112 protein-coding genes, 1 other RNA gene, 1 pseudogene and 1 riboswitch (2 of these 115 running past the window's edge) are annotated in these 115,343 nt (G+C 49.5%); of the genes and pseudogenes, 74 read left to right on the top strand and 40 right to left on the bottom strand.

What is annotated here, in order from left to right; all coding sequences use genetic code 11:
• The 7 genes in view from hpf to BM334_RS01130 are tightly spaced (at most 26 nt apart) and all read right to left on the bottom strand, a layout consistent with a single transcriptional unit that may run on beyond the window.
• On the bottom strand, window positions 1–287 hold the 5' portion of the coding sequence (hpf, locus tag BM334_RS01100) for a ribosome hibernation promoting factor (protein WP_055439327.1). The gene continues 1 nt to the left of window position 1, outside the view; 287 of the gene's 288 nt are visible here — the first part of the coding sequence; it begins with the start codon at window positions 285–287; its stop codon straddles the left edge of the window (only 2 of its three bases are visible, at window positions 1–2).
• A 26-nt stretch (window positions 288–313) separates the two neighbouring features.
• Window positions 314–1,687: an RNA polymerase factor sigma-54 gene (locus tag BM334_RS01105; RefSeq protein WP_092836742.1), complete on the bottom strand. Its 1,374-nt coding sequence runs from the start codon at window positions 1,685–1,687 to the stop codon at window positions 314–316.
• An 8-nt stretch (window positions 1,688–1,695) separates the two neighbouring features.
• Window positions 1,696–2,421, bottom strand: a complete 726-nt coding sequence (lptB, locus tag BM334_RS01110; RefSeq protein WP_092836746.1) for an LPS export ABC transporter ATP-binding protein — start codon at window positions 2,419–2,421, stop codon at window positions 1,696–1,698.
• Complete coding sequence (gene lptA, locus BM334_RS01115; RefSeq protein ID WP_092836749.1) at window positions 2,402–2,935, bottom strand: lipopolysaccharide transport periplasmic protein LptA; 534 nt, start codon at window positions 2,933–2,935, stop codon at window positions 2,402–2,404. Before lptA ends, lptB begins: the two co-directional genes overlap by 20 nt.
• Entirely contained in the window at window positions 2,892–3,467 is a 576-nt protein-coding gene (lptC, locus tag BM334_RS01120; protein WP_092836752.1) for an LPS export ABC transporter periplasmic protein LptC, read from the bottom strand. The genes lptA and lptC overlap by 44 nt, the downstream gene beginning before the upstream one ends.
• Entirely contained in the window at window positions 3,464–4,033 is a 570-nt protein-coding gene (gene kdsC / locus BM334_RS01125; protein ID WP_092836755.1) for a 3-deoxy-manno-octulosonate-8-phosphatase KdsC, read from the bottom strand. The genes lptC and kdsC overlap by 4 nt, the downstream gene beginning before the upstream one ends.
• Window positions 4,033–5,013: a KpsF/GutQ family sugar-phosphate isomerase gene (locus BM334_RS01130; protein WP_092839161.1), complete on the bottom strand. Its 981-nt coding sequence runs from the start codon at window positions 5,011–5,013 to the stop codon at window positions 4,033–4,035. Before BM334_RS01130 ends, kdsC begins: the two co-directional genes overlap by 1 nt.
• Window positions 5,014–5,198: 185 nt before the next feature.
• On the opposite strand from BM334_RS01130, the gene BM334_RS01135 reads away from it, so the two are divergent.
• From BM334_RS01135 to murA, 7 genes are read left to right on the top strand one after another with little or no spacing between them, the layout of a single operon-like run.
• Window positions 5,199–6,026: an ATP-binding cassette domain-containing protein gene (locus tag BM334_RS01135; protein ID WP_417663788.1), complete on the top strand. Its 828-nt coding sequence runs from the start codon at window positions 5,199–5,201 to the stop codon at window positions 6,024–6,026.
• Entirely contained in the window at window positions 6,019–6,795 is a 777-nt protein-coding gene (gene mlaE, locus BM334_RS01140) for a lipid asymmetry maintenance ABC transporter permease subunit MlaE (protein ID WP_092836758.1), read from the top strand. Before BM334_RS01135 ends, mlaE begins: the two co-directional genes overlap by 8 nt.
• Window positions 6,796–6,800: 5 nt before the next feature.
• Window positions 6,801–7,268 (top strand): outer membrane lipid asymmetry maintenance protein MlaD, encoded by a 468-nt coding sequence (gene mlaD, locus BM334_RS01145; RefSeq protein WP_092836761.1) that lies wholly within the window; start codon window positions 6,801–6,803, stop codon window positions 7,266–7,268.
• A 10-nt stretch (window positions 7,269–7,278) separates the two neighbouring features.
• Window positions 7,279–7,944, top strand: a complete 666-nt coding sequence (locus BM334_RS01150; protein WP_092836764.1) for an MlaC/ttg2D family ABC transporter substrate-binding protein — start codon at window positions 7,279–7,281, stop codon at window positions 7,942–7,944.
• Window positions 7,944–8,249 (top strand): STAS domain-containing protein, encoded by a 306-nt coding sequence (locus tag BM334_RS01155; RefSeq protein ID WP_092836767.1) that lies wholly within the window; start codon window positions 7,944–7,946, stop codon window positions 8,247–8,249. The genes BM334_RS01150 and BM334_RS01155 overlap by 1 nt, the downstream gene beginning before the upstream one ends.
• Window positions 8,250–8,277: 28 nt before the next feature.
• Entirely contained in the window at window positions 8,278–8,538 is a 261-nt protein-coding gene (locus BM334_RS01160) for a BolA family protein (protein WP_417663787.1), read from the top strand.
• Window positions 8,539–8,548: 10 nt separating this feature from the next.
• Window positions 8,549–9,805 (top strand): UDP-N-acetylglucosamine 1-carboxyvinyltransferase, encoded by a 1,257-nt coding sequence (gene murA, locus BM334_RS01165; protein WP_092836770.1) that lies wholly within the window; start codon window positions 8,549–8,551, stop codon window positions 9,803–9,805.
• A gap of 19 nt (window positions 9,806–9,824) precedes the next feature.
• Here murA and BM334_RS01170 read toward each other — a convergent pair whose 3' ends face one another.
• The 3 genes from BM334_RS01170 to BM334_RS01180 form a co-directional block, all read right to left on the bottom strand.
• Window positions 9,825–10,871: a trypsin-like peptidase domain-containing protein gene (locus BM334_RS01170; protein ID WP_092836773.1), complete on the bottom strand. Its 1,047-nt coding sequence runs from the start codon at window positions 10,869–10,871 to the stop codon at window positions 9,825–9,827.
• Window positions 10,872–10,979: 108 nt separating this feature from the next.
• Window positions 10,980–12,326, bottom strand: coding sequence for a DegQ family serine endoprotease (locus tag BM334_RS01175; protein ID WP_092836776.1), 1,347 nt, complete (start codon window positions 12,324–12,326; stop codon window positions 10,980–10,982).
• Window positions 12,327–12,572: 246 nt separating this feature from the next.
• Window positions 12,573–12,992 carry a Z-ring associated ZapG family protein gene (locus tag BM334_RS01180; RefSeq protein ID WP_092836779.1) on the bottom strand — a complete coding sequence of 140 codons (420 nt, stop codon included), beginning with the start codon at window positions 12,990–12,992 and terminating at the stop codon, window positions 12,573–12,575.
• A gap of 76 nt (window positions 12,993–13,068) precedes the next feature.
• Between BM334_RS01180 and zapE the strand changes: the two genes are divergently transcribed.
• The 9 genes from zapE to BM334_RS01225 all read left to right on the top strand — a co-directional run bounded on the left by zapE (window position 13,069) and on the right by BM334_RS01225 (window position 20,789).
• Entirely contained in the window at window positions 13,069–14,190 is a 1,122-nt protein-coding gene (gene zapE / locus BM334_RS01185) for a cell division protein ZapE (RefSeq protein ID WP_092839170.1), read from the top strand.
• Window positions 14,187–15,740: a Na/Pi cotransporter family protein gene (locus tag BM334_RS01190; RefSeq protein ID WP_092836782.1), complete on the top strand. Its 1,554-nt coding sequence runs from the start codon at window positions 14,187–14,189 to the stop codon at window positions 15,738–15,740. Before zapE ends, BM334_RS01190 begins: the two co-directional genes overlap by 4 nt.
• Before the next feature lie 308 nt (window positions 15,741–16,048).
• On the top strand, window positions 16,049–16,477 hold the full coding sequence (gene rplM, locus BM334_RS01195; RefSeq protein ID WP_055439311.1) for a 50S ribosomal protein L13: 429 nt from the start codon (window positions 16,049–16,051) through the stop codon (window positions 16,475–16,477).
• 17 nt (window positions 16,478–16,494) lie between these two features.
• Window positions 16,495–16,887: a 30S ribosomal protein S9 gene (gene rpsI, locus BM334_RS01200; protein ID WP_055439310.1), complete on the top strand. Its 393-nt coding sequence runs from the start codon at window positions 16,495–16,497 to the stop codon at window positions 16,885–16,887.
• A gap of 205 nt (window positions 16,888–17,092) precedes the next feature.
• Window positions 17,093–17,683, top strand: coding sequence for a ubiquinol-cytochrome c reductase iron-sulfur subunit (gene petA / locus BM334_RS01205; protein ID WP_092836785.1), 591 nt, complete (start codon window positions 17,093–17,095; stop codon window positions 17,681–17,683).
• Window positions 17,683–18,945: a cytochrome b gene (locus tag BM334_RS01210; protein WP_092836788.1), complete on the top strand. Its 1,263-nt coding sequence runs from the start codon at window positions 17,683–17,685 to the stop codon at window positions 18,943–18,945. The genes petA and BM334_RS01210 overlap by 1 nt, the downstream gene beginning before the upstream one ends.
• Window positions 18,945–19,691, top strand: coding sequence for a cytochrome c1 (locus BM334_RS01215; protein WP_092836791.1), 747 nt, complete (start codon window positions 18,945–18,947; stop codon window positions 19,689–19,691). Before BM334_RS01210 ends, BM334_RS01215 begins: the two co-directional genes overlap by 1 nt.
• 16 nt (window positions 19,692–19,707) lie before the next feature.
• Window positions 19,708–20,337, top strand: coding sequence for a stringent starvation protein SspA (sspA, locus tag BM334_RS01220; protein WP_055439306.1), 630 nt, complete (start codon window positions 19,708–19,710; stop codon window positions 20,335–20,337).
• Between the two features lie 11 nt (window positions 20,338–20,348).
• Window positions 20,349–20,789, top strand: coding sequence for a ClpXP protease specificity-enhancing factor (locus BM334_RS01225; RefSeq protein ID WP_092839173.1), 441 nt, complete (start codon window positions 20,349–20,351; stop codon window positions 20,787–20,789).
• 17 nt (window positions 20,790–20,806) lie between these two features.
• Here the strand turns inward: BM334_RS01225 and dolP are convergent, their stop codons facing one another.
• From dolP to BM334_RS01245, 4 genes are read right to left on the bottom strand one after another with little or no spacing between them, the layout of a single operon-like run.
• A complete protein-coding gene (gene dolP / locus BM334_RS01230; RefSeq protein WP_241970879.1) occupies window positions 20,807–21,385 on the bottom strand; it encodes a division/outer membrane stress-associated lipid-binding lipoprotein in 579 nt (192 codons plus the stop codon).
• A complete protein-coding gene (locus tag BM334_RS01235; RefSeq protein WP_092836797.1) occupies window positions 21,382–21,954 on the bottom strand; it encodes an SIS domain-containing protein in 573 nt (190 codons plus the stop codon). The genes dolP and BM334_RS01235 overlap by 4 nt, the downstream gene beginning before the upstream one ends.
• Before the next feature lie 9 nt (window positions 21,955–21,963).
• Window positions 21,964–22,314, bottom strand: a complete 351-nt coding sequence (locus BM334_RS01240) for a YraN family protein (protein WP_092836800.1) — start codon at window positions 22,312–22,314, stop codon at window positions 21,964–21,966.
• Between the two features lie 38 nt (window positions 22,315–22,352).
• The gene (locus BM334_RS01245; protein ID WP_157981848.1) at window positions 22,353–24,203 is read right to left on the bottom strand and encodes a penicillin-binding protein activator; all 1,851 of its coding nucleotides are present in this window, start codon (window positions 24,201–24,203) and stop codon (window positions 22,353–22,355) included.
• 93 nt (window positions 24,204–24,296) lie between these two features.
• Between BM334_RS01245 and rsmI the strand changes: the two genes are divergently transcribed.
• Together rsmI and rnpB are read left to right on the top strand one after the other, a co-directional pair.
• On the top strand, window positions 24,297–25,172 hold the full coding sequence (gene rsmI, locus BM334_RS01250) for a 16S rRNA (cytidine(1402)-2'-O)-methyltransferase (RefSeq protein WP_092836807.1): 876 nt from the start codon (window positions 24,297–24,299) through the stop codon (window positions 25,170–25,172).
• Between the two features lie 12 nt (window positions 25,173–25,184).
• Window positions 25,185–25,542: RNase P RNA component class A (gene rnpB, locus BM334_RS01255), an RNA gene on the top strand.
• A gap of 95 nt (window positions 25,543–25,637) precedes the next feature.
• Here rnpB and BM334_RS12935 read toward each other — a convergent pair.
• Window positions 25,638–27,788, bottom strand: a pseudogene (locus BM334_RS12935) (putative bifunctional diguanylate cyclase/phosphodiesterase); the annotation flags it as partial.
• Between the two features lie 186 nt (window positions 27,789–27,974).
• Between BM334_RS12935 and mraZ the strand changes: the two are divergent.
• From mraZ to lpxC, 16 genes are all read left to right on the top strand, one after another.
• Window positions 27,975–28,433, top strand: coding sequence for a division/cell wall cluster transcriptional repressor MraZ (gene mraZ / locus BM334_RS01270; RefSeq protein ID WP_055439299.1), 459 nt, complete (start codon window positions 27,975–27,977; stop codon window positions 28,431–28,433).
• Window positions 28,433–29,383, top strand: coding sequence for a 16S rRNA (cytosine(1402)-N(4))-methyltransferase RsmH (rsmH, locus tag BM334_RS01275; protein WP_092836810.1), 951 nt, complete (start codon window positions 28,433–28,435; stop codon window positions 29,381–29,383). Before mraZ ends, rsmH begins: the two co-directional genes overlap by 1 nt.
• Window positions 29,373–29,690 carry a cell division protein FtsL gene (ftsL, locus tag BM334_RS01280; RefSeq protein ID WP_092836814.1) on the top strand — a complete coding sequence of 106 codons (318 nt, stop codon included), beginning with the start codon at window positions 29,373–29,375 and terminating at the stop codon, window positions 29,688–29,690. The genes rsmH and ftsL overlap by 11 nt, the downstream gene beginning before the upstream one ends.
• Complete coding sequence (locus BM334_RS01285; protein WP_420849431.1) at window positions 29,687–31,429, top strand: peptidoglycan D,D-transpeptidase FtsI family protein; 1,743 nt, start codon at window positions 29,687–29,689, stop codon at window positions 31,427–31,429. Before ftsL ends, BM334_RS01285 begins: the two co-directional genes overlap by 4 nt.
• Window positions 31,422–32,918, top strand: coding sequence for a UDP-N-acetylmuramoyl-L-alanyl-D-glutamate--2,6-diaminopimelate ligase (murE, locus tag BM334_RS01290; protein WP_092836820.1), 1,497 nt, complete (start codon window positions 31,422–31,424; stop codon window positions 32,916–32,918). The genes BM334_RS01285 and murE overlap by 8 nt, the downstream gene beginning before the upstream one ends.
• Complete coding sequence (locus BM334_RS01295) at window positions 32,915–34,354, top strand: UDP-N-acetylmuramoyl-tripeptide--D-alanyl-D-alanine ligase (protein WP_092836823.1); 1,440 nt, start codon at window positions 32,915–32,917, stop codon at window positions 34,352–34,354. Before murE ends, BM334_RS01295 begins: the two co-directional genes overlap by 4 nt.
• Window positions 34,348–35,430, top strand: a complete 1,083-nt coding sequence (gene mraY / locus BM334_RS01300) for a phospho-N-acetylmuramoyl-pentapeptide-transferase (protein ID WP_092836826.1) — start codon at window positions 34,348–34,350, stop codon at window positions 35,428–35,430. The genes BM334_RS01295 and mraY overlap by 7 nt, the downstream gene beginning before the upstream one ends.
• Before the next feature lie 4 nt (window positions 35,431–35,434).
• Window positions 35,435–36,802, top strand: coding sequence for a UDP-N-acetylmuramoyl-L-alanine--D-glutamate ligase (gene murD / locus BM334_RS01305; protein ID WP_092836828.1), 1,368 nt, complete (start codon window positions 35,435–35,437; stop codon window positions 36,800–36,802).
• Window positions 36,803–36,812: 10 nt separating this feature from the next.
• Window positions 36,813–38,108, top strand: coding sequence for a cell division protein FtsW (ftsW, locus tag BM334_RS01310; RefSeq protein ID WP_092836831.1), 1,296 nt, complete (start codon window positions 36,813–36,815; stop codon window positions 38,106–38,108).
• Complete coding sequence (gene murG / locus BM334_RS01315; protein ID WP_092836834.1) at window positions 38,105–39,205, top strand: undecaprenyldiphospho-muramoylpentapeptide beta-N-acetylglucosaminyltransferase; 1,101 nt, start codon at window positions 38,105–38,107, stop codon at window positions 39,203–39,205. The genes ftsW and murG overlap by 4 nt, the downstream gene beginning before the upstream one ends.
• Window positions 39,202–40,698, top strand: coding sequence for a UDP-N-acetylmuramate--L-alanine ligase (gene murC, locus BM334_RS01320; RefSeq protein ID WP_092836837.1), 1,497 nt, complete (start codon window positions 39,202–39,204; stop codon window positions 40,696–40,698). Before murG ends, murC begins: the two co-directional genes overlap by 4 nt.
• Window positions 40,695–41,618: a D-alanine--D-alanine ligase gene (locus BM334_RS01325; protein ID WP_092836840.1), complete on the top strand. Its 924-nt coding sequence runs from the start codon at window positions 40,695–40,697 to the stop codon at window positions 41,616–41,618. Before murC ends, BM334_RS01325 begins: the two co-directional genes overlap by 4 nt.
• Before the next feature lies 1 nt (window position 41,619).
• Entirely contained in the window at window positions 41,620–42,345 is a 726-nt protein-coding gene (locus tag BM334_RS01330) for a cell division protein FtsQ/DivIB (protein ID WP_241970880.1), read from the top strand.
• 51 nt (window positions 42,346–42,396) lie between these two features.
• Entirely contained in the window at window positions 42,397–43,629 is a 1,233-nt protein-coding gene (ftsA, locus tag BM334_RS01335; RefSeq protein WP_092836843.1) for a cell division protein FtsA, read from the top strand.
• 64 nt (window positions 43,630–43,693) lie between these two features.
• Window positions 43,694–44,920, top strand: coding sequence for a cell division protein FtsZ (ftsZ, locus tag BM334_RS01340; protein WP_092836846.1), 1,227 nt, complete (start codon window positions 43,694–43,696; stop codon window positions 44,918–44,920).
• A gap of 126 nt (window positions 44,921–45,046) precedes the next feature.
• A complete protein-coding gene (lpxC, locus tag BM334_RS01345; protein WP_092836849.1) occupies window positions 45,047–45,958 on the top strand; it encodes a UDP-3-O-acyl-N-acetylglucosamine deacetylase in 912 nt (303 codons plus the stop codon).
• 144 nt (window positions 45,959–46,102) lie between these two features.
• Here lpxC and BM334_RS01350 read toward each other — a convergent pair whose 3' ends face one another.
• Window positions 46,103–46,588 carry a DciA family protein gene (locus BM334_RS01350; RefSeq protein WP_055439283.1) on the bottom strand — a complete coding sequence of 162 codons (486 nt, stop codon included), beginning with the start codon at window positions 46,586–46,588 and terminating at the stop codon, window positions 46,103–46,105.
• Between the two features lie 27 nt (window positions 46,589–46,615).
• On the opposite strand from BM334_RS01350, the gene BM334_RS01355 reads away from it, so the two are divergent.
• The 3 genes from BM334_RS01355 to mutT are packed head-to-tail and all read left to right on the top strand — an operon-like array spanning window position 46,616 to window position 50,689.
• Complete coding sequence (locus tag BM334_RS01355) at window positions 46,616–47,548, top strand: M23 family metallopeptidase (protein ID WP_092836852.1); 933 nt, start codon at window positions 46,616–46,618, stop codon at window positions 47,546–47,548.
• 35 nt (window positions 47,549–47,583) lie between these two features.
• Window positions 47,584–50,289 (top strand): preprotein translocase subunit SecA, encoded by a 2,706-nt coding sequence (secA, locus tag BM334_RS01360; protein ID WP_092836855.1) that lies wholly within the window; start codon window positions 47,584–47,586, stop codon window positions 50,287–50,289.
• The gene (gene mutT, locus BM334_RS01365; RefSeq protein ID WP_092836857.1) at window positions 50,276–50,689 is read left to right on the top strand and encodes an 8-oxo-dGTP diphosphatase MutT; all 414 of its coding nucleotides are present in this window, start codon (window positions 50,276–50,278) and stop codon (window positions 50,687–50,689) included. The genes secA and mutT overlap by 14 nt, the downstream gene beginning before the upstream one ends.
• On the opposite strand, the gene zapD is transcribed toward mutT, so the two are convergent.
• The 7 genes from zapD to nadC form a co-directional block, all read right to left on the bottom strand.
• Window positions 50,686–51,450 carry a cell division protein ZapD gene (gene zapD, locus BM334_RS01370; protein ID WP_092836860.1) on the bottom strand — a complete coding sequence of 255 codons (765 nt, stop codon included), beginning with the start codon at window positions 51,448–51,450 and terminating at the stop codon, window positions 50,686–50,688. The two genes, mutT and zapD, sit on opposite strands and share 4 nt — an antisense overlap.
• A gap of 52 nt (window positions 51,451–51,502) precedes the next feature.
• Window positions 51,503–52,114, bottom strand: a complete 612-nt coding sequence (gene coaE / locus BM334_RS01375) for a dephospho-CoA kinase (protein ID WP_092836863.1) — start codon at window positions 52,112–52,114, stop codon at window positions 51,503–51,505.
• Complete coding sequence (locus BM334_RS01380) at window positions 52,114–52,980, bottom strand: prepilin peptidase (RefSeq protein WP_092836866.1); 867 nt, start codon at window positions 52,978–52,980, stop codon at window positions 52,114–52,116. Before BM334_RS01380 ends, coaE begins: the two co-directional genes overlap by 1 nt.
• A gap of 4 nt (window positions 52,981–52,984) precedes the next feature.
• Complete coding sequence (locus BM334_RS01385; protein WP_092836869.1) at window positions 52,985–54,211, bottom strand: type II secretion system F family protein; 1,227 nt, start codon at window positions 54,209–54,211, stop codon at window positions 52,985–52,987.
• Between the two features lie 41 nt (window positions 54,212–54,252).
• On the bottom strand, window positions 54,253–55,950 hold the full coding sequence (pilB, locus tag BM334_RS01390; protein ID WP_092836872.1) for a type IV-A pilus assembly ATPase PilB: 1,698 nt from the start codon (window positions 55,948–55,950) through the stop codon (window positions 54,253–54,255).
• Window positions 55,951–56,074: 124 nt separating this feature from the next.
• A complete protein-coding gene (locus tag BM334_RS01395; protein WP_092836875.1) occupies window positions 56,075–56,605 on the bottom strand; it encodes a pilin in 531 nt (176 codons plus the stop codon).
• A gap of 191 nt (window positions 56,606–56,796) precedes the next feature.
• A riboswitch (cyclic di-GMP riboswitch) is annotated at window positions 56,797–56,891 on the bottom strand.
• A gap of 81 nt (window positions 56,892–56,972) precedes the next feature.
• Complete coding sequence (gene nadC, locus BM334_RS01400) at window positions 56,973–57,839, bottom strand: carboxylating nicotinate-nucleotide diphosphorylase (protein WP_092836878.1); 867 nt, start codon at window positions 57,837–57,839, stop codon at window positions 56,973–56,975.
• 283 nt (window positions 57,840–58,122) lie between these two features.
• Between nadC and BM334_RS01405 the strand changes: the two genes are divergently transcribed.
• The 13 genes from BM334_RS01405 (at window position 58,123) to BM334_RS01465 (ending at window position 74,610) form a co-directional block, all read left to right on the top strand.
• Window positions 58,123–58,389, top strand: coding sequence for a type II toxin-antitoxin system Phd/YefM family antitoxin (locus BM334_RS01405; RefSeq protein ID WP_055439370.1), 267 nt, complete (start codon window positions 58,123–58,125; stop codon window positions 58,387–58,389).
• Window positions 58,383–58,694 (top strand): type II toxin-antitoxin system RelE/ParE family toxin, encoded by a 312-nt coding sequence (locus BM334_RS12940; protein WP_092836881.1) that lies wholly within the window; start codon window positions 58,383–58,385, stop codon window positions 58,692–58,694. The genes BM334_RS01405 and BM334_RS12940 overlap by 7 nt, the downstream gene beginning before the upstream one ends.
• Before the next feature lie 26 nt (window positions 58,695–58,720).
• The gene (gene ampD / locus BM334_RS01415; RefSeq protein ID WP_092836884.1) at window positions 58,721–59,281 is read left to right on the top strand and encodes a 1,6-anhydro-N-acetylmuramyl-L-alanine amidase AmpD; all 561 of its coding nucleotides are present in this window, start codon (window positions 58,721–58,723) and stop codon (window positions 59,279–59,281) included.
• Window positions 59,282–59,287: 6 nt separating this feature from the next.
• Window positions 59,288–60,070 carry a regulatory signaling modulator protein AmpE gene (ampE, locus tag BM334_RS01420; protein WP_092836887.1) on the top strand — a complete coding sequence of 261 codons (783 nt, stop codon included), beginning with the start codon at window positions 59,288–59,290 and terminating at the stop codon, window positions 60,068–60,070.
• A gap of 191 nt (window positions 60,071–60,261) precedes the next feature.
• A complete protein-coding gene (gene pdhR, locus BM334_RS01425) occupies window positions 60,262–61,017 on the top strand; it encodes a pyruvate dehydrogenase complex transcriptional repressor PdhR (RefSeq protein ID WP_092836891.1) in 756 nt (251 codons plus the stop codon).
• Between the two features lie 10 nt (window positions 61,018–61,027).
• Window positions 61,028–63,697, top strand: a complete 2,670-nt coding sequence (gene aceE, locus BM334_RS01430) for a pyruvate dehydrogenase (acetyl-transferring), homodimeric type (protein ID WP_092836894.1) — start codon at window positions 61,028–61,030, stop codon at window positions 63,695–63,697.
• Between the two features lie 21 nt (window positions 63,698–63,718).
• Window positions 63,719–65,551: a dihydrolipoyllysine-residue acetyltransferase gene (aceF, locus tag BM334_RS01435; protein ID WP_092836897.1), complete on the top strand. Its 1,833-nt coding sequence runs from the start codon at window positions 63,719–63,721 to the stop codon at window positions 65,549–65,551.
• 82 nt (window positions 65,552–65,633) lie between these two features.
• Window positions 65,634–67,058, top strand: a complete 1,425-nt coding sequence (lpdA, locus tag BM334_RS01440) for a dihydrolipoyl dehydrogenase (protein ID WP_092836900.1) — start codon at window positions 65,634–65,636, stop codon at window positions 67,056–67,058.
• Between the two features lie 276 nt (window positions 67,059–67,334).
• Complete coding sequence (locus BM334_RS01445; RefSeq protein ID WP_055439266.1) at window positions 67,335–67,619, top strand: encapsulin-associated ferritin-like protein; 285 nt, start codon at window positions 67,335–67,337, stop codon at window positions 67,617–67,619.
• A 17-nt stretch (window positions 67,620–67,636) separates the two neighbouring features.
• Window positions 67,637–69,700 carry a M13 family metallopeptidase gene (locus tag BM334_RS01450; protein WP_092836903.1) on the top strand — a complete coding sequence of 688 codons (2,064 nt, stop codon included), beginning with the start codon at window positions 67,637–67,639 and terminating at the stop codon, window positions 69,698–69,700.
• A 94-nt stretch (window positions 69,701–69,794) separates the two neighbouring features.
• Window positions 69,795–70,178, top strand: a complete 384-nt coding sequence (locus BM334_RS01455) for a hypothetical protein (protein ID WP_092836906.1) — start codon at window positions 69,795–69,797, stop codon at window positions 70,176–70,178.
• A gap of 63 nt (window positions 70,179–70,241) precedes the next feature.
• Window positions 70,242–71,480, top strand: coding sequence for an efflux RND transporter periplasmic adaptor subunit (locus BM334_RS01460; protein WP_092836908.1), 1,239 nt, complete (start codon window positions 70,242–70,244; stop codon window positions 71,478–71,480).
• On the top strand, window positions 71,461–74,610 hold the full coding sequence (locus BM334_RS01465) for an efflux RND transporter permease subunit (RefSeq protein WP_092836911.1): 3,150 nt from the start codon (window positions 71,461–71,463) through the stop codon (window positions 74,608–74,610). Before BM334_RS01460 ends, BM334_RS01465 begins: the two co-directional genes overlap by 20 nt.
• Here the strand turns inward: BM334_RS01465 and BM334_RS01470 are convergent.
• Window positions 74,607–75,482 (bottom strand): LysR family transcriptional regulator, encoded by an 876-nt coding sequence (locus BM334_RS01470; protein WP_241970881.1) that lies wholly within the window; start codon window positions 75,480–75,482, stop codon window positions 74,607–74,609. The two genes, BM334_RS01465 and BM334_RS01470, sit on opposite strands and share 4 nt — an antisense overlap.
• A 146-nt stretch (window positions 75,483–75,628) precedes the next feature.
• On the opposite strand from BM334_RS01470, the gene BM334_RS01475 reads away from it, so the two are divergent.
• Genes BM334_RS01475 through BM334_RS01485 form a run of 3 tightly spaced genes read left to right on the top strand, consistent with a single transcriptional unit; the run spans window position 75,629 to window position 80,522 of the window.
• A complete protein-coding gene (locus BM334_RS01475; protein ID WP_092836914.1) occupies window positions 75,629–76,705 on the top strand; it encodes an efflux RND transporter periplasmic adaptor subunit in 1,077 nt (358 codons plus the stop codon).
• Window positions 76,705–79,779, top strand: a complete 3,075-nt coding sequence (locus BM334_RS01480; protein ID WP_092836917.1) for an efflux RND transporter permease subunit — start codon at window positions 76,705–76,707, stop codon at window positions 79,777–79,779. Before BM334_RS01475 ends, BM334_RS01480 begins: the two co-directional genes overlap by 1 nt.
• On the top strand, window positions 79,776–80,522 hold the full coding sequence (locus BM334_RS01485) for a 3',5'-cyclic-nucleotide phosphodiesterase (RefSeq protein ID WP_092836920.1): 747 nt from the start codon (window positions 79,776–79,778) through the stop codon (window positions 80,520–80,522). Before BM334_RS01480 ends, BM334_RS01485 begins: the two co-directional genes overlap by 4 nt.
• Here BM334_RS01485 and BM334_RS01490 read toward each other — a convergent pair.
• From BM334_RS01490 to BM334_RS01500, 3 genes are all read right to left on the bottom strand, one after another.
• The gene (locus BM334_RS01490; protein WP_092836923.1) at window positions 80,514–80,816 is read right to left on the bottom strand and encodes a type II toxin-antitoxin system RelE/ParE family toxin; all 303 of its coding nucleotides are present in this window, start codon (window positions 80,814–80,816) and stop codon (window positions 80,514–80,516) included. The two genes, BM334_RS01485 and BM334_RS01490, sit on opposite strands and share 9 nt — an antisense overlap.
• Complete coding sequence (locus BM334_RS01495) at window positions 80,817–81,086, bottom strand: type II toxin-antitoxin system Phd/YefM family antitoxin (protein WP_092836926.1); 270 nt, start codon at window positions 81,084–81,086, stop codon at window positions 80,817–80,819.
• A 106-nt stretch (window positions 81,087–81,192) separates the two neighbouring features.
• The gene (locus BM334_RS01500) at window positions 81,193–81,528 is read right to left on the bottom strand and encodes a hypothetical protein (protein WP_055439255.1); all 336 of its coding nucleotides are present in this window, start codon (window positions 81,526–81,528) and stop codon (window positions 81,193–81,195) included.
• 348 nt (window positions 81,529–81,876) lie between these two features.
• Between BM334_RS01500 and acnB the strand changes: the two genes are divergently transcribed.
• From acnB to BM334_RS01540, 8 genes are all read left to right on the top strand, one after another.
• On the top strand, window positions 81,877–84,462 hold the full coding sequence (gene acnB, locus BM334_RS01505; protein ID WP_092836929.1) for a bifunctional aconitate hydratase 2/2-methylisocitrate dehydratase: 2,586 nt from the start codon (window positions 81,877–81,879) through the stop codon (window positions 84,460–84,462).
• Window positions 84,463–84,604: 142 nt separating this feature from the next.
• A complete protein-coding gene (locus BM334_RS01510; protein WP_092836932.1) occupies window positions 84,605–85,693 on the top strand; it encodes an energy transducer TonB in 1,089 nt (362 codons plus the stop codon).
• Window positions 85,694–85,932: 239 nt separating this feature from the next.
• On the top strand, window positions 85,933–86,460 hold the full coding sequence (locus tag BM334_RS01515; protein ID WP_092836935.1) for a hypothetical protein: 528 nt from the start codon (window positions 85,933–85,935) through the stop codon (window positions 86,458–86,460).
• A 31-nt stretch (window positions 86,461–86,491) separates the two neighbouring features.
• Window positions 86,492–87,124 (top strand): LpoB-related protein, encoded by a 633-nt coding sequence (locus tag BM334_RS01520; RefSeq protein ID WP_092836938.1) that lies wholly within the window; start codon window positions 86,492–86,494, stop codon window positions 87,122–87,124.
• Window positions 87,081–88,313 carry a COG3014 family protein gene (locus BM334_RS01525; protein WP_157981849.1) on the top strand — a complete coding sequence of 411 codons (1,233 nt, stop codon included), beginning with the start codon at window positions 87,081–87,083 and terminating at the stop codon, window positions 88,311–88,313. The genes BM334_RS01520 and BM334_RS01525 overlap by 44 nt, the downstream gene beginning before the upstream one ends.
• Before the next feature lie 15 nt (window positions 88,314–88,328).
• Window positions 88,329–88,796 carry a putative periplasmic lipoprotein gene (locus BM334_RS01530; RefSeq protein ID WP_126801806.1) on the top strand — a complete coding sequence of 156 codons (468 nt, stop codon included), beginning with the start codon at window positions 88,329–88,331 and terminating at the stop codon, window positions 88,794–88,796.
• A gap of 1 nt (window position 88,797) precedes the next feature.
• Entirely contained in the window at window positions 88,798–89,679 is an 882-nt protein-coding gene (locus tag BM334_RS01535; RefSeq protein WP_092836946.1) for a hypothetical protein, read from the top strand.
• 42 nt (window positions 89,680–89,721) lie between these two features.
• Window positions 89,722–91,032, top strand: coding sequence for a S41 family peptidase (locus BM334_RS01540; protein WP_126801807.1), 1,311 nt, complete (start codon window positions 89,722–89,724; stop codon window positions 91,030–91,032).
• Between the two features lie 53 nt (window positions 91,033–91,085).
• Here the strand turns inward: BM334_RS01540 and BM334_RS01545 are convergent, their stop codons facing one another.
• Window positions 91,086–92,912, bottom strand: a complete 1,827-nt coding sequence (locus BM334_RS01545; RefSeq protein WP_092836952.1) for a DUF885 domain-containing protein — start codon at window positions 92,910–92,912, stop codon at window positions 91,086–91,088.
• A gap of 271 nt (window positions 92,913–93,183) precedes the next feature.
• On the opposite strand from BM334_RS01545, the gene BM334_RS01550 reads away from it, so the two are divergent.
• Complete coding sequence (locus BM334_RS01550) at window positions 93,184–94,098, top strand: Dyp-type peroxidase (RefSeq protein WP_241970882.1); 915 nt, start codon at window positions 93,184–93,186, stop codon at window positions 94,096–94,098.
• A 155-nt stretch (window positions 94,099–94,253) separates the two neighbouring features.
• Here BM334_RS01550 and argR read toward each other — a convergent pair whose 3' ends face one another.
• Window positions 94,254–94,724: a transcriptional regulator ArgR gene (gene argR, locus BM334_RS01555; protein WP_092836958.1), complete on the bottom strand. Its 471-nt coding sequence runs from the start codon at window positions 94,722–94,724 to the stop codon at window positions 94,254–94,256.
• 190 nt (window positions 94,725–94,914) lie between these two features.
• On the opposite strand from argR, the gene mdh reads away from it, so the two are divergent.
• From mdh to BM334_RS01610, 11 genes are all read left to right on the top strand, one after another.
• On the top strand, window positions 94,915–95,847 hold the full coding sequence (gene mdh, locus BM334_RS01560; protein WP_092836961.1) for a malate dehydrogenase: 933 nt from the start codon (window positions 94,915–94,917) through the stop codon (window positions 95,845–95,847).
• 37 nt (window positions 95,848–95,884) lie between these two features.
• Window positions 95,885–96,454: a rhombosortase gene (gene rrtA / locus BM334_RS01565; protein ID WP_092836965.1), complete on the top strand. Its 570-nt coding sequence runs from the start codon at window positions 95,885–95,887 to the stop codon at window positions 96,452–96,454.
• A 33-nt stretch (window positions 96,455–96,487) separates the two neighbouring features.
• Window positions 96,488–97,459, top strand: a complete 972-nt coding sequence (gene ispB, locus BM334_RS01570) for an octaprenyl diphosphate synthase (protein ID WP_092836968.1) — start codon at window positions 96,488–96,490, stop codon at window positions 97,457–97,459.
• Window positions 97,460–97,709: 250 nt separating this feature from the next.
• Window positions 97,710–98,021, top strand: a complete 312-nt coding sequence (gene rplU / locus BM334_RS01575) for a 50S ribosomal protein L21 (protein WP_055439239.1) — start codon at window positions 97,710–97,712, stop codon at window positions 98,019–98,021.
• Window positions 98,022–98,039: 18 nt separating this feature from the next.
• The gene (gene rpmA / locus BM334_RS01580; RefSeq protein ID WP_055439238.1) at window positions 98,040–98,297 is read left to right on the top strand and encodes a 50S ribosomal protein L27; all 258 of its coding nucleotides are present in this window, start codon (window positions 98,040–98,042) and stop codon (window positions 98,295–98,297) included.
• Window positions 98,298–98,437: 140 nt separating this feature from the next.
• Window positions 98,438–99,607, top strand: a complete 1,170-nt coding sequence (cgtA, locus tag BM334_RS01585) for an Obg family GTPase CgtA (RefSeq protein ID WP_092836971.1) — start codon at window positions 98,438–98,440, stop codon at window positions 99,605–99,607.
• Between the two features lie 108 nt (window positions 99,608–99,715).
• Window positions 99,716–100,213, top strand: a complete 498-nt coding sequence (gene folA / locus BM334_RS01590) for a type 3 dihydrofolate reductase (RefSeq protein WP_092839185.1) — start codon at window positions 99,716–99,718, stop codon at window positions 100,211–100,213.
• Window positions 100,214–100,344: 131 nt separating this feature from the next.
• Window positions 100,345–100,761 carry a DUF3718 domain-containing protein gene (locus BM334_RS01595; protein ID WP_092836974.1) on the top strand — a complete coding sequence of 139 codons (417 nt, stop codon included), beginning with the start codon at window positions 100,345–100,347 and terminating at the stop codon, window positions 100,759–100,761.
• Between the two features lie 87 nt (window positions 100,762–100,848).
• Window positions 100,849–102,312 (top strand): alpha/beta hydrolase, encoded by a 1,464-nt coding sequence (locus tag BM334_RS01600; RefSeq protein WP_092836977.1) that lies wholly within the window; start codon window positions 100,849–100,851, stop codon window positions 102,310–102,312.
• Between the two features lie 8 nt (window positions 102,313–102,320).
• On the top strand, window positions 102,321–103,055 hold the full coding sequence (locus tag BM334_RS01605) for an ABC transporter ATP-binding protein (RefSeq protein ID WP_092836980.1): 735 nt from the start codon (window positions 102,321–102,323) through the stop codon (window positions 103,053–103,055).
• Window positions 103,052–104,200, top strand: coding sequence for an ABC transporter permease (locus tag BM334_RS01610; RefSeq protein WP_092836984.1), 1,149 nt, complete (start codon window positions 103,052–103,054; stop codon window positions 104,198–104,200). The genes BM334_RS01605 and BM334_RS01610 overlap by 4 nt, the downstream gene beginning before the upstream one ends.
• Here BM334_RS01610 and BM334_RS12610 read toward each other — a convergent pair.
• From BM334_RS12610 to folE2, 6 genes are all read right to left on the bottom strand, one after another.
• Window positions 104,129–104,374 (bottom strand): hypothetical protein, encoded by a 246-nt coding sequence (locus BM334_RS12610; protein ID WP_177214993.1) that lies wholly within the window; start codon window positions 104,372–104,374, stop codon window positions 104,129–104,131. The genes BM334_RS01610 and BM334_RS12610 overlap by 72 nt on opposite strands.
• The gene (locus BM334_RS01615; protein ID WP_092836987.1) at window positions 104,371–105,705 is read right to left on the bottom strand and encodes an NAD(P)/FAD-dependent oxidoreductase; all 1,335 of its coding nucleotides are present in this window, start codon (window positions 105,703–105,705) and stop codon (window positions 104,371–104,373) included. The genes BM334_RS12610 and BM334_RS01615 overlap by 4 nt, the downstream gene beginning before the upstream one ends.
• 10 nt (window positions 105,706–105,715) lie before the next feature.
• The gene (locus BM334_RS01620) at window positions 105,716–106,279 is read right to left on the bottom strand and encodes a GNAT family N-acetyltransferase (RefSeq protein ID WP_092836990.1); all 564 of its coding nucleotides are present in this window, start codon (window positions 106,277–106,279) and stop codon (window positions 105,716–105,718) included.
• A gap of 143 nt (window positions 106,280–106,422) precedes the next feature.
• Entirely contained in the window at window positions 106,423–107,787 is a 1,365-nt protein-coding gene (gene ahcY / locus BM334_RS01625) for an adenosylhomocysteinase (protein ID WP_092836993.1), read from the bottom strand.
• Between the two features lie 125 nt (window positions 107,788–107,912).
• Window positions 107,913–108,926: an adenosine kinase gene (locus tag BM334_RS01630; protein ID WP_092836996.1), complete on the bottom strand. Its 1,014-nt coding sequence runs from the start codon at window positions 108,924–108,926 to the stop codon at window positions 107,913–107,915.
• A 107-nt stretch (window positions 108,927–109,033) separates the two neighbouring features.
• Window positions 109,034–109,972: a GTP cyclohydrolase FolE2 gene (gene folE2, locus BM334_RS01635; RefSeq protein WP_241970883.1), complete on the bottom strand. Its 939-nt coding sequence runs from the start codon at window positions 109,970–109,972 to the stop codon at window positions 109,034–109,036.
• 159 nt (window positions 109,973–110,131) lie between these two features.
• Between folE2 and BM334_RS01640 the strand changes: the two genes are divergently transcribed.
• Window positions 110,132–110,470 (top strand): Hpt domain-containing protein, encoded by a 339-nt coding sequence (locus BM334_RS01640; protein WP_055439226.1) that lies wholly within the window; start codon window positions 110,132–110,134, stop codon window positions 110,468–110,470.
• Here BM334_RS01640 and arcA read toward each other — a convergent pair.
• The 5 genes from arcA to rimK all read right to left on the bottom strand — a co-directional run.
• Window positions 110,450–111,205 (bottom strand): two-component system response regulator ArcA, encoded by a 756-nt coding sequence (arcA, locus tag BM334_RS01645; RefSeq protein WP_092836999.1) that lies wholly within the window; start codon window positions 111,203–111,205, stop codon window positions 110,450–110,452. The two genes, BM334_RS01640 and arcA, sit on opposite strands and share 21 nt — an antisense overlap.
• Before the next feature lie 105 nt (window positions 111,206–111,310).
• Window positions 111,311–112,963: a HAMP domain-containing sensor histidine kinase gene (locus BM334_RS01650; RefSeq protein WP_092837002.1), complete on the bottom strand. Its 1,653-nt coding sequence runs from the start codon at window positions 112,961–112,963 to the stop codon at window positions 111,311–111,313.
• 5 nt (window positions 112,964–112,968) lie between these two features.
• On the bottom strand, window positions 112,969–114,030 hold the full coding sequence (locus BM334_RS01655) for a methyltransferase (protein WP_092837006.1): 1,062 nt from the start codon (window positions 114,028–114,030) through the stop codon (window positions 112,969–112,971).
• Window positions 114,027–115,049, bottom strand: a complete 1,023-nt coding sequence (locus tag BM334_RS01660; protein WP_092837009.1) for a succinylglutamate desuccinylase/aspartoacylase family protein — start codon at window positions 115,047–115,049, stop codon at window positions 114,027–114,029. Before BM334_RS01660 ends, BM334_RS01655 begins: the two co-directional genes overlap by 4 nt.
• Window positions 115,050–115,194: 145 nt before the next feature.
• A protein-coding gene (gene rimK / locus BM334_RS01665) for a 30S ribosomal protein S6--L-glutamate ligase (RefSeq protein WP_092837012.1) crosses the window boundary here: on the bottom strand, window positions 115,195–115,343 show its end. 757 nt of this gene lie beyond the right edge of the window; 149 of the gene's 906 nt are visible here — the last part of the coding sequence; the start codon falls outside the window, past its right edge; the stop codon is at window positions 115,195–115,197.

Genomic DNA, 115,343 nt, shown 5'->3' on the forward strand with positions numbered 1-115,343 from the left:
TAGTGGCGTTTCATCTTTTCTTTATGCTTAATAACCTGCCGATCAAGTTTGTCGATCAGCCCGTCGATGGCGGCATACATGTCTTGGTGCTCTGAATCAGCGAAAACCTCGCCGCCATTCAAATGCAGCGTAGCTTCCGCTTTTTGCGTTAACTTTTCAACATTTAAAATGACATGGACGTTATTTATGTGGTCGAAGTGGCGTTCTAGCTTACTAAATTTCGTATCAACGTACTCGCGTAACGCGTCAGTGATTTCTACATGATGACCAGTCAGATTAATTTGCATAACATCTTCCTTCTTTTGTCCAAGATTCAGATAAGACGTTTGCGTTGACTCGAGGGCGGAATATTGAGCGCCTCACGATACTTCGCAATGGTCCGTCTAGCTACTTGGATACCCTGTTCCGCGAGGAGTTCAGTCAATTTGCTGTCACTCAACGGCTTTTTTGGGTTTTCCGCAGCAACTAGTTTTTTCAGCAACGCACGTATGGCAGTTGATGAAGCTTCTCCGCCGTTGTCAGTGTTCAACTGACTTGAGAAGAAGTACTTCAATTCAAACACACCGCGCGGTGAATGCATATACTTTTGCGTGGTTACTCGCGAAATAGTTGATTCATGCATGTCTACCGCCGCAGCAATGTCTGCTAACACCATTGGTTTCATGGCTTCTTCGCCATACTCAAAGAACCCCTGTTGACGCAGCACTATAGCGCTCGCCACTTTAAGTAGCGTTTCGTTGCGGCTTTCTAGGCTTTTAATAAACCATTTGGCGTCTTGGGTTTGCTGGCGAATATAGTGCATGTCGTCGGTCTGTCGCGTTCCTTGGCAAAGTTGCAGGTAGCTTTCATTTACCTTTAGTTTAGGCACACTTTGCGGATTTAGCTCAACGGTCCAGCGATTATTTTTTTTACGTACCAACACGTCAGGAATCACATAGTCATCGTCGGCAGTGCTAAAGCCTTCGCCAGGACGGGGCTGCAGCGTTTGTATTAACGCAAGAATCGCACTTAGCTCGGTTTCGGATATCCGTAGCTTACGTGCCAAAGTACGATAATCGCGCGTACCTAATAACGCTAAATGCTCACGTACGGTCATCACTGCGTGCTCTCGCCACGGCGTATCAGGAGCTAATTGCTGTAGCTGAAGTAGTAAGCACTCACCTACGTCGCGCGCACCGACACCGATTGGGTCAAAGTGTTGAATGCGTTTGAGCACCACAGCAACTTCATCGGCTTCAATGGTTTCATCCGTTTGCTGATTTACCGCGCTTAGAATATCGTCAAGGCTAACGGTTAAATAACCACTGTCGTCAATGGCATCGATAATTGATAACGCAATTAATTCATCGGTTGAAGTAAAGTGAGACAGCTGCATTTGCCAAATTAAATGGTCCTGCAGGGTTTGTTGAGTCTGGCCTTGATACACAGCATCTTCGCCGTCGTAAACAGCCGTTGATTGACCAAGTGCCGCCGAACAGGACTGCTCCCACGGGTCATCGTCTTCAGTGACTGAAGTTTCGCCCTCGGCGTCGTTTTGCTCAAGTTCGAGCAGTGGGTTTTCATCTAAGGTTTGCTGAATTTCTTGCTGTAACTCGAGCGTGGATAATTGCAGCAGTTTAATGGCTTGTTGCAGCTGCGGTGTCATCGACAGCTGTTGTGAAAATTTAAACTGCAGGCTTTGTTTCATACCACCACCTACAAGGTGAACTGCTCACCTAAATAAACATCTTTAACGTGTTGATTATTTAAGATGGTATGGGCGTCTCCGCTGGCAATCAACTCCCCGTGGCTAACTATATAGGCATGTTCGCACACAGATAGAGTTTCCCGAACGTTGTGATCGGTAATTAAAACACCAATGCCGCGGTTGCGCAGATGTTCGATGATTTTCTTAATATCTAAAACCGAAATAGGGTCGACCCCTGCAAAGGGTTCGTCTAACAGAATAAATGCTGGGTCAGCAGCAAGGGCGCGTGCAATTTCAACCCGGCGTCGCTCGCCGCCAGACAAGCTCATACCTAGGCTATTGGCAATATGACCAATATGAAACTCTTCGAGCAGCCCATCAAGACGCTCTTCTCGTCCGTTCGCATCGAGGTCTTTGCGAGTTTCAAGAATGGCCATAATATTGTCACGCACGCTGAGCTTGCGGAAAATTGATGACTCTTGCGGTAAATAGCCAATGCCGCGACGCGCACGCTCGTGCATCGGCAGTAATGAGATGTCTTGTTCATCAATCATGATGCGGCCTTTGTCATTATTGACCAAACCCACAATCATGTAGAACGTGGTGGTTTTGCCAGCACCGTTTGGGCCAAGCAACCCAATAATTTGCCCCGACTCAACGGTTAAGCTGACGTCTTTGACCACCTGGCGGCTTTTGTAAGACTTAGCTAAATGCTCAGCGATTAGTCGGCTCATTATTATTGTCGCTCTTTTTCTTGGGCATGAAAATTGTGGTAACACGGTCGCTGTCAGACTCACCACGATTTGCTGTCATCTGTTGGGTGGCAAAATTATAGATAATCTCGCTGCCTTGCACGACACTGTTATTTTGTGAAACTTTGACGTTGCCAGATAAAGTTAAAATTTGCTTTGCTTGGTCATAACTAATGCTATTGGCTTCGGCTGAAATTGGCGAGCCATCATCTAATTGCTGTTGGTAAACAGCTGGGGTGCCAGTTGCGGTAAATACATCAGACTGGTCGTCCCTGCGTTTGACTTCTAAGTGGTCGGCACGAATTTGTAATGTACCTTGCTGAATGACGACGTTGTTTTCAAACACTGCAATTTTATTTGCTACGTCAAACCAATCGCTCTCGGCATTAATTTGAATAGGTTTGTTAAAGTCGTCACGACCTTTTGCTTGCACCGCGCTAGCGGTAACAGCACTAAGGGCGAGCAGGGCTACGACCGGTATAAATTGTTTCAACATGTCGTGTCATTTCCAATGTTTGAGCGCGCATATCGGCGCGCATACCTTCGCCTTTTACTGTAAAGTCGCGGCCAATAATCACCACGGGCTGTTCAGTTTCTACAGTTTCTTGCAATGTATCAATAGTCAGGTAACTGGTTTCAATACGCTTAATGAATTCTGCAGAAGATAAACTGATCATCTCAATATTTCGTTCTAAAACCAAACTTTTATCGGCATAAAATGAACCTTGCTCTGCCTGCACCTGCCACAGCGCACCTTGACCGTCTATCTGGGTAATATAAGTAGGCGCAGTTAGTTCGGTTAAACCTATGGGGCTGTAGTGGGTCATCTCGTCGGCCGCAATACGGTGGTCGAGCTCGCCGTTCGAATCATAAACCCGCACGATTAAGCCCTGCGCGGTAAAGTCAGGTTTTATTTCACGGTAGCCTTGTTGCTCTTGTTGATCATCGCTGACGGCAAATGGCCGCCAAAACAGCAACGCCGCAATGACAAAAATACCGCCAATAATCAGCACCAAGTTTCGGTTCACAGGCTAACGCCTCCGTGCAGCTGCAACTGGCCTTGCGCCATAAGAATGAGATCGCTTAATTCGCGCACTGCGCCAAACCCACCCCGCTGTGCAGTTACATAGTGCGCATGTTGTTGTACAAACGGGTGTGCGTCTTGTACTGCAACAGCTAAGCCGCTGGCTTTTAGCATGTCTAAATCGGGAATGTCATCACCAATAGAAGCTATTTCGTTGGTTGCGAAACCCAGCGAACTGGCGAGGTTCTCAAAGCAGCTCAGCTTATCTTCTTGGCCTTGGAAAATATGTTGTACCCCCAACGCTGTCATGCGATTTTCAACAATGGCCGAACGCCGTCCAGTGATCACAGCCACTTCAATACCAGCATTAATGAGCGCTTTCACGCCAAAGCCATCGCGAGTATGAAAGGCTTTGAGCTCTTCACCGTTATTTCCTAAGTAAATACGCCCGTCAGAAAAAACGCCATCAATATCGCACACCACTAGCTTGATTGCGGTGAAACGCTCAAATAGCGATTGTGCAATATCGCCATACCAAGTACTGATGTATTCACAGTTGCTAAGCGTCATTACATCACCCCCGCTTTAAGCAAGTCATGCATATTCAACGCTCCTTGCGCTATGCCGTTTTCATCGGTGACAAACAGGCCGTTAATTTTGCGATCTTCCATCAGCTTCAACCCTTGGGCAGCCAAAACGTCTGGGCCTATAGTAACTGGGTTGCGGGTCATCACCTTGGCAATGGCGGTGGTGTGTAAGTCTATGCGTTGGTCTAAAATGCGGCGTAAATCACCATCGGTAAATATGCCTGCTAGTTTACCTTGGGTATCGGTCACCCCAGTCATGCCTAGGCCTTTACGCGACATTTCCAATAGAGCTTCTGAAATGGTTGCCTGTTCAGGCACCAGTGGAATCCGCTCGCCGCCGTGCATAATATCGTGAATATGCAATAACAACCGACGGCCTAAGCTACCGCCCGGGTGCGACATAGCGAAGTCATCAGCGGTAAAGCCACGTGCGTTTAACAGCGCAACGGCCAAGGCATCGCCCATGACTAATGTGGCGGTGGTTGATGAGGTTGGTGCGAGCCCCAGCGGACAAGCTTCTTGTTCAACCGCAATGCATACATGCACATCGGCTATTTCGGCTAACGTTGAATTCGGGTTGCCGGTCATGCTGATCAACTTAACACCACGACGCTTAATAAGCGGCGCTATAGCAAGTAACTCACCGGTTTCGCCCGAATTAGAAATGGCCAAAACAACGTCTTGGGCGGTGATCATGCCTAAATCACCATGGCTAGCCTCACCTGGATGAACAAAGAAGGCAGGGGTACCGGTTGAAGCAAGTGTGGCCGCGATTTTACCGCCAATATGGCCTGACTTACCCATACCAATGACAATAACGCGCCCAGCACAGGCTAACAACAATTCACAGGCTTGCTCAAAACTGTCATCCAAAAAGCGCTTCAAGCCGCTAACCGCGGCGGTTTCGATATCAATGACACGTTCGCCCAACAGACGAAATGATTGGGTGGTGGAATTGCTCATAACTGTGAATAGCTCCGCCAAAATAAGATTGTTTACAATAATACCCGATCGAAAACTGAATTGCAGACGTAAAAAGCACTGAAATAAACGATTTGTCACAAATTTTACCGTCTTAAGGTGTAGAAAAAAGCCCAAATCTGTTACACTCGCGGGCTTGTTTAAGGAGAATTAAAGGCGTGCGACAAGTGGAAAATTCTGCTTTAGATGATGCCCTTGTGGTGATTGATAACTTGCACTTCGCGCATAGTTTTGGCGCACACCAAGTTTATCAAAACCTTTCGATGCGTGTACCGCGCGGAAAAATCACCGCCGTAATGGGCCCTAGTGGCATTGGTAAAACAACATTGTTGCGGCTCATTGGTGCCCAGCTGTATCCGCAGCAAGGTAGTATTGAGTTTGCGGGGCATAACGTACACCAGCTGAATCGGCGTGACCTTTATGAGTTGCGTAAGCGTATGAGTATGCTGTTTCAAAGCGGTGCGTTATTTACCGACATGACAGTGTACGACAACATCGCTTTTCCGTTGCGTGAACATAGCCAACTTCCTGAAGAAATTATTGACACTATTGTCAAAATGAAGCTTGAGGCTGTCGGGTTGCGCGGTGCGCGTGACCTAATGCCAGCCGAGCTTTCTGGTGGTATGGCGCGGCGTGCAGCTTTAGCGCGGGCCATTGCACTAGACCCGGAACTTATTTTGTACGATGAGCCATTTGCCGGCCAAGACCCTATCTCAATGGGTGTCATTGTTAAGCTTATTAAAGAGCTCAATGAATCCTTGGGTTTAACAAGCATTGTGGTGACTCACGATATAGCCGAAGTCATGACCATTGCAGATTACGTCTATATTTTGGCGGACAAGCAGGTGGTGGGGCACGGAACTCCAGCGCAGTTGAAGCAGTCGGATGATCCGCTCATTCATCAGTTTTTACATGGTGAAGCAGACGGGCCAGTGCCATTTCATTACAAGGCGGCGACGCTAGAAGATGATTTATTAGGGAGCGACCATGCTTAATCGTGTTGCTGCGCTAGGAAAAGCGACCTTAGATTCGGTTGCCGGCGCTGGCGCTGCATTTTTTATGTTAATGCGCGCCTTAGTTGGTAAGCCGCAACTGCGTAAGTCATGGCCGTTGCTCATGCAACAAATGTACTCAGTTGGGGTGCTTTCGTTGCTGATTATTGTGGTCAGCGGTTTGTTCATTGGTATGGTGCTTGGCCTACAAGGCTATACGATTTTGGTTGATTTTGGTGCTGAGCAGTCGCTTGGGCCAATGGTTGCTTTATCGTTGTTGCGTGAGTTAGGGCCGGTGGTTACGGCGCTTTTATTTGCTGGCCGCGCAGGCTCCGCGTTGACCGCGGAAATTGGTTTAATGAAAGCAACCGAGCAGCTGTCAAGCTTAGAAATGATGGGTGTAGACCCACTACGCCGAGTTATTTCGCCGCGTTTTTGGGCGGGCTTTTACAGTATGCCGATATTGGCGCTGGTATTTTCAGCGGTTGGCATATATGGCGGCTATTTAGTCGGCGTACGTTGGCTAGGTGTCGACGACGGCGCGTTCTGGTCGGTTATGCAGTCGAACGTGGAATGGGGACAAGACATTCTTAACGGTGTCATCAAGAGCTTAGTGTTTGCCTTTGTTGTCACTTGGATAGCGTTGCACAAAGGCTATCAATGTACGCCGACGTCGGTCGGTATTAGCCGAGCAACCACATCGACTGTTGTGACTGCGTCATTAGCAGTTCTGGGGCTCGATTTTGTTTTAACCGCATTGATGTTTGGATAAAGACCATGGAATCAAGAAATACACAATTAGCAGTTGGGTTGTTTGTCATCATTGGTATTTTGGCCTTGTTATTTTTAGGCTTAAAAGCCGCGAACACCAATGTGCTCACCAACGGTGAAACCTATAAATTATTTGCAAAGTTCGACAACATTGGTGGCCTAAAAGAACGCTCGCCGGTAAAAGTAGGCGGTGTTGTGGTTGGCCGCGTCAGCAAAATTTCATTAGTGGGCGATTACTATGAGCCGTTGGTCGAAATGACCATTAGCAAAGAATACAATGAATTTTCTGACACAACGTCGGTCTCAATATTAACGTCGGGCTTATTGGGTGAGCAGTATATTGGCTTAAACCCTGGCTTTATTGATGACACGGTTGAGATGCTCGAAGACGGTGATTATATCTACGACACCAAATCAGCATTAGTGCTAGAGGACTTGATTGGCCAGTTCTTATTCGGCCAAGGCAACGACTAAGGAGTTCAGCATGAAAAAGTGGTTCATGGCAGTCTGTATTAGTTTGTTCACGTTAGCTGGCGTTCATAACGCCCAAGCGGAGTTAATTCGTGACGATAATCCGTACGTTTTGTTGGAGAAGCTTGCCAGCAAAACACTTGAGCGTATCGAAACCGATCGTGAGCTGATTGATCAAGATATCAACCATATTCGGGTGGTTATTCGTGAAGAAATGATGCCTTATGTTGATTATGTCTATGCCGCAAAGCGCGTACTAGGCCGTAACCTAACACAAACCACCGAAGAGCAACGTCAAGAATTTTACACGGTGTTTCGTGACTATTTAATTACCACCTACGCGGGTGCTTTTACGCAATATGATGAAACGAAACACACTATTCAATTTGGTGACGCGTCGCGGTTTGAGCCGAATAGTAAAATAGTGGTGGTTAATACCCGCTTATTACAAGAGGGTGGGCCGCCTGTGCGCATGGATTTTAAAATGCGGTTCGACAAAGACGACAACCTATGGAAAGCATACGACCTGGTTGTTGAAGGCGTAAGCTTGCTCAATAGTAAACAGGCTGAAATCAATGCGGTTATTCGTAGTAATGGCATTGACGGCACTATCGCGTTGTTGCGCGAAAAAGCCCAAGAAACTGTCAAAGAACATGATGATATTGAAGGCAGTGAGTAATGGACCATTGTGAACTGCAATGCAGCGATGGTGGCCGTGTGGTCTTAAGCGGCCAACTAACTCGTAATACGGTGCCTGCTATCTGGGCAAATCGCCGAAACTGGTTAGCAGGTGAGCAAGAAGCCTTGACGGTTGACCTAGAAGGCGTTGAGAAAGTCGACTCCGCCGGTGTTGCCATGCTATTACAGGTTAAGCGGGCATTGCGAAACACCCAGCGTGACTTACTCATTGTCAATGCAAATCAGCAATTTAAAGCCATGCTAAAAGTCAGTGGTGTCGATGCACTGCTCACACTCGGTAGTTAAAATTCTCAAAATTCAATGAAGAAACTTTATGATGACATCTGATTCGATTCAACAACGCCTGTTAGACGAGCTCGACGTAAGCGAAGTGCTGGTTAAGCTTGATGGTGGTCACGCCAATATTACCGTTGTTGGTGAACTATTTAGCGACTTGTCGCGAGTTAAAAAGCAGCAAGTGGTTTATGCTCCGTTGAAAGACTTAATTGCTAGCGGTGAATTGCACGCCGTATCAATTCGTACCTATACACCGACCGAATGGCAACGCGAGAAAAAACTCGCCATGCTCAGCTAAGAGACGCGCAATGCAAAAATTGGTTATTCAGGGTGGCCGGCCGCTAAACGGCGAGGTGACTATTTCTGGCGCGAAGAACGCTGCGCTACCTATTCTAATGGCAGCTATTTTACCCTGCGAAACGGTTGAGCTGCACAACGTACCAGCCTTACAAGACGTGCGTACTAGCCTGAAGCTACTTGGTGAGTTAGGTATTCAAAGTGAAGCTTTGGGGCCAAATAGCTATAAAATTCATCCACAAGGTATTAATAACCATGTGGCAAGTTATGACTTGGTGAAAACCATGCGTGCTTCCATTTTGGTGTTAGGTCCGCTGTTGGCGCGCTTCGGCGAAGCTCAAGTATCGTTACCTGGTGGTTGTGCAATTGGTGCGCGCCCAGTGAACTTGCACATTGAAGGCTTACGCCTCATGGGTGCCGATATTACGGTTGAAAATGGCTATATAAATGCCAAAGTGAATGGCCGTTTGCGTGGTGCAACTGTTCTAATGGATACGGTTAGCGTCACCGGTACAGAAAACCTCATGGCAGCCGCAACCCTAGCTGATGGTGTCACTATTATTGAGAACGCAGCGCGAGAACCCGAAGTGGAAGACCTTGCTCAGTTTTTAAATGACATGGGTGCAGACATTCGCGGTGCTGGCACTGATACCATTACCATTCACGGTAAACCGGCGTTACACGGTGGTAAATATAGTGTGCAGCCAGATCGTATAGAAACTGGTACTTTTTTGGTGGCAGCGATGGCGACAGGTGGCGATGTAACCTGTCGCAACACAGACCCAAGTATGCTTGACGCGGTGCTCAAAAAATTAACCGAAGCAGGCGCAGTGATCACTAAAGGCGATGACTGGATACGTGTGCAGGCGAACAGTCGCCCGCAACCAGTGAAGATTATAACGGCACCACACCCAGCGTTTCCAACCGATATGCAGGCTCAGTTCTGTACCTTAAATGCAATTGCCGATGGCGCCGGCTGGGTGAGTGAAACGATTTTCGAGAATCGATTTATGCATGTGCCTGAATTACGCCGTATGGGTGCAAATATTGAACTAGAAGGCAATACCGCCATTTCAAAAGGTGTGGAGCAGCTAACCGGCGCACAAGTCATGTGTACCGATTTACGTGCGTCAGCATCGCTTGTTATTGCTGGTTTGGTGGCTAAAGGTGAAACCGTCGTCGAGCGTATTTATCATATCGACCGCGGCTATGAAGCTATTGAGAAGAAATTGTCAGCGCTTGGTGCTGATATTAAGCGCGTGAGTTAAGTCACGCGCTGATTTTGGGTTACTGAAATTTAGTAATCGTCACCGTAACCGACTGTTCTTGGTTGTCACGGAAAAACCGTATTTCGATTTCTGTACCAGGTTTAGTTTGCGCCACTGTCGCAAGGCCTTCTGCCGCCGAGGACATCCGCTTACCATTTATTTCAGTAATATAATCATCAACTTGTAATCCGGCGCGATCAGCTGGGCTGTTAGCGTCAACACCCGAAACATAAATGCCAGGTTGAGAATAAGGGTTGTTTTGCGGCACTTCGCCCACCTGTACGCCAAGATAACCGCGTACCACTTCGCCTTCGCGAATTAAGCTTTCCATGACTGAATAAGCCAAGGGGTAGGGTACTGCAAAGTAAATACCATCGATGCCTTGCCCACGCGCATCACGAAACTGCGCATTATTGATGCCAACCAAATAACCTTCACTGTTGACCAAGGCGCCACCAGAAGCTCCTTCGTTAATCACAGCATCCATTTGAATTAAATCAGCATGTGAATGAATAATACCCATGCGCCCACCGGTTGCGCTCACAATGCCTTGCGTAATGGTTTGGCCTAAATTGTGTGGGTTACCAATGGCCAATACGACATCGCCCACTTGGGTACGTAAACTTTGATTTTGTGGAATAATCGGCAGGTTATCTGCCTCAATACGCACCACCGCCAAATCAGTGATCTGGTCATAGCCTATGACTTGACCGCTGTAGTTACGGCCATCTTGTAGCGCGACTTGAATTTCGTTAACGTCTGCCACAACGTGATAGGCGGTTAGAATGTGCCCCCGATTATCCATGATCACGCCTGAACCCAAACGCACTACGGTGCTGGGGCGGCGTGAATAATACGAGTTACGAGACGTACCAATACTATATATGTTGACTACAGCCGGCGCAGCGCGATTAACCGCCTTGGCAAAACTTAACGGCTGTTGTTGACTGCTCGCGGAGGTTGATTTGCCTTGAAAATAAGGTAAAGCGACAATCACAATGGCAGCTACCACCAAGCCAAGTAAGACAGAGCGTGTGACGTACCAAAACGTTTGGCCAAGCTGCATTTGAAAGTAACCTATTGAATTAAAATATAAGCAAAAGCATAACACTGTTTAAAAAAGAAGGCAGCATTTGCTGCCTTCTTCATGAGGTAATGTCACAACAACGGTTGATTAGCCGCCGCGCAATACTAAATACAATTGCGAATTACCGCGGCGAATATTTAACGCGATAACATCACCCGCGTTTGAGAGTGACTCGCGTAGCTCCGACATGCTGTTAATTGGCGTGCGGTTCACCCCAATAATCACGTCGTTTTTACGCAGTCCATAGCGCTCCGCTAGCGACCCTTCAGCAATTTCTGTCACTTCCAGACCGCCTTTATCGGTTGGTGCAAGTGTTAGACCATCTAACGCAGGGTGCAATGAAGTAGCGGTCACCGCTTGGTCGTCAGCACTAAGCACAACGTCAAAGTTTCGCTCTTTACCATCGCGCAATACGGTGAGTTTCAGTTCCTTACCCGCTCCCAAAGTACTCACCCGAGCACCTAAGTCAGCAAAGGTGCGAATACGCTCGCCGTTAACTGCGACAATCACGTCACCCGATTGCAAACCTGCTTTCTCTGCCGCGCCTTCTGGAATAACCTCGGCAATAAATGCACCTTGGTTAGCTTTCAAATCAAGCGCTTTAGCAATTTCGTGAGTTAAGTCGTTACCGCGTACACCTAGTACGCCGCGGCGCACTTCACCGAACTCAATTAATTGATGAACGAGGCTTTGCATCATGTCGGCCGGAATGGCAAAACCAATACCGATATTACCGCCATTGGGGCCTAAAATAGCGGTATTAATACCAATGAGCTTACCGTCAAGAGTGACTAAAGCACCGCCAGAGTTACCGCTGTTAATGGCCGCATCGGTTTGAATAAAGTTTTCAATTTCTTCAATGCCTAAGCCACTGCGGCCTAGCGCACTAACAATACCCGAGGTAACGGTTTGCCCTAAACCGAACGGATTACCAATAGCCACGACAAAGTCGCCAACACGTAATTTCGCCGAGTTACCAATTTCAATGGCTGTTAAATCTTTGCCATCTTTAATTTTCAGCAGGGCAACATCTGAACGGTCATCGGTGCCAATCACTGTTGCATCGAATTGTCGACCATCTTTGAGCGTAACCAGAATCTCTGATGCGCCGTCAATCACGTGGTTGTTGGTAACGACGTAACCTTCGTCTGCATCAATGATGACGCCAGAGCCAAGCCCCTGAAAAGGACGTTCTTGAACTTGTTCACGCGGACCATTTGGGCCAAAGAAAAAGCGAAACATATCGGGGATGCGTTGACGCACCTCGCGCTTCCCTTTCACGGAAATATTCACAACCGCAGGCGTGACTTCTTCCAGCATGGGCGCAAGCGTAGGTGTTTCGTCTTTATCACCAAAGAAAGGAATACCGGCTGAAACAGGCGCAACAGTCAGTGCACTCGCTAAAGCCAACACCGCTAACAACTTCACTTTCATTCGAGTTAACTCCTGTATGATGGTTATCGTAATTACAGACTAACTCGATATAAATAAGTTCAGCAGTAGAGTGTTTCAAGATGTGAATTGAGAACAACATCGTTATTCGTTATTCGTGCGTTCACTACGTTCACTGTTTGTACGTGCTTCGCACTGTTCGAAATATATTTTACGAACAGCGCAGCGGACAAACAGCAGAACGTACGAATAACGAATAATGACAAACGCAGCGATCGAATAACGTTTCTAGCCTTTGAAGAGGCCGGATTTTTTGTCGCTGTAGTCGCGCGGCATATCGCTTGGCGACTTATCATCTGAACGACGCTTCTCGCCATTTACCTTGTTCGCCATGCGCAGCTCGCGAATGGTGTCTTCGGCAAAAAACGGTAAGCTTGGTTGTTCTTGCTCGCGTTGTAGCAAATCGGCGCTGTGGTGCAAGTAAGCTTTTAGTTTGTCTTGGGTTTCTTCCAATTGGCCGACCAAAGCTTGGGCAGTTGCTAAGTGTTCGGCAACTTCTTGCCGATAATCGGCCAGCTGCTGCTTGGTTTGATTAACTTGTTGCGAAAGCTCGGCTTCCTCGGAATGTTCGGTGAGCCAGTAGCGGGCGACAAAAAAGCCAACAATTGCCCCAGCAACAACTAGTAGTACGCCAATAATCCAGCTCATAAATACTCCTTAAAAATGCGTTTCGCATGATAAACTAAACGCCAATAGCATAATCTAGAATAGGGTCGAAGTGGTAGTGACAACGAACAAGCTTACCCCAATCTTAAAATATGAGCAGGACCTCGCGTCCGGTAACTTTACGCCTGATGCCGCGCAGCGCAAGGCGGTAGAGGCGTTGCAGCGGCTTTATGATGAACTGGTCTTATTTCATCACAACAGCGGTGCCACGGGCTTTTTTAGCAAACTAAAAACGCTATTTGGTAGCGAAACCAAAGCGCCCCAAGGTATTTATTTTTGGGGTGGCGTCGGGCGCGGTAAAACCTATTTAGTGGATACGTTTTTTGAAACCTTACCATTTGAGGCGAAAATGCGTGTGCATTTTCATCGCTTTATGCACCGTGTACACAACGAACTTAAGGCTTTAAAGGGGCGCAGCGATCCGCTCCCAATTATCGCTGAAAAGCTTGCCGCCGAAGCGCGGGTCATCTGTTTTGATGAATTCTTTGTGCAAGATATTACCGATGCGATGATTCTTGGCACGCTAATGCAGGAACTTTTCAAACGCAACGTGGTGTTAGTCGCGACTTCGAATATTGTGCCCGATGACCTGTACAAAAACGGCTTGCAGCGGCAGCGTTTTCTGCCTGCTATTGCCTTAATTAAGGAAAATTGCGAGGTGATTAACGTCGACAGCGGCATTGACTACCGCTTACGTACCTTAACGCGCGCTAATATTTATCACGCCCCAGCAGACAGCCAAGCTGACGAAAACCTTCAGCGGTATTTCACCGAGCTAGCGCCGGATCACTGCAACCGCGACAAGCAGGGTTATATCACCGTGAATAACCGTAATATTCCGGTGCGTATGGAATGTGATGACGTGGTGTTATTTTCATTCGAAGCAATTTGCGGCGGGCCGCGCTCGCAAAACGACTATATTGAAATTGCCCAGTGCTACCATGCCGTGTTGATTAGCGATGTACCGCAAATGGGCGCCAACAATGACGATGCGGCACGGCGCTTTATTGCCCTGGTTGACGAATTTTACGAGCGTCGCGTTAAGCTCATTATGTCGGGCGCAGCGCCGCTCAATGAGCTATATACTGATGGTAAGTTAAATTTTGAATTTAAACGCTGCGTTAGTCGTTTACTTGAAATGCAAAGTCACGAATATTTGGGGTTAGCTCACAAACCATGACCTTAACCAATTGGACACTCGCCCTTGGCGGCCTCGGCTTATTGCTGCTTGGTATGCAAATGCTTACCGACGGGCTTAAAGCTGCGGCGGGTGGCCATTTGCAACAGGTTCTTGAGCGCTCGACACAAACACGCTTACGCGCCGCGGCATCTGGCTTCGCGGTAACCGCTGTGGTGCAGTCATCGAGTGCTGTGGTGGTGGCGCTACTAGGCTTTACCAACGCGGGCATGTTGAAATTGCGCCAAGCAGCGTGGGTGGTGTTTGGCAGTAATGTCGGTACCACCATGACGGCATGGATAGTCGCGTTAATTGGCCTCAAAATAAATATCGGTATTTTTGCTTGGCCGTTAATCGGCATTGGCATGTTACTGCAGCTGTTTCGTAAGCAAAAGCTGTCGGGCCAAATAGGCCTCGCTATTGCCGGTTTCGGTATTTTGTTTGTCGGGTTAGACACCTTGCGCGACGCGTTTGAGCAAGTGACCGCCCTTGTACCTATCGAGCAGCTACGCATTACCGGCATAGGCGGCATTGCACTAGCGGTTGTGGCTGGTATGGTGCTGACCGCATTAGTGCAGTCATCGTCAGCAGCGCTAGCTATTGTGCTAACCGCCTCAGTAAGCGGTGTATTTTCGCCACTGGCAGGCGCTGCGGTGGTTATTGGTGCCAATGTCGGCACCACAGTAACCGCCCTTATTGCTAGCGTAGGTGCTACCGCCCACGCTAAGCGCCTCGCCGCGGTACATGTATTAATGAATGCCATGACTGGTATATCCGCACTGATTTTACTGGTGCCCATGTGGTGGGTGGCCCAGTTATTGTCAGGTGGCGAGCAGGTCACTAACATTAGCTCTGGCCTAGCGGTGTTCCATACCTTGTTTAACCTGCTTGGCGTTGCCTTAATGTGGCTGTTTGACGAGCGTATATTTCGCGCTGTCGAGCGCTGGTATCGGTTGCCGCCGCTACGTTCTGGCGAACCCCGTTTTCTGGACAAAACCGTGCTTGAAATTCCTGCCATGGGTTTAAATGCCGTCAAGCAAGAGCAAAACCGCGTGTTACGCCAATACCAAATTCGCTTACGCACGCTATTACGTGATTCACAGCTTACCGAGGTGACCGAAGAAGACATTGCCACGGGTGAGCTACTGCAGCATATTCACGACTATTTACAAAAGCTAAGTAGCAAGTCGCTGCACGGCGACGAAGCCCTGCAATTAGCTGAATTACATGGCTATCAAGCACGCTTAGTTGACTTGCGCGAGCTTGTTGAAAAACTTCGTGCAGCGTCACCATTACAAATAGATGCCAGCTTAAATCATGATCTACGTGCGCAGCTGCTAGAACTACTCAGCGGCTCCGAAATGAACGAACGCCCGCAAGCCAATTGGCAAGCTCTAGTGAGTTCAATCCGCGCCACCCGCAACTTATTACGCAGTACCTGGCTGCAGCAAATAGCCCGCAATGAGCTGTCGCCGACCGACGGCGCGGTGTTAATTCAACTTGCCAGCCACTGGGAACGCACCGCCGAACTCATCACCGCACTGCAAGCTTAAAAGCGTTATTCGTTTTTCGTGCGTTCACTTCGTTCACTGTTTGTCCGCGCTTCGCGCTGTTCGGAAAAATCAAACACGAACAGCGAAGCGATCGAATAACGAATAACGAATAACGAATAACGAATAACGAATAACGAATAACGTCGTTGATCTTTTAAGCGGTTTTCCCTATAATCCGCGCAGCCCACGTTACAGGTACAACTAACCGTCATAAGTGGCTAGCAAACGTTGCATGACACAGCGGTTGTTGTGGTTCGCGGGGAAGCCCGGAACTACTGTCGTGAACCTTAAGAAAAGAGATAATCTCAATGAGTACATTTGTTGCAAAACCAGAAACAGTACAACGTGACTGGTATGTTATTGACGCCGAAGGTAAAACTTTAGGTCGTTTGGCAACTGAAGTTGCCACCCGTTTGCGCGGTAAGCACAAGCCTGAGTACACTCCTCACGTAGATACTGGTGATTACATCATCATTGTTAACGCTGAGAAAGTGACTGTAACTGGCCGCAAAGCGCAAGACAAAATCTACTATTCACACTCTGGCTACCCAGGTGGTATCAAGGAAATCAACTTCGAGAAGTTGATCGCCAAGAAACCAGAAATGGTAATTCAGAAAGCGGTGAAAGGTATGTTACCTCGTGGTCCACTTGGTCGTGCCATGTTCCGTAAACTGAAAGTGTACGCTGGTGCAGAGCATAACCATGTTGCTCAGCAACCAAAACAACTTGAAATTTAAGACGGAGCGTTAAGACTATGGCACAGAATCAATACTACGGTACTGGTCGTCGCAAAAGCTCAACTGCACGCGTTTTCTTGCGTCCAGGTAGCGGCAACATCAGCATCAACAATCGCACTTTAGAAGAATACTTCGGCCGTGAAACGGCTCGCATGGTTGTTCGTCAGCCATTAGAGTTAGTTGAAATGGTAGAAAAATTCGACTTGTACATCACTGTTAAAGGTGGTGGTTCAAGTGGTCAAGCTGGCGCAGTACGTCACGGTATCACCCGTGCACTGATGCAGTACGACGAAGCTCTACGTGGCGACCTACGTCGCGCGGGTTATGTAACTCGTGACGCACGTCAAGTTGAACGTAAGAAAGTCGGCTTGCACAAAGCGCGTAAGCGTCCACAGTTCTCGAAGCGTTAATTCGAAATCTCGAGTACGTCAAAAACCCGGCCTTTGTGCCGGGTTTTTTGTCTTTATCCTTGTAAAAATCAGGGCATTTCTTTATCATCTGAAAGCATTTTTTTATTGCCGCTCACCTAGTACTGTTTGGGTGGGCCTATCGCAGTAGCTAATTACTGACTTCGCGGCGATGTCTCGCGAAGCGTCCAAACTGGAGAGTAAGTGGATGAGCAATGCGCCTGTAGATAAAGGCCGCCGTCGTTTCCTAACTGTCGCGACATCTGTTGTCGGCGCAGCGGGTGCGGTTGGCGTTGCCGTTCCTTTCATTGCGTCGTGGAACCCGAGCGAAAAAGCTAAAAACGCGGGTGCCCCAGTGGAAGTGAACATTGGAAAAGCCGAGCCGGGTCAATTGATTCGTGTTGAGTGGCGTGGTCAACCGGTTTGGGTGGTACGTCGTACCCCTGAAATGTTGGCGTCACTTGAAGCCGTAAGCGATCAGCTTCGCGACCCAAATTCTGATGAACCACAACAGCCTGAGTATGCGAAGAACTTGCACCGCTCACGCAAAGAAGAATACTTTGTGGCGGTTGGTATTTGTACGCACTTAGGGTGTTCACCGCAGTTCCTAGATCAAGGCATGGGTGAATACGTTGAAGGCGCGCAGTCGGGCTTCTTCTGCCCTTGCCACGGTTCAACCTTCGATATCGCCGGTCGTGTATTCCAAGGCGTACCAGCTCCTTATAACTTGGTGGTTCCGCCTCATTACTACATCAACGATAACACCATTTTGGTGGGTGAAGATGGGGAGCAAGCCTAATGAATAAGCTCATTGCCTGGTTTGACGAACGTATTCCGATGACCAAAACGTGGAATATCCACTTAGCTCAGTATCCAGCTCCAAAAAACTTTAACTTCTGGTACATCTTTGGTGTGCTAGCAACGTTGGTTTTAGTGAACCAAATTCTTACCGGTATTTGGTTGACCATGAACTACGTGCCGTCAGCAGAAGGCGCCTTCGCCTCTGTTGAATTTATTATGCGTGACATTGAGTACGGTTGGTTGCTGCGTTATATGCACTCCACTGGAGCCTCTGCGTTCTTCGTGGTGGTTTATCTGCACATGTTCCGCGGCATGATGTATGGCTCTTACCAGAAGCCTCGCGAATTGCTGTGGGTATTCGGTATGCTCATCTTCTTGGTGCTAATGGCTGAAGCCTTTATGGGCTACTTGTTGCCATGGGGTCAAATGTCATACTGGGGTGCACAGGTTATTATCTCGTTGTTTGGCGCCATTCCAATTATTGGTGACGACCTAACGCTGTGGATTCGTGGTGACTATGTTATCTCAGGCGCGACCCTAAACCGCTTCTTTGCACTGCATGTTATTGCACTGCCGTTAGTTTTGGTTATCTTGGTGTTCTTGCACATTATTGCATTGCACGAAGTTGGCTCGAACAACCCAGAAGGCGTGTCAATTAAGAAGCCGAAGGGCTCAGTGCCAGACGCTGACAAGCCGAAGTTTACCTTCCACGAGCGCTTCACGAAGAAGTACGACATTGTTGATGCCTTCCCATTCTTCCCGTATTACATCGTGAAAGACTTAGTGGGCGTGGCTATCTTCTTGTTCTTCTTCTGCTACGTCATTTTCTTTGCACCAGCAATGGGCGGCTTGTTCCTTGAGCCACCAAACTTTGAAGCGGCGAACCCGTTGAAAACCCCTGCGCACATTGCACCAGTGTGGTACTTCACACCGTTCTACGCCATTTTGCGTGCGGTGCCAGATAAATTGCTTGGCGTTATCTTAATGTTCGGTGCCATTGTGGCATTGTTTGTACTGCCATGGCTTGACCGCGGTAAAGTACGCTCAGTGCGCTACCGCAGCACCTTGCATAAAGTAAACCTGACTGTGTTTGCAATCAGCTTTATTGCACTGGGTTATTTAGGCTTGAAACCAGCGACTGAGGTTTACACCATGTTCGCTCGTATCTTCACCTTCTTGTACTTCGCATTCTTCGTATTGCTATGGTTCTACAGCAAAAACGAAAACACGAAGCCAGTTCCAGAGAGGATTACTAAGTGATGAAACAGCTTATTAAAACAACTCTTTTAGTTGCCGCATCACTGTGGTCAGTTGCTACCTTAGCAGCTGGCCCGACGGTTCCGCTGGACGAAGCCAAAGTTGACTTGCATGACAAAGCGTCATTGCAACGCGGTGCGCAATTATTCATGAACTACTGTTTGGGGTGTCACTCAATGCAGTACCAACGTTACAACCGCACGTTTAAAGATCTTGAGATTCCTGAAGATCTGGGCGTTGAAAACTTGCAGTTTACCGGTGAAAAAGTGGGTGACTTAATCACCAACGCCATGGCAACTGAAGATGCAGGTACTTGGTTTGGTACGGCGGCCCCAGATTTAACGTTGGTGGCGCGCGTTCGTGGTGCTGATTGGATTTACACTTACTTGCGTTCATTTTATGTGGACGAGTCACGTCCGTTTGGTGTGAACAACACGGTATTTCCAAACGTTGGTATGCCACATGTGCTGGAAGAGCTTCAGGGCATTCCGCGCAAAACCACAGAGCAACGCATGGTTGACGGTGAAATGCAGGACGTTTACGTCGGCATTAAAACCGATGGCAGCGGTATGTTAACAGACGCTGAGTACGATCAAGCCGCACTAGATATTACTAACTTCTTGGTTTACACCGGTGAACCAATGATGCTGCAGCAGCAGCGTATCGGTTGGTATGTGTTCGGTTTCCTTTTAGTCTTTTTAATTTTCGCGGTACTGCTGAAGCGCGAATTCTTTAAGGACGTGAAATAGTTTTATGGAGAACACCATGTCGGTTGCGGCAAACAAACGGTCAGTGATGACCTTATATTCGGGCGTAAATGACTTACGCAGCCATCAAGTACGTATCGTCTTGGCCGAAAAGGGCGTTGGCGTTGAGGTTACTTTTGTTGAACCGGATAACCTTCCGGAAGACCTCATGCAGCTAAACCCATATGCTGATGCGTTACCGACCTTGTCGGACCGTGAACTCGTTTTATACAACGCTCACATCATCATGGAATACCTTGATGAACGTTTTCCGCATCCGCCATTGATGCCGGTTTACCCGGTGGCTCGTGGCACAAGCCGCTTGATGATGTACCGTATCGATCGTGATTGGTATGCGCTTGCGGATAAAATTTTGGCTGGTGGAAAAGGTGCCGATGCAGCGCGTCAAGAATTACGCGAAGGTATCTTGTCACTTGCGCCATTGTTTGCCGATGCGCCGTTCTTTATGAGCGAAGAGTTTAGCTTGGTTGACTGCTATTTAGCTCCATTATTGTGGCGCTTGCCACTGTATGGCATCGAACTTGAAGGCGCCGCTGCGAAAGCAGTGAAAGCCTATATGGTTCGTGTATTTGAGCGCGAGTCATTCCAAGAATCACTGACAGATGCTGAGCGAGACTTAGGTCGGTGAGTGAGCAAGCCATGACACCACGCCGTCCGTACCTTGTGCGGGCGGTGTATGAGTGGATTCTTGATAATCAGCTGACGCCGCACCTCGTGGTCGACGCTGACTATCCGGGCTGCCAAGTGCCATGGCAATTTGTCCAAGACGGACAAATTATCCTAAATATCTCGCCAACAGCGGTTACCAATTTTGTCATTGATAACCACAGCATCCAGTTTAACGCTCGGTTTTCAGGTAGTCCTCATCGCGTCATCGTACCTATGGGTGCGGCTATGGCGTTGTATGCGCGTGAAAACGGCGCTGGTTCTATGTTTGATGCGGAGCCGCATTACGAAGACCCGCAGCCGGTGGCCTATAGCGAAGAGTCTGAACAGCCAGCAAGCGCATCAACTGACACAAGCAAAGAAGCAAAAAAGCCGAAGAAATCCTCCGGCTCTCATTTGCGTGTGATCAAATAACACCCAAAGCGTTGAAGTTATCTTGCATCGAACGCATCAATAACACGTGTCACGCCATTTATGTTCCGCGCAATTTCAATAGCCTGATGAGCCACATCGCGACTGACTATTCCCATTAATGCAACTTCGCCACCTTCGGTGACAACTTTTATATCAGAAGCTTTAATCACGTCATCAGCAACGAACTTAGCTTTAATTTTACTTGTTATATAAGTGTCTTTACTAATTTGTCCAAAGGAAATAACCGGCGCAACTTTGAGTTCATTGTGCACACGATCCACCCCTTTGGTATTACGTACCACATGGCTCGCTAAGTCGCGCAACGAACTGTTGCCAACTTGCCCTAACAACAATACCGAACGATTAAATGACACCACTTGAATACGTGACTCATCAAATCGGTCGTCGGTTTGCAGGGCAGTAATTACACGTACTTCAATGGTTTGATCGTCTAGTTGTGTGCCTACACTGCGCGTATCTGTTGCGGCTGATATACCGACGGCGGTGGCACCAACGACCAGCGCAGTACAGCCTGATAGCGTTAAACTTGAAGCCAAAGCCAGTGCACTCATTGACAACAACCTAGTTTTTTTCACGAGTCAGTCTCCTGTGGGAAAATACGATGTTCTGCTACGGCGCACAGCATGTTCGAAACTTGCAATAGATGTTCGCTTGCACGGGCCGTGTTTGTTGTTGGTATGCGAATTTCTACATCATCGGGGCCAAGTAGTCCACTTATGTCGTTATCTGCTTCTTGAGTTATGGCAATAATTAACATTTGGCGGCTTAAGGCTGCTTCCATAGCTGCACTGACGCGTGGTGCGCGCGTGCTCGCATTGAATACCAGGAGCACGTCACTAGCTTGCCCCACCGCTTGAATTTGCTGCGCAAACATACGCTCATGCTGCAGTGCGCCATAATCGGCATGTAACGAAGTGACAGGGAACGGTGGGCGCTCAAAGCTTAAGCCGGTCAGCATAATATGCGCAAAGTGACGCGAGGTAGCATGGGCTAGATTTTCGCCACAGCAATAGACTTTACGCCCATGCAGAAGCGACTCAACGAGCAAGTCTGCAGCGCGTTCTAACGGCTCTTGCAGCAAGTCAGCTGCAGCAATCTGGGTTTGAATGCATTCAGCAAATAACGTTTTTATTGGGTCTTGCATAAAGCCTCATCAAAAAGCATCTTGTAGCCACTGTGCTTGATCATAATCAATGACAATAGCAACAACATCAAAGCGCATGGGAGTAACATGCTCATTTAATTCTTGTTGTAAAAGGAATAATTGCGCACAACGTCTAATTCTCTGACACTGTGCAGGAGTGATCTGTTCCACAACGGTGGCGAAATGCTCATCACTGCGACACTTTACCTCAATGAATACCCAACAGTCACCGTCGCGCATAATGAGATCAATTTCGCCCATGTCGCAACTATAGTTGCTCATGATAAATTGTAAGCCGTTTTGCTCCAATAGCGCGCGCGCAACTTGCTCGCCGTGGTCGCCCATATCTTTTCGTGACATTCCGTGTCCTTAAGTTCTTGTGAAGTTTTACGATGGCGCTATCGAGCAACCACCTCATGCTCATCAAAACGTGCCCATTGAAGCTCCCGAATGATGCGTTGCGCTTCAACGTGTAGGTTACCAGTAAGCCCCTCCGCTGAGATACCGGGCATAAGCTGCAACAGCGGTAAACGTTGGCTCAGTACCACGGCGTCATGGCCAAAAGCGGCTAGGCGTGCGTCATTGTAGCCCCAAGTACTGCGCAGCTTCAGCATATCTTCAAGCATTTGCTGTTGTGTATGATTCGGCAGTAACCACGGCGCTTCAGTAAATCGAACGTTGTCGAGATCATTCTCGCTCAAGCTGTTGCGTAAAGTGTGACTACCAGAATTTGCATAAACCGGTAGAGCTTTACGAAATGCTGAAATGTTGACGTCAATAAAGGGTTTAAGCAAGCGAGTTTGTTCTATGCCACCAACCAAGTACACCGAATCTAAGTCAGCGCGACTGCGCGCTTCTGCGTCGACAATAATTTTACCAGCAGCGATTTTGACTTGATAAATGCGGGCATCGCTTTGGCTTACCCCTAATTGCTGCTGCACGGCACTTTTCATTTCATCGGTGGTGCTGTAATTGCCTGATTCTAGCGGCATGCCATCGGCAAATTGCTGTTGCCATGCTTGCGCAAATACCTCCGCTTGTTGGCGACCACGCGTTGTATCTGGTGCAAAAACAACCGGGTGACGGTGCCCCTGCGCTGCCATGTGAGCCGCCGCTTGTCGAATTTCGGTTTCGCTGTCTAAGGCAAAATAATGTTGCAGTGCGTGCTGTGCGTCCAATGTTGCCTCTTGCTCGTTAAGCGTTAACCAAGGCAAGCCTTCCGGCAACAATGTTGCATCAACCGCAGCAACATTTGGTTTTAGTAACGGGCCAAGCAACAGGTTAGCTTGATGCTGCTGTAATAGCTCAGGCAAACGGCTAAAATCTAGCTGATTGGTATCGACAAAGGTCGCCTTAACTTGCGGTTGGCGCGCTAAAGCCATCACCATTCCGTCGCGCACCGCGGTACCTTGGGCTTGGTACTGCCCAGACAATGGCAACAGCACCACAACGTTGTTACGGGGTGTGGAGGTTAATTTGGTGAGCTCATCAAGCACAAATTGACCCGGATGCGCGCTAAATTGCTGCTGCCAATTTTCTGCCAATGAGAGCGATGCTTCAGGTTGACGATTTATCTCATGCAAGGTGCGCATTAATGCGGCCCAGCCTGCTACCTCACGGGTGCGTTGCGAAGCCGGTGGTAACACCACATCGCTAGGCTGGCTGACATATTTAAGGGTGTCCCAAACAGCCTGTGCAGCTTCATTGTTGCCTTCGGTGGGGCGAATATTCACTAGCTGTAATTGAAAATGGGCCGCTTGCTGCCAGTGTTGCTGGGCGCGAGCTGCTTGCAAGGCCAGCTCTAATGTCTGTTGCGGGTAGTCCGCGGTTAAACGCGGCGTTAACAGCGGTTGTAAAAGCTGTTCTACATAGGGCCAACGCGCTTCATGTGCAGCAAAGCGCGCTTCTAGTAGGGCGACTAACTGCTGTTGAGATGGCGCCAGTTGTGAACTTGAAAAATGACGTTGAATTTGCCCCACCACCACAGCGCTTTTTTGCCATTGCTCATCACGTTGCAGGGTAGCCGCCGCTTGTAATAGCGCGTCAACTTGTGCAGCGCCTTCCACCGTCTGTGCTACGGCAAGCCATTGATTTGCGGTACGCTCTTGCTGTTGCAAAGGTACTTCAGTGTATTCTTGGCTAGGTTTCGTTGGTGTTGGTGTCGGCTTTTGCGGCGAGCTACTACAGGCACTCAGCGCAAGAATAACCATGCATAGCAACAACTTCTTTGGCACAATAGCAACCGTCATTTTTGTTCCATCCAGTTCATACTCATGGAACATACTATAAACCGTCAAGCAAGGCATCACAACGAGGCTGTCAGGTTCTTACAAGGGGTTAACATGAGTTCATCGCCTGTTTCACACACGTCCGTTCCGCAAACGGGTACGCTGTATATTGTGCCGACACCGATTGGCAACCTAGGTGACATGACGGAGCGAGCGTTAAATGTTTTACGCCATTGTCAGGCTATTGCGGCAGAAGATACGCGCCATAGCGGACAGCTAATGCAGCATTTGGGCATAAAGCAAGAGCTGTTTGCGTTGCACGAACATAACGAGCGGCAGAAAGCCGGACAAGTCATTGAGCGTTTACAACGCGGTGACAATATCGCCCTAATTAGTGACGCAGGTACGCCGTTGATTAGTGATCCCGGTTATGTCTTGGTTCAGCAATGTCGTGCGGCAGGTATAACGGTTACGGCATTGCCGGGTGCTTGTGCGTTTGTGACGGCTCTTTCGGGCGCGGGTCTACCCACCGACCGTTTCTGTTTTGAGGGTTTTTTGCCTGCTAAACCACAACAACGTCGTAAGGCGTTACAAGCGTTAGTGAATGAAACACGCACCTTGGTGTTTTATGAGTCACCGCACCGCATCGTCGATACCTTAGCTGATTTAGCCACAGAGTTTGGCGGTGAGCGCACTATGGTCATGGCGCGAGAGTTAACCAAGCAGTTTGAAACCTATTTGTCGGGTACGATTACCGAAGTGCAGCAGCAAGTGTTGGCCGACAGTAACCAGCAACGTGGCGAAATGGTACTAATGATTAGCGGAGCCGAAGCGGCAGCCGAAGCCGACGTAAACCCCGCCGCAATGAAAACGTTAAACTTACTGCGCAAAGAACTGCCCCTTAAAAAAGCCGCAGCACTGGCTGCTGAAATTCACGGCGCTCGTAAAAACACACTGTATCAACTAGCACTTGAGCAAGATAACCAGTAGAATGCGCGCTCGGGAGTCAGCCAGGCAATCGCTGCCTATGCTTGCATAGGGGGAGGAAAGTCCGGGCTCCATAGGGCAGGGTGCCAGATAACGTCTGGGCGGCGTAAGCCGACGACTAGTGCAACAGAGAGCAAACCGCCGATGGCCTGCTTAGGTAGGCACAGGTAAGGGTGAAAGGGTGCGGTAAGAGCGCACCGCGCGGCTGGTAACAGTTCGTGGCACGGTAAACTCCACCCGGAGCAAGGTCAAATAGGGGTTCATTGGCGCGGCCCGCGTTGAACCCGGGTAGACTGCTTGAACGCTAGAGTGATTTAGCGGCTAGACGAATGATTGTCCACGACAGAACCCGGCTTACCGGCTGGCTCCCGAAATCTGCTCGTCAATACCGGTTTGTTCCAACACGTTGCGGTTAAACTGCTGCGTAAAGCGAATAAACTCGTTCAGTGGCATGGCACGGCCGTAATGGAAGCCTTGCTGGAAATGACACTTCTGCTGCTGCAAGAATTCAACTTGCTGTTCATGCTCTACACCTTCCGCCACAACTTTCATATTTAGCGTGTGGGCAATGCGTATAAGCACCTCGACCAAGGCTTTCTGTTGGCCTTGATGCGGTACGTTATGCAAGAAGCTGCGATCAATTTTAATCACATCAATGGGGTATGAGCGCAAGTAGTTTAAGCTTGAATAGCCGGTACCAAAGTCATCAATCGCCAAGGTAATTCCGGCGTCACGTAATTTACGTAAGTTGGCAAACTGGCGCTCTTTATTGCGCATTAGCATTGATTCGGTAATCTCGAACATCAGGCGGTTTGGCGGTACATCAGCTGCAGCAATAACGTTTAACCAATGTGACGCGGCTTGGCGGTCGTTAAATTCACGCGGCGAGCGGTTTAATGCTATCGACAGGTCCAATCCCGCACTGTTCATTTTTTTCCAGTCGCGCACCACTTGGCGTAATACAAAGTCGCCTAAGCCAATAATTGCCCCAGTTTTTTCAGCAATCGGAATAAACTCAGCCGGTGAAATGGCACCGCGCTCTGGGTGGGTCCAACGAATTAACGCTTCACAACGAGTCAGCAAGCCGGTTTCAGTTTCAATAACCGGCTGGTAGTGCACTTCAAACTGTTCAGCTTCAATGCCTTTAATAATTTGATGGTGCAAATTAATGTCGCGTTCAGTGCTTTGGCGTAACTGCTCATCAAAAAAGTGCACGCTCATGGCGCCCTGTTGCTTGGCGGCATACATGGCTAATTCGGCGTGTTTCAATAACTGCTGAACTTCTTGCCCGTCATGCGGGAACATAGAAATACCCGTGCTCGCAGTCATGTTTATATGGTTGTGTTCAATATCTAAGGTGTGCAACAAGTCATTCATAATGGCTTTGGCACGAATTTCAGCTTCGCTGGGGTCGTTTAAGTCACGCAGCACAATGGCAAATTCGTCGCCACCAATACGTGCCAGCAGATCATCTTCACGAATACTGGTGCGAATACGCTCAGCAACACGTTGCAACAACGCATCACCAACCTCGTGACCGAGCACGTCGTTAATTTCGCGCAAGTGGTCAAGGTCGAGTACCAACAGTGCAAATTTTTGCTCATTGCGCAGCGCATGGCGAATATCGGCACCTAGCTGCTCAGAAAAGAAGTTACGATTTGGTAAATCAGTCAAGCCATCGTAGCGGGCCTGGTAAGCAATAGTTGAAATAGCGCCGCGTAACCGGTGCTGGGTAAATATCAGCATTAAGAAGGCAGACAGAATAACGGCAGTTAAACCAATGCCAATCGCCCAATGCAACCAAAAATCGGCGTTGGTAGCCACCCACTGGCCGTCGCGCGGATAAGCAGCAAGTTCCCAGCGGCCGCGTGGAAACTTTATTTCAGTAATTAAAGCGTCGGGCTTGAATACGTCGTTTTCGCCGGCAAATGCGACAGGGTCTGGGTTAATGTCATTAACCGCTTGGCGTAAGGCAAAGCTATAATTGGGGTGCTGATAAAATTGCACGCCCTCAAGCATATGCACGTGGTCAATAACTAATGAAGCAACGCCCCACAGGGTTCGGTCGTTACGAAATACCGGCATACGAGCGACCAACGCTTCGCGCCCTTGCACTAACTCCACTGGCCCAGTTAATACCACGTCTTTAACGGCGATTGAGCGCAGAATACCTGCGTACTGGTCGGTGTCTAAACGGTAATTGAAGCCAATCATCGATTGATTGCCTTCTACCGGGTAAACAAACTTCACCACGAGATCAGGCGCCAAGGCTACGTGCATAATATCAAGATCAGACGATAGAAACTCGTCCATAATGTGCTGTAAGCGCACGCGGTCAGGGGTATCTTGCCAGAGAATTTCAGGGCGCAGGGCACGTAAGGCCAGCATGTTGGATTGCAGACGTTGTTCAATTTGGCCGCGCATGGCGCTCATATGTTCACTGGCGCGACGTTTTTCTACTTCCAGTTGCTGTTGTCGTTCGCTATCCACCACCAAGTACACCGCATACAGCAATGCTGACGCAATAAAAAGAACGACCACTAAGTAGCGCAATAATCGCCAGCGTTCAGACTGCTTACCGAACTTATCTGGAAAACTCACAACATCTATCTGCTTCATTTATACGAGTTAGCTTATTAGTAGAATTATATGCTAGATGACATACTCTTCGCATCATCCTTTACATCATCCTTGCCGTCAATAGTGTTGCCCACCGCAAACTCATGATTTTTCCTTGACAGAAAGAAAGATCGGCACCTAGACTGTCACATTGTGGGGATTTGTGGGTAATAGTGGATCAAAACAATGTTTCGTGGCGCAGCAGCACTCAGTCTAGATGATAAAGGCCGACTGGCGATACCAGCAAAGTATCGCAAGAGTCTGCTTTTGGATTGTGACGGGCAAATGGTCTGCACCATTGACATTAAGCAACCCTGTTTATTGCTGTATCCGTTGCCGCAGTGGCAATTGATTGAACAGAAGCTCACCACCTTATCAAGCATGAACCCCGCAGAGCGTCGTCTTCAACGCCTGTTGTTGGGTCACGCCGAAGACTGCCAGATGGACAAAAATGGCCGTATTTTGATTGCGCCAACGTTGCGTCAACATGCGGATTTGAGCAAAAAGATCATGATTATTGGTCAGCTCAACAAGTTTGAACTCTGGTCTGAAGCGGCATGGCAAGAACAAATCGCAGCTGATATGGCTGCCGAGCAACAAGACGACTTGGCCCTTAGTGATCGACTACAAGACTTCTCATTATAATGACAACAGAAGCAGCGCAACACGTCTCGGTGTTGTTACAAGAGTCCATCGAGGCTCTTGCGATCAAACCAGACGGAATTTATTTAGATGCTACCTTCGGTAGAGGGGGGCACTCGCGCGCAATTCTGGCCCAATTAAACGCTCAAGGTAAATTATACGCACTCGATCGCGACCCCACCGCGATTGCAGCTGCTGAAGCCTTGCGCGATGACCCACGTTTTACCATTATCCACACCCCGTTCTCACGACTTGACGATGTGCTTGAAGCGCAGCATCTGCGTGGCAAGCTTGACGGCATTTTATTTGACCTTGGCGTTTCGTCCCCACAACTTGATGACGCCGACCGTGGTTTTAGTTTCATGCGCGAAGGCCCACTTGATATGCGCATGGACACCAGCTGTGGCCCCACTGCAGCCGACTTTTTGAATACCGCTAGCGCCGACGAAATTGCCTTTGTACTGCGTGAGTACGGTGAAGAACGTTTTGCATGGCGCATTGCTCAGGCCATTGTGCAGCAGCGCGATGAGCAGCCACTACAAACCACCCGCGAACTGGCGACCCTCATCGACAAAGCAGTGCCGTTTAAAGACAAGCACAAGCACTCGGCAACACGCAGCTTTCAGGGTATTCGAATTCACATTAACGGTGAGCTGGATGAAATTGAAACCGCGCTAACCGCTGCCGTAAGCGGTTTAAAACCCGAAGGCCGGTTAGCGGTGATTAGTTTTCATAGCTTAGAAGACCGCATGGTGAAGCGCTTTATGCGCGCCCAAGCGAAGGGCCGAGATATTCCAGCTGGGTTACCTATTCGCGATGCGGATTTTGATCGCGGCCAAACCTTAAAGTTAATTGGCAAAGCGATTAAGCCTTCGGCCGCCGAAACCAAGCTCAATCCACGCGCCCGCAGTTCGGTGCTACGAATCGCCGCGAGGTTAGATTATGAAAGCTAGCCGCGTACCATCGTTAGTGTCTGTTTTATTTGATGATTTCCGCCAGCATCTGATGCTGGTTTTGCTGTTTTTAGCGGTTATCGCAACGGCCTTGTCGGTTATTTACGTGTCACATGGTCATCGCTTACTTACTAGTGAGCGTGACGAGCTGCTTTCTGCACGTGACGACCTCGATATTGAATGGCGCCATTTGCAGATTGAGCAAAACACGCTGACTGAGCATAGTCGCGTTGCCCGTATTGCCGAAGAGCGCCTAAACATGGTGCGCGCTGAGGCTGAACAAGAGGTGCTCGTGCCATGGCAATGACACCCAAAACCAACCGCCGCGCCGTGAAAAAGGCGCAACCGCACTTAAGCAAAGGCCGTTTTTACTTTGCCTTGCTAGTGGTGTTTGGTGTGTTTGGTAGTTTGGTGGCACGTGCCGCATACATTCAACTTGTTGAACCTGAGCGCTTAATTTACGAGGGTGATCGTCGTTCATTGCGGGCCGACGCGACCACTGTGCAGCGGGGCAGCATTCTTGATCGCAATGGCCGCGAGCTGGCCGTAAGTGTGCCGGTACAAACGGTATGGGCCGACCCTAAACGCGTGCACGAAGGCAATGGTTTAGAAAATCGCGAACGTTGGTTAGCGCTGGCTGAAGTATTTCGTACAGACGTCGACGACTTACTCGGTAAAGTGGCAGACCCAACACGTCGGTTTGTCTACCTAGAGCGTAAAGTTACGCCGGGGGTGGCTGAGTTTGTACGCCAGTTGGAAATTCCTGGCGTGTACTTAAAAACCGAGTCGCGACGCTTTTATCCAGCCGGTGAAGTTGCTGCCCATGTGGTGGGCTTTACCGACATCGATGGGCTTGGCATTGAGGGTTTAGAAGCTATTTATAATCAAGTTCTCACCGGTATTCCGGGTGAGCGTGTTTACCGCAAGGACGCAGCAGGACGGGTTGTTGAAGAAATTCGTGTCACCGAAGCGCAACAACCACAACAACTAACGCTGAGTATTGATCAACGTCTGCAATCACTGGCCTACGCTGAAGTCAAAAAGGCCGTGCGCTATCACCAAGCCACTTCAGGCTCGGCGGTGATTGTCGATGTGAAAACCGGCGAGGTGCTGGCGATGGTCAACAGCCCGTCCTACAACCCAAATAATCGTAATACCTTGCAGCCACATCGCTTGCGTAACCGTGCTATTACCGATGCTTATGAACCTGGCTCTACGGTGAAGCCATTGGCAGTTATTGCCGGTTTAGAAGCTGGAACCATTAAACCTGACGACATTATTGACACCAGCCCAGGCTGGATGCGCTTAGGTGGACGTCGGGTGAGCGACCCACGTAACCGTGGTGAGCTGACTATTACACAAATTTTAGAGAACTCTAGCAACGTTGGCACTGCCAAAATCGCGTTAGACACAGGTATCAACAACATGTTGGATACCTATGCCGCGGTAGGTTTTGGAAACGACACAGGGGTAGCCATGTTGGGCGAGAGTTTTGGGGTGCTGCAGAACCGGCAGCGCTGGTCTGATTTTGAAATTGCGACACTGTCGTACGGTTATGGTATGTCCGCCACAACCCTTCAACTGGCGCAAATGTACGCCATTATTGGCGCCGAGGGCGTGCGCCGGCCGTTGAGTATTCAGCGCCGCGAAGCGGCCCCTGAGGGTGAACAAGTTATTTCAGCGCAAACCGCTCGCGCAGTGTTAGGCATGTTAGAAAGCGTGGTGGCGAACGGCTCAGGTAGCCGTGCACAAGTTCGCGGGTACCGCGTGGCAGGTAAAACAGGCACGTCACGCAAAGCTGTCGCCGGTGGTTATGGCGATGAGTATGTCACGCTATTTGCTGGTATTGCGCCGGTGAGCGACCCGCGTATTGCGGTGGTGGTGACCATTAACGAACCTAGCGGCGATGAGTATTACGGTAGCGAAGTATCGGCTCCAGTATTTGCTGAAATTGTGGGCGACGCACTGCGCGTCATGAATGTACCACCAGACAATTTGGCCGACACCGAATTAAAAGCAGCTGGCTTTGGAGGGACCCATGATTGAGTTATTTGCGTTACTTCCTGAATACCCATTGCCACTGCCCGCGGTAAAAGTAGGCGGCATTAAACTGGATAGCCGCCACGTTGCGCCGCATGATGTTTTTGTGGCGGTGCCTGGCTACCAAAGCGATGGCCGCCACTTTATTGATGCCGCCATTAGCGCCGGCGCTAGTGTTGTTCTTGCTGACTCTGAAGCGGTTGGAATGGAGCAGCGGGGCAGCGCTTGGGTGATTGAAGTTCCACAACTAAAAAATCAGCTTTCCGCGATTGCCGGACGCTTTTTTCATGAGCCCTCGCAACGCTTACAGGTCATTGGCGTGACCGGTACCAATGGTAAAACCTCGGTCACTTATTTGGCAGCGCAGTTGCTGGAGCAATTAGGCGTGCGTTGCGGCGTTATCGGTACTACCGGTAGCGGTTTCCCGGGTCAATTATTACCGGAAAGCCATACCACCCCCGACGCTATTGCAGTGCAACATCGCCTGCATGTGTTAGCCAGTGAAGGCGCTCAAGCGGTGGCGATGGAAGTGTCGTCGCATGCCTTAGTTCAGCGCCGAGTTGAACAGGTACACTTTGCGGTTGGGGTGGCGACGAATATTAGTCGTGATCATTTGGACTATCACGGCACCATGGCTAATTATGCCGGTGCCAAGCGTCGTTTGTTTACAGAGCTAGATACCCAGCACAGCATTCTTAATGTTGATGACGCGGCGGTTGCAGCTTGGTTGCCCGATCGCACCGACAGCTGGCGCTATAGCCTCACGCCGCAAAATACCGCGCGTAGCTTGTGGGCATCCAATGTGCGTTATGCTGAAGACGGCACTGAATTTACACTCAATGTGCGTGTTGATCGTGAAACCGTGACCAGTCACTCGGTGCATTCGCCGCTGTTAGGTGGCTTTAATGTTTACAACTTATTGGCTGCATTAGCAGCGGTGATTAGCTTAGGGCATGACCCAGCGGCAGCCGCTGCAGCATGTGCCAATTTGCATGCGGTACCTGGCCGCATGGAAGCATTTTCTGGCCCGCAGCAGCCGTTAGTGATTGTGGACTATGCACATACGCCTGACGCACTGCAACAAGTACTCACGGCCCTGCGTCGGCATTGCAATGGCCAGTTATGGTGTGTGTTTGGCTGCGGGGGCGATCGTGATCGCGGCAAGCGCCCACAAATGGGCGCTGTAGCAGCCGATCTAGCAGACCAAGTGGTAGTCACTGACGACAACCCGCGCACCGAAGTGCCCGAGCAAATTGTGCAAGATATTTTAGCCGGTATGCCAAGCCGTCAGCGCGTGCAGGTAATTATGGGCCGTGAAAACGCAGTGCGCCAAGTGATTGCGCAAGCGCAGCCGCAAGACATTGTGGTGCTTGCCGGCAAAGGCCATGAAGATTATCAAGTCATCGGCCAGCAACGGTACGACTATGACGAGCGTAAACTGGTGGCAAGCATTGTCGCGAATCAGACGACCTCTTCTGAGGAGGCGCCATTATGATACGCACCGATCTGGCGTGGATTGCCGCCGCGGTTAACGGGCGCTTAGTTGGCACCAACCGTACCGTGGATAGCGTAAGTACCGACACACGGAAATTACCGAAAGGTTGCCTGTTTATTGCGCTGAAAGGGCCAAATTTTGATGCCCACGAATTTATAGCGCAGGCCATCAACGACGGCGCAAGCGCGTGTATTGTTGAGCGCGACCTAAGCGCTGAAGAAGCACAAGGCGCCCCATATATTGTGGTGAAAGACACGCGTTACGCACTTGGGTTGTTAGGCGCTGCAGTAAAAGCTGATGTTGCACCAAAAACCATTGCCATTACCGGCAGTAGCGGCAAAACAACCGTCAAAGAAATGCTCGCAGCTATTTTAAGTCGCCGCGGCAACGTGTTGGCCACCGCTGGTAACTTTAATAATGACATTGGCGTACCACTTACGTTACTGCGCCTTGAACCGCAGCATGAATTTGCCGTGATTGAATTGGGCGCGAATCATATTGGTGAAATTGCTTATACCACTGGGCTAACCGCGCCAGATGTTGCCATTATCAATAACGTCGCACCGGCGCATGTGGAAGGCTTTGGTAGTGTACATGGTGTATACCGTGCGAAGTCGGAAATATTTCGTGGCTTAGGCCCGAATGGCCTCGCCATGACCCCCTTTCATTCCGAGTTTGCGCAAGGTTGGGCGCAACAATTGACGCACGTGAAGCACGAAACCTTTGGCCAGACGGTGAGCGAACACAACGCCACTGAAGGCGAACCAGCTCAACCCACCGTGCGGGCGCGCAATATTCAGCTAAACGCCCATGGGTGTGCCGAATTTGACCTCGAACTTACCGGCGACATGGCGCAGCAAGGCCATGTGGTGCTTAGCCTGCCGGGTTTACACAATGTTGACAACGCACTCGTAGCCATTCGCGCCGCAATTGCGGTAGGGTGTGCGCTCGAAGACTGCCAACAAGCCTTGGCAAACTTAACGCCGGTAGCAGGGCGCTTAAACGTCATTTCTGTCAACGACAAACTTCAACTTATCGACGATAGCTACAACGCGAACGTGGGCTCGGTGAAGGCGGCAATTAATATGCTGGCCGTGTACCCAGGGTACCGCTTGCTGGTGCTTGGCGATATGGGCGAATTAGGTAGCGAAGCACGCGAATACCATGCCGAAGTTGGGCAGCACGCGTTGCAAGCCGGTATTGATCAGTTATTTACGCTTGGGGTGCTCAGCCAAAGTGCAAGCGAAGCCTTTAATGGCCAGGGCGGCCGCCATTTTTCTACCTTGGAAAGCTTACTTACGGCGGTAGAACAAGTGATCAACGAGCACAGTGCCAAGCAACTTGTCACGGTGTTGGTGAAAGGCTCACGCAGTGCCCGTATGGAGCGTGTTATTGAAGCGCTACAACAAAAAGAAGAAGGAAAACACGCATGTTAGTGTGGTTAGCTGAATACTTAACCCAATTTGCGAGTGCGTTTAACGTTATCTCGTATTTAACCATGCGTGCCATTCTGAGTGTTCTTACGGCATTGTTGGTTTCACTATGGATGGGGCCTGCCCTCATTAAATATCTGCAGCGTTTGCAAATAGGTCAAGCGGTGCGTGACGACGGTCCGCAGTCGCACTTGAGCAAATCAGGTACGCCAACCATGGGTGGCGTGCTAATTATTGCTTCTATAGTACTTTCTACCTTGTTGTGGGCTGATTTAACCAACCACTATGTGCAAGTTGTGCTCGGCGTTGTGTTGGGCTTTGGCGCTGTTGGTTTTGTCGATGACTATCGCAAAGTGGTGCAGAAGAACTCACGCGGCCTACCCGCACGTTGGAAATACTTTTGGCAGTCGCTTATCGCCACTGTAGCCGCAGTTTATTTATATGCTCACGCGACTGTTGGTGCTGAAACCCAACTATTAGTGCCATTTTTCAAAGACATCATGCCACAACTTGGCCTGATGTACATTGTGCTGGCTTATTTTGTGGTTGTAGGAACCAGTAATGCCGTCAACTTAACTGACGGGCTTGATGGCTTGGCTATTGTGCCAACCATTATGGTTGCCGGTGCGTTAGGGGTGTTTGCATATGCATCGGGTAACGCCAACTTTGCCAGCTACCTCAATATTCCATTCTTGCCATTATCAGGCGAGCTACTGATTGTCTGTACCGCCATTTTTGGGGCCGGCTTGGGCTTTTTATGGTTCAACACCTACCCAGCCATGGTGTTTATGGGCGATGTCGGCTCTCTAACACTGGGTGCGGCGCTCGGCATTATTGCCGTGATGGTACGCCAAGAGCTGGTGCTGTTCATTATGGGCGGTGTGTTTGTGATGGAAACTCTGAGTGTCATGTTGCAAGTGGGCTCATACAAATTGCGCGGTAAACGGGTGTTTCGCATGGCGCCTATTCATCATCACTACGAGCTGAAAGGGTGGCCAGAGCCACGGGTGATCGTTCGGTTTTGGATTTTGAGCCTGGTGTTTGTGCTCATCGGTTTAGCAACCTTGAAATTGAGATAAGCCAATGAAATTAGCTGCATTAGATAGTTACGAAACGATAGGCGTTGTCGGTTTAGGCCAGACCGGGCTCTCGTGCGTGCGCTATTTGTTGCAACGCGACATTGTGCCGGTGGTGTTTGATACTCGTAAAGAGCCGCCGAGACTAAATGAGCTAAAAAGTTTACATGCTGACATTGAGGTGCACACTGGCGCGTTAGAAATTGAGCACGTGCTTGGGCTAGATCTTCTCATTGTTAGCCCCGGTGTTGACTTGCGCTTGCCGGCCTTGCAGCTCGCCATTGACGCAGCTATTCCGGTTGTTGGCGACATGGACTTATTTGCTCGCCACGCCAACAAACCAGTGCTTGGTATTACCGGCTCAAACGGTAAGTCGACGGTGACCCGCTTGGTGGCAGATTTATTAACTGCGGCGGGTAAAAAAGTCGCTATGGGTGGCAACATTGGCGTGCCAGTGTTGGACTTAGTTGGCCAACCAGCCGATGTGTTTGTGTTAGAGCTGTCTAGTTTTCAGTTAGAGCTGATGCATGATCTGCACCTACGCGGTGCAACCCTGCTCAACATTAGCGATGATCACATGGACAGGTACAGCGACTTACGTGATTACTCAAACGCGAAGCACCGAATTTATAACCGCACTGACGTTGCCGTGTGGAACCGTGAACAAGAAATAACCGCGCCGGCGCTTATTCCGCTGAACGCACAAGTGACCTTTGGCCTTAGCCCAAGCGAAGAGCGTGGTCCAGATATGTTTGGCCTGCGTCAAATAGATGGCGATATTGTGATTGAGTTTTCCGGCGAGCCATTGGTACGAGCCAGCGAATTAAAAATTACCGGAACCCACAACCTGCTCAATGTGCAAGCCGCGTTGGCTCTGGTGTATAGCGTTGGGGTAAACCCGACAGATGTGGTTGATGCCTTAAAACAATTTAAAGGGTTACCACACCGTTGCGAGCCGCTTGGTGAAATCAGCAACGTGCAATGGGTGAATGATTCCAAGGCCACCAACATTGGTGCTGCCGAAGCGGCTATTTTCGGCTTGCGGCCGTTGGTGTCGGGCAAGCTAATACTGATTGCGGGTGGCGATGGCAAAGGTGCTGATTTTAGCCACTTCCGCGCTGCGTTACAGCAGGTGGACGTGGTGATTGTGCTGGGCAAAGACGCCGAGCGCATTGCCAATCAAGTGGAACACGCCGTGCGTGTGAAAACACTGGAACAGGCCGTGGCAACGGCTGCTGAACTGGCCGATGCGAACAGCATGGTGTTGTTATCACCGGCCTGTGCCAGTTTAGATATGTTTAAAAATTATGAACATCGCGGCGACGAGTTCCGCCGTCTTGTTATGCAATTAACCAAAACAGCAAAAAGTAACTAGGGCACATAACATGGTCGCAAGAGCGCATAAAGCGCGCACCTCACATAGTAACGAGCAGCAGCTCGAGCTGGGCATTCAGGCAGCCCCTGACTTTGCTCAGCCAACGCTGTGGCAGCGTTGCAGTGACTGGTGGGCGGCCGACACTAATTTGCTCTATGACCGCGTAATTATATGGCTAAGCCTAACCCTCATCGCTATTGGTTTGATCATGGTTAGCTCGGCCTCGTTCCCAGCCGCAGAGCGTCTAACGGGGAACCCGTTTCACTTTGTGTTGCGGCATGGTTTGTACGTGTTGTTAGGGCTGAGTTTGCTGTTTACCGTGATGCAAATACCGATTGGTTGGTGGCACAACGGTAGTGGCGTGCTATTGCTGATTTCACTCGGCATGTTGGCCACGGTGTTGGTTATAGGTCATGAAGTAAACGGCGCCAAGCGTTGGATAAAATTCGGCCCGCTGACATTGCAAGTGGCTGAGGTCGCTAAGTTATTCTTTGTGATTTATATGTCGAGCTATCTCACCCGTCGAGTCGATGAAGTGCAAGACAACATGCGCGGCTTCTTGAAGCCTATGGTGGTGCTGTTCTTATTCGCGGTACTGTTGTTATCGCAGCCCGACTTCGGCTCATTAGTCGTGATGACCTGTATTGTCATTGGCATGTTGTTTTTGGCAGGCGCCAGAATTTGGCAATTTTTTGCGGTGATGATGGTATTAGTCAGCGGCATGGTGCTGTTAATTGTCAAAGAGCAGTATCGCATGCGCCGTATCTTATCCTTTATGGACCCTTGGCAAGACCCGTTTGGTAGCGGTTATCAGCTAACGCAGTCGCTGATGGCGTTCGGTCGTGGAGACTGGTTCGGTCAAGGCCTCGGCAATAGCATACAAAAACTCCAGTACTTACCAGAGGCGCACACTGACTTCATCATGGCCGTTGTCGGCGAAGAGCTTGGCTTCTTTGGTATTATCTTGGTGCTGGTGCTGTCATTTGCGCTAGTGCTGCGTACTATGCAGCTTGGCCGCAAAGCCTTGGTTGCCGGACATCAGTATGGTGGTTTTGCCGCCTACGGCATTGGTATTTGGTTTGCGTTTCAGGCCATGGTGAACATTGGTGCGGCAATTGGTTTACTACCCACGAAGGGGCTTACCCTGCCATTAATTAGCTACGGCGGCACCAGCTTATTGATTAGCTGTATTGCTGTGGGCATATTGTTACGCCTCGATTATGAAGTACGAGTCAGCCAAGTGAAAGTGGCGCCGCGGCGACGCACCACGGCGCGCTCACCTGCCAAAGCCGGAGGTGCAGCATGAACCGTATCATGATTGCCGCTGCAGGTACCGGTGGCCACGTTTTTCCTGCATTGGCGGTGGCCGAACAGTTGCGTAGTTATGGCTGGCAAGTGGTGTGGCTTGGCACCACCGAGCAACGCTTAGAAAGTCGCGTGGTACCGCAAGCTGGGTTCAAATTAGAGCAAATAGCCATGCAAGGTGTTCGCGGCCATGGTTTGGTACGCAAATTAACGATGCCTTGGCGCTTATTCAAAGCGTTTCTACAATGCCGCAAGTTGCTAAAACAACATCAGTCACAGTTGCTGTTGTCGTTTGGTGGCTATGTGTGTGGGCCGGCAGGTTTAGCTGCGCGCTCACTAGGTGTGCCATTGTTGGTGCACGAGCAAAATGCGGTGGCCGGCATGACCAATAAGTTACTCGCGCGCTTTGCTGATCACGTCATGGTTGGCTTTGCTGCCGCGAAAGCACAATTGCCGCGGGCCGAAGTGACCGGTAATCCACTGCGCGCAGCCTGGTTGCAACCGGTGCCGGAGCAACCGCGGCAGGGCTTACGCGTGCTCATTGTCGGCGGTAGCCTAGGGGCGCAAGCCTTAAATGAATCGGTGCCCGCTGCGGTTGCACAGTTGCCTGAGCCCTTACTGCAGCAATTAACCGTGCAGCATCAATGTGGCCAAGGCCGTGTGGAAGCCGTACAAGCTGCATACCAGAGCACGCAAGTACAAGTGCAGGTGGATGAGTTTATAACTGACATGCACAGCGCATACAGCAACGCCGATGTAGTGATTTGTCGAGCTGGCGCATTGACTGTGGCTGAACTTGCAGTGGTTGGCACACCAGCTATTTTTGTGCCCTTACCGCACGCTGTTGATGATCATCAAACCGCCAATGCCGGTGAGCTAGTTCATGCCGAGGCGGCACGGTTGTTGCCACAAAGCGAATTAGTCCAAATAGCCCCTTTGGTAGCATTACTCAGCGAACTGCTAAGTGATGCTGAATTGCGCTCAACGATGCGGAAAAATGCCAAGCATGCAGCGTACCCAGCGGCCACTGAAGCCGTGGTGAACCAATGCGAACGCTGGGCGAACCCAGAACAATTAAAGGTAGGCAGTAAATCATGAGTGAAATGAGTCGTCATCAATACTTTCAAGGCCACCCGCCGCTTATGCGTCGTGTGTCACGTATCCATTTTTTGGGTATAGGTGGCGCGGGCATGGCCGGTATTGCGGAAGTACTGTTGAATCAAGGCTATGCCATTAGCGGCTCAGACATGGCCGAAAGCGCGAATACCTCGCGTTTGCGAGAGTTAGGTGCAACCGTGTTTATTGGCCACCATGCGGCAAACATCAAAGATGCCAATGTTATGGTTGTTTCTTCCGCCATTAAAGCCGACAACCCAGAAGTTATTGCCGCAAAAGAACAGAATGTTCCTATTGTGCGCCGGGCAGAAATGCTGGCTGAACTTATGCGTTTTCGTTACGGCATTGCTGTTGCTGGAACGCATGGCAAAACCACCACCACCAGCTTGATTGCGAGTTTATTTGCAGCCGATGAGCGCGACCCAACCTTTGTTATTGGTGGGCTCTTAAAAGGCGCTGGTGCGAACGCACGTTTAGGTACCAGCAAATACTTGATTGCCGAGGCTGATGAGTCTGATGCATCATTCTTGCACTTGCAGCCTATGGTTTCTGTGGTGACCAACATTGAAGCCGACCACATGGACACCTATGACGGCGACTTTAATAAGCTGCTCGACACTTATTTAGAGTTTTTGCACAACTTGCCGTTTTACGGCTTGGCCGTTATGTGTGTTGACGACCCGGTAGTACGTGACTTAATTCCGCGCGTAGGCCGTCAGGTCGTGACTTATGGGTTTCATGAAGACGCCGACGTACGGGCGGATAACTACCGCCAACAGGGCGGAAAAAGCACCTTCACCGTTTACCGAGACGGCCACAAGCCGCGCGAAGTGACCGTTAATTTGCCGGGTAAACATAACGTGCTCAACGCACTAGCGGCCATTGCGGTGGCCAGTGACGAACGCCTGAACGACGATGCTATTTTTGCGGCACTTGAGCAATTTGGTGGTATAGGTCGTCGCTTTGAGCACTTAGGCGCATTTGCCCGCGTTCACGATGGCCAACAAGGCGACGTATTGCTGGTGGATGATTACGGTCACCACCCGTCGGAAGTGGCTGCAACTATTGCCGCGGCGCGTGCCGGTTGGCCTGAGCGGCGTATCGTGATGGCCTTTCAACCGCATCGTTATTCACGTACCCGTGACTTATTTGATGACTTTGCTGCCGTACTTAGTGAAGTTGATGTGTTGCTGTTGCTTGACGTCTACAGCGCTGGCGAGGCGCCGGTAACCGGTGCCGATAGTCGTGCCTTAGCGCGGGCCATTCGTTTGCGCGGAAAAATAGAACCTATCTATGTCGGTGATCGCAGCGAGTTGTACACCGTGCTTGCTGACGCTCTTCGCCCGAATGACCTTTTGCTGGCGCAAGGCGCCGGTAATATTACCGCTATTGCGCGTGACTTAGTCGCGACTGAATTAGCACCAACGGCATTACGAGAAAAAGCTAAATCACTCGAAGGAGAACAAAGCGCATGAGTCAGGGCAATTCGTTCGGCAAGGTTGCCGTGTTGTGTGGCGGCCATTCAGCAGAGCGCGAAGTATCGTTGCGCTCTGGGCAAACCGTACTTGCAGCGTTACAGCAGCAAGGCATTGACGCCCATGCGTTTGACCCCGCAGAGCAGCCGTTAACGGCACTTCTTAGCGAACAATTTGCGCGCGCCTTTGTTGTGTTGCACGGGCGTGGCGGTGAAGACGGCACCATTCAAGGTGCATTGCAGTACTTGGGCATTCCATATACCGGCAGCGGCGTGTTAGGGTGCGCGCTAGCTATGGATAAAGTAAGAACCAAGCAGGTCTGGCAAGCGGCTGGGCTACCGGTTGCACCAAGCGCCGTTATTACGCGCGACAAAGCGGTCGACTGGCTAGGATTAATTGACGAGCTTGGTGGCAAAGTCATGGTCAAGCCGGCTCAAGAAGGCAGCAGTATTGGTATGAGCCCTGCTAACAGCGCCGAAGAATTAGAACAAGCAGTCGCTTTAGCGCACCGTTATGACAATGAAGCTTTGGTCGAAAGCTGGTTAAGTGGGCCAGAGTATACGGTTTCTATATTAGGAGACCAGGCATTACCAGCGATACGGGTGCAGTCGACCCACGAATTTTATGACTATGACGCCAAGTACCAAGCGGGTGATACGCAGTACCATTGTCCAGCCGGTTTGTGTGAACTGGAAGAGCGCGCGTTAGAGCAGTTAGCCGTAACCGCGTTTCGTGCACTAGGCGGTCGCGGCTGGGGCCGTATTGATGTGATGTGTGACAAAGACGGAAACTTTAAATTGCTTGAAGCCAATATGGTTCCGGGCATGACCACAAAAAGCTTAGTGCCAATGGCGGCGAAAGCAGTGGGCTTAAGTTTTGAGCAATTAGTGCTACGCATACTCGAACAAAACGAGGTGTAAGGTGGCGGCGGTACGCTGGCAGTTTTGGCTAGGTTTTAGCTTTTTTATCAGCGTAATCGTCGGAGCGATAGCGGGAGCCGTGTCGTTGTATTACGTGGCCATGGATGCCAACGAGGTACCGTTAAAACGTTTGGTGGTGCAGGGCGAACTGCATTATCTAGACCGCACCGAGGTGCGACAAGCGTTAGCCGGTGAGCCGTTAGGGAGTTTCTTCTCGGCTGATGTGGATGTGATTCGCCAGCGTTTAGAGGCACATCCTTGGATAGCACAGGCTTCGGTGCGCAAAGAATGGCCCGACATATTACGGGTGTTTGTCGTAGAGCAACAACCGCTAGGGCACTGGAACGAACAACAACGACCAAACGCACTAGTAACCCGTGATGGCACGGTGTTTGAGGTCGATAAAACAGAGATAGACGTGCTATTGCCGAAGTTATTTGGGCCCGAGCACGCAGTGAAAGAAACCGTTGAGCAATATCAGCAAGTGCATGAGTTGCTTGAACTAAACGGCCACACAGTGGTGGCGTTAACCTTAACGGAGCGGTTTGCGGTAGACGTTGAGTTAATGTCAGGCATTAAGCTGCATATTGGCCGCGAAGGTTTATTGGAACGAGTACAGCGATTTATTGACTTGTTCCCGACAATTATTCGGCACCAAACACAGCCGATAGATTATGTCGATTTACGTTATGACACCGGCGTTGCGGTGGCCTGGAAACAATCATAGAAACAGAGTTAGAAAGCACAACAAGCGGACATAAAAAGAGAGCATAAAAACATGTCAAAAGCAGCAGAACGCAACATGGTCGTAGGGCTAGATATAGGCACCAGTAAGGTGGTTGCGCTAATTGGCGAGGTAATGCCAGACGCGGAAATTAGCGTTATTGGCGTTGGCGCGGCAGCTGCGCGTGGCATGGATAAAGGCGGTGTGAACGACTTAAACCTGGTGGTGCAGTCTATTCAACGTGCCGTCGAAGAAGCAGAACTGATGGCCGATTGTCGTGTGGCTTCGGTGTATTTGAACATATCTGGCCGCCATATTGCCTGCCAAAATGAGTCAGGCATGGTGCCGATTAACGAAGCTGAAGTGACTCAAGATGACGTGGACAGCGTAATTCATGCGGCTAAGTCGGTGCCCATTGCGCAAGAGCGCCGCATTTTGCATGTATTACCGCAAGAATTCATTATCGACTCGCAAGAAAGCATTAAAAGCCCGATTGGCATGTCAGGCGTGCGTATGGAAGCCAAAGTGCACATTATCACCTGCGCCAACGACATGGCGAAGAACATTGTCAAAGCGGTGGAGCGTTGTGGCTTAACCGTTGACCGATTAATTTTCTCGGCGTTGGCTTCTAGCTACTCGGTGCTTACTGAAGACGAGAAAGATCTCGGCGTGGCCTTAGTTGATATGGGCGCCGGCACTATTGATATCAATATTTATACCGGCGGCGTACTGCGCCACACGGCGGTAATTCCGGCAGCGGGTAATCAGGTAACCAGCGATATAGCGAAAATATTCCGCACCCCGCTGAACCATGCCGAAGAAATTAAAACCAAGTATGCATGTGCGCTGCGCGAGTTAGTGAGCAAAGACGACAACATTGAAGTGCCGTCAGTAGGCGGGCGCCCATCGCGCACCATGCAACGTCATATTTTGGCCGAAGTGGTCGAGCCGCGTTATCAAGAATTATTTGAATTAATTCGCGATCAAATAAACCAAAGCGGCTTAGAAGATCAAATTGCAGCAGGTATTGTGCTAACCGGTGGCTGCGGCCGCATGGAAGGCGCCATTGAATTTGCTGAAGAAATATTTCAAATGCCAGTGCGCTTAGGTGAGCCACTGGGTATGCAAGGCTTGAGCGATTACGTGCAAGACCCAACCTACGCAACAGCGGTTGGCTTGCTACGTTATGGCCAGGAAGATGTCCAAAACCGCCAACAAGAAGCGAGCACAACAAACGTCATAGGTATGGGGAAACGTTTGCTGAGCTGGTTTAAAGGCGAATTTTAAGCAAAACAACGTTTTGGATATTTGTTAAGGGGTTGTACAATAAGCAGGTTAAAGGAGAAACAACATGTCTGAAGTATTCGAAGTAGTCGACAACTTTGATACAGACGCGGTGATTAAAGTCATCGGCGTCGGTGGCGGCGGAGGTAACGCTGTCAAACATATGATTAATGAGTCTATTGAAGGTGTGCAATTTATTGTTGCCAACACCGATGCGCAGGCGTTGCGTAATCATGGCGCTCATTCAACTATTCAATTGGGTACCGACATCACCAAAGGCCTTGGTGCTGGCGCGAACCCAGAAATTGGTCGCCAAGCAGCCGAAGAAGCACGCGATGAAATTCGCAAGCAGCTGCAAGGTGCGGATATGGTCTTTATTGCCGCCGGTATGGGCGGTGGTACCGGTACGGGTGCGGCGCCAGTGGTGGCTGAAGTAGCACGCGAACTCGGTATTTTGACTGTGGCCGTGGTCACCAAGCCATTCCCGTTTGAAGGTCAGCGCCGTATGGCTGCGGCGAAAGAAGGTATTGACCAGTTAGCGCGCAACGTTGACTCGCTAATTACCATTCCAAACGAGAAACTTTTGAAGGTTTTAGGTAAAGGCACCAGTCTGCTAGATGCATTTGCGAAGGCAAACGACGTATTATTGGGCGCTGTACAAGGTATTTCAGACTTAATTACCCGCGACGGCCTGATCAACGTCGACTTTGCAGACGTACGTGCGGTAATGCGCGAAATGGGTACCGCCATGATGGGTACCGGTATTGCGCGTGGTGAAGACCGTGCTCAAGAAGCCGCAGAAATGGCTATCAACAGCCCACTGTTGGAAGACATCGACTTGTCGGGTGCACGTGGTGTGTTGTTGAACATTACCGCTGGCATGGACCTGAGCATGGAAGAATTTGAAATTGTCGGTAACGTGGTTAAAGGCTTCGTGTCTGAAAACGCAACAGTTATTGTTGGTACCGTGATCGATATGGATATGTCAGAAGAGTTACGCGTCACGGTTGTAGCAACCGGTATTGGTGGCGAACGAAAGCCAGATATTTCACTGGTGAACCGTCGTGAGCCAGCGCCAAGCTACGGTCAACGTACGTCTACCGCACCAAGTGCCCCGCAAGGTGGTTACAGCAATGCTGCGACAGCACGTAAAATGGAACCGGAACTTGATGACGAGCCAATGGAAGAAGACCCTGTGGTAAGCAGCAAACCAGCAGCTAAGCCTCAGGCGAATCAAGGCAAAGACATGGATTATCTGGATATTCCAGCGTTCTTACGTCGCCAAGTCGACTAATTGTCGGCAAGTCGATTAAGAACTGCTAGATGTTGCGGTTTTTTAGATAATCCGGTAAACTATTGCGCCTTTTGCTAGTCAAAAGACTCAATGGCTTCTTTGACTTTCAGATTAAGAAGAGCGGACATGATTAAACAACGTACAATCAAACAGCCTATTGCAACCACGGGTGTGGGCCTGCATAAAGGCAACAAGGTTCAGCTAACGCTGCGCCCAGCACCTGTGAATACAGGGTTGGTGTTTCGCCGTGTAGACTTGAACCCTGCGGTTGATATTCCTGCTAACGCTGAGTTAGTGCGGGATACCCGTATGTGTACCTGTCTGATCAACGATGACAACGTGCGCGTGTCGACAGTGGAGCATTTATTGGCCGCTATTGCTGCAATGGGCATCGATAACTTAATTATTGAAGTTGATAGCCATGAGATTCCGATCATGGATGGTAGCTCTCACCCCTTTATTTACCTGCTACAGAGCGCGGGCATTGAAGAGCAGGGCGCAGCGAAAAAGTTTATCAAAATCAAACAGCCTATTCGGGTTGAAGAAGACGACAAATGGGCGGAACTGTTACCCCATGACGGGTTCCGCATCGATTTTGCCATCGATTTCGAGCATCCAGCCATTGCCGACACTGGGCAAGTGGTTAGCATTGACTTTAGCAGCAGCAATTTCATCAAAGAAATTAGCCGCGCACGCACCTTTGGTTTTATGAAAGACATCGAAATGTTGCGCGCCAATAACCTTGCGTTAGGTGGCAGCTTTGACAACGCCGTAGTGCTTGATGAATTCCGTATTCTTAACAGCGACGGTTTGCGTTACGACGACGAGTTCGTGAAGCACAAAGTACTCGACGCCATTGGCGATTTATACATGGGCGGCTATGCCATTTTGGGCAACTTGCGCGCGTTTAAATCGGGCCATGCGTTAAACAACCAATTGTTGCGTGCCGTGTTGCAGAACCAAGAAGCGTGGGAATTTGTCACCTTTGACGACGAAGCCACCGCGCCTATTGCGTTCGCCACCCCAGCCTTGGCTTAATTCGGCGTAGCCCGGCGTTCTACGCCGGGTGGTGCGCAGCACCGTTAATCTCGACGAACATCATTGATTTCCTATCGACGAACATCACTGATATCCATTAGGCATTAACCGTGGCTACGCCACGTCCCGGCGTAAAACGCCGGGCTACAGCTCATACTTATCGGCCAGTGCCAATAGCTGCGAGCGTAGCGGTTCTTCGCATAATTCCGCTTGTTCACGCAGCTTTCTTACGGCTTCGTTTTCTTTCGGAGCTTCAGGCTTCGTCTCTATAATGTCTGTTTTTTGAACAGCTTGCAGTGCGGTTTGCGCACTGGCATGAGTGCCTGGCCGCACCCGCACTTCCAAGTCAGTGATCGGTAACGTAGATCCTGACTGAAAATACGTTATAATGCGACCTTGCTGTTGTTTTAGCCGGCTGGCTAATGCCGCTGATGAAACTTCTAGCACGAGGGTGTGAGCACGAACAGACACCACTTTACAATGTGCCAACATAGGCGACAGCTGCAATGCATCAAAACAATGTTGCAATTGCTGTTGCCAGAGTTGGTATTGCTCGGTAAAGTCTGTAAAACGCGCTAAGCGTTGACGGCCGAACAATTGTTGTATATCGCGTGGTCGTTTACGTGCCATAAATAATAATACGCAGCGAGAGATTGCATGAGTTTAACAGTCTTCTACCGAGGCTCCAAAGTAAAATTCAGCTTCGAGCTAAGCCGTCGACGGATGTTGTCGCTGGCCGGCCTAGCTGCGCTTGGTGCGGTGGCGTTGGCAAAACCATGGGCACCGGCACAACTTGACGTGAAAGCCGCGCAAGCAAAAATTAACGACGAGAAGATTGCACTTGCCGCCCAGCAAGAGGTTGTTCGTGAGCTTAAAAACGAAACAGAAAAAAAGCTTACCGCAATGACTATTTATTTAGGCGAAATGCAATCGCAGCTTCGTCGCTTAGATGCACTTGGGCAGCGTTTAGCTTCTGTTGCCGATCTCGACAACGGTGAATTTGCGTTTACCGAATCTCAAGGCGATATCATGGGTGGCCCTGAGGCGTCCATTTTAGATGCGCCACGTGTTGATGGCCGTGATGTTATTGAGCAAATCGAAAACATGATGGGCCAGCTGTCAGATAAACAAAAACAGCTTGCCCTACTTGAGTCTGTGATGATGAGTCACCATATCTCAGCAGAGAGCTATATAGCGGGCCGTCCAATTGAGTCCGGTTGGCTATCGTCGCAGTATGGTATTCGTAAAGACCCATTTAACGGTCAGCCAGCCATGCACAAAGGCTTAGACTTCGCCAGCCTTGAAGAAGGCGCCGGTGTGTTTGCTACTGGGGCTGGTGTGGTGACTTGGGCCGGCGAGCGCTCAGGTTACGGTAAACTTATTGAGATTGACCACGGCGGCGGTTTAAAAACCCGTTATGGTCATAGTAAAGAATTGTTGGTGAAAGAAGGCGATGTGGTAACGCGCGGCCAGAGAATTGCGCTTATCGGCAGTACTGGGCGCTCGACGGGGCCTCATGTTCATTACGAAGTACTGCGTAATAATCGTCAAATCGACCCATACAAATTTGTCTATCGTGACGCTGACTAAGCGTCACGGTTGTTACAACAGGAACTAAAACTCACATGTTAGGTAGTCTATTTCGTAAGGTATTTGGTAGCCGCAACGACCGTATCCTCAAAGGTCTGCAGAAAAAAGTTCAACAAATCAACGCCATCGAGCCCGAATTTGAAGCGCTCAGCGACGAAGAACTCAAGCAAAAAACAGTCGAATTTAAGCAGCGTATTGAACAGGGCGCCAACTTAGACGATTTGCTGGTTGAAGCTTTTGCCACCGTACGTGAAGCATCAAAACGCGTATTCAATATGCGCCATTTTGATGTGCAGCTGGTTGGCGGCATGATCTTAAACGACAACCGCATTGCTGAAATGCGCACCGGTGAAGGTAAAACCTTAACCGCCACCTTGTCGGCCTACCTGAATGCATTAAGCGGCAAAGGCGTGCACATTGTTACTGTGAACGACTACTTGGCACGTCGTGACGCGGAAACCAACCGCCCGCTGTTTGAGTTCCTTGGCCTAACCGTAGCGTTTAATATTCCGGGTATGAACCCGCAAGATAAACGCGCAGCCTACGCGGCCGATATCACTTACGGTACCAACAACGAGTTCGGCTTTGACTACCTGCGCGACAACATGGCGTTTAGCCCGCAAGATCGCGTGCAGCGCGACTTAAACTACGCCATTGTCGATGAAGTTGACTCCATCTTAATTGACGAAGCGCGTACGCCATTGATTATTTCTGGCGCCGCTGAAGACAGCTCGGACATGTACATTAAAATGAATGACATTGTGCCGTTGCTGCAACAGCAAGAAAAAGAAGACACCGAAGAAGAGCGTGGTGAAGGCGACTTCACTATCGACGAGAAGTCGAAACAAGTGCACATGACTGAAAACGGTCAAGAGCACGTGGAAGAAATTCTAAAAGAACGCGGCATGCTTGCTGAAGATGACTCGTTGTTCTCAGCAGCAAATATTACCCTGCTGCACCACGTGAACGCGGCATTGCGCGCGCATCATTTATTCCAGAAAGACGTCGATTACATTGTCAAAGACGACCAAATTGTCATTGTTGATGAGCACACCGGCCGTACCATGGAAGGCCGTCGTTGGTCTGAAGGTTTACACCAAGCCATTGAAGCTAAAGAAGGTGTGAAAATTCAGAATGAAAACCAAACGTTAGCGTCTATTACCTTCCAGAACTATTTCCGTTTGTACACCAAGCTAGCGGGTATGACGGGTACTGCAGACACTGAAGCTTTCGAATTCCAATCAATTTATGGCTTAGAAACGGTTGTTATTCCAACCAACCGACCAATGATTCGTGATGACCGTGCCGATTTAATCTTTATTAGCGCGGAAGAAAAATACGAAGCCATTGTGGCTGACATTGAAGAATGTCGTACAGCCAAGCGTCCAGTGCTAGTGGGTACCATTTCGATTGAGTCTTCAGAGTTGCTGTCACGCTTGTTGAAGAAAAAGAAAATTCCACATAACGTGTTGAACGCTAAGTTTCACGCCCGTGAGGCCGAAATTGTTGCACAAGCCGGCTTGCCAGGCGCGGTAACAATTGCCACCAACATGGCCGGTCGTGGTACCGATATTGTTTTGGGTGGTAACTTACAAACTGAAATTTCAGAGTTAAAAGAGCCAACGCCAGAAAAAATTGAGCAAGTGAAAGCGGCATGGCAAGAGCGTCATGATGCCGTCATTGAAGCCGGTGGCTTGCATATTATTGGCACCGAGCGTCATGAATCACGCCGCATAGATAACCAGCTTCGAGGCCGTTCAGGTCGTCAAGGTGACCCAGGTTCATCACGTTTTTATCTGTCACTTGAAGACTCACTCATGCGTATGTTTGCGTCAGATCGCATGGCGACCATGATGAAGCGCCTTGGTATGAAACGTGGCGAAGCCATTGAACACCCGTGGGTAAGCCGCGCCATTGAAAACGCGCAGCGCAAAGTAGAAGGTCGCAACTTCGATATTCGTAAGCAATTGCTCGAATACGATGACGTAGCAAACGACCAACGCAAAGTGGTTTACGAGCAACGTAACGAGTTGCTTGACGAAGGCGACATTTCAGAAACCATTACGGTTATTCGTGAAGACGTTATCGAGCGTGTCATTAACGAGTACATTCCACCAGGCTCACTGATTGAAATGTGGGATGTTCCGGGCTTAGAAGAGCGTTTGCGCGCTGATTTCGCAGTCGACTTGCCAGTGGGTAAATGGCTGGACGAAGACGCCAAAATGCACGAAGAAATTTTACGCGAGCGTATTCTTGAGTCGTTAGTAACCGCGTACAAAGAAAAAGAAGAGATGGTTGGCGAGCAGGTATTACGTCAGTTTGAAAAGACCATCATGCTACAAAGCCTAGACATGCACTGGAAAGAGCACTTGGCGGCCATGGACCACTTGCGTCAAGGTATTCATTTACGTGGCTACGCCCAGAAGAACCCGAAACAAGAATACAAGCGTGAAGCCTTTGAATTATTTGCAGACATGCTTGAGGCCTTGAAGCTTGAAGTGATCACTATTTTAAGCAAAGTGCGCGTGCGTGCCGAAGAAGACGTTGAAGCTGTAGAAGCTAAGCGCCGTGCGGCCGAAGCTGCACAGCAGAAAGAGTTTCAGCACCAAGGCACGCCAACCAGTGGCACTGAAAGTGCAGCAGCTCCAGGCCCAGCGCAAGCGAAGCCAGATGTAGGCCGCAATGAGCCATGCCCATGTGGTTCAGGTAAAAAATACAAACATTGTCATGGCAAAATCTAAACGCGTACACGTGGCTGTTGGGGTGATACAAAACCCCGACGGCGCGGTGTTTATCAGCCGTCGGCATGCCCATTTGCATCAAGGTGACAAATGGGAGTTTCCGGGCGGTAAGGTTGAAGCCAACGAAGACGTTTTCCAAGCCTTGTGCCGCGAATTGCACGAAGAGTGTAATATTGCGGTGCAGCAAGCCTCGCCGTTAACCGCCATAAGCTTTGATTACCCCGACAAGCAGGTGTTACTGGATGTGTGGATGGTGACGGGGTTTAGTGGTGATGTGCGCCAAAAAGAGGGGCAAGAATGGGTGTGGGTACCCGTGCATCAGCTTGATGCTTACCAGTTTCCAGCCGCCAATGTGGCTATTATTGAATGCTTGCAAGACTGTTTACGCCGCAACCCTTAAGGGCAAAGCGCTAGACCAAATTCAATATCTTGATCAAACGACGCGCGGCCATGTTCGGGTTCGTAGCGCAAAAACCGAATATTAAATCGTTGCTTGTGCCCAGAAATAACTGGGTAGGCAGGTAAGTCAGCGCTTACTCTTATGCGCAGTAAGCTTAACGGCTCGGTACTTTCTTGCAGCATACCGTTTACCGCAGTAACCCGCTCAAAGCGAGCCTGACCGCGCATCAACTCTAACTCTAAGGTAAGCCCAGAAACTAATACGGCTAGCTCATTCCACCAGCGTGCACTGTCATTGTCACGTACCTGCTGTGGCTGATTCAGCCAAAAATGTAACTGCGGCACGTCGAAGTTACAGGTACCACCTGGCATTGCAAAACGCTGACGAATAGCGCTGAGCAAACGGTCTTGCTTCAAACTGCTGCCCACGCGGTTTAGCGGCTGAATAGCCGCCAATGCTCGGTTAACCTGTTCAATGGTTTGCTGCAATTGCTCTTGGTTGACGTCTGGGTGTTGTGCCCAAACCTTGAGTTGGCCTTTGCGGCGCTCAAGATCTTTTTGCACATCGGTGCGTACATCGCTACGCTCGCACAAGTCTAAAATAGCGAATAAGGCACTAAAGTAACGGGTGTAGTTTTGCTGAGTAACAGGTGTAGCAGGCTGCAACGCCTGTAAAATATGCTCAAGGCGCAGATAGGTGCGTACCCGCTCTAAAAGCGGGTATTCGTAGTCAATGGTGCCGTTATTATTATTGTTATCCATGAGCTCGGTTATGTATGTACATGAGCCTATAATAGCTGCTTATTTTGAAGTTTCAACGAGTTGCTTGTTTATTGGCAGCTAAGCGCAGGTAAAGTTCGTGTAATTTTTCAACGTGCTTGGGTAATTCTTCCACCGCGCCGTTGTTATCAATAACATTGTCGGCGGCCGCTAAACGCTGCTCGCGGCTGGCTTGGGCGGCAATAATGGCCTGTACTTGTTCTGCATTGGTATTATCACGCGATGCTGTGCGCGCTATTTGCGTCGCTTCACTAACATCGACGACCAGCACCCGGTCGCATAATTGCGTTAGGCGGTTTTCAATCAATAATGGTGCAGACAAAATCACGTAAGGTGATTGAGCTTGCGCCACTTGTTGTAACAACTGTTCGCGCACCAGTGGGTGGGTTAGGTTATTTAGCCAGGTTTTGTCTTCAGGGTGAGCAAAAATGCGCTCGCGTAACCAAGAACGGTTTAAACCACCATCTGGCTGTAATGCTTGCTCGCCAAAACGCTGTTTAACCGCTTCAAGCGCCGCAGAACCGGGGTTCATCATGCCGCGCGCAATAACGTCCGCATCAACCACATCAATACCTTGCTGGTAGAATAGGTCGGTGACTGTGGTTTTGCCGCTACCAATGCCGCCTGTAACGCCGACTACAAACATTAGCCGTGCACCCAATTCAGGTAGCTGCTCAGCAACTCTTCGCCCCACAGCATGGCAATAACGCCGCCGCAGATCAAAAATGGTCCAAATGGAATCGGTTGTCCTTGCTTGTTGCGATTAATTTGTTGCCAAATAATACCAATCACGGCACCGCTGGCGGCCGATGCAATAACCGTAACTGGTAGCATTTGGTAACCATGCCATGCGCCAAAGGCTGCTAGCAGCTTAAAGTCGCCATAGCCCATACCTTCCTTGCCGGTCAGCAATTTAAATGCCCAGTAAACGCTCCACAGCGCTAAATAACCGGCCATGGCACCAATCACGGCGTCTTGCAGCGGTATGTGGCCGCTATAAATGGCAAAACCTAGCCCTGTCCACAGCATCAGGTAGGTCATTTGGTCGGGCAGCAGCATGTGGTCTGCATCAATAAAGAACATGCTAATGAGCAAGCAAGCTAACCACAAATACACGAAGGTGGTGAAGGTGAAGCCGAGTTGCCAAACTACTGTGGCGAAGATCACGCCGGTTAGCAGTTCGATGGCTGGATAACGTGCGCTAATTTTTGTGTGGCAAGCGCGGCATTTGGCTTTAAGCACTAGCCAGCTAATAACTGGAATATTGTCATACCACTTAATGGCGGTTTTGCATGTCGGGCAATGTGAGCCGGGCGTCGCTAAATTGAATTTGTCTTGTGCTTCGGGCGTGATACCGCTGACTTCTGCACACTCTTTTTGCCATTGGCGCTGCATCATCACCGGAAAGCGGCCAATAACCACGTTTAAAAAGCTGCCCACCACGAGGCCCAAAGCAAGGCCGAAGGCCGTTACCCAAGCCGTGTGGGCGGGGTAGTCTAAAATCAATTCCATTTGTTTATCCTACTACTTGGCCAAGTGAGAAGATTGGCAAGTACATGGCGACAATCAAACCACCTACAAGCACACCTATCACCACCATGATCATCGGTTCAAGCAGCGCGGTTAAGTTATCCACTAAGTCGTCCACTTCGCGCTCATATATACTGGCGACTTTAGCTAGCATATCATCGAGTGAGCCAGATTCTTCCCCAATAAACACCATTTGTTCTGCTAGGGTTGGAAATAAGTCTTGCGACTGCATGGCGGTATTCATTTGCATACCTGAGGTGACTTCGTCGCGAATCCGGAAAATAGCATCGCGATATACCGCGTTACCTGAGGCACCTGCGGCTGATTCTAAGGCGTTAATTAACGGCACACCGGCGGCAAAGGTGGTAGATAGCGTGCGGGCAAAGCGTGCAACCGCGGCTTTGTTGAGTATTTCTTTAATGACGGGTACTTTCAATGAAATGGCGTCGACCTTGTCGCGCAAGTTCTGGCTTTTGCCGTACGCACGCTTAAATAGCCAGCCCGCAACGATGAGCCCAGCAGCAACATATAAGAAATAAGCCTGCACAATTTCCGACAATGTCACTACAAACTGGGTCATAGCAGGCAACTCGGCACCGAAGTCTTTAAATACCGCTTCAAATTGTGGTACTACGAACACGAGCAAGATCACGGTTACCACTAGCGCCACCACAATAACCGAGGCAGGATATACCAAAGCCTTTTTGATTTTGGCTTTCAGCGCTTCTGATTTTTCGCGGTAGGTCGCAATACGATCAAAAATGGTTTCTAACGAGCCCGATTGCTCGCCGGAATCCACTAAATCACAATACAAAGTATCGAAAATAGTGGGGTGCTTACGTAACGCCGAAGCCAACGGCGAACCCGCGCCAACATCGTTAGCAATGGTGAGCATGAGGTCACGAATTTTCGGGTTTTCAACGCCTTTGGCGACCATTTCCAACGACTGCAGCAAAGGTACGCCGGCACTTAACATGGTGGCAATCTGACGGGTGAAAAGCGCGATGTCACCACCGGTTATTTTTTTATTACCAAATAGCGACTTGGCCTTCTTCTTGACGCTTTTTGGCATGACGCCTTGGTCGCGTAAGCGAGCGCGCACCGCTCGATCATTATCGGCGCGCATCAGGCCTTTTACTTTTTGGCCGCGCTTATTAATACCTGTCCATGCGAATTCGGTGATTTCCTTCACGGCTTGCGGTTTCTTCGCCATTACTGCACCTGCTTGTAAGAAAGTTAGCTAAATTATTATAGTTAGAAGTTCGTGACGCGGTTGGCTTCAGCCAAACTAATAATGCCCGCCGTTACTTTTAACAGCGCTGATTGGCGCAAAGAGTTAATACCGTCTTCGCGGGCTTGCTTGGCTATGTCTAGTGATGACGAGCCTTCCATAATCAAGTCGGCTATGTTTGGCGTAATCGGCATGACCTCGTACACACCGGTACGGCCCTTGTAACCGCCGGTACATTGGTCACAGCCCACGGCTTTAAATATGGTGTTGGTTTGAATTTGTTCTTCGCTAAAGCCTTGGCGGCGCATTTCTTCCGCGGGTAGTTTTTCTTCTGCTTTGCATTGGTTGCATAAACGGCGCGCCAAGCGCTGCGCAATAATGAGTGTGACCGAACCAGCAATGTTATAGGCCGGCACGCCCATGTTCATTAAACGGGTTAAGGTTTCCGCGGCTGAGTTGGTGTGCAAGGTCGAGAGCACCAAGTGACCGGTTTGTGCCGCTTTAATGGCGATTTCCGCGGTTTCTAGGTCACGAATCTCACCCACCATGACTACGTCGGGGTCTTGGCGCAAGAACGAGCGCAGCGCGTCGGCGAAGGTTAAGCCAGCTTTTACGTTTATTTGAACTTGGTTAATACCCACAAGGTTTATTTCTACTGGGTCTTCTGCGGTGGATATATTACGCTCTGGCGTGTTGAGTATGTTCAAGCCGGTATACAGTGATACGGTTTTACCTGAACCTGTGGGGCCGGTGACCAAAATCATACCTTGCGGTTTCTCAAGGGCCTCTTCGTAAAGCTTTTGCTGATCGGGCTCGTAACCCAGTGATTCGATACCGATCATGGCTGCCGCAGCGTCCAAAATACGCAGTACAATTTTTTCACCGTACAGCGTTGGCAGTGTACTTACCCGAAAATCAATGGCTTTGTGTTTTGAAAGTTTAAGCTTAATTCGGCCGTCTTGTGGCAAGCGGCGCTCGGCAATATCCAACTGCGACATAACCTTTAAACGCGCGGCAATACGCCCTGCAAGCTGCACGGGCGGTTTGGCAATTTCATGCAGTACGCCATCAATACGAAAACGAATGCGATATTCTTGCTCGTAGGGCTCAAAGTGCAAATCCGACGCACCGCGCTTAATGGCATCCAGCAGCATCTTGTTAATGTAAATAACAATGGGCGCATCGTTTTTAACGTCTGCACTAACCGCGCCGGTATCGTCTTGGCGCTCATCGGTGGCATCAATATCACGCAGCTCTTGCTCGTCTTCTGCGGTTACGCCAAGCGCCGATGATTCGTTTTCTAATACCGTATCAATTAATTTTTGTAACTTGTTTTCTTCCACCAACACCGCTTCGGTTTGCATGCGGGTACGAAACTGAAATTCATCCAGCGTTTCAATGCGGGTTGGGTCAGAAACCGCCACATAAAGCACGTTGCCACGCATATACAACGGCAGCGCATGGTTCTTTCGAATTAACCGTTCGTTAATGAATTCTTGCGGCAAAAAATCAGGGTTAAAGGCGTCTAGATCAAGCCACGGGGCGTTCGATTCAAGATAACAAAAGTTGGCAAGTTCGCTTGGCGAAATAAGCTTCTGTTCAACTAAACAGGCACTAAACGGCAGCTTATTTTCCCAAGCATACTCGCTGCAGCGGGTGAGTTTATCTTCAGGAATGAGTTTGTCACGCAGCAGCAGCGCCGCGAGGGAGTGATGCAGCATTATGGGTCCATTATCACTTTAAAATAAGGAGTCTCTTTCTAAACAAAAAGAGACTCCTTATACAATTAATAATTCAGCTATAGCTGGTAACTTCAAGTACGATCAAAGTTGCATACCAGATAAATTATTCCCCGCCTTCTACAGGAGTTCCTGCAGCCGGAGCTGTATCAGTGCTACAACCGTCTACACGAGTTTCTGGGAAGTCAGAACATGAGATGGTCCACTTTAAGTTTCCACCACCCGCAGTTTGAGGAGTTAACGTGATAGTTATGTAGTCACCGTCAGTATCAACAGCATCTAAAGTAGCTGTGATAGAGCCACCAGTCACATTTGCTTGACGCAAACCGTTAACAGGAGCTGGGTCACCATCCGCTGTTGCAGGAATAGCCTCAGGGATTGGAGTTACAACAGCTGGTGTTGTCCCGTCGGCACTGGCTGGAGTTGATGCGTCACAGTTATCCAACGCGCCATAAGTCTGGTAGCACATCGCAACAGTAGTTTTGTAGTTTGCCAATGCAGCTAAACCAGTAGAGGCTTTAGCACGTTGTGTGTAATCGCTGTACATAGGAATTGCAACAGCGGCCAAAATACCGATGATCGCAACAACGATCATCAACTCGATTAGGGTAAAACCTTTTTGTACTTGCGCTTTCATGAAATATCTCCCGAAAGTATTTTCGAACTTATTAGTTGTTGTTGTAGTCCATTTAAAGTAGCAACCAGATGCTTACAGCACTTGGTGGCCACCAAAAGTGAACCAAACAAGTCATCTGCATCAGCCGAAAGAACAAGTGGTATTGCTTTGTCGACATACATCGGAAAGCTACTTCAACCCACCAGACTCTAGCCTGCAGCCCCGCTATCCGCTACTTGGCTAATGCCAACTAGTTGGACCGGAGGTTTTGCGTCACCACCTCTCGGTGGCTTTGCCTTTTAAAGCGTGCCTGGCAGCTAAGCCCATTTCTGGTACTTAGTTGCGCATTGCAGTTAAAACATAGCAGAACAAATTATTTCGTCAATACCTAAAGTTTTTGAAATCTTAAAGAAAGGTCAATGGCCTGTATGTTTTTTGTTATAGCCCCAGAAGAGATAAAGTCCACTCCAGTTAATGCCAACTCTTTCAAACGCTTATCTGTTATGTTTCCGGACACTTCTAAACGGGTCTGACCTGTACGTTGTTCTACTGCTGTGTAAATATCCTGTAAAGAGAAGTTATCAAGCATGATGATATCAGCTCCGGCCTTAAGCGCATCGTCATATTCGCTTAAATTTTCGACTTCTACTTCTACCGGCTTGCCCGGATTCAACTTGCGAGCCTCTGCAATGGCTTGTGCAATGCCGCCGCAAGCCATAATGTGGTTCTCTTTTATAAGGTACGCGTCGTACAAACCAATACGATGATTAAACCCACCACCGCAGACAACGGCGTACTTTAATGCGGTGCGAAGGCCAGGAATAGTTTTGCGAGTATCCAGCAAGCGCGTGTCGCTGCCTTCTAAATGGCGTACATAATGGGCGGTAGTAGTGGCAACGCCCGACAAGGTTTGTAAAAAGTTCAAAGCCGTACGCTCGCCGGTTAAGATTACGCGGGCGGGGCCTTCAAGTTCGCACAATAAGCTCTCAGCGGCCACGTCGTCACCGTCGGCCACATGCCAAGTAACCGTCACCTCGCCACCGAGTTGCTTAAACACCTCGTTCACCCAGTCAACACCACAAATTACTGCGTCTTCACGGGTAATCACGCGAGCGTGAGCTTGCTCGCCAGCGGGAATGAGCTGCGCGGTAATGTCCAAGTCGGCAGTGAGCCCGTTCAAATCTTCCTGCAGCGCGCGCTGCACCATCTGCTCACGGTCTGCAGCCAACAAGGTAGGGTCTACTCGAGTATCCATGGGTGTGCCTTTTTATCCGGTGGTTATTTATGACTATAGTTGTTTATGACTATCAAAGTGCACCTATTGTAGGGTTGCCGCCCAGTTCTCACAAGTCAGTAGTTTTTGTTTACGACATGTTGTTTGCGACTTTTTGTTTGCGAAAGAAGCGGTACGCAAAACACGCGATGTCTTAATTTGAAAACTGTCACCGCAAAACATGCTAAAACAGTTCATTTCGCTGGCTTATGATGAATTTTTACGCTATATATCGTACAAATCGAACGAATTAAACGGTGTGACGATGAAAACGATGACAGCAAATGAAGCCAAAACCCACTTTGGAGAACTCATTATGAAGGTGCAAGGAACGCCCATAACAATTACTAAGAACAACAAGCCGGTTGCGGTGGTTATTTCCATGGAGGAATATGAAATGATTGAGGAGATGAAGCTAGCGACCCTAAAAGCTCGGTTAGAGGTTTCTTTGAGACAAGAGCAAGCCGGTGAGCTGCACGATGGTGACGCTGTATTTTCAGATATTCGTGCCGGCAAATTTGACCAATGCTGAGCTATAAATTTACTTCACAAGCCTTAGCCGATCTTATAGAGATTCGAGAATATAGCCAAAGCCATTGGGGAAGTAAGCAATCTGATACGTATAGCCAACAGATTGAAACGGCGCTTCATTTATTAAGTGAGTTTCCAGATTTAGGTAGGGTATATAGTGAATTGGATAATTCATTTAGGGGGTATTCAGTTTCCAGCCAAATCATTTTTTATCGGGTGAATAAAAATATTTTGGTTGTCCATGGCATTTTGCACCAACGAATGTTGCCTCACCGAATTCTGACTGACTCGAAAGAAAACAAATAGTTCGCTTAACCTTGTGAGAACTAAAAATGATTAAAAACGGTTGGCTTGAGCAAGCCCAAAAACGCGAGTCGCCGCATGCCGATGAGCGCCCAGACCCGAGCGATATCAGCGTATTGGTGGTGCATGGTATTAGCTTGCCGGCCGGTGAATTCGGCGGGCCTTATGTTGATGACCTTTTCATGGGCACGCTGAACCCGAACGCCCACCCAGACTTCGCTATTCTTGATGGACTGCGTGTGTCGGCGCATTGCTTTATACGCCGTAACGGCGAACTGATTCAATATGTGCCGTTTCACCGCCGCGCCTGGCATGCAGGGCGTTCAAACTACTGTGGCCGCCGCCGCTGTAATGACTTCACAATAGGTATTGAACTTGAGGGAACCGACACCACGCCCTACACTAATGAGCAGTATCAATGTTTAGCGCAAGTGGCCCGACAACTGATTGATCACTATCCGGCGCTAACGCGGCATCGTATAGTAGGGCACGAACATATTGCGCCGGTGCGCAAAACAGATCCCGGCCCAGCGTTTGATTGGAAGCGTTTCAAACAATTGTTGAACGATAATTTGACGAAGAAGGTATAAACACCCATGTACTTGTTGGCTATTTTGCTTGCTTATTCGCTTGAGCGAACGTTGGAAATTACCCGCAATTTTCATTGGCGCCGCATAATTTTGCGCTGGCAGCATTGGCAAGTGAAAAGCACGCAGCTAGAAGGCTGGCGCCAACATGACTTAGGCCAAGTGCTGTGGGCCATTATACCGGCCATCGCCATTGGCTTTGTATTACTGTTATTAAATAGCACGTTGATCACGTTTCTGGTAAGTACAGCCGGGGTGTTGCTGGCCATACAAGCGCCAGAGGCACGCAAAGCCTACAAGAAATACCTTATCGCTGAGGCCGAAGAAGACGGCGCAGAGCAAGCGCATCAATTAAAGAAACTGCAGCAAGCCGCTGGGCGCAACGAGGCAGCTCCAGTTGAACACCTGTTGTTGTGGATACACCTACGTCACTATTTTGCGGTGCTTGTTTATTTTGTGCTGTTCGGTATTACTGGCGCACTTGTTTATGCCACCTTGCGCGAGATGCGCCACAGCCGCAGCCAGCGCTGGGAGCTAGCTAACCAAATTATCAACTGGTTACCAACGCGGTTTATGACGCTTGGCTTTTTGCTGGTTGGAAACTTCTCCAAAGCAGCAGCCATTTGGCTGAACTCGGTGGGCAACAAACCACAAAACAACTTCATTGCGCTCACCAAGGTTGCTGAGCAAGCGGAAGATCTAACTGCTCTGACCACTGTTGCACTCGTAAAGCGTAACTTTTTGTTATATATCATTTTAGTGGCGATTTTGACGATTGGGGGATGGGTTTAGGCAGTTTGTGCTTGGGTTTTCACTGGCCCTGATCTAGAATATTGGTTCATTGGTATTACCAAAGGCAAAAAGCGTTATTTGTTATTCGTGCGGGCTATGCCCTGTTCGTCCGTGCTTCGCACTGTTCGAACAGCGAAGCGCACGAACAACGAAGTGTACGAACAGCGCAGCGCACGAGTAACGGGTTTCAAATGACATTTCAGCGCATTCAACAGACAAAATTATCCGATGTGATTATGGAACGCATAGAAGCCATGATCGTGGACGGAACCCTCGAAGCCGGGGCGCGGTTGCCCTCGGAGCGTGATTTGGCTGCCCAATTTTCAGTGTCGCGGCCAAGTTTACGTGAGGCCATTCAAAAACTTGAAGCGCGCGGATTAGTTGAGCGCCGTCAAGGTGGTGGCACTTACGTTTGCGATAACATGCAAGAACGCGTGGCAGAGCCATTGCTCGACTTGCTGGCGCAACACCCCGAGTCACAATTTGACTTACTTGAGTTTCGTCATGCGTTAGAGGGCATCAGCTCGTACTATGCGGCCATGCGCGGCACGCAAGCTGATTTAGAAGCCATTCAGGCGGGGTTTGCGGCGCTTAAATTAGAGCCCGGCACGGAGCTTGCCGCACAAGCGCAGGCGTTAACCGAGTTTAACTTGCGCATTACCGAAGCCTCACACAATGTGATCTTATTGCACCTAGTGCGCAGCATGTTGCCACTGTTGCAGAAAAATATTCTTCAGAACCTGCAGGACCTTGCGCACAAGCCAGGTGTCATGCAGCAATTACACGAACACCGGCAGCAGGTTGTCGCTGCCATCTCGGCTGGTGAACCCGAACAAGCGCGCGAAGCTTGTCATCAGTTGCTAGCCTATATTGAACATGCGTTGCTCACCTCGAATCGTGAACAATCACGAATTCAGCGGTCGCTACGCCGAACTCAGCAAGGGTAAGGACAGAAGTATGACTGACCATTTAAAAGACGACATCGACCCGCAAGAAACGCGCGAGTGGCTTGAAGCCCTCGAGGTGGTGTTGGAACAAGACGGCCCAGAACGCGGGCACTTCTTACTCGAATCGCTTATTGAAAAAGGCCGCCGTAGCGGTGCCTATTTGCCGTTTAACGCAACCACCGCGTACTTAAATACCATTCCGGCCAGCCAAGAGCCCGAAATGCCGGGCAACCGTACCATTGAGCACCGCATTCGCTCTGCTATTCGCTGGAACGCGTTAGCAATGGTGTTGCGCGCCTCGAAAAAAGACCTTGAGCTAGGCGGTCATATTTCCAGCTTTGCGTCTTCAGCAATGTTGTATGACGTAGGATTTAACCACTTCTTCCGTGCGCCAACTGAGCAAGACGGCGGTGACTTCCTGTTTATTCAGGGGCACGCGAGCCCAGGTATTTATGCTCGTGCATACCTCGAAGGCCGCATTAGCGATGAACAATTAGAGAACTTCCGTCAAGAAGTAGACGGTAAAGGCATTTCGTCGTACCCACACCCGCATTTAATGCCAGATTTTTGGCAGTTCCCAACGGTATCGATGGGCTTAGGCCCAATGCAGGCAATTTATCAGGCTCGCTATCTGAAATATTTAACCGACCGCGGCATTAAAGACTGCTCTAATCAGCGCGTTTATTGCTTCTTAGGTGACGGTGAGGTGGACGAGCCAGAAAGCTTAGGTGCTATTGGCTTAGCTACTCGCGAAGGTTTAGACAACCTTACCTTTATTGTGAACTGTAACTTACAGCGCCTTGACGGCCCTGTGCGCGGTAACGGTAAGATTATTCAAGAGCTTGAAGGTACGTTCCGTGGTGCGGGTTGGGAAGTGATCAAGGTTATTTGGGGTCGCTATTGGGACCCACTATTGTACCGTGACACCGAAGGTAAGCTGGCCGACATTATGCAAAGCAGCGTGGACGGCGAGTACCAGAACTACAAAGCCAAAGGCGGTGCGTATACTCGTGAGCATTTCTTCGGTAAAACGGAAGAAACCAAGGCCATGGTGGCGAACCTGACAGACGAAGATATCTGGCGCTTAAACCGTGGTGGCCACGACCCAATGAAAGTGTACGCGGCTTACCACAAAGCAGTGAACACTAAAGGTCGTCCGCAGGTTATTTTAGCGAAAACCGTGAAAGGTTACGGCATGGGTGCAGCGGGCGAAGGTAAAAACATTGCCCACCAAGTGAAGAAAATGGACATGGAAGCGATTAAACACTTCCGCGACCGTTTCAACATTCCAATTAAAGACAGCGAGCTTGAAGACATTCCGTTCTACAAGTTCCCTGATGACAGCGAAGAAATGAAGTACATGCGCGAGCGTCGTGAGTCGCTGGGTGGCTTCATGCCAGTGCGCCGTGCGAAAACTGACGTTGAACTTGAAATTCCTTCCTTGAAGGCGTTTGAAGCGGTAACTAAAGGTTCAGGCGAGCGTGAAATTTCAAGCACCATGGCGTTTGTGCGCGTACTAACCGCGCTGTTAAAAGACAAGAAAATTGGCAAACGCATTGTGCCAATTATTCCAGACGAAGCCCGTACTTTCGGTATGGAAGGCTTGTTCCGTCAGGTGGGAATTTATTCTAGCCAAGGCCAGAAATACGAACCGCAAGATGCTGACCAAGTGGCTTACTACCGCGAAGACAAGCAGGGCCAAGTACTGCAAGAAGGTATTAACGAGCTTGGCGCTATGGCGTCATGGGTGGCGGCAGCAACTAGCTACTCAACCAACAATGAGCCGATGATTCCGTTCTACATTTATTACTCTATGTTTGGTTTCCAACGTGTGGGTGACTTAGTGTGGGCCGCTGGTGACAGCCAAGCGCGTGGCTTCTTAGTGGGTGGTACGGCTGGCCGTACAACCTTGAACGGCGAAGGCCTGCAGCACCAAGACGGCAGCAGCCATATCTTGTTCAACACGGTGCCAAACTGTATTACTTATGACCCAACTTACGGTTACGAAGTAGCGGTGATTGTGCAAGACGGCTTACGCCGCATGTACGGTGAGCAAGAGAACGTGTTCTATTACTTAACCGTGATGAACGAAAACTATGCGCAGCCGGAAATGCCAGAAGGCGTTGAAGAAGGCATTATTAAGGGCTTGTACGAGTTCGAAAGCGTGAAAGCGAAAAGCGCCAAGGGCGAAGTTCAATTGCTTGGTTCGGGCACTATTTTGCAGCAAGTACGTGAAGCCGCGAAAATTTTGGCAAACGACTATGGTGTTACCGCCAAAGTTTACAGCGCAACGTCTTTCAATGAATTGGCACGCGACGGTTACGACGTAGAACGTTACAACATGCTGAACCCAGGCAAGAAGCAGAAAACTGCCTATGTCACTGAGGTGTTAAGCAAGGCCAAAGGCCCAACCATTGCAGCAACCGACTACATGAAGCAGTACGCTGATCAAATTCGTGCGTGGGTGCCAACGCCTTATCGCGTGTTAGGTACTGATGGTTTCGGTCGTTCAGACAGCCGCGAAAACTTGCGTCGTCACTTTGAAGTGAACCCGCAATATATTGTTGTTGCGGCGTTGACTGAGTTAGCCAAAGCGGGTGACATTGATGCCAAAGTGGTGGAAAAAGCCATTAAAGATTTCGGCATCGACACCAACAAAATCAACCCACAATACGCGTAAGCAACGGGAGCGGAGGCAAACATGGCAGATTTAGTAGAAGTAAAAGCCCCCGATGTGGGCGGTGATGAAGTTGAAGTCATCGAAATTTTGGTCAACAAAGGCGACAGCGTTGAAGCCGAAGACTCGCTGATCACGGTTGAGAGTGACAAAGCCTCAATGGATATTCCGGCACCTTTTGCGGGTGTTGTTGCCGAAATGAAAGTGAAAGTTGGCGACAAGATTAAAGAAGGCGATTTGTTGGCGATGTTTGAAGCGGCAGGTGATGACGTAGCCCGGCGTTCCACGCCGGGTGACAGCGAAGCTGGCGTTGATGATGAGACCGCGGAAAGTGGTGGTAAAGATGTGGCCTCTTCGCCTGAAGGCGAAGAAGAGAAAGTGGGGTCAGACCCAGCTGACGCTGGATCTGACCCCGATCGCGGTAGCGATGAGCGGAAAGGGGATGCAGACCCAGCCCGAGGGGCTGGATCTGCACCCAGCGTGATAGAGGTGACGGTACCTGACATTGGCGAAGATGGTGAGGTTGATGTTATTGAGGTACTGGTCAGCGAAGGTGACGAAGTTAACGCCGAAGACGGTTTGATTACGCTTGAAACCGATAAAGCCACGATGGATGTGCCGTGCCCGGAAGCGGGTGTGGTGAAGTCGGTTGAGGTTAAAGTTGGCGACAAGGTGAAGCAGGGCTCTTTGGTTATTATGCTTGAAACCGTAGCCCGGCGTTCTACGCCGGGTGGCAGCGACGCTGCCGTTAATGCTGACACTGATGAAAGTGGCGGGAAAGACGTGTCCTCTTCGCCTTCAGGCGAAGAGGTGAAGGGGGATGCAGACCCATCTAGCGATGGATCTGCACCCGCTGCAACCTCAGCATCTGAGCAACGTACCCCGCCGGTGCCGGACCATCCGTTGGATAAAAAGTCGAAAGCGGAGGGCTTGGCCTATGCTTCGCCTGCGGTGCGGCGCTTAGCACACGAGTTTGGGGTTGACCTAAACAGCGTGAAAGGCTCTGGCCGCAAAGAGCGTATTTTGAAAGAAGACGTGCAAGAGTACGTGAAATACGAGTTGTCGCGTCCGAAAGCAACTGCCTCAAGTGGTGTTAGCCAGGGGGCTGGCGGGTTGCAAGTCATTGCGCCACCGAAAGTGGATTTCAGCAAATTTGGCGACATTGAAGAAGTACCGTTAACGCGTATTCAGAAAATTTCTGGCCCGAACCTGCATCGCAATTGGGTCACCATTCCACACGTGACGCAGTTTGACGAAGCCGATATCACTGAGCTTGAAGCCTTCCGTAAGCAAGAAAACGAGCTGCAAGCGAAGAAAAAAGACGGTGTGAAAATTACTCCATTGGTATTCATCATGAAGGCGGTGGCCAAAGCCCTGCGCGAGTACCCAGTGTTTAACTCGTCGTTGGCGGAAGACGGCGAGCACCTAATCATGAAGAAATACGTGCATATTGGTATTGCGGTTGATACGCCAAATGGCTTGGTGGTTCCAGTTATTCGTGATGTCGACAAAAAAGGCATTTACCAGCTCTCTGATGAACTGCTAGAAATTAGTGCCAAAGCCCGTGACGGCAAACTGAAAGCGCAAGATATGCAAGGCGGATGTTTCTCAATCTCAAGCCTCGGCGGTATTGGTGGCACAGCGTTTACGCCAATTGTGAATGCGCCAGACGTCGCTATTTTGGGCGTGTCGAAAAGCGACATGAAACCAAAGTGGAATGGCAAAGAGTTTGAACCACGCTTAATGTTGCCACTAAGCTTAAGCTACGACCACCGTGTCATCGACGGTGCGGTTGCGGCCCGTTTTAGTGTGTATTTAAGCGCTGTTTTGTCGGATATCCGCAAATTAGTTCTATAAATTAAACAAATGACCGTGGAGCTGTTATAATCAGCCCCAACGTTTTTACCGAACTGTTTTCCCGAATTCTAACGAGGTTGATATGAGCAAAGAAGTGAAGGCCCAAGTTGTCGTTCTCGGTGGCGGCCCAGGTGGTTACTCTGCGGCATTTCGTGCTGCTGACTTAGGTTTAGAAACCGTATTGGTTGAGCGCTACAGCACCTTAGGTGGCGTGTGCTTGAACGTAGGCTGTATTCCTTCAAAAGCATTGCTACACATTGCGAAGCACATTGAAGATGCCAAGCACATGGGCGCTGAAGGCGTGGAATTCGGCGAGCCAAAAATCGACCTCGACAAAATTCGTAAGCACAAAGAAAAAGTAATCGGTCAATTGACCGGTGGCTTAGGTCAAATGTCGAAAATGCGCAAAGTTACCGTGGTAAACGGCGTTGGCGAATTTGCAAGCGACAAGCAACTGAAAGTAAAAGACGCAGACGGTAAAGAAACCGTAGTGAACTTTGAAAACGCGATTATCGCGGCTGGTTCACAGTCAATTAAACTGCCATTCGTTCCGCACGAAGACGAGCGTATTTGGGACTCAACCGACGCACTTGAACTGCCATTTGTACCCGGTCGCATGTTGATTTTGGGCGGCGGTATTATCGGTTTAGAAATGGGCTGTGTCTATAGCGCGTTAGGTTCGAAAGTAGACGTAGTTGAAATGACTGAACAGCTGATTCCACCAGCTGACAAAGACATTATTAAAACCTTCACCAAGTCAATTTCGAAGAAGTTCGACAACATTATGTTGAACACTAAAGCAGCGAAAGTTGAAGCGAAAAAAGACGGTATTCACGTGACTTTTGAGGGCGACAAAGCGCCTGAGAAACCAGTGAAGTACGACGCTGTTCTTGTGGCTGTTGGCCGTGCGCCAAACGGTAAGAAACTTGGCGCAGAAAACGCGGGTGTAAACGTGACTGACCGCGGCTTTATTGAAGTAGACAACCAAATGCGTACCAACGTGAAGAACATCTTCGCAATTGGTGACATTGTTGGCCAACCAATGCTGGCGCACAAAGCCGTGCACGAAGGCCACGTAGCGGCTGAAGTTATTGCCGGTAAGAAGCACTACTTCGACCCGAAAGTAATTCCTTCAATTGCCTACACTGATCCAGAAGTTGCATGGGCTGGCTTAACTGAAAAAGAAGCGAAAGAGCAAGGCGTTGAGTACGAAGCCGCAGTATTCCCTTGGGCTGCTTCTGGCCGTGCCATTGCGCAAGGCGCAACCGATGGCTTCACCAAGTTATTGTTTGACAAAAACAACCGCATTATTGGTGGCGCAATTGTTGGCTCAAACGCTGGTGAGCTATTAGGCGAAATCTGCTTAGCCATTGAAATGGGCTGTGACGCAGAAGATATCGCATTAACCATTCATGCGCACCCAACCTTGCATGAATCAGTTGGCTTAGCCGCCGAAGTGTTTGAAGGCTCAATTACTGACCTGCCAAACAAAAAAGCGAAAAAGTAGCCCGGCGTTCTACGCCGGGTAGCGCGCAGCGCTGTTAATGCCGGCCAGTACCGCGATGTTACCGCCGGGTAGCGCGCAGCGCTGTTAATGGCAAAAACCCCGTGACTCACCTCACGGGTTTTTTTATGCTCATTCAGTAGCATTTTGCGATAAAAAATCCCTCTCATGCGGCGCTTAGCATAGCATTTATGTTGTGAACTAATGGCGCATAGCTTATGTTAGAAGGGTACTGACAACAATCACTGACAATTCACGCATACAACAACGGAGGCAGTTATGGCCAACGAAGGGTATCATGAGCCGTACGAATTATTGTCTGACGAAACCCGCGACATGCACCGGGCAATTATTTCGTTAATGGAAGAACTTGAAGCAGTTGATTGGTATAACCAACGCATTGATGTCTGCAAAGACGAAGAATTAAAGAAAATTTTAATTCACAATCGCGATGAAGAAAAAGAACACGCAGCCATGACCCTAGAGTGGATACGGCGCCGTGACAAAGTTTTTGATGAAGAGCTTAAAGAGTACCTATTTACCGACGAAGTAATAGGTCATTAGTTTAAAACGGGGAACATATGAATAAGGTAAGTACAATTGCGCTGAGCGTTGCGCTCGCGTTAGGTGTGGCTGCGTGCTCACCACAACAGGCTGAACAACAAAACACCCAAGCTCAACAAGAGCAGCAACAGCTTACTTCGGGCTTACGCCTTGATGCCTTCAACACCGAAGTGCGCCCACAAGACGACTTGTTCCAATTTGTTAACGGCACATGGTATGACAACACTGAAATGCCAGCAGACAAGTCACGTATCGGTTCGTTTCTCGAGTTGCGTGAGCGCAATCAAGAGCGTTTACGCACGTTGATTGAAACAGCCGCCGCAGAGCAAGCAGAAGCGGGCACCAATTCGCAAAAAATCGGTGATTTCTTTAACAGCTTCATGGATGTTGAGAAACTTAACAGCTTAGGCTACACGCCAATTGCTGCAGACTTGCAAGCCATTGCGCAAGTTGAGACTCACGCTGACGTGGCAGCTCGTTTTGCAGAATTAGCGAAGTTAGGCGTAAGCGGACCATTTGGTTTCTACGTTTATGGCGACAAGAAAAACCCAGATTACAACGCTTTGTATTTTGGTCAGTCAGGGTTAAGCCTGCCAGATCGTGACTACTATCTGAAAGACGAAGAGAAGTTCATCGAAATTCGCGCGCAATATAAAGACTACATTAAAGATATTTTAGCGATGGTGGATTACGAGCAAGCGGAAGCCGCTGCAGACGCCATTTTAGAGTTAGAAACTAAAATTGCACAAGCGCATTGGAGCCGCGTACAAAGCCGTGATGCTGAAGCGACCTATAATCCGAAGTCGCCTGAAGAACTGAAACAGTTAATGGGTAGCTTTGATTTTGAAACCTACGCCAAAATTACCGGCATCGATGGCGCGGACGAATACGTTGTGTCGCAGTTGAGTTATTTCGAAACTTTTGGTGACATGTTTGACGACGTTAGCGTTGAAACATGGAAGCACTACATGACGCTGCGTACTGTAAACCGCTTCGCTTCTGTGCTTACTGAAGAAATTAATGATCGCAACTTTGCCTTCTACGGCAAGGTATTGCGCGGTACGCCAGAGCAAGAGCCGCGCTGGAAGCGTGGTGTAGACGCGACCGACCGCGCATTAGGCGAAGTGTTAGGTCAGTTGTATGTAGCTGAGTACTTCCCGCCAGCAGCGAAAGCGCGCATGGAAGAGCTGGTTGACAACTTGATTGTGGCTTACGGTGAGTCGATTAAAGATCTTGAGTGGATGTCTGAAGAGACCAAACAAAAAGCACTTGAGAAACTTGGCAAGTTTACGCCATACGTAGGTTACCCGAGTGAATGGCGTGATTATTCTGATTTAGTTGTTACTGACGATAACTTGGTAGAAAACATTAAGCGTTCTTATGCGTTTGATTACCAAGAAATGATTTCAGAAATCGGCCAGCCAGTAAAAGAAGAAGACTGGGGCATGACACCGCAAACCGTTAACGCCTATTACAGCCCAGTGCGTAACGAAATTGTGTTCCCAGCTGGCATTTTGCAACCGCCATTCTTTGATATGGAAGCAGAAGACGCTGTGAACTACGGTGGTATCGGTGCGGTTATCGGCCACGAATTAGGCCATGGTTTTGACGACCAAGGTTCTAAATACGACGGTGACGGAAACTTGAACAGCTGGTGGACAGACGGCGACCGCGAAGCCTTTGACGCGCGTGGTGCACAGTTGGCCGCACAGTACGACAGCTACGAAGTTATTCCAGACACGTTTATCAACGGTAAATTAACCCTAGGTGAAAACATTGGTGACTTGGCTGGTTTAACTATTGCGTACCGTGCATACGTGAATTCACTCAACGGCAAAGAGTCGCCAGTGATGGACGGCTACACCGGTGAACAACGGGTGTTCTTAGGCTGGGCACAAGTCTGGAAAAACAAGTCTCGCGACGAGTTTGTTCGCAACCAAGTGTTGAGTGATCCACATTCGCCTGCCGATTATCGCGTAAACGGTACCGTGGTGAACATTCCTGCGTTCTACGAAGCCTTTGACGTGAAGCCAGGTGACGAGCTGTATTTACCACCGGAACAGCGCGTGACTATTTGGTAAGCGTACTCGCGATATAGTGCTGGTACATAGTAGTTGCCAATAAGACAAACCCACTTCTGGTAATTTCACCAGTAGTGGGTTTATAATCTGAGCCATGAACACAGTCATAAAGCTACTGATCATTGTAAGCTTGCTGCTGACGCCTTTCTCGGGGTCGGCCGCTGACGTTATGCCAATGCCAGCTAGCCACGTGTCTGACAATATGAATGAAGCGCATGCTATGCACGCTACCCACACCGAGATGGCGAACCACGACTGCTGCGACACCGAGCAGCAGACCAACGTTAGTCAAGCTACGCACCAACAGTGTGACAATAGCTGTGGCGACTGTCAGCATCATTGTAGCTCGTCGGCCAGCGGCTTAATTGCCGTCACACAATTGCCGTTTCAGGCGCATCCACACACGAAATGGCCTACCAGCCATGGTGTGCCTCTGGCGCGTCACGAAAGCCAAATTCGTCCCCCTATGTCTGCCTAATTAAACACTTTATTTAGCGAGCCGCTAGGTTCGTTTGGTTTAATTTATTAGGTAGGTACAGTTATGAAATTCGCTCGTTTCATCATGCTCATTGTGAGCATTGCATTATTGGTTCCAGCAACACATTCACCGGCACACGCGCAAGAGTTTGAGCTCAAGCACGACCATGCAGAACAGCAACAAGCGGTTGAATACGTGTGCCCTATGCACAGTCATATTGTTAGTGATGAGCCGGGTACGTGCCCTATTTGTGGTATGGATCTTGAGCCACAGCAACGTGCTGAGCAAGTGAGTGTGGTAGTCAGTGACCAAATGCAGCAGAACCTTGGTATTCAAACCACCGCGGTAACCTACGACACGCTGTGGCGCTATTACCCAACCATAGGCACGGTGCAATGGAATACTAACGAGCAACACCACTTGCATTCACGTGCCGCGGGATGGGTAGAGAAACTATACGTACGTAGCGAAGGCGAAAGCGTGCAGCAAGGCGACAAAATTTATGAAATTTATAGTCGCGAATTGGTTGTTGCACAGCAGGACTTTTTACAAGCCCTAAATGGCAGTACGAATCCGCGTTTGCTGCGTGACGCGCGCCTTCGCCTTGAGCTACTTGGCTTTGCCCCTAGCTTAGTGAAACAGCTTGAGCAAACCCAAGAAATTTTCTACCGCGTTCCAGTGTTTGCAGCGCATTCCGGCGTTGTAACACAATTGAATATTGCCGAAGGCATGTATGTTGAGCCAGGTTTAGCCATGATGACGCTAATTGGTACCGATAGCTTTTGGCTAATTGCAGATGTACCTGAGCGTTATAGTGACTGGTTGCGCGTTGGTTCGCCCGCGGACATTACGCTACCGCAAGCTAACTTAAACGCTTATGAAACCGAAATTGAGTATATCTATCCAGAACTTGACGCCAAAACGCGCACCCAGCGTGTAAGAATTAAGCTGCCCAACAGCGAACTAAGCAATGGCTTGTTGGTGGGTATGCAGGCGGCAGTTGAACTGTATGGCGGACCCAAGCGCGAAGCCCTCGTGGTGCCGCTAAGCAGTCTAATTATTACTGGCAGCGACAACCGAATTATCGTGCGTAATAGCGAAGGTGGGTTTGAGCAGCGTGCCGTTCATGTAGGCTTGGTTGTTGGTGATAAAGCAGAAATTCTGCATGGTGTTGAAGCCGGCGAACAGGTCGTGGTTGCGGGGCAATTTCTACTCGACTCTGAAGCCACGCTGCAGAGCAATCGGCTAAACCGCCAGCAACAAGGCAAGCCGGAGGTGCAAGATGCTCACGCACATCATTAATGCCTCCATTCGCAATCGGATACTCGTTTTGCTGGCGGCGCTATTAGCCGCTTGGTTTGGCTGGCGCGCTATGATGAGCACGCCACTGGATGCTATTCCCGATTTGTCTGACGTGCAAGTGATTGTCAAAACGAGTTATCCGGGCCAAGCACCGCAACTAGTCGAAGAGCAAATAACCTGGCCATTGGCCAATACCATGTTGGCCGTGCCTGGTGCGACCGATGTACGCGGCTATTCGTTCTTTGGTGACTCTTACCTGTATATTTTGTTTGAAGACGGCACCGACATTTATTGGGCTCGCAGCCGAGTTTTGGAATACTTAAGCCAAGCACAATCGCGTTTACCAGAGGGTGTGACGCCAGAGCTAGGCCCTGACGCGAGTGGAGTAGGCTGGGTATTTCAGTATGTGCTTACCGACCGCTCAGGCCAGCACAACTTGGGTGAATTAACCAGCTTGCAAGACTGGTTCCTCAAGCAAGAGCTGCAAAGTGTGAGTGGCGTTGCCGAAGTTGCTACCGTGGGCGGCATGGTGCAGGCATACCAAGTGGTGGTGCAGCCTGAACGGCTTCTTAGTTACGGGCTAACCATTGAACAAGTACAACAAGCCATACAGTCGGCTAACCGCGAAGTGGGCGGGGGCATAGTTGAAATGGCGGAAGCCGAGTACATGGTTCGCGGAACCGGCTATCTTCAGTCGCTTGAAGACCTACGTAATTTGCCATTGAGCGTGACCGATTCAGCCCGCAGCCAAGCCGGCGCGACGATCACATTGAATGATGTCGCTACAGTGCGACGCGGCCCTGTGAGCCGTCGTGGTATTGCCGAGCTGAACGGTGAAGGCGAAGTGGTGGGTGGCATTATTGTCATGCGTCATGGCGAAAACGCTTTGGCGACTATTGAGCGGGTACGCGACAAACTCAAAGTGTTGCAGCAAGGTTTACCTGAAGGCGTTGAAATAACACCGGTGTATGACCGTTCTAACCTAATTAATAACGCCGTGAGCAACCTAACCAACAAGCTGCTTGAAGAAATGGCCTTTGTGGCTTTGGTGACGGTTTTGTTTTTGTTGCATGTGCGCTCGTCGCTGGTTGCCATCATTACCTTGCCGCTGGCCGTGCTGATTAGTTTCATTGTTATGCGCAGCATGGGCATTAACGCCAATATTATGAGTTTAGGCGGCATAGCTATTGCCATTGGCGCTTTGGTTGATGCGGCCATTGTCATGGTGGAAAACGCGCATAAGCATTTAGAACGTTACCGCCAGGAGCACGGCGCCGCGCCGGTGGGCGCCGTGCATTGGCAAGTTATTGCCAAGGCCGCGGCCGAAGTTGGGCCAGCTTTGTTTTTGTCGTTGCTTATTATCACCTTAAGCTTTTTACCTGTGTTTGCACTAGAACAGCAAGAAGGTCGCTTGTTTGCGCCGTTGGCGTATACCAAAACGTTCGCCATGGCGGCCTCAGCGTTGTTGGCCATTACCTTGGTGCCGGCACTCATGGGCTATTTTGTCCGCGGCAAAATTATTAGCGAAACTAAAAACCCGATAACGCGGTTGCTGGTTGCGTTTTATAAACCAAGTTTAGATCTGGTTATGCGCTGGCCAAAAACAACGCTTGTACTCGCTGTGGCTATCGCCGTTAGTGCGTACTATCCGCTGAAGAACATAGGTAGCGAGTTTATGCCAAGCATGCAAGAAGGCGACTTATTGTATATGCCGACCACCATGCCAGGGATTAGCCCCCAAGCCTCATCTGACCTATTGCAACGCACTGATCGGCTGATCAAGCAGGTGCCAGAAGTGCAGTCTGTGTTTGGTAAAAGTGGGCGCGCACAAACTGCGACAGACCCGGCACCGCTGACCATGCTAGAAACCACTATTCAGCTAAAACCACAAGCACAATGGCGCGCTGGTGTAACCATTGACGACATTATTGCCGAGCTAGACGCAACCGTACAGGTGCCGGGTATTACCAACGCTTGGGTACAACCTATAAAAACCCGTATCGATATGCTGTCAACTGGGCTAAAAACACCGCTAGGGCTAAAAATAGCGGGCCCTGACTTAGCCGAAATTCAGCGTATTGGTGCTGACTTGGAGCAAGCACTGCAGGCCGTAGACGGGGTGAGTTCGGTCTTTGCTGAGCGCCCAGCAGCGGGGCGCTACATTGAAATACGGCCACGACTAGAGGTGGCTGCTAGATATGGGTTAAGCCAAGCTGATATTCAACGCGTTATTCAGTTTGCTATTGGCGGTGCTGAAATTGCCGAAACCGTTGAAGGTACTGAGCGTTACCCTATTACCTTGCGTTATCCACGTGCCCAACGCGACCACATAGAGCAGCTGAAACAACTGCCAATTGTCAGTCGAGACGGCGCCTGGGTAACATTGGCGCAAGTGGCTGACGTAAGCGTGACTGATGGCCCAGCCATGATTCGAAGCGAAAACGCGCGACCCTCTGGTTGGGTATTTGTTGATGTTGCCAGCACAGTTTCTGTAGGTGACGTATTGGCTGCTGCGCAACCGGTGGTTGCCGACTACCAATTACCGCCGCGCTATAGCGTGAGTTGGTCAGGGCAGTATGAGTCGATGCAACGGGTACAGCAAAAAATGCTGGAAGTTGTGCCGGTGACCTTGGCCATTATTCTTATTCTGCTGTACTTCACCTTCCGCTCGTTTAAGCAGGCATTATTGATCATGGCGACCTTGCCGTTAGCATTAGCTGGCAGCCTTTGGTACATCTGGGCGCTTGGCTTCAATATGTCAATTGCCGTGGCGGTCGGAATGATTGCACTGGCTGGGGTGGCTGCTGAATTTGGTGTGGTGATGTTGTTATACCTGAACAATGCGTGGCGTGACGCAAGTGAGCGTTCACTAAGTTCATTACACGACGCCATTATGGAAGGTGCCGTACAGCGCGTGCGGCCGAAAGCCATGACGGTGGTCACCATTATTGCTGGCTTGTTGCCCATTATGCTAACCGCGGGCACCGGTAGCGAAGTGATGCAACGCATTGCCGCGCCCATGATTGGCGGCATGATTTTAGCGCCGCTGTTGAGCTTGTATGTTCTACCCGCGGTTTATTGGTTGTACTGGAAGCACAAGTTAAGCACTGCCAAAACGGTAGCTAATTAAAAATAATCCCAAATAAGTTGGGCGGCTGGGCCAGCAATGCGCTCAGCCGAACGCACCAAGTGAATTTCTAGGTGCACCTGGTTAATAAAGTCAGGTATTTCTATGAGTACCAAGTCACCGCGAGTTAGCTCGTCACCAATGATATCGGCTGGCACAATACCCCACCCCATGCCGGCCACTAATAACTCGCGTTGGGCTATAGAGTCGTTGGCGCGAATGCGCTGCTGACCCGGCATACGAATCATTTGATCAAGGTTAATGCCAATGTCTTGGTTTTGCGGCATTAACATGGGAATTTCCAACAAGTCGCGACGTTGCTTTGGCATGCCAAATTGGGCGACCAGTTTAGGTGCAATAACCACCAACAACTCAAACGGCCGTACTAACTTGGTTTCAAAGTCACCATGTTGGCGAAACACAGGCAACCAAGGGGTTAGTGCGATATCAGCATCACCTTCGCGTACGGCACGTAACGCGCGTAATTGACTCTCGCCGTTTAGTAGCAAATCGGTGGTTGGGTACCGTGTTTGCACGGTGCGCATAGCCCCAAATAAGCTACCCGGCGCACAGGTGTGGTCATAAGAAATACGTAACATAGGTTCAGCACCATCGCGCAGCTGCTGCGTTAGCGATTGTAGGCGTTGCTGTTGTCGTAGTACCTCGCGAGCTTGCCGCAAAAACTGTTCACCGTAGGCGGTGAGCTTCAACCGATAACCTTCGCGGTCAAATAATGGGAACCCAGCGTCATCTTCGAGCTTTTTTAATGCCATACTAACGGCCGCTTGGGTACGGTGCAGTTTATCGGCGGCGGCTTGCAAGGTGCCTGTTTCGCTGAGGGCATTGAGCATTTGCAGTTGCTGAATTTTTATCATGTTTAGCTTTGCTTAATATGTGGTAAATATTTATTAAGTATTATTTTATATTGATAGAGCTACAATACAATCGTTATTCGTTATTCGTTATTCGTGCGCTTCACTGTTGGTCTGTGCTGCGCACTGTTCGGTGGTATGGGGGAAATATGCGTATTACGGTTATGGTGTTGGTAATGGTCGTGTTGGCTGGGTGTTCGCCGCAGGCGGCACAGCAGGCGGAGCCCGCACTGGTGCAGCCGGTGAAACTGTATACCGTGCGTGACACCTCGGCTGAACGCATTCGAACATTTCCTGCGGTGGTGGAGGCCGCACAAGTTGCTCAATTAGCATTTCGTGTTGGCGGCGAGATTAGCGAGTTTCCTGCCAAGGCCGGTCATGAAGTGGCCCAAGGCGATGTGATTGCCAAATTAGACCCCACCGACTACCAGTTAGTGTTAGACCAAGCACAAGCGCGATTCGAATTAGCGCAGGCCCAATTTAGCCGCACTGAAAACTTGGTTGAGCAAGGCGTTATTTCGCCGCAGCAATTTGACGAAGTGAAGTCGAACTTAGACGTTGCGCGCGCCAACTTAGAGACGGCACGTGCAAATGTTCGCTACACCGAGCTACGAGCACCGTTTGCAGGTACCATCGCCCACGTATTTGTTGAGCGTTTCGAAACCGTGCAACCTCAACGCGCCATTGCCACCCTACAAATGAACAATGCCATTGATGTTAGTATTCAAGTACCGGAAGGCTTATTTGCACGGGTACAACGTCAGCTAGACTATCAACCGGATGTTATTTTCGCAGCCGCACCGAAGCAGCGATTTAAAGCCACATTAAAAGAGTGGGACAGTACTGCAGACCCCGCTACCAACACCTACAAAGTGGTGTTTACCTTGCCCACGCCAAGTGACTTGAATGTGCTGCCGGGAATGTCTGCGGTGGTTGCCGTGGACGCAAATGCCGTATCGCAGCGCGACTTGAACAACCTAGTTATTCCCTCATCTGCGTTATTTTCACCCCCGACTGAAGGGCCAGACCAAGGCCATTTTGTCTGGGTTTTCGATTCGCAAAGTGAAACTGTTCAGCGTCGCCGTGTTGAAGTACAGGCGCTAACCAATGACGGTGTGGAAATTACCAATGGCTTAAGCGCTGGCGAGCGCATAGTAGCGGCAGGAGTGCATGCGTTGCAGAATGGCCAGCAAGTTCGTGAATGGGTGAAGGAGCGAGGCCTGTAATGCTAAATATCGCGCGCTTTAGTATGAAGCGCACCACCACAAGCTGGATGGTGCTGATGATACTTCTTTTAGGAGGCTTGGTCGCGCTACAGCAAATTGGTCGCTTGGAAGATCCTGAATTTACCCTTAAGCAGGCCATGGTGATTACCCAGTACCCAGGCGCTACCGCACAGCAAGTTGAAGAAGAGGTGACTTATCGCCTTGAAAACGCCATTCAAGAGTTAAGCTACGTCGACCACATTACCTCGGTATCTAAGCCTGGCCTTAGTCAAATTATGATAGAAATGCACAGCACCTTGCGTAAACATCAAATGCCACAAGTGTGGGATGAACTTCGCCGCAAAGTGAACGATACTCGCGCGCAGCTGCCGCCCGGTAGCAGCGAGCCGATAGTCAAAGATGATTTTGCGGACGTGTATGGTATGACGTTTGCCATTAGTGGCGACGGTTACAGTTACCAAGACATTTCTGACTATACCGACTACTTGCGGCGCGAGCTGGTGCTGGTGAAAGGCGTTGGCAAAGTAATGGTGTCTGGCAAGCAAAACGAGCAAGTCATTGTTGAGGTTTCACGAGAAAAGCTTGCTAATTTTGGCATTGCGCCGCAACAAGTGGTGAATTTGCTGCAAACTCAAAATGCCGTTAGTGATGCAGGTCGTGTGCAGATTGGTAGTGAACGTATTCGGTTACATACAACGGGCGAATTTAAAAGCGTTGATGAGCTAGCAAACTTAATGATCAGCAACCCCGGTGCGCAAGAGCGTATTCTTTTGCGTGATGTCGCCACAGTGTCGCGTCAATACCAAGATATACCAAGCCATTTGGTGCGTTATAACGGCCAAGAGTCGCTATGGTTGGCCTTGTCATTTGCTGCTGGTGTGAACGTGGTTGACGTTGGTGAGCGTGTTATGCAGCGACTGGAAGAGCTGCGTTATGCGCAGCCTGTAGGCATGCACATTGATAAAATTTATGACCAACCAAGCGAAGTTGATCACTCGGTCAGCAATTTCCTCATTAACCTAGCTGAAGCGGTTATTATTGTAGTTGTGGCACTATTGCTAACCATGGGGCTACGCTCAGGCGTACTTATCGGTAGCGTGTTATTAGTGACCGTGTTGGGCAGTTTTATTTTCATGTATCTTATGGACATTCAGCTGCAGCGCGTATCGCTTGGTGCATTAATTATTGCGTTGGGCATGCTTGTTGATAACGCCATTGTTATTGCTGAAGGTATGCTCGTTGGTGTGCGACGCGGACTGTCGCGTATCCAGGCCGCCAGTGACGTGGTGCAGCAAAATGTATGGCCATTACTGGGCGCTACCGCTATTGCAGTGATTGCCTTTGCGCCCATTGGGCTGTCTCGAGACGCTAGCGGCGAATATGCCAATTCTTTGTTCTGGGTGTTGTTTATCTCGCTGCTGCTAAGCTGGTTTACGGCCATTACGCTGACACCGTTTTTGGGCAATATTCTCTTTCGCAAAGACGTGCGCGCACGCTCAGCTCGCGAGCAACCTGAAGACGATGATCATGTATATAACCACTGGGTATTTCGAGGCTACCGTAGGCTATTGCATGGGTTCTTGCGCTGGCGCAAAACCACACTAGCCGTCATGCTCGGCCTATTGGTCATTGCCGGCTACGGTTTTACCACCATCAAACAAAGCTTTTTCCCTCCAAGCACCACGCCGATGGCCTTTGTTGATTTATGGTACCCGCAGGGCACAGATATTCGCGCCACAGGGCAGCAAGTTCGCCAGCTTGAGCACTATTTATTGCTGCGTGAAGAGGAGCATGGCGTGGCTTATGTGGCAAGCACGATTGGGCAAGGTGCGCCGCGTTTTACGCTGACCTATATGGTGGAAAAGTCGTACGAAAGTTATGCGCAGATCATTCTTAGAGCAGACACGACAGAGCAGCTGCAGGCAGTACTGCAAGACTTTGAGCAATTTCTTAAAACGCAACAGCCTGACGTTGAATACAAAATGAAGCCCCTGGAAATGGGGCCTACCCAAGCAGCGAAAATTGAAGCACGCTTTAGTGGCCCAGACCCTGTTGTGTTGCGCAAATTGGCTGAACAGGCACGTAAGATAATGGCGGCCGACTCGGGCATTCATAATTTGCGCGACAACTGGCGTCAGCGTAGCAAAGTACTGCAGCCGGTTTTCAATGAAGCGACCGCGCGCCGGTTAGGCATTACTAAAGCCGACGTGGATGATGTATTAAAGCGTAATTTTACTGGGCAGACGGTGGGTGTTTATCGCGATGGCACCGACCTGCTACCCATTGTGGTGCGCGCCCCAGCTGATGAGCGTAGTGACTTAGAAAACTGGCGAGAGCTGCCGGTTTACAGCAGCGCTCTGCAACGACACGTGCCGCTAGGTCAAGTGGTCAGTGATATGCAACTGCTTGCCGAAGACAACTTGATCGTTCGACGCGACCGAAAGCGTACCCTGACAGTGATGGCCGATCACGATATTTTCGGTGAAGAAACGCCTGCTATGGTGCTGGCGCGCATACGGCCAGCCATTGAGGCTATTTCGTTACCTGCCGGCTATGAGTTAACCTGGGGCGGTGAGTTTGAAGCATCAAAGAAAGCCACCGGCGCCGTTTTCGAGGCCCTGCCATTGGCATTTTTGGTCATGTTTATTATTACCGTGTTGCTGTTTAGCTCCATTCGCCAAGCCGGTGTTTTGTGGACAACGGTGCCGCTGAGCATTATTGGCGTGACCCTAGGCTTGTGGGTTACCAATCAACCATTTGGCTTTATGGCATTGCTTGGCTTTTTGAGCTTATCGGGCATGCTGATTAAGAACGGCGTGGTGTTGTTGGAGCAAATTCGCGTCGAATTACGTGCTGGCAAGCAAGCCATTGATGCCTTGGTCGACGCTTCAGTAAGCCGCGTCCGCCCAGTTACAATGACCGCGGCCACCACCATTGTCGGTATGATTCCATTGTTATTCGACGCCTTCTTTGTCAGTATGGCCGTGGTGATTATGTTTGGTTTAGGCTTCGCAACCTTGTTAACTTTGGTTGTGGTTCCCGTTATGTACGCGTTGGTGATGCGAGTGAAATGAATCTGACGTTTTTAGGTGCCAGTGGTGGATTAGGCGGCAGTGTCACTGCTAATAATGGCAGTACCTGCGTGCAAGTGGCTGACGACATTCTTATTGATGTCGGCACCGGTATTACCGCGCTTAATTTGCCGCAGATGCAAAAAATTCGGCACGTATTTTTAACCCATAGCCACAGCGACCATATTTGCTGCTTACCCATGCTATTGGGTAACTTATTTAATGTGGCTAACACTGAACATCCGGTGACGGTATATGGCTCACACGACACCCTAGAGGCCATTCGCGAGCATGTATTTAACTGGGTTGTGTGGCCCGATATGCGCGAATTACCAAGCAAAGAAAAGCCGTTACTGCGGTTACAAGAAATAGAAGCAGGCGAAGTTTTTCAGTTCGGTGATATCACACTGGAGCCTTTCAAAACCTACCACACCGTGCCCACGCTTGGTTTCGCCGTTCGCCGCACCGGCCGCCAAACCGTATTTGTCGCCGACAGCGGCTATGCGCAAAGTGTGGTCGCCAACTTGAATGCGCTGGGGCCCATTGACGACATTATTCTTGAGTGCTCGTTCCCAAATGAGCTTGAAACCGTCGCAAATCAGTCGTGCCACCTGACTCCAGCCTTGTGCGAGAAACTACTCAGCGAGCTTGCCGTTCAGCCGCTCAATATCTGGATAAATCATCTCAAACCCGACGTAGAGCAGCAAATTATTCCGCAACTGCCAAGCGCGTGGAAGTTACTCTAAATTAAGCATAAACAACCTTAGCTGCTGCTCTTCGCGCATAATGTGCAAGATGTAAACACGCTGGTCCGCAACCTTATAGAATATACGGCAAGGGGGTACGATAAGCTCACGAATGGGAAGGTTGGGAAGTTCGGGTGCGTAACGACCTGACTCTGGAAATAAGGTTAGGGTATTTATGCGCCTTAAAACTGAGGTAACCAGTTTTGCAGCCGCTTTAGAATTGTCCAAAGCAATGTAATCGGCTAGGCCAACCAAGTCATTTTTGGCGTTAAGAGTCCATATTATTTCGGCCATTTACTCGGACCAACGGGCAATCTTGTTTTGTAGCTCATTTGTGACTTCGTCGTGGCTTTGTGTACGTTGTTCAAGAATATCTTGCTCGCCACGCGTAATCGCCTCGAGAAGTCGTAATCGCCGCTGGGTAAATTCGTAATCTTCCACGTCAACCAAGTAAGCCGACGGTTGCCCATGTTCAGTAATAAGCACGGGCTCCTTAGACTCATGAAGCTCGGCCAAAATTTTTGTCGCTTGACGTTTCAGGCTAGTGACTAATTCAACTTTCATGATGAGGGCATCACTCACTTTGATAACCAAAGTGATACTATAGTGCCACTTCTAGCTGCTGGCAATAGCCACGCCGATTTAAAGAGTCTGTAACGAAAACTCTAAACTAAGCAAAGCCCCGCCAATCGATAGTTTCTTCCCCTTGCGGCTTTTTCGGCACGTAAATAACGTACGCAAATTGCTGCTTCAGTTGGTCGTAACCAGCTTTAATGCTGGCGATAGAGTCAGCCTTTGCTGAAGCCCCTGCTTGGCGCGAAATATCATGCGCAGCAGCATCGAAGCTATGGTACAAGCTACCGACCGCACGCTCTGGCGAATAGACATAGCTGTAAACCTGCATAGGCGCACCGTTACCCTGGTTCGCTTCATTTGCTTGTGCTGCTGTTGCACCGCTAGTAATCATGGCTGCGGCAACCAATGTAGTTAATGTTAGTACTTTCATGACAAGTTCCCCCACAGAACGGTTATCAAGATTCGTACTTATTAAGATAGTCGGAAAGTGTGAAAGGTTTATGTCGCAAATGTAACTAATGGTAAAAACGTTATTCGTTATTCGTACGTTCACTTCGTTCACTGTTTGTCCGCGCTTCGCGCTATTCGGTAAAACGAAGCACGAATAGCGAAGCGGACGAACAGCGAAGCGATCGAATAACGAATAACGAATAACGCTCCTATTCACGGTATTTATCGCAAAGATTGACGTATATATCCCTGTATGAATTTAATTCCTCACAAAAAAACCGTATAATTCGCCGCAAATTTCTAACCGCAACAGCAAAAGGGGTACCCAGTGCTGCAAGAATATCGTAAGCATGTCGAAGAGCGGGCCGCAGAAGGCATTCCGCCAAAACCACTGACAGCAGAGCAAGTTGCTGACTTAGTTGAATTACTGAAAAATCCACCAGCCGGCGAAGAAGACTTCTTGGTTGAACTTATTTCTGAGCGTGTACCGCCGGGTGTTGACGAAGCGGCTTACGTAAAAGCTGGTTTCTTGTCAGCTATCGTGAAAGGCGAAGCGACTAGCCCAATTATTAGCAAAGATGCTGCGGTATCATTGTTAGGTAACATGCACGGTGGTTATAACATCGTGACTTTGGTTGATTTGTTAGATGACGCAGAATTAGGCGAGCTAGCTGCTGCGGAATTGAAGCACACCTTGTTGATGTTCGATGCCTTCCACGATGTGGAAGAAAAAATGAAAAATGGTAACGCGTTAGCTAAAGAAGTTGTTGAGTCATGGGCTGATGCAGAATGGTTTACTAGCCGCGATGAAATGGCTGAAGCCATTCAAGCGACGGTATTTAAAGTAACCGGCGAAACCAACACTGACGATTTGTCACCAGCACCAGATGCCTGGTCACGCCCAGACATTCCATTGCACGCCAAGGCCATGTACAAAATGCCACGTGAAGGTGTAACCGACGCGGCGAAGCAAATTGAAGAATTGAAGCAAAAAGGTCACCCAGTTGCTTTCGTTGGCGACGTTGTGGGTACTGGTTCTTCGCGTAAATCAGCCACGAACTCCGTGTTGTGGTTTATTGGTGAAGACATGCCGGGTACGCCAAACAAGCGTGCTGGCGGTATCTGTATTGGCGGCAAAGTGGCGCCAATTTTCTTCAACACCATGAAAGACGCAGGCGCGTTGGTGTTTGAAGCAGACGTTGAAAAAATGAACATGGGTGACGTGATTACGATTTACCCATACGCAGGCAAAATTGAAAACGAAGCGGGCGAAGTCATTGCAGAATATGACTATGCATCGCGCGTTATTCTTGACGAAGTGCGCGCCGGTGGTCGTATCAACTTGATCATTGGTCGTGGTTTGACTGAAAAAGCTCGTGAATCATTAGGTTTAGGCCCATCAGACTTGTTCTTGAAGCCTGAGCAACCAGCAGACAGCGGTAAAGGCTTTACTTTAGCGCAGAAAATGGTTGGTAAAGCATGTGGTATGGAAGGCGTACGCCCAGGTACATACTGTGAGCCGAAAATGACCACCGTCGGTTCACAAGATACCACCGGCCCAATGACCCGTGACGAGCTGAAAGACCTAGCTTGTTTAGGCTTCACTGCCGACTTAACCATGCAGTCGTTCTGTCACACGGCGGCGTATCCGAAGCCGGTTGATATTGAAACTCAGCACACCTTGCCTGACTTCATCATGAACCGTGGCGGTGTGAGCTTGCGCCCAGGCGACGGTATCATCCACAGCTGGTTGAACCGTATGTTATTACCAGACACCGTAGGTACTGGCGGTGACTCGCACACGCGTTTCCCATTAGGTATTTCGTTCCCAGCGGGTTCAGGTTTGGTGGCTTTCGCAGCTGCAACCGGTGTTATGCCGCTTGATATGCCTGAGTCAGTATTGGTACGCTTTAAAGGTGAAATGCAGCCAGGTATCACGTTGCGTGACTTGGTACATGCAATTCCTGCGTTCGCCATTAAAGAAGGCTTGTTGACCGTTGAAAAACGCGGCAAGAAGAATATCTTCTCGGGTCGTATTCTAGAAATTGAAGGCTTAGATCACTTAACGGTTGAACAAGCGTTTGAATTGTCAGATGCCTCTGCTGAGCGCTCTGCAGCAGGTTGTACTATCAACTTGTCAGAAGAGTCAGTAGCAGAATACTTGCGTTCAAACATCACCATGTTGCGCTGGATGATCAACGAAGGCTACGGCGATGCGCGTACCCTTGAGCGTCGTGCCCGTAAAATGGAAGAGTGGTTGGCCAACCCGCAGTTAATGCGTGCAGACGCTGACGCTGAATACTCTGCCGTCATCGAAATTGACTTGGCTGACATTAAAGAGCCAATCGTTTGTTGCCCGAATGACCCAGACGACGCGAAATTCTTAAGCGAAGTAGCTGGCGACAAGGTCGACGAAGTATTCATTGGTTCGTGCATGACCAACATCGGTCACTTCCGCGCAGCTGGTAAATTGCTTGAGAAAAACACCCAAGAGCTAAACACGCGTTTGTGGATTGCGCCACCAACTAAGATGGACGAAGCGCAATTACGCGAAGAAGGTTACTACAATATTTACGCCAACAACGGCGTACGTACCGAAATGCCAGGTTGTTCACTGTGCATGGGTAACCAAGCACGCGTAGAAGCCGGTGCAACCGTATTGTCTACCTCAACGCGTAACTTCCCGAACCGTTTAGGTGACGGCGCGAATGTGTACTTAACGTCAGCGGAATTGGCTGCAGTAGGCGCTATTTTAGGTAAGCTGCCAACGCCTGCAGAGTACATGGAATACGCACAAGACATTAACGCAATGGCTGGCGAAGTTTACAAATACTTGAACTTCGATCAGATGGACGCTTTCCGCGAGGCAGAAGCCACCGCCAAAGCCAACATCATCCCAAGCATTAATCTGTAGCCCGGTGTTTTTCCGTCAGGAAATGCCGGGTGGCGCGAAGCGCCGTTAATGCCCTAAAAAAGAGCTCATTCGAGCTCTTTTTTTTTACCACCAATACTGCTAGCCTCAGCTAATAACAAAAAACAAACAACAAGGCTAATTCATGACGATCAAAAAACTATTGGTGGCAGCAGCCATTGTCGCTGTCAGCACTAGCGCTGCCGCAAACGATAGCGATAAAGTAAATTTCGAAAAAACCTATAGCGCATTTCAGCAGGCGTTAAACGAACAAGCGGAATCGTCAAAGCTGGTTGAGCTTGCGCAGCAAAGCTACCAAACTGGCGAAAAATATTTTGGCACTGGTAACATCAACACCGCCAATTTAAAAATGTCTTACCTCAACTTGGTTCCCATAGAAACCTTGCGCTCAGCTGAAGCGCAGCAATTGGCGGATAGTGCATTGGCGGCCTATCGCCAGCATTATCAAGCCGATGCTCCTGAATTAGTTGGAGCGTTGCAAATGGTGTTAAGCACTCGCGACAGCTCAAGTGACATGAATAAACTTAAAGACATTTTTTATGAGCTGATTGACGTGGCGGACGCAAACATGGCTTCGCAGCCCGAAGTCATGTTGCGTGATAAAGTTGATGCAGGTGCACAAATGCTTCGACTTGGCAGCCGTGCTAGCAGTGAGCTCGTTGAGTTTGCAGAGGCGGCCAATAAGCAGTTTGGTGGTGAGCATGAGTTGACACTATTGGCTAGCTTTCATGCTGGTCGCTACCTTGAAGCAAAAGGCGAGGTCGAGCAGGCCGTAGCAAATTTCCAAAAACTAACTGCAGTTGAAAAGGTACCGCGTAACTTAAGCTATCCCAAATATATCAGTCATGCTCGTTTGGTGAATCATCTTGAGAAACTCGGTCGTAGTGATGAAGCGACGGAACATTGCGTGGCCATAGCAAACCTTGGTTATGGTATTGGCGAAGAGCGAGAGCCGCAGCCTCTTTATCGGGTTAACCCTAAATACCCCTCATCACTAGCTAGTCTTGAACGGGGCGGTAAAGTCACCATGAAGTTCGATATTAATGCTATCGGCATGGTTGAGAACATCGAAATTATCGAATCCGATTATAAAGCGCTTGCAAATGTTTCGATAGAAGCAGTGAAGCAATGGCGTTATGCCCCATATGTCAAAGATGGCAAACCAACGGTTGCGACGGGTCGTATGGTGCAAATGGTGTTTGAAATGGAGTAATTGCCGCTTGAGCAGAGATTTTCGAGCTATCGAGAGGTCATCCCTAACCTGAAGAGAATACGGAATAAAACCAAAAGAGCGCTTTAAGCGCTCTTTTTTTGTTGGTTATTCATAGATTTACAATAAATGTTATAAATTCAACTTGCGCTAAATCAATCTTTGCATAATCTTTACATAATCGGTCAATTCTTGATCGGTTGTAAAAATAACAACAAACATCAGCTCATCGGAGAGCTCTCATGACTACAATCAAGCTTTCATTCGTCGCGTTTATTGCCTTACTTCTTAGCGCCTGTGCCATGGGCCCACAATTAGCTCAACCTTACCAATTAACTGCACCGCCGCCCATTGAAAGCAATGGTGGCCAATTTATGAGCCCATATACCTCAGATGGCGTGCTGGCAGAGTGGGTTAATAACGCCCGCAATGCGGAAATGGGCGCAGCTATTGGCGGCATGGCGGGTGCTTATGCTGGCCAAAAACTCGCAGAAAACATTCCGTTTTTTGGCGGCTTGATAGGCCAAGAAATTGGCAACACGGTAGGCCGTGAAATAGCGCTTGAAGCCGCTGGCGGCGAAGAAGTGATTCGGGGTACCTCAGATATTTCCTTTAATAGCCTCGAAGAATTGTCAGTATGGATGTATGTCACTCACTCTGCGCACCCTCACTATCAAGATGCGCTTGAGTCAGCCATGGCAATTTACCCTGAACTGAAAACCGTCTATACCCAAGCTTTGTATGCTGCGTCAGCGCGCAGCGGGTATTAAGTTCACGCCCATCAAATAACAGGTCTTTGCTATGAAATATTTTTTATTGACCGTAGCCGCAAGCACTATGTTGCTTGTCGGTTGCCAAAGCACATCCACCATAGACAATAGTGCAGGTCGCGCTACGGTTTATGAAGACACGCGCTCACCAGGGAAAGTTCAAGGTGTTGGGGTGGAGTCACAAGACATTATGGCGGTTACCGACCAAATGATGCGCGACATGTTAAGCAACCCGCAGCTCATGAATAGAGAAGTATCGCCACGCATTATTATCGACAGCCAGTATTTCACCAACGAGAGCTCCTCGCGCATTAACAAAAACATGCTGACCGACCGACTACGCATTAACCTTAACCGCGCTGCTAACGGCCGCCTAACTTTCGTTGGGCGTGAGTACGCAGATATGGTTGAAAAGGAGCGTGACTTAAAACGCATGGGCGTGGTTGACGGTGGCACTATACGTTCAACCCAAGCCACTGCCGGCGCCGACTTCCGCCTTGTTGGCCGCATCATGTCGCTAGATGCAATGGATGTGCAAAGCCAAGAACGCTCACGTTATCACCAGATAACCTTTGAGCTAGTTGACCTCGAGCTAGGAACTTATGTTTGGAGTGGCATGTATGAATTCAAGAAATCTGCACAAGACGACATCATGTATCGCTAGTGCAGTTTTGGTGTTGGCGTTGGCTGGGTGCACGAGCACTGGGCCAACGCAGTACCAACCGCTAGCATTGAATCAACAAGAACAAGATGCGATTGCCGGCCAACCAGTTTATGCACAGCCGCTGTATCGTAAGCTATTTCAAGAAGGCAAGCGCAACGAAGTACTAAATCGTATGGAAATTGGCACCGCAGCCTTTTATCGCGGTGACATTGACTTGGCCCGGGAGAATTTTGACGCTGCGCTAGAAGTAATAGAAACGGTATACGCTGACAATGAAAATGCCACTAAAGCCCGCAGTTTATGGCATGAAGAGGGCCGCAAAGACTTTAAAGGCGAGCCCTATGAGCGCGCTATGGCGTACTACTATCGCGGCCTAATTTACCTCATAGATGGCCAGTATGATAACGCACGAGCTAGCTTTGTGAGTGGTTTGATGCAGGATGCCTTCGCCGAAGAAGAACAGAATCGCAGTGACTTTGCCATGATGCTGTTACTTGCTGGTTGGTCAGCGCAAAAAATGGGTAGCCCTGTATTGGCTGAAGAAGCTTATGCGGAGCTACTGACATTACGCCCTGATTTTCCCATTCCGAGTGCCGACGACAACGTGCTGATCATTGCCGAAACGGGCTATTCGCCGCGTAAGTTAGCTGATGGAATGGGGCACTATGAGTTGGTGTTTCGTCCGGGTAAAAACTTTACCGAGAAGCAGATTAGCGTCAATACCGGTGGCCAGCAATTGTCACTTGAGCCGGTAGAAAGCGTGTATTGGCAAGCTACCTCACGTGGCGGTCGGCCGGTCGACAAAATAATTGAAGGCAAAGCATCGTTTGCTAATACCACCGGTGACTTGGGGCGTGACTTAGCGCAACTGGGTGTTACAGCTCGGGTATTTTCACCGGCGCTAGGCGGCAGTAGTGGGCAGGTAGGCAATACCTTAGCGTTAATTGGTGTTGCCAGTATGGCGTTGTCCGCCAACGTAAAACCGCGTGCGGACATTCGTTATTGGTCGCGTCTACCTGATGCAGTTCACAGCGCAACTATGCGTTCAAACCCAAGCAACGTGAGTGCTTGGCAAGCCCAATATTTCGACTTGGACGGCAACCCAGTGACCTTGAAGTCACGGGCTTTTCGCCACTACCAGGACGCCCAAGGTAATCACTTAATTTGGCACAGCTCTCGGGCTCGATAACACGAAAAGGGACCTATGATGAAAACAAAATCTGCTTTGGTGACAGCACTTGTGTTGACGTTAGCAGCCTGTGGCACCACCACACAGAACGGTTATACCGGTGCTAATCCCGTGCAGCGCACTATCACCAACGAATTGAACACCATTGTGTTTATTGACCACAACCTCAACCGCACGGACATTACCAAGACTATATTTGGTGAGAAAGTCAGTAACACCGTTAAAGTAACCCTAGACCGCAGTGGCATGAGTAACACCGCTACGGGGCAGCTTGAAGTGTGGACTATGATTCGTAATCGCACTGACTATGACTTACAAATTGAGGGCAAAGCATTGTTTTTTGATGCGAATCAAGCGCCGCTGATGGATGAGTCTATGTGGCGCCGCGTTTATGTTCCCGCCAACGGCACGGCAATTTATAAAGAAACCTCGTTGAATAGCCGCGCCGAGTACTTTTTAGTTGAACTAAGAGAAGGGCGTTAATATGAAAGCCGTTCATGTATCCACTTTATGTGCAGCCGCTACGTTGATAATAAGTAGCGTTGCACAGGCTCAGGATGCACCGGCGCAACCGATGCTGACTGACGCCTATTATGATCGCGCCCGCGCTGCTGAGCAGCAGCCCGCAAGCTTATTAACGGTTGATGAAGCCACCTTTAAGGCTGCCTACGAAAAGGCTGGGCGGCCGAAATTGGTGATGTTAGTTGGCGAACCTTTCAGCGGCATGGTGTCTGAATGGCACATGCAGCGTCGTGTCAGTGTTAACGCCCAGGCAACCGGAACCGAAGGTACTTTTGTGCCTGAGTCACAAAGCGTTCAAGTTGGTGTGGAACAGCGTGGCTATGCGCCGTCTAAACGGTCTGGCATGCTAACCAACGAGCAATGGGACGAATACCAACGCGGCTATCAAAGCATGCTCATGCGTTATGGTGTTCGCTTGGTTAACCGTGCGGTTGCTATGCGCCTGCTCGATTCAGAAATTCGTGCTGAAACCAATCGTAACCCGCAAGACGATAACCAGCGGTTAGAAATGGACATGCTACGCAAGCATACAAGCTTAATTCTTGAAGTGATGCCCTATAGTGAAGACAAGTTAAATTACGAGCCTATTGGTTACCACATCACCATGACCTCATTAAAAGATGCCACCCTATTAGCCGATGAGCGCGTGCCGATTCCTCAAGGTGCACTTGAATATCGTGCACGAGCGGGCGGCTACAACCTTGAGCGGCCGCGCCAAGTGGCTGGCGTGTCAGCGCAGTCTGGCGGCTATCAGGTGCTTGAAGAAACCCATGAAGTTTGGGCCGAGCAGGGCGCGTTAGCGGCGCAGGCGACACTGCAAATGCTTTACGACCGATATTTGTAGCGTTAGGCTCAGTGTCACAGATTGACGAGGAGTGGCTGGGCATTGAGAATACATTGTTGGTTCGCCATGATTGCCGCAGGGCTGTTGAGTTCCTGCAGCTTTCAGCCTAATAAACCGGTACTTCATGTTAGCGACGGCGTTTATTGGTCGCACCGCTACCAAAGTTATCTGGTTGTTGATGATGCGGTGGTAAGTCGTTATCAATTTACGCCAAGTAGCTGTTGGTTAGCGCCAGCTGGCTTAATGCCCAGCGTGTTTAGTACCGAGGCAAACGCAGGGCAGCATGAATGGATGGGCGCGGGTTATCAAACGCTTGTGTTTAAGCGCCTATCGGATGGCTTGCCCGTAACCTTTACCCGAGAACCACTATTGCCAAAGCTATGTGAACGTAGTGCCGAGTCAAGCGCGGTAGTGGCGGTTGATACCTTAGCAGACACCCTGCACCAGTTTCATCACGGAATTTCTCATACGGCGCTATTAAAGTGGCGTTACCAGGCAAGTGTGCTCGATAGCCAGAATCAGTCTGACCTAGCCAGCAGCTTGGGTTTGTTTGAGCTGTTGTCAGAGCTACTCGAAGACAGCAACGATGAGCATGCGTATTTATTGTCGCGCGAGCTTGAGCGCTATTATCGCGTGAATAATTTTGCGGTGGGAGAGGCGCAACGTGAGTTATCGCGGCGCGATTTGCTGCGCCAATTAACGGCGAGTGACTTGTATTCTGGCTGTGAGCAGGCGTTGTGGTGGGGGCTATTAAGCACTGGCGACTATTACCTTGGCGTATTGCGCTTACACCGCTTTACCCCCGAAGCCAGTTATAGTGAAATCGGTCAACGCTGTTTGCAGCAAGCGTTGCATTCAATTGCTGAAGACTTGCAGCGTGTAGCACAGGTAAAGGGCGCAGCACCAAAGCTGATTATTGACTTGCGTTACAACGAAGGCGGCAGTTTGTTGTTGGCAAGTCAGCTGGCGCAGAGTTTAGTGCCTAAAGATGAGCCTTTGGCAATAATTTCTGGGCACTCAGTGAATGAGCAACGGCGGCCAGACTTAAGCCGACTGCATCAACGCGGTAAGGTTTTGGTGAGCGAGGTTACAGCTAGTGCTGCAGAACATTTAGCTCATGGGTTACGGCTGCGCGGTTTTGTGCTGCAAGGGCAACATACTCGAGGGGCGTTTGCCCCTACCACAGTACGCACGCTACCAAATGGCTGGATTGTGGGTATGTCCATGTATCCGGCACATGAAGTGCTTGACGGGCTTGGCAATCCCTTGCCTGAAACCAAGGGGCTAACGCCGGACGATACTTTGCCCGTTGAGGTGTTATTTCCGCGTGGGAATGGAAGGGGCCCGCAATAGCCTGTTGGCGCAGCGCTGCGTTCAGATGATCACAGCGCTGCGCGCTACAAGTGTTACTCTGACGCGGGGCTTTGGGAGACGCTTTCATCGATCCAATGGCGCACTTCGCGCTCCAGAATATCCAGTGGAATACTACCGTTTTTGAGTACCTGGTAATGAAATTCGCGAATGTCGAAATCAGCGCCTAAGGCTTCTTCGGCTTCGGTGCGCAATTGACGAATCAGCATTTCACCGAGCTTGTACGACAGCGCTTGGCCTGGCCAAGTTATGTAACGGTCAATTTCAGTTTTCACGTTGTGCAGGCTTAATGCGGTGTTTGACGCCATAAAGTCCATTGCTTGTTCACGGCTCCAGCCCATTGCATGCATGCCGGTGTCGACCACCAAGCGAGCTGCGCGCCACATTTCGTAGCTCAATCTGCCGAAATCACTGTACGGGTCTTGGTAAAAGCCCATTTCTTTGCCGAGCCATTCAGCATACAAACCCCAACCTTCACCAAATGCAGAAATGTAGGTATAGCGGCGGTAATCTGGCAGGTCTTCAAGCTCACGCGCCAAGGCGCCTTGTAAATGGTGCCCGGGTACAGCTTCGTGCAAGGTCAAAGCTTCCATTTGGTATAGCGGGCGACGGTCAAGGGCATAGGTATTTACCCAATAGAATCCGGCGCGGTCGCTACTGTTGCTGCCTGAATAACGGCCTGTGGTGTACTTAGGTGCAATTTCGGCCGGTACTGGCGCAATGCCATAGGGTTGGCGTGGCAACAGTTTGAAGAATTTCGGTAGCTGGCCATCGGCTTGTTTTGAAATATAAGCAGCTTCTTTCAGTAGCTCTTCGGCCGTTTTCGGATAAAACTGAGGATCGGTCCGCAAGAAGTTGGTGAATTCCTCGAAACTACCTTTGAATCCTGTCTTTTCAATCACCACAGCCATTTCATTACGAATACGCTTTACTTCAGCTAAGCCTTTTTGGTGAATTTCTTCAGGCGTTAAATCTAGCGTGGTGTAGTGTTTAATGCGGTTTTGATAGAACTCACGACCATTCGGCAGCTCGCTCGCGCCAACGCTATTACGGCTATTTGGCAGATAGTTCATGACCATAAAGTCAAAGTAGTCTTGGTAGGCCGGTACCACGTCTTGGTCGATGACTTGTAACGCTTGCTGGCGCATATCTTCCCATTGTTCAGTGGTCGCGAAAATTGGTTTTGCTACTTTAAAAGGGCCAAAGAACAAACTGTCTTGTGGGTTTTGTGCAATAAATGCAGTAATACTCTCTTCAAACCCAACCATCGATGCTTTGGGCTGTGTGTAACCTTCGGCTAGGGCTTTTTCTAGCCAAGCCGTTTGTTGTGCCATATAACGTGGGATAGAACGCAAGCGCTTTAGGTAGTTATCAACGTCTTGCTGCGAACGGAAGCTGGCGTTGCGCGCCATAAAACCAAGACTCGAATGAAAACCGCCTTCTGCGTTTAATGGCATGTAATGGTCTTTAAATTTGTAGCCATCAACTTGGTTCTTTAAACCGTACGTCAGCATTCTGTGGTTAATTTGGTTCTGGGTTGATAACGCTTCAACATTTACTGCCATAAGTTCGTTTAACCATGCTTGTTGGCGCTCAAACTGTGCAGCAAGGGCTTGCGCCGACATGTCTGGCAGTTCGGCCGAACCCCAAGCACTATTTTCTTGCATGGCTTGGTAAATACGCTTGGCTAATTCGGTATAGCGAGCGTCGGCTGATTGTTTTGCACTCAAGTTTTGCTCAGCTGCAGCGGTTGCTTCCGTACTTGGTGCGGTATTTGCGCAGCCAGCCAATAACAAGGTTAGAGATGCCGCAATGAAGGTGGATTTAAAAACAGGTAAGCTTATTATCGTTGTCTTTGCCATGATGACTCCGCGCATTGGTTATAACGTTTATTTGAGCTTGCACTTTAACGATACAAGTCGCTATTTTGTGGCATGGTTTTGCAAGGTTTTTACATCACTTGATTATGTTAAACTCGTGCTAAACTCTAACGACACAAAAAGGTGTGTCCAATATATAAGCACCAAGCGCTTTGCCGACTCAAGTACAATGCGACCGATGTGTCTTATTTGACGAGGAAGTGACATAAAGGTTGTGCTGGGCAGCAGAAATTTACAAGGACCTTACGGAAATATGATGACGCAGGCACAAACGGGAATTTATGCGGAACCTAACTTGCATGGCGTTACGTTGCTACTTAACGTGATGACCGATGACGTTGAGCATGTTCGACGTAAGCTTTCGCGTGTTCCGCAGTTAATAGACGATCTTGATCAACGTTTTTCAGAGTCCATGCTCAATGGCTTTGTTGCCATTGGTAGTGACTACTGGGACGTACTCTATCCCGACAAACGTCCGCTGCAACTGTCCGGTTTTCCAGAGCTCAATGACGGCGACCGCCAAGCCCCACGCGAGTCTTCTGACCTATTATTGACGATTCGCTCAGATCGTTTTGATGTCAACTTTCAAGCAGCACGCACACTGATGGAGTGGCTTGGGCATGATGTTGAGTTGCTTGACCAAATGAACACCTTTCGTTACATGGATGGGCGAGATTTATTGGGCTTTATTGAAGCGCCAGATAACCCTCGTGGAATGCGTCGTCGCGCGGTAACAGGGGTGCAAGATGATCCAGCGTTTGTTGACGGCAGCTACGTGTTTATGCAGAAGTTTCGTTATGACTTGCGCCGTTGGGAACAGTTAAGCAGCGATATTCAAGAGCATGTGATGGGGCGTAAAAAAGTGACCGGTGAGCGCATTCCCGAGTCGGTGCTCAACATGGTGACCCATGCGCAAAAATCACGCCTTATTGATGGCAAAGAACAGCCGCTGGAGTTGCTACGACAGAATATGCCGTGGGGAAATTTGCGTGACCAAGGGCTGCTAGCCCTATATTGCACGGGGAAACCGCAGCACGTGGTGCAATGGCTGAAGAACCGCTATATCGCGGATGACCAGGGGGATTACGACCCTTTATTGGATTACATTGAAGCAGTCAGTAACGCCGCCTATTTCGCCCCTTCCATTGAGTTCTTGAAAGGGGCGTAGCCCGGCGTTTTACGCCGGGACGTGGCGCAGCCACGGTTATTGCTTCGATTAGCCGCAGCCATTGCTTCGATTAATCGCAGCCATTGCTTCGATTAGCCGCAGCCATTGAATTGGACATTCACGGTGCTGCGCACCACCCGGCGTGCAACGCCGGGCTACCGGCTTTGTTCGTCGAACAAAGCCTTCACATTCTGCAATGTGAAATCAATGTCGGAAACTTTGAGCGGGGCAATGAAAATGGTGTCATCGCCAGCGATGGTGCCTAACACACCTTCTTTTTTGCCTACCGAGTCCAGCAAACGTGCAATTAATTGCGCGGCGCCAGGTGTGGTGCGAATAATCACCATCACATCATTGTGCTGTATATCTAAAACAAGCTGCGTTAATGGCGCACGTGTGCTTGGAATACCCAATTCAGCCGGCAAACAGTACACCATTTCTTGCCGCGCATTGCGGGTGCGAACCGCACCATACTTACTTAGCAAGCGCGATACTTTGGACTGGCTAATGTTTGTAAAGCCCTGATATTTCAAGGCATCAACAATTTCACCCTGTGAGCCATAGCGTTCTTCTCGCAGAAGCGCTTTAAACGCCTCTATCATTGCTTCGGGCTTATGTTCTGACATGTTTTCGCACCTAAATTTATGCTTTTATGCAGCAAAAATGAATACGACATGATAGCGCTTCAGCACCGTTACGCAACTATTTAAAGCAAAGGCTAAACCGTTTATATGCCGCCATTTGGTTGTAATTTCGGCGTAAAAGGAGTAGAGTTTTCGCCCTGAAATTTCCCCAAATAAATGGATGGAGTCTGAGATGAAAGTTGCAGTTTTAGGTGCAGCTGGCGGTATCGGCCAAGCACTATCATTACTTTTGAAAACCCAATTACCGGTTGGTTCTGAACTTGCGTTATACGACGTAGCGCCTGTTGTTCCTGGCGTTGCAGTTGACCTCAGCCACATCCCAACGGCTGTAAACGTTAAAGGCTACGGCAAAGACGATTTAGCTTCTGCGTTAGTGGGTAGCGACATCGTATTAATTCCAGCTGGCGTTCCACGTAAGCCAGGCATGGACCGTTCAGATTTGTTCAACATTAACGCAGGTATTGTTGCCAACTTGGTTGAAGCGATTGCCGACAACTGCCCGAACGCGTGCGTTGGTATTATCACCAACCCAGTGAACACCACCGTTGCTATCGCCAAGAAAGTGCTTGAGAAAAAAGGCGTATATAACAAGAACAAATTGTTCGGTGTGACCACGCTTGACGTCATTCGTGCGGAAACCTTCGTTGCCGAAGTACATGGTAAAAACCCAGCTGAAGTGAACGTGCCAGTGATTGGCGGCCACAGCGGCACGACTATTCTGCCATTGTTGTCACAAACTGGTTTGAGCTTCACTGACGAGCAAATTGAAGCGCTCACGAAGCGTATTCAGAACGCTGGTACTGAAGTTGTTGAAGCGAAAGCTGGCGGCGGCTCTGCAACCTTGTCTATGGGTCAAGCAGCAGCACGTTTCTGCTTGTCATTAGTGAAAGCGTTGCAAGGCGACAACAGCGTTGTTGAGTGCACTTACGTAGAAACTGAAGGTAAAGACGCATTGTTCTTCGCACACCCAGTACGTTTGGGCGCTAACGGCGTTGAAGAAATTTTGCCATATGGCGAATTAAGCGCTTACGAAGAAAAAGCTAAAGCAGACATGCTTGACGGCTTGAAAAACGACATTCAAATTGGCCTCGACTTTGTTAAATAACGAAGTTAAATAGTTAAACGATAAGTTGCTGATAGCAATGACTAAAAAGCAGAGCGTGCTCACCCCCTTGGTGATAAGCGCTCTGCTTTTGTCGTTTTATTACCTGCTCATGCCATGGCATGAAATGTTGCTGTTAGATTACCGAGCCGTTGCACAAGGCGCTTGGTGGCAGCCACTGAGCAGCCAATTTATGCACCATGATCAGCCTCACCTTTGGTACAACATTGCCGGGTTGTGGATGGGGTGGATGCTATTCCCCGATCAGTTCCGCCAGAACAAAGACTGGTGGCCGGTGCTGCCCATTGTGCTGGCGGTTAGTGCAGGCCAGTATTATTTGGCAACACCTAACGTCATTTATGCCGGTTTCTCGGGCACCTTGTATGGTTTGTTTGCTTGGGCAGCGCTCAAGGACAGTTTGCTGTTGCCGCAGTCCCCAAAACACTGGATAAGCGTTATTGTGCTGACCGGTATTCTACTCAAAACCATACTTGATTTTGTGCTGCCGGGGTTTGCCGAAGGCATTGCAATTTATGCCCATCTTAGTGGCGTGATCTGCGGCATGCTTCTGGTATTTTTAGGCTGTGCGCACGGTAAATTTAATGTATAATCTGGGACTTAATTTACCTGTTAAACTGAAGCTATGAAGTTATCAGAAATCAATGCCTTGATGGCCGCCGATATGAACGGTGTGAATCAGCTAATTGGTGCGGAATTACGCTCAGACGTTGCGCTGATTAACCAGCTCGGCTTATATATTGTGAATAGTGGCGGCAAGCGCTTGCGTCCGCTGTTGGCGGTCACCGCCGCTCGCGCTGTTGGCTACCAAGGCGCAGGGCACTTAACGCTCGCAACTATCATCGAATTTATTCATACCGCCACTTTGTTGCATGACGACGTGGTGGATGCTTCAGAATTGCGGCGCGGCAAAGAAACTGCAAACGCGGTGTTCGGCAATGAAGCCAGCGTATTGGTTGGTGACTTTTTGTATACCCGAGCGTTTCAGCTCATGGTCACGCTTGATTCCATGAAAGTGATGAAAATTCTAGCCGACGCCACCAATATTATCTCTGAAGGCGAAGTGTTGCAGCTAATGAACTGCAATGACCCAGATACCACCGAAGCCAGCTATTTTGACGTTATTTACGGTAAAACTGGCAAGCTGTTTGAAGCGGCAACCCAACTAGGGGCCGTATTAGCGGGCGAGTCGCAGGCCGTTGAAGATGCATTAGCTGCCTATGGTCGTCATTTAGGCACTGCTTTCCAGTTAGTTGACGATTTACTTGATTACACGGCTGACAGCGAAACTATGGGCAAGCAAGCCGGCGACGATTTAGCCGAAGGCAAGCCGACATTGCCATTGTTGTACGCCATGTGGAACGGTGATGAAGCTGAGCAAGCTATGATTCGCCAAGCCATAGAAAATGGCAACGGTCGCGATCAATTAAGCGCCGTGCTAACGGCCATGCAGCGCACCGGTGCATTAGACTACACGCGTGATCGCGCCTTGGCTGAAGCTAAGCTAGCGCAGCAGCAGCTGGAGCAATTGCCGCCGTCGCCGCATCGCGACGCGCTTCACGCGCTCGCCGACATCGCCGTCGACCGCATCGCGTAGCCCGGCGTTCTACGCCGGGACGTGGCATAGCCACGGTGATTTTCTAATTCAATGATGGTGCTGTCTTTCGGGCAATGATGATGCTGCGCATCACCCGGCGTCGAACGCCGGGCTACTGAACGGACTAACAGCGAAGCGTACGAATAACGAATAACGAATAACGCACTTTACTCGCGCAGCGAGTTCGCATATAATTCGCGCCCTGAATTTAATTCAAATAAGACCCCCTCGGGGAAAATCGGAGAAAGACATGTACGCAGTATTCCAAAGTGGCGGTAAGCAACACCGTGTAACTGAAGGCCAAATCGTCCGCCTGGAAAAGCTGGAAGCGGCCACTGGTGATGTGGTTGAGTTCGATCAAGTGTTAATGCTATCGAACGGTGACGACGTGAAAATCGGCGCACCTTTTGTTTCTGGTGGATCTATCAAGGCGGAAGTTATCAATCACGGTCGTGCAGACAAAGTGAACATTATCAAGTTCCGTCGTCGCAAGCACCACATGAAACGCCAAGGTCATCGTCAGTGGTTCACCGAAGTGAAAATCACTGGTATTAACGGTTAATTGAAGGAGTAACGACACATGGCACATAAAAAAGCCGCAGGTTCAACTCGTAACGGTCGTGACTCAGAAAGTAAACGTCTGGGTGTAAAGCGCTTCGGTGGTGAGTCAGTTTTGGCTGGTAGCATCATCGTTCGTCAACGTGGTACTAAGTTCCACGCTGGTGATAACGTCGGTATCGGCCGTGACCACACTTTGTTCGCGTTAGCGGACGGCAAAGTTTCTTTTGCGGAGAAAGGTCCTAAGAACCGCAAATACGTTAGCATCGTTACCGAATAATGGTAGCCCGGCGTTCCACGCCGGGAAGTAGCGCAGCTACGGTGAATGTCGCCGCAGCGAAAGCTACACAGCTAACAAAGAAGTATTGAAACCCCGTCCGAAGTGGCGGGGTTTTTTCATGTAAGCAGGTAGGTAATATCATGAAGTTTGTAGATGAAGTCGAAATTCGCGTAGAAGCAGGCGACGGCGGTAACGGCGTAGTCAGTTTTCGACGTGAAAAATATATCCCCAAAGGCGGTCCCGATGGCGGTGACGGTGGCGATGGCGGCGACGTTTATCTAGAAGCCGATGAAAACCTTAACACGCTTATCGATTATCGCTTTGAGCGTTTTCACCGTGCGCAGCGCGGCGAAAACGGTCATGGTAAAAATTGCACCGGCAAACGCGGCTCAGACTTAGTGCTGAAAGTACCCGTGGGCACCCGTGCAACCGACCAAGAAACCGGCGAAGTATTGGGCGATCTAACCCGTCACGGTTTACGCCGTATGGTTGCCAAAGGCGGCTTCCACGGCCTAGGTAACGCCCGCTTCAAAAGCTCAACTAACCGAGCGCCGCGCCAAAAAACCATGGGCACGCCAGGCGAAATTCGTAACCTGAAACTTGAGCTCATGCTGTTAGCCGATGTAGGCTTGCTTGGCATGCCAAATGCCGGTAAATCAACCTTTATTCGCTCGGTATCAGCGGCGAAGCCGAAAGTTGCAGACTATCCGTTTACCACCTTGGTACCAAACCTAGGTGTTGTGCGCCCAGTGCCACACGCCACCTTTGTTATTGCCGATATTCCAGGCCTTATTGAAGGCGCAGCGGAAGGTGCTGGTCTTGGTATTCGTTTCTTGAAGCACCTTGAGCGTTGCCGTTTATTATTGCATCTTGTTGATTTAGCACCGTATGATGAAACCGACCCAGCGGAGCAAGCGGTCAAAATTGTGCATGAGCTCGAAAAATATAGCCCAGAGCTTGCGAGTAAACCGCGCTGGTTGGTGGTCAATAAAGTTGACTTGTTAAGCGAAGAAGAAATTGTCGAAGGTATTGAGCGCGTGAAAGCGGCGCTTGATTGGGAAGGCCCGGTGTATCAAATTTCAGGCTTATCGCACATTAATACCGATGCACTTTGCAAAGATATTATTGAATACTTAGAAAAATTGCCAAAGCAAACGCCGGAAGAAATGGAAGCCGAAGCGAAAGCAAGCGTTGAGTTCAAGTGGGATGACTACCACAAAGAGCAGCTTGAGCAATTTGAAGACGACGATGATGATGACTTTGACGACGACGATGATGACTACGACGTCGAAGTGATCTACCAAAAGTAGCTCGGCGTTTTACGCCGAGTGATGCGCAGCATCGTGAATCGATAAAAGTGAGACATGAACCGTGACGTTGTCACGACCCGGCGTAAAACGCCGGGCTACGGGGGTGGGATGAAGATTGCATTGGTGGCAGCCATGGCTGCAAATCGAGTGATTGGAAAAGATGGCGACATGCCATGGCACCTGCCGGCCGAACTGCAACACTTCAAAAAAGTAACCCTAGGTAAGCCAGTCGTCATGGGGCGTGCAACCTATGAATCTATCGGTCGCCCGTTACCAGGCCGCACGAACATTGTTCTTAGCCGTCAGTATGAGCAGCCTTTTACCGATGACAAAGGCGTAATTTGGGTGAGTTCACCCGCGCAGGCCATTGACGCCGCTGGCGACATCGAGCAATTAATGGTCATTGGCGGTGGGCGCATTTACGCTGAATTTTTACCGCTTGCGGATTTTCTCTATCTAACTCAAATTAAGCTAGAAACCGCAGGCGATACTTTTTTTCCAGACTATCAATCGCATGCAACATGGCAGTTGTTAGAATCAGAGACACACCCAGCAAACGCTGAAAATCCCCATGAATTTGTAACAGAAATTTATCGCCGCGTGTAAGTTTTATTACAGGCCTTATCAACTGTAAATAAAACGTTAGATGGCTTGATTTCTTAACAATTTATTCCGTTGCGCCCTTTGAAAGCCCTAGCTAACATGAACTTGTAATCATAAAAAGTGAAGAAATCAAAATGTTGTTTTGGGGTAGCAAGGCCACCAGTGCACTTGCCATTGTATTTATCAGTTCTGTTTTAATGAGCTATCCAGCGCCTAGTCACGCACAGTACCGTGCGAATGGTGATGATTTGGCATTGCTGTTTTGTAGCTATGTACAAGCGAACGACTCCAAAGGATTTCGCAATGCCTTGCGAGATTTGCGTTTACGGTTACGTGATATATACCCTCGAGTTCGTTGTAATGGTTCTTCCATGATCCAATTTTCCGCAATCAGTAATGCTTACGATATCGGTCGCTTTATTGCACACAGCGTTCTTATTGATGATTTGTATAGTTCAGGAGATATTGCTTGGGTGAAAGATCTCGAAGCGACACACCCCATTGCGGAAGTCGTTCGGGCACGCAGCCAAGCAGCTCGCACTGAACGCTAACCATCACAATCTTTTACAGTTTCTTACTTTCTATTCCTCACGGCCAAAGTTACACTAGGTTATCTTGTTACAACTGGATAACAATTCATGAGAAATAAAAGGTTCATAGCCGCTGCGTTAGTTTCGATGCTTGCTTTTACCGCTAGCGCACAAACCAATGAGCAGTCTGCGCAGCCAAGTGCACCCTTAGAAGCGTGTTACTTGAGCAATATAAGTGAACAGGTATTATGCGGCCAGCTAAGCGTTCCGGAAAATTATGACCAACCACAAGGTCGGCAAATCGCTATTAATTACGCGGTGCTACCGGCTGTTAATGAAAACAAAAAGCCAGACCCATTACTAATTCTAGCTGGAGGGCCAGGCCAAGCCGCCACCGAGCTAGCAGCTATGATCAATCGTATGTTCAGCGATGTACGCAAGCAGCGCGATATTTTGCTGATTGACCAGCGTGGTACTGGCCAGTCCAATCCATTAAGTTGCGAAGTCAGCCATGTTGATGAGCTGATAAAAGCCGACGAAGACGTTGCGCTTGATCGCATGGCAGGCGAATGTTTAGCGCGCTACACCGAAGAAGACTTAACGCAATACCATACTGTAAATGCAATTAAAGACTTTGAAGCCGTTCGTGAACATTTGGGCTATGCCCAAGTAAATTTGTACGGCGGCTCGTATGGCAGTCGCGCTGGCTTGGTTTATATGCGTGAAGCGCCGCAGTCTGTGCGCTCTGCAACATTAGACGCCGTGGCACCGCCTGAGGTTGTGGTTGGGCCCTTTGGTGCGCATGGCGCGCAATCATTTGATTTGCTGGTGGAACGCTGTGCAGCCTCGCAGAAATGCAATGAAACCTTCCCCAATTTAAAGCAAACCTATTTGCAGACGTTGAAGAACCTCGAAGATAAACCAGTACCCTTGCAAGTTAATGACCCATTAACCAATGAACCAACCGATATTTTAATTACCGCGGGGCGATTTACGTCAGTAATGCGCGTGGGGTTGTACCATCCCACCACACGACAAATGCTACCCTACGTTATTCAACAAACGAACACCGGCAACTATACGCCTTTGGTGGGTTTAATGGGCAGCATCATGAGCCAATCGGAAATGTACATGGGCTTAACGCTGTCAGTGTTGTGCAGTGAAGACCTGCCACGCGCGACAGACGCTCTATTGCGAGCCGATGCAGACAATGACTTTATTGGCAGCCGTACCGCTGATGCATTTATTGACATGTGTTCGGTGTGGCCGCAAGCACTGCGCCCAGAAGCTTGGTTCGAACCTGTGTACAGCGATATACCGGCATTATTATTGTCGGGGCGCTATGATCCGGTTACCCCGCCAACTTGGGGTGCATTAGCGGCACAAACTTTAAGTAACAGCCGTCATCTAATTGCACCGCAAGGTTCGCACACCATTGCAGGACATACCTGCGCCAATAAATTAGTGGGTGAGTTTATCGAAACACTTGAGCTAGAAGCGCTTGACGATAGTTGCTTGCAACAGCAAAAGCCTGCGCCGTTCGTGTTAAATGCAAACGGCAAAGGGCTGTAGGGGGCGCAATGATTGAAGTAAAAGAATTACGCAAACAATTCGGTAAGGTCACCGCATTAGATGGCTTATCTTTTTCTGCTCCCGAGGGGCAAATTACCGGCTTGTTGGGCCCCAATGGTGCTGGTAAAACAACGTGTTTGCGCACCATTTATGGCTTGTTAAAACCAGATAGCGGGCAGGCTTTCATAGATGGCATAGACGCTGGTCAGCAGCCGCTTGAGGCACGTCGCAATATTGGTATATTCCCAGATAAATTCGGCTTGTATGAGCGTTTAACCGCGCGCGAACAGGTTGCTTATTTTGCTGCCTTGCATGGTTTAGCGGGCGAAGCTGGCGACCAAGCAACAGAAGCCGCGCTGCAGCGCCTTGATATGCTTGAAATTGCTGACCGCCGGGCTACTGGTTTTTCACAAGGGCAACGTATGAAAGTCGCCTTAGCACAGGCCATTGTGCATCGTCCAAAGCACCTTATTTTGGACGAGCCCAGTCGCGGCCTAGACGTAATGAGTACCCGTATTCTGCGTGACTTGTTGCGTGAGCTGCGTGCGCAAGGCACCAGTATTTTATTCTCAAGCCACGTGATGCAAGAAGTTGCCGCGCTGTGTGACCAGGTTGTCGTTGTCGCGAAGGGGAAAGTAGCAGCGCAAGGCACCACCGAGGAGCTATGCGAGCTAACAGGCGAAAGTGCACTAGAAGAAGCCTTTGTGAAAATCATTGGTACCGATGAGGGTATTGCGGCATGACGAATCCGGTAAAAATTGTTTGGCGCAAAGAATTAAAAGATGCCATTCGTGACAAACGTTCGGTTATGGCGGCAATGTCTTACGCATTTTTTGGTCCGTTACTTATGGCTGTCGCGTTTTATGTCATGATTAGCCAGCTAACAGACCCAAGCGATGTCGAAATTGACATTCAAGGTGCAGAACATGCGCCCGCACTTATTGAACATTTAAATAGCAACGGCATTGTTCAACGCGAAAAGGCGTGGGCCGCAGGGCAGCAGCCTATTACTCTAGAGGTTGATGAAAGCTGGGCAGAAGATTTAGCCATGGCTATGCCTGCGAAAGTAACTTTAACCGCTGACTTCAGTGCGACGAAACAACGCGGCGATATCAATCGCATCGAACGTGCCATAGAGTCGTACGCTAACCAAATTGCTTATATACGCCTACAAATGCGTGGGTTAGATCCGCGTGTCGTAAGACCAATTGACATGGTTAAGCATGACACCGCAACCAAGGGCTCGCGAGCGGCTATTTTAATGGGCAGCGTGCTCATTTTTATCCTGCTATCTGTGTTCTTTTCAGGTATGAACGTGGCCATTGATATCAGTGCTGGCGAACGTGAGCGAAACTCGTTAGAGCTGTTGCTATCACAGCCACTAAATGCGCATCAGCTGGTGTTAGGTAAAGCATTAGCCGCCAGTAGTTTTGCTATTTTTGGCGGCGTATTAAGCGTGATTCTTATTCCGATCATTTTCCGCTTTTTACCACTGCACAATATCGGCATTAGTTTGTCGCTTGACTGGACCATGATGGTATTAATTGTGCTTATGCTGGTGCCGCTAGCGTTGTTCGCAACCGCGCTGCAGCTATTTGTTAGTTTCCGTGCAAAAAGCTTTAAAGAAGCGCAAACTTATATCTCGTTCTTACTTATGCTGCCTATGCTGGCGGTATTTGGGGTTGAGTTCGCGCGTTTGAAGAACCCAGTGCTTTATTACCTGCCGCTAACTGGCCAGCATCAAGCGCTGCTCGACATTATTAAAGGCGAAAGCTTGCAGTGGCTGCCAATGGGTATTAGCGCACTTGCCACCTTGTTAGTCAGCTGGCTGCTGATCCGTTTCATCGGCCGCATGCTCGCCAGCGAAAAAGTCGTGTTTGGGCTGTAGCCCGGCGTTTAACGCCGGGTGGTGCGCAGCACCGTTATCGCCCGCTGCTACGGAGAAGTCCGTCAACGCCGGGTGGTGCGCAGCACCGTTATCGCCCGCTGCTACGGAGAAGTCCGTCAACGCAGGGTGGTGCGCAGCACCGTTATCGCCCGCTGCTACGGAGGAGTCCGTCAACGCCGGGCTACGTAGCTCACTACGTAGTACAGCCACTGGCCTAGGCGGCGCAGCTGAGGTAGCGGAAATTTGGGTAGCGGCGACTGATAAAAAGGTAGGGCGGGCATGGTTTCGCCCATCGCCAACTGGGCAACCCGTTGGCCCGCCAGCTGCGTAAAAGTCACCCCAGCACCGCAATACCCCATCGTGGTATAAACACCCTCAGCAGGGCTATAAATTCGCGGGTAATCATCTAACGCAACTGAGACCCATCCACTCCAACTGTAGTCAGGTGCCTGCTGGCTTAAACGTTTTAGTGCCGGAAAGGTTGCCGCCATGGCCTGCAACAAATGCCGCACATAGCGCGGGTGCTCGGCGTCGCGGCCACGAATAGCGCCACGTCCACCGAATAGCAAACGGCCGTCAGGTAGCAATCGAAAGTAGTATTTTAACGCCCGCGTATCCATCACTAGCTCATGGGGCTTAAGCCGAATAGCCGCGCGCTCTTCAATGCTCAAAGGACGCGTCACCACAACACTGGATAACACCGGCAACGAACGACCATGAATACTTGGGTGAAAATGGTTCGGTGTATAGCCATTGGTAGCCACAATGATTTTGGGCGCACGAATTGTACCTTTATTGGTATGCAGCACATGCAAACCGCTTGGCTCAGTTTGCCAAGTACTCACTGCGGCATTCTCAACCAAAGTTGCGCCGGCAGCCGCCGCTTGACGCGCTACGCTGGCGAGCAATAATAACGGGTTCAGCCCAAAACTTTGGGGAAAGTGAATGGCCGCATGCGCCTGCGGCGAATTCACCCGGGTGCGAATTTGCTCACGGTTCAGCCACTGTGTGTTAGGTTCGTAGTCGCAAAGCGCCTGATACTGGCTTTGTAATTCACCAATAGCACGCTCATTGTGCGCAATTTTTACGTAACCACCCCGTTGCACTTGCAACTGCTGTGGGCAGGCCGCCAAGTGGCGCTCTAACCGCGCAAAAGCAAGTTGATACTCTGCCTGAATACCCTGCGCTACAGCTTCGCCACAGCGCTTCTTCCATGCCGCATAACCAAGCCGACCTGTGCCTGGCATGGCAAAGCCAGCATTACGAGTTGAACAGCCCCAACCAAGCTGATTAGCTTCAACCAAAACCACCCGTTGTTGATAATTTTCAGCTAATTCTAAAGCCGCGTTTAGCCCCGAATAGCCACCCCCAATCACGACAATATCGGCCGTTTCAGGCAATTGCTCTGTGGTTGCGGGAAAATCTACTTGGGTGTGCTGATGCCAATAGCTGGCCGCGTGAGGTTGTTGAGAGGGTATGCTGTTGCTTTCAAGCGGATCGTACATACCCTAAAGGCTACCTGTTAAATGGCAGAATCATTTCGCCGGCAGTGCAATAACAAACACCGTCACAAACCGGGCAATGGTAGCCCTCGTTGACAGATAAGTCGTACCAACGCTTGTTGTGCTCTTGAATAAGCTCCCCACCGCAGCGGGTGAAATATTCAAATGCTGCATTTTTGGGGCTTTGCATCCAAATATGAGCAAGCCCAGCGGTGCAGCCTAGTTTTTTCGCTTCGTTAATTGAACGCTGCAATAAACCACGGCCAATGCCGCCGCCACGCACGTTTGGGTCTACCGCCACACATTTGAAATAGCAAATTTGCTCAGCCGGCACCGACCATTGCGACGGGCTACAGTGGTCATCAATGTCCCAATTGCCCGGAGCAAACGTTAGCCGAATACCGGCCAACTTACCGTCGGCATATGCCAGCCAATTCAAATTAATGTCGCCCACCACGCCACGTTGATGATAATCGGCAAGCGACTCGGGCGTTAGGTAGTTATCGCCATGCACGCGATTACCAAGCTCAATCACTTCGTCGTATTCAGCTGTTGTCAGTTGTTTATACGTAATCATAAAGGGCAACTTCGTTGTTCGTTATTCGTATGCTTCGCTGTTCGTACGCTTCGCTATTCGTGCGCTTCGCTATTCGAACAGTGCGAGGCACGGACAAACAGTGAGCGCAGCGAACGCACGAACAACGAATAACGCTTTTGCTTTTAGTAGCGATAGTCGTCAGACTTGAATGGGCCTTCAACCGCAACATGAATATAATCCGCTTGCTGCTGCGTCAGCTTCGTCATCACGCCACCAAAACCCTGCACCATATAGCGTGCAACTTCTTCATCAAGCTGCTTCGGTAATACTTCAACGCGCAGTTTCGCAGCTTTTTCGGCAGCCGGCAAGTCAGCGAATTTCTCGTCAAACAAGTGCATTTGCGCCAGAACCTGGTTCGCAAATGAACCATCCATAACCCGGCTTGGGTGGCCTGTTGCGTTACCTAAGTTGACCAAACGGCCTTCAGATAACAACAACAAATAGTCGTTGTCGTCGTCGCTGCGGTAAATTTTGTGAACCTGTGGCTTCACTTCGTCCCAACGCCAGTTATCGCGCATAAATTTGGTGTCAATTTCGTTATCGAAGTGACCAATGTTACACACAACCGCGGTTGCTTTTAACGCAGCCAGCATGTGGCGATCACAGACGTTCACGTTGCCGGTTGTGGTGACAATCAGATCAATGTTTTGTAACAAGTCGCGATTGATGCCCTCAGCTGAGTTAGTGTTTACACCGTTCACAAACGGCGACACTACTTCGTAGCCATCCATGCAGGCCTGCATGGCACAAATTGGGTCAATTTCAGTCACTTTAACAATCATGCCTTCTTGGCGTAAGCTTGCTGCAGAGCCTTTACCTACGTCGCCGTAGCCAATTACTAAGGCTTTTTTACCAGCCAACAAATGGTCAGTGGCGCGCTTAATGGCGTCATTTAGTGAGTGACGGCAACCATATTTGTTGTCGTTTTTCGACTTGGTGACTGAGTCGTTGACGTTAATAGCAGGCACGCGCAAGGTACCGTGCTTCAACATTTCTAGCAAACGGTGCACACCCGTGGTGGTTTCTTCGGTAATGCCGTGTACTTTGTCCAGCATTTGAGGGTATTTGTCATGAATGAGCAGGGTTAAGTCACCGCCGTCATCCAAAATCATGTTGGCATCCCACAACTCACCGTCTTTGTGGCAAGTTTGCTCTAAACACCATTCGTACTCTTCTTCAGTTTCGCCTTTCCAAGCAAATACTGGAATACCGGCTGCAGCCATAGCCGCTGCAGCGTGGTCTTGCGTCGAGAAAATATTGCACGATGACCAACGTACTTCAGCGCCAAGCTCAACGAGCGTTTCAATAAGCACGGCGGTTTGAATGGTCATGTGAATACAACCAATAATACGCGCACCGGCCAATGGCTTGGTGTCAGCGTATTTGCGGCGAATGGTCATCAAGGCCGGCATTTCAGATTCGGCAATGGAGATTTCTTTGCGGCCCCAAGCGGCCAAGTTAATATCTGCGACTTTATAATCTTGCATAAATACCTCTTAAGAGCGTTATTCGTTATTCGTTCGCTTCGCTGTTCGTCCGCTACGCTATTCGAAGAGCGCGAAGCGCGGACGAACAGTGAGCACAGCGAACGTACAAATAACGAACAACGATTCTAATTGAATTCTGGGGTGTGCTGCAGGCGAATAAGCAACTGCTGCTGACGATCTAAACTCAAACGTGGGCCAAAATTCGACACCACTTCTGCCGCTGCATGGCTGGCCAGCAAACCACAGGCCGCCAACGAATAACTGCGCGTTAAACCAAACATCATGGCGCCGGCAAACATGTCGCCTGCACCGTTGGTGTCCACAGCTTTTACCGGTACGCCAGGCACTGTGACTAAACGCTCGCCATCACCCAATAAAGCGCCGTTTTTGCCTAAGGTAATAGCGACCAAGTCGGCGTGCTTCTGTAACAGCTGCATGGCTTCTTGTACGTCATCGCTGCCGGTTAAGATCCGTGCTTCTTCTTCGTTACAGAACATAACGTCTACGCCGCCATCAAGAATTTCATCAATGCCGTCGCGGAAATATTTGACCATGGCAGGGTCAGAGCAGGTCATGGCAATTTTGGTACCGTTAGCGCGCGCAACCTCCTTGGCGCGGGCAATGGCTTGGCGCGCAATAGGTGAGGTGACCAAGTAACCTTCAATGTATAAGTATTGGGCGCGGGCAATGGCTTCTTCATCAAGCTCATCGGTTGACAAGTCGGCGGTAATACCTAAGTAGGTGCGCATGGTGCGCTCGGCATCTGGGGTTACCATCACTAAACAGCGACCGGTTTTGCCTTCGTGCTTTTTGCTACCGGTATTGGTGGTAATGCCAATACTTTCGAGGTCTTCGCAATAGAACTCGCCGGCTTGGTCGTCAGCCACCTTGCAACAATAAAAAGCCTTGCCGCCAAACTGTGCGAAGCCAACTAAAGAGTTCGCTGCGGAGCCACCGCCTGATTGTTTTTTCAGTTCACCACGTTGGGCAAGTAGCTGAATCAAGCGCTCTTGGTCGGCGTCTTCAATGAGCGTCATCATGCCTTTTTCAATTTGGTGCTGCTGCAAAAATTCGTCCGTGACTTCAAATTCCTGGTCGACGAGTGCGTTGCCGATGCCAACGATATCAATAGGTTCCATGCCTGTCTCGATTAAGGTTCTGGTTAGCTAGTTAAAACTAGGTTTTTAAAACAAAAAAATCCGGCCGCAAAGTATACCGCAGCCGGATTCGATGGTCGATAAAATGCTTAAGCTTTATAGCCGCCAGGCACACCTTTGGTGGTAATACTCACGGCGTCATGTGCGTGCAACGACTCGTAGTGGTTTACCCGCACCCAGAAATCAGAAAAGTGTGACTGCTGATTCAATGCGTGCTGTAAACGTCGAGCGGCGTCCTCGCAGAACATTAAGTTCTGCCCGTTGAGGCGCGCGAACTCTTGCTCGTCTTCACGCTTAACGGCTGCTTGCACCGGCGTTTTCAAGGCGTCTTCAATGGCGTCAATTAACGCGATAATTGGCAGTTCGCTAATGTCGTCGCCCATAATCACTTTCACTTGCGCAACTGAGCGCTGGCTGTGTGGCGTTGCCACAATACCTTGCGTGGTGCCTAACCAACGGTGCACAAGTTCAGCATCAACTTCTGCGTCGGTCCCGAATTGGTCAGCAAATGCGTCTTGAATAAGTTGACGCGCTAAAGCGGCCGAGCACGGACAAGTACTTGAGTAGGGCACTTCAACGCCAAGCTCTAATGTTAAATGCCCATTGTCGTAGCGGCCCGTCACTGTGACGGGATAGGCTTTCCAGCCTTGCTTTTTGCTAATCAGCGACTTGCGACGTAAATGATAGTCAAAACTAAACTTCACATAGGCTTGATCTGCTAGCCCATCGTGACTATCTATAAAGTCATGCAATAATTTGCCTAACGATTGGTGGCTAAGCACATCATTGTTTGATAAATCTTCCAACAGCAGGTATAAGCGAGACATGTGAATGCCTTTCGCTTTCGGGTCTGTGAGGTTCACAAACGCATCGACATGTGCACCCACAGGGCGCTCCGGCTCTTGGGCAGCTAAGACAACCAGTGGCATTTCAATGTTGCTCATGCCCACCCAATCGAGTTTACCCTCGGTTTGCGCGCGGGTTTGATTGGCGATATCTGGCATCAAAGTTGGTGTAGCTGTTGGCATGCGTGTACGGCTCCAAACGTTTAAAAATACTTAGTCCCGTAAAAGGGGGCGATAGTATACAAGATTTAAGCTCAATACGGTAGTTTGCCAGATTGGGTTTAGAACCAAAGGAAAAGTTTTCGATTAAGGGTATCGAAAAAGATGGATAAGGAAACCACCATGTTAGATGAAAAGTTACTTGAGCAGTATTATGAGTTGTTAGGCAAAGAAGGTGTACATGAAATGTACGAAACCTTCAGTGACAACATTGGCGGTTATTTGAAGCGTTTAAATGAGTTGGTGCAAGAGCGTGATGAAACAGAAACCAGACGTCAAGCACACAAGCTCAAAGGAGCGTGTCGTTCGGTTGGCTTGCGCCAACTAGCAAGCCAAATGGAGCGATTAGAGCGTGAAGAATGGCACTGGCAAGACGCTGATGAGCTGATGGCGCAGTGGTCATTAGAATTACCACTGCACCAACATGAGTTACGCCACTGGCTACATGCTCGGGGTATTTAACGAAGGCTGTTCTAAGTGCTTGATAGACACATCACCAATAAAGCGGTAACCCTCACCATGAATGGTGGTGATTAAGTTTGGTGAGGTTTCGTCTGCCTCGAAGTGACGACGAATACGACGGATGGCCACATCAACGGTGCGGTCGTTCGGACGTAGCTCACGATCAAGCATTTTCTTAACCAATGTTTCGCGGTCTAGAATTTTACCAGGGTTGGTTAAAAATAATTCCATGGCGCGATATTCGCTTTTTGGTAAGCGGAACATTTTACCGTCAGGCGAGAACAAGCAGCGGCTGTCGCTTTCTAAACGCCAGCCATTGAAATCATACACGACACTGTCATGGCCCACGTTTCTTTGTTGGCTTTTCAGTGCTTCAATGCGACGGTATAAGTTGCGTACCCGAATGATTAGCTCTTTCGGGTTGTACGGTTTGATTAAATAGTCATCGGCGCCCAATTCAAGAGCGAGCAAACGATCTTCTTCCGCGTCGCGGCCGGTTAAAAACACCAAGCCAATGTTATCGTTTTCACGTAATTTTTCAGCCAGCTCGATACCGCTTTTACCCGGTAAGTTCACATCCATAATGACTAAATCGATTTGCTGACGAGCCATAATGCGTTGCATTTGCATGCCGTCTGCGGCATCAAACACGTCATAGCCTTCTTGCTGAAACAATCGCGTGAGTGTATTCCGTGTTACGACTTCGTCTTCGACGATTAATAATCTGGCGCTCATAAGTAGTTCCGAGAATCTGTTAACATGTGTTGAAATTTGGTAATTAAACTTAGTGTAGCATGTGATTTTATATATAGCTCGATAATCGTGCAAGATTTCTTTAATTTATACTTTCAAATGCTTGGCATGACGCACAGGGAACGTAATGGTGAAGCGTGTACCTTCGCCGGAGGCGCTTTGTAGCTCAATGTGGCCATGTAATACTTGGGCCACCAAGTTGTAAACCAAATGCAAGCCAAGCCCAGCTGCGCCATGACTACGCTTGCTGGTAACAAAGGGGTCAAATACGTTTTTCAAAAGCTCTTCTGGAATACCATCACCATTGTCGGTGTAAGTCATTTGCAATTCAAGGGTGTCATCACTCGCTGCGCTGTGCGAAAGCAGCTCGAAATCGAAATGAATTTTGGGCTTGCTGGTTTTGCTAAACGCATGTTGCAGAGCATTTTGCACCAACTGGCTAATAACTTGATTCAGTGGGCCGGGCAATGTGGTGATGATCAAATCGTTGGCTACATTGGCGCTCAACTCAACATGGTCAAGCTCAGCGTGGCGGTTTCGTAGGCTTTGTGAAACGTCATCCCAGAATTTGGCTAAATGAATGGAACGGTCTTCGTCACTAAACTGGTCCATCGAAAGCTTACTAAAATTACTAATTAAGTCAGCGGTGCGCGATATATTTCGGCTAATTAATGCCAAGTTTTGATCAAAAGATGTCATGTGCCGCTGAAACTCTTGGGCGGTGAGCTTTTTCTCGGCAAACTTCTGTTTCAAGGTACGTAGCGTGTCTTGCAAAATAGAGGTTGAGGTAACGGCCAGCCCCACGGGGGTGTTTACTTCGTGGGCAACCCCAGAAACCAACTTAGCCAGCGATGACATTTTTTCTGCTTGCACCAGTTCACTTTGATAGCGATGAGCAGTTTCTAGTGCTTGATGCAGTTCTTGGTTTGATTCGTACAATTTCTGCGTGCGTTGACGAACTTGCGCTTCAAGCTCGGTATTAAGCTCACTGGCGGCTTTCTCGGCCTGTTCTTGGCGCTCAATATGCTGTTGTATACGGCTCAATAATGAATTGAACGCGTCCGCCAAACGGTCAAGCTCCTGTAGGTCGAACTCTGGCAAAGCCCGGTTGTACTGCTTGTCGCGGGCAATGTCTTGAATGCTTTCAACCATGCCATCGAGCGGCTGAGTAATCGCGCGGCGTAGCCATAATGACAGCAGCCAACTGAATATAAGGCCTGCCGTACTAATAACACCGCTTATGGCTAGTACATATAGTTTAGCCTCGTCATATTGCTGGCGAGACGTGCGCACATAAGCATACCCTTGCAACACGTTTTGCACGTATATCGGTACAGCAGACTCCACGTAAGTGTCAGTAATGCGCGCATTGGTAAGGTTTGTCACTCGATCAAACCGCACTGGAATTGGAGATTCGCGGTCAGCGTAATAACTCGCAAAAAACTTCAAACCATTGGTGGCCGCGTCAAAACGGTACAAATGCACATGCAGAACCTGTGGCGTATGGCGCAAGCTTTGCAACCAGCGCTCGGCTACGTCGGGCTGGTTATACACCATAAACGAGGTTGAGTTTTCGGCAATAATTTGGCTAGCTTCGCTAGTTTGACGCAACAGCCGCGACTGCGTATCGGCAATAAAACTAAAACTCAGTACGGCGCACGCCAGCGTCACCAGTACTGTGGTGATTAAAATCACCATACTGGTCAAGCTACGTTTAATAGAGCTGAGTTTGATTTGCATCGTTGCTACATGAACTCTTCTGGGTTATCGGGAGCCGCGGGGGCCAAATATACTGCAAACTTGTTGTCTTGTGCGACCCGTTCACAATGACCAAAAGCTTGCTCAATAAGCTCGGGCCACGGTAAAAAGCGGTTGGCGACCAACCATAACTCACCGCTAGGCAACAAATGCTCACGCACTTGTCGTAAAAACTGCTTACCAATTTCGTAGTCGGTGGCAAGGCCGGTGTGAAACGGTGGATGACTAACCACATAATTAAACTGGGGCAAACTATTGGCCAGCCCATCACTGGCAACACATTCGCCGGTTAAGCCATTCTGCCGCAGCGTCTCTGCGGTTGCGGCCAATGCCAAAGCGCTCACATCAAGATAAGTAACGCGCAGTTGCTGCGCCTGACGTTGCAACCAGGCGCCTAATACGCCATGCCCACAGGCAAAGTCCAACACCCGGCCCTGCTGCCAGCTCGGCAAATGCTCAAGCAACATCGCACTGCCGGCATCAATACCAGGAAAGGCAAACACGCCAGGTAAACTAGCCAGCTTTAATGGGGTAGGTTGGCCGGGTTGCGCTAAGCTTTCGTATTCAAAGCGCTGTTGTACATCAAAAAGTGATAACGTTTCGACAACCTCACTTCGCAATAGCAAACTATGGTTACCCACGGCGATTTTTTGAGCCGGTGCTAAACTTGCAGGAAACTGCTTGTTGATGCTTTTAATACCGCCGCGATTTTCACCCACCAACCAAATAGTCGAGCCGAGCGGTAATACCGAACGCAAGGCGTCAAGTAAGTACCAAGTGAGCTGCTTTTCTTTCGGAAGCCAAACTAAAGCGGCCTGCGGCGCTTGGGCGGCATCATACACCGGTGCGTCTGCACCAAAATGGTGCATAACCTGTGGTGCATAAGCTTGCCAGCGTTTGGCATACCCCGCATGAAAGTGCCAACATTGCACCACGTTTAGCGTGTCGGCAACCTCAGCATCGGGCGCGTTGACCAAGAGTAATGGCGTATTATCAAAGCGCTGCTGATGACGCAGAACTAATTGTGACGGTGTACTTAAATGTTTCATATGGGTTTCTGATCGTAAGCCTCAACAAAGACATCCACGTTTTCGCTGGCGTGTTCAATTCGCTCGCCATCAAATTGTGCCACGTTAAACAAGGCTTCGCCTTCATTAGCGACCGGAATATTACTGATGCCGATCACAATACCATGATATGGGCTTTTAATCGCATGCAACTCATCGCCATGCGGGTTCACGGTTTGGGCAATAACTTGACCTTTATTAATGGTTTGGCCAAGTTCAACTTTAGGCACCACTAAACCGTCGTACTCATTACGAATCCAAGCACTGCGGTGTGCCACCACCGGCTGCACTTTTTTACGGCGCTGGCGGCCTTTCAGCATCTTCAAACGCTTCATCACGTTTTGCACACCAATAACACCAGCCTTAATGGCCGCGTAGTCAAACCGCAAGGCTTCGCCCGCTTCATATAATATAAGCGGAATACCAAGCTCGGAAGCTAATGAGCGCAACGAACCGTCACGTTCTTTGCTGTGCAAAATAACCGGTGTGCCGAAGGCTTCTGCCATGGCTAGCGCTTCTTTATTGTCGGTGTCGACGCGAATTTGTGGCAAGTTACTGCGATGAATAGCCCCGGTGTGCAAGTCAATAATATGCGTTGCGTTTTGCACCAAGCTTTCATTGAACAGGTACGCCAAACGGCTACCTAAAGCACCGCGCTCAGAACCGGGAAAACAACGGTTTAAGTCACGGCGGTCGGGCAAATAACGCGACTGTTGAATAAACCCAAATACATTAACCACCGGCACAATAATTACCGTGCCCGATAGCTGCAGCGGGTCTAACTCGCCCATTAAACGGCGACATACTTCAATACCGTTTAGCTCATCGCCATGTATAGCGGCACATACCAATAAAGTAGGGCCAGGCTTCACGCCGTGAAAAATCTCGGCATGTAAATCCATGGGCGTGTCGTTATACAGTCGCGCCGCTGGAATTTTCACGCTATGTCGTGACCCCGGTGCAATGCGCTGATTAGCCAGTTGAAAAGATTTGTGCTTCATAAATTCCGTCCGCTTCGCTGTTCGTTATTCGTGCGCTTCGCTGTTGGTCCGTTCGGCTGCGCCTCACTGTTCGTGATTTTCCCCGAACAGCGCGAAGCGCGCACCAACAGCGAAGCGCACGAAGCACGAATAACGTGTTTAGATGTTAGCCTTTGCCCTTGGTTCGGGTTTTGTTGGCTTTGGCGTTCTTTTCAATGAACGCAATAATTTGATCCGCCACGTCTTTGTTGGTCGCTCCTTCAATGCCCTCAAGGCCAGGAGACGAGTTCACTTCCATGACTAACGGGCCATGGT

This window comes from Pseudidiomarina donghaiensis (assembly GCF_900116895.1).
GTDB classification, from domain to species: domain Bacteria; phylum Pseudomonadota; class Gammaproteobacteria; order Enterobacterales; family Alteromonadaceae; genus Pseudidiomarina; species Pseudidiomarina donghaiensis.

Bases quoted from the DNA above. Each gene is read 5' to 3' on its own strand.
- BM334_RS01180 (WP_092836779.1), bottom strand. From the start codon at position 12,992: ATGAGCTGGATTATTGGCGTACTACTAGTTGTTGCTGGGGCAATTGTT.
- BM334_RS01160 (WP_417663787.1), top strand. From the start codon at position 8,278: ATGATGACATCTGATTCGATTCAACAACGCCTGTTAGACGAGCTCGAC.
- rsmI (WP_092836807.1), top strand. From the start codon at position 24,297: ATGAGTTCATCGCCTGTTTCACACACGTCCGTTCCGCAAACGGGTACG.
- BM334_RS01245 (WP_157981848.1), bottom strand. From the start codon at position 24,203: ATGACGGTTGCTATTGTGCCAAAGAAGTTGTTGCTATGCATGGTTATT.
- BM334_RS01510 (WP_092836932.1), top strand. From the start codon at position 84,605: ATGACGATCAAAAAACTATTGGTGGCAGCAGCCATTGTCGCTGTCAGC.
- BM334_RS01450 (WP_092836903.1), top strand. From the start codon at position 67,637: ATGAATAAGGTAAGTACAATTGCGCTGAGCGTTGCGCTCGCGTTAGGT.
- sspA (WP_055439306.1), top strand. From the start codon at position 19,708: ATGTCGGTTGCGGCAAACAAACGGTCAGTGATGACCTTATATTCGGGC.
- BM334_RS01490 (WP_092836923.1), bottom strand. From the start codon at position 80,816: ATGGCCGAAATAATATGGACTCTTAACGCCAAAAATGACTTGGTTGGC.
- lpdA (WP_092836900.1), top strand. From the start codon at position 65,634: ATGAGCAAAGAAGTGAAGGCCCAAGTTGTCGTTCTCGGTGGCGGCCCA.
- BM334_RS01620 (WP_092836990.1), bottom strand. From the start codon at position 106,279: ATGATTACGTATAAACAACTGACAACAGCTGAATACGACGAAGTGATT.
- ampD (WP_092836884.1), top strand. From the start codon at position 58,721: ATGATTAAAAACGGTTGGCTTGAGCAAGCCCAAAAACGCGAGTCGCCG.
- secA (WP_092836855.1), top strand. From the start codon at position 47,584: ATGTTAGGTAGTCTATTTCGTAAGGTATTTGGTAGCCGCAACGACCGT.
- BM334_RS01630 (WP_092836996.1), bottom strand. From the start codon at position 108,926: ATGGAACCTATTGATATCGTTGGCATCGGCAACGCACTCGTCGACCAG.
- BM334_RS01350 (WP_055439283.1), bottom strand. From the start codon at position 46,588: ATGGCACGTAAACGACCACGCGATATACAACAATTGTTCGGCCGTCAA.
- BM334_RS01530 (WP_126801806.1), top strand. From the start codon at position 88,329: ATGATGAAAACAAAATCTGCTTTGGTGACAGCACTTGTGTTGACGTTA.
- folE2 (WP_241970883.1), bottom strand. From the start codon at position 109,972: ATGCCAACAGCTACACCAACTTTGATGCCAGATATCGCCAATCAAACC.
- lpxC (WP_092836849.1), top strand. From the start codon at position 45,047: ATGATTAAACAACGTACAATCAAACAGCCTATTGCAACCACGGGTGTG.
- ftsZ (WP_092836846.1), top strand. From the start codon at position 43,694: ATGTCTGAAGTATTCGAAGTAGTCGACAACTTTGATACAGACGCGGTG.
- zapD (WP_092836860.1), bottom strand. From the start codon at position 51,450: ATGGATAACAATAATAATAACGGCACCATTGACTACGAATACCCGCTT.
- arcA (WP_092836999.1), bottom strand. From the start codon at position 111,205: ATGAGCGCCAGATTATTAATCGTCGAAGACGAAGTCGTAACACGGAAT.
- BM334_RS12940 (WP_092836881.1), top strand. From the start codon at position 58,383: ATGCTGAGCTATAAATTTACTTCACAAGCCTTAGCCGATCTTATAGAG.
- BM334_RS01225 (WP_092839173.1), top strand. From the start codon at position 20,349: ATGACACCACGCCGTCCGTACCTTGTGCGGGCGGTGTATGAGTGGATT.
- BM334_RS01405 (WP_055439370.1), top strand. From the start codon at position 58,123: ATGAAAACGATGACAGCAAATGAAGCCAAAACCCACTTTGGAGAACTC.
- kdsC (WP_092836755.1), bottom strand. From the start codon at position 4,033: ATGACGCTTAGCAACTGTGAATACATCAGTACTTGGTATGGCGATATT.
- BM334_RS01550 (WP_241970882.1), top strand. From the start codon at position 93,184: ATGATGACGCAGGCACAAACGGGAATTTATGCGGAACCTAACTTGCAT.
- BM334_RS01535 (WP_092836946.1), top strand. From the start codon at position 88,798: ATGAAAGCCGTTCATGTATCCACTTTATGTGCAGCCGCTACGTTGATA.
- BM334_RS01455 (WP_092836906.1), top strand. From the start codon at position 69,795: ATGAACACAGTCATAAAGCTACTGATCATTGTAAGCTTGCTGCTGACG.
- murA (WP_092836770.1), top strand. From the start codon at position 8,549: ATGCAAAAATTGGTTATTCAGGGTGGCCGGCCGCTAAACGGCGAGGTG.
- rpmA (WP_055439238.1), top strand. From the start codon at position 98,040: ATGGCACATAAAAAAGCCGCAGGTTCAACTCGTAACGGTCGTGACTCA.
- ispB (WP_092836968.1), top strand. From the start codon at position 96,488: ATGAAGTTATCAGAAATCAATGCCTTGATGGCCGCCGATATGAACGGT.
- BM334_RS01240 (WP_092836800.1), bottom strand. From the start codon at position 22,314: ATGTCACGAAAAGATATGGGCGACCACGGCGAGCAAGTTGCGCGCGCG.
- BM334_RS01605 (WP_092836980.1), top strand. From the start codon at position 102,321: ATGATTGAAGTAAAAGAATTACGCAAACAATTCGGTAAGGTCACCGCA.
- BM334_RS01235 (WP_092836797.1), bottom strand. From the start codon at position 21,954: ATGCAAGACCCAATAAAAACGTTATTTGCTGAATGCATTCAAACCCAG.
- BM334_RS01610 (WP_092836984.1), top strand. From the start codon at position 103,052: ATGACGAATCCGGTAAAAATTGTTTGGCGCAAAGAATTAAAAGATGCC.
- BM334_RS01445 (WP_055439266.1), top strand. From the start codon at position 67,335: ATGGCCAACGAAGGGTATCATGAGCCGTACGAATTATTGTCTGACGAA.
- BM334_RS01525 (WP_157981849.1), top strand. From the start codon at position 87,081: ATGAATTCAAGAAATCTGCACAAGACGACATCATGTATCGCTAGTGCA.
- murD (WP_092836828.1), top strand. From the start codon at position 35,435: ATGAAATTAGCTGCATTAGATAGTTACGAAACGATAGGCGTTGTCGGT.
- BM334_RS01355 (WP_092836852.1), top strand. From the start codon at position 46,616: ATGAGTTTAACAGTCTTCTACCGAGGCTCCAAAGTAAAATTCAGCTTC.
- BM334_RS01460 (WP_092836908.1), top strand. From the start codon at position 70,242: ATGAAATTCGCTCGTTTCATCATGCTCATTGTGAGCATTGCATTATTG.
- mdh (WP_092836961.1), top strand. From the start codon at position 94,915: ATGAAAGTTGCAGTTTTAGGTGCAGCTGGCGGTATCGGCCAAGCACTA.
- mlaE (WP_092836758.1), top strand. From the start codon at position 6,019: ATGCTTAATCGTGTTGCTGCGCTAGGAAAAGCGACCTTAGATTCGGTT.
- BM334_RS01385 (WP_092836869.1), bottom strand. From the start codon at position 54,211: ATGGCGAAGAAACCGCAAGCCGTGAAGGAAATCACCGAATTCGCATGG.
- BM334_RS01480 (WP_092836917.1), top strand. From the start codon at position 76,705: ATGCTAAATATCGCGCGCTTTAGTATGAAGCGCACCACCACAAGCTGG.
- BM334_RS01615 (WP_092836987.1), bottom strand. From the start codon at position 105,705: ATGTACGATCCGCTTGAAAGCAACAGCATACCCTCTCAACAACCTCAC.
- ftsL (WP_092836814.1), top strand. From the start codon at position 29,373: ATGAAAGCTAGCCGCGTACCATCGTTAGTGTCTGTTTTATTTGATGAT.
- rplM (WP_055439311.1), top strand. From the start codon at position 16,049: ATGAGTACATTTGTTGCAAAACCAGAAACAGTACAACGTGACTGGTAT.
- rsmH (WP_092836810.1), top strand. From the start codon at position 28,433: ATGACAACAGAAGCAGCGCAACACGTCTCGGTGTTGTTACAAGAGTCC.
- BM334_RS01380 (WP_092836866.1), bottom strand. From the start codon at position 52,980: ATGGAATTGATTTTAGACTACCCCGCCCACACGGCTTGGGTAACGGCC.
- BM334_RS01650 (WP_092837002.1), bottom strand. From the start codon at position 112,963: ATGCAAATCAAACTCAGCTCTATTAAACGTAGCTTGACCAGTATGGTG.
- coaE (WP_092836863.1), bottom strand. From the start codon at position 52,114: ATGTTTGTAGTCGGCGTTACAGGCGGCATTGGTAGCGGCAAAACCACA.
- BM334_RS01105 (WP_092836742.1), bottom strand. From the start codon at position 1,687: ATGAAACAAAGCCTGCAGTTTAAATTTTCACAACAGCTGTCGATGACA.
- ftsA (WP_092836843.1), top strand. From the start codon at position 42,397: ATGTCAAAAGCAGCAGAACGCAACATGGTCGTAGGGCTAGATATAGGC.
- BM334_RS01660 (WP_092837009.1), bottom strand. From the start codon at position 115,049: ATGAAGCACAAATCTTTTCAACTGGCTAATCAGCGCATTGCACCGGGG.
- pilB (WP_092836872.1), bottom strand. From the start codon at position 55,950: ATGCTGCATCACTCCCTCGCGGCGCTGCTGCTGCGTGACAAACTCATT.
- BM334_RS01295 (WP_092836823.1), top strand. From the start codon at position 32,915: ATGATACGCACCGATCTGGCGTGGATTGCCGCCGCGGTTAACGGGCGC.
- BM334_RS01210 (WP_092836788.1), top strand. From the start codon at position 17,683: ATGAATAAGCTCATTGCCTGGTTTGACGAACGTATTCCGATGACCAAA.
- BM334_RS01470 (WP_241970881.1), bottom strand. From the start codon at position 75,482: ATGATAAAAATTCAGCAACTGCAAATGCTCAATGCCCTCAGCGAAACA.
- rplU (WP_055439239.1), top strand. From the start codon at position 97,710: ATGTACGCAGTATTCCAAAGTGGCGGTAAGCAACACCGTGTAACTGAA.
- BM334_RS01215 (WP_092836791.1), top strand. From the start codon at position 18,945: ATGAAACAGCTTATTAAAACAACTCTTTTAGTTGCCGCATCACTGTGG.
- BM334_RS01595 (WP_092836974.1), top strand. From the start codon at position 100,345: ATGTTGTTTTGGGGTAGCAAGGCCACCAGTGCACTTGCCATTGTATTT.
- mlaD (WP_092836761.1), top strand. From the start codon at position 6,801: ATGGAATCAAGAAATACACAATTAGCAGTTGGGTTGTTTGTCATCATT.
- aceE (WP_092836894.1), top strand. From the start codon at position 61,028: ATGACTGACCATTTAAAAGACGACATCGACCCGCAAGAAACGCGCGAG.
- BM334_RS01285 (WP_420849431.1), top strand. From the start codon at position 29,687: ATGACACCCAAAACCAACCGCCGCGCCGTGAAAAAGGCGCAACCGCAC.
- BM334_RS01655 (WP_092837006.1), bottom strand. From the start codon at position 114,030: ATGAAACATTTAAGTACACCGTCACAATTAGTTCTGCGTCATCAGCAG.
- BM334_RS01495 (WP_092836926.1), bottom strand. From the start codon at position 81,086: ATGAAAGTTGAATTAGTCACTAGCCTGAAACGTCAAGCGACAAAAATT.
- rrtA (WP_092836965.1), top strand. From the start codon at position 95,885: ATGACTAAAAAGCAGAGCGTGCTCACCCCCTTGGTGATAAGCGCTCTG.
- BM334_RS01395 (WP_092836875.1), bottom strand. From the start codon at position 56,605: ATGAAAGCGCAAGTACAAAAAGGTTTTACCCTAATCGAGTTGATGATC.
- BM334_RS01325 (WP_092836840.1), top strand. From the start codon at position 40,695: ATGAGTCAGGGCAATTCGTTCGGCAAGGTTGCCGTGTTGTGTGGCGGC.
- BM334_RS01150 (WP_092836764.1), top strand. From the start codon at position 7,279: ATGAAAAAGTGGTTCATGGCAGTCTGTATTAGTTTGTTCACGTTAGCT.
- pdhR (WP_092836891.1), top strand. From the start codon at position 60,262: ATGACATTTCAGCGCATTCAACAGACAAAATTATCCGATGTGATTATG.
- mutT (WP_092836857.1), top strand. From the start codon at position 50,276: ATGGCAAAATCTAAACGCGTACACGTGGCTGTTGGGGTGATACAAAAC.
- murC (WP_092836837.1), top strand. From the start codon at position 39,202: ATGAGTGAAATGAGTCGTCATCAATACTTTCAAGGCCACCCGCCGCTT.
- ampE (WP_092836887.1), top strand. From the start codon at position 59,288: ATGTACTTGTTGGCTATTTTGCTTGCTTATTCGCTTGAGCGAACGTTG.
- rpsI (WP_055439310.1), top strand. From the start codon at position 16,495: ATGGCACAGAATCAATACTACGGTACTGGTCGTCGCAAAAGCTCAACT.
- ftsW (WP_092836831.1), top strand. From the start codon at position 36,813: ATGGTCGCAAGAGCGCATAAAGCGCGCACCTCACATAGTAACGAGCAG.
- BM334_RS01155 (WP_092836767.1), top strand. From the start codon at position 7,944: ATGGACCATTGTGAACTGCAATGCAGCGATGGTGGCCGTGTGGTCTTA.
- folA (WP_092839185.1), top strand. From the start codon at position 99,716: ATGAAGATTGCATTGGTGGCAGCCATGGCTGCAAATCGAGTGATTGGA.
- petA (WP_092836785.1), top strand. From the start codon at position 17,093: ATGAGCAATGCGCCTGTAGATAAAGGCCGCCGTCGTTTCCTAACTGTC.
- BM334_RS01545 (WP_092836952.1), bottom strand. From the start codon at position 92,912: ATGGCAAAGACAACGATAATAAGCTTACCTGTTTTTAAATCCACCTTC.
- nadC (WP_092836878.1), bottom strand. From the start codon at position 57,839: ATGGATACTCGAGTAGACCCTACCTTGTTGGCTGCAGACCGTGAGCAG.
- mraY (WP_092836826.1), top strand. From the start codon at position 34,348: ATGTTAGTGTGGTTAGCTGAATACTTAACCCAATTTGCGAGTGCGTTT.
- lptA (WP_092836749.1), bottom strand. From the start codon at position 2,935: ATGTTGAAACAATTTATACCGGTCGTAGCCCTGCTCGCCCTTAGTGCT.
- murG (WP_092836834.1), top strand. From the start codon at position 38,105: ATGAACCGTATCATGATTGCCGCTGCAGGTACCGGTGGCCACGTTTTT.
- ahcY (WP_092836993.1), bottom strand. From the start codon at position 107,787: ATGCAAGATTATAAAGTCGCAGATATTAACTTGGCCGCTTGGGGCCGC.
- BM334_RS01130 (WP_092839161.1), bottom strand. From the start codon at position 5,013: ATGAGCAATTCCACCACCCAATCATTTCGTCTGTTGGGCGAACGTGTC.
- argR (WP_092836958.1), bottom strand. From the start codon at position 94,724: ATGTCAGAACATAAGCCCGAAGCAATGATAGAGGCGTTTAAAGCGCTT.
- BM334_RS01170 (WP_092836773.1), bottom strand. From the start codon at position 10,871: ATGCAGCTTGGCCAAACGTTTTGGTACGTCACACGCTCTGTCTTACTT.
- murE (WP_092836820.1), top strand. From the start codon at position 31,422: ATGATTGAGTTATTTGCGTTACTTCCTGAATACCCATTGCCACTGCCC.
- BM334_RS01190 (WP_092836782.1), top strand. From the start codon at position 14,187: ATGACCTTAACCAATTGGACACTCGCCCTTGGCGGCCTCGGCTTATTG.
- lptB (WP_092836746.1), bottom strand. From the start codon at position 2,421: ATGAGCCGACTAATCGCTGAGCATTTAGCTAAGTCTTACAAAAGCCGC.
- BM334_RS01500 (WP_055439255.1), bottom strand. From the start codon at position 81,528: ATGAAAGTACTAACATTAACTACATTGGTTGCCGCAGCCATGATTACT.
- BM334_RS01475 (WP_092836914.1), top strand. From the start codon at position 75,629: ATGCGTATTACGGTTATGGTGTTGGTAATGGTCGTGTTGGCTGGGTGT.
- mraZ (WP_055439299.1), top strand. From the start codon at position 27,975: ATGTTTCGTGGCGCAGCAGCACTCAGTCTAGATGATAAAGGCCGACTG.
- cgtA (WP_092836971.1), top strand. From the start codon at position 98,438: ATGAAGTTTGTAGATGAAGTCGAAATTCGCGTAGAAGCAGGCGACGGC.
- BM334_RS01175 (WP_092836776.1), bottom strand. From the start codon at position 12,326: ATGAAAGTGAAGTTGTTAGCGGTGTTGGCTTTAGCGAGTGCACTGACT.
- BM334_RS01485 (WP_092836920.1), top strand. From the start codon at position 79,776: ATGAATCTGACGTTTTTAGGTGCCAGTGGTGGATTAGGCGGCAGTGTC.
- BM334_RS01600 (WP_092836977.1), top strand. From the start codon at position 100,849: ATGAGAAATAAAAGGTTCATAGCCGCTGCGTTAGTTTCGATGCTTGCT.
- BM334_RS01640 (WP_055439226.1), top strand. From the start codon at position 110,132: ATGTTAGATGAAAAGTTACTTGAGCAGTATTATGAGTTGTTAGGCAAA.
- BM334_RS01520 (WP_092836938.1), top strand. From the start codon at position 86,492: ATGAAATATTTTTTATTGACCGTAGCCGCAAGCACTATGTTGCTTGTC.
- aceF (WP_092836897.1), top strand. From the start codon at position 63,719: ATGGCAGATTTAGTAGAAGTAAAAGCCCCCGATGTGGGCGGTGATGAA.
- BM334_RS01465 (WP_092836911.1), top strand. From the start codon at position 71,461: ATGCTCACGCACATCATTAATGCCTCCATTCGCAATCGGATACTCGTT.
- BM334_RS01515 (WP_092836935.1), top strand. From the start codon at position 85,933: ATGACTACAATCAAGCTTTCATTCGTCGCGTTTATTGCCTTACTTCTT.